General features: G+C 64.4%; 109 protein-coding genes and 2 riboswitches (1 of these 111 only partly in view). Of the genes, 80 read left to right on the forward strand and 29 right to left on the reverse strand.

From position 1 onward, the window contains the following. Positions 1-269 precede the first annotated feature (269 nt). The 3 genes from RY1_RS12590 to RY1_RS12600 are packed head-to-tail and all read left to right on the forward strand — an operon-like array spanning position 270 to position 3,396. Positions 270-1,160: a carbohydrate ABC transporter permease gene (locus RY1_RS12590; RefSeq protein ID WP_072803908.1), complete on the forward strand. Its 891-nt coding sequence runs from the start codon at positions 270-272 to the stop codon at positions 1,158-1,160. Between the two features lie 7 nt (positions 1,161-1,167). Continuing rightward, positions 1,168-2,055, forward strand: coding sequence for a carbohydrate ABC transporter permease (locus RY1_RS12595; protein WP_072803909.1), 888 nt, complete (start codon positions 1,168-1,170; stop codon positions 2,053-2,055). Positions 2,056-2,070: 15 nt separating this feature from the next. Further along, a complete protein-coding gene (locus RY1_RS12600; RefSeq protein WP_072803910.1) occupies positions 2,071-3,396 on the forward strand; it encodes an ABC transporter substrate-binding protein in 1,326 nt (441 codons plus the stop codon). On the opposite strand, the gene RY1_RS12605 is transcribed toward RY1_RS12600, so the two are convergent. Then, positions 3,388-4,053, reverse strand: coding sequence for an NAD(P)-dependent oxidoreductase (locus RY1_RS12605; RefSeq protein WP_072803911.1), 666 nt, complete (start codon positions 4,051-4,053; stop codon positions 3,388-3,390). The genes RY1_RS12600 and RY1_RS12605 overlap by 9 nt on opposite strands. A 256-nt stretch (positions 4,054-4,309) precedes the next feature. Here RY1_RS12605 and RY1_RS12610 point away from each other — a divergent pair, with 256 nt between their 5' ends. Continuing rightward, complete coding sequence (locus RY1_RS12610) at positions 4,310-5,236, forward strand: sulfite exporter TauE/SafE family protein (protein ID WP_072803912.1); 927 nt, start codon at positions 4,310-4,312, stop codon at positions 5,234-5,236. Positions 5,237-5,337: 101 nt separating this feature from the next. On the opposite strand, the gene RY1_RS12615 is transcribed toward RY1_RS12610, so the two are convergent. Together RY1_RS12615 and RY1_RS12620 are read right to left on the reverse strand one after the other, a co-directional pair. Then, positions 5,338-6,108 carry a DUF427 domain-containing protein gene (locus RY1_RS12615; protein ID WP_072803913.1) on the reverse strand — a complete coding sequence of 257 codons (771 nt, stop codon included), beginning with the start codon at positions 6,106-6,108 and terminating at the stop codon, positions 5,338-5,340. A 78-nt stretch (positions 6,109-6,186) separates the two neighbouring features. Continuing rightward, positions 6,187-6,666, reverse strand: a complete 480-nt coding sequence (locus tag RY1_RS12620; protein WP_072803914.1) for a winged helix-turn-helix domain-containing protein — start codon at positions 6,664-6,666, stop codon at positions 6,187-6,189. Positions 6,667-6,893: 227 nt separating this feature from the next. On the opposite strand from RY1_RS12620, the gene RY1_RS12625 reads away from it, so the two are divergent. The 3 genes from RY1_RS12625 to RY1_RS12635 all read left to right on the forward strand — a co-directional run bounded on the left by RY1_RS12625 (position 6,894) and on the right by RY1_RS12635 (position 9,486). Next, a complete protein-coding gene (locus RY1_RS12625; RefSeq protein ID WP_072803915.1) occupies positions 6,894-7,712 on the forward strand; it encodes an alpha/beta hydrolase in 819 nt (272 codons plus the stop codon). After that, positions 7,700-8,977, forward strand: a complete 1,278-nt coding sequence (locus tag RY1_RS12630) for a hypothetical protein (RefSeq protein WP_072803916.1) — start codon at positions 7,700-7,702, stop codon at positions 8,975-8,977. Before RY1_RS12625 ends, RY1_RS12630 begins: the two co-directional genes overlap by 13 nt. A 107-nt stretch (positions 8,978-9,084) precedes the next feature. After that, positions 9,085-9,486 carry a GNAT family N-acetyltransferase gene (locus tag RY1_RS12635; protein WP_084727389.1) on the forward strand — a complete coding sequence of 134 codons (402 nt, stop codon included), beginning with the start codon at positions 9,085-9,087 and terminating at the stop codon, positions 9,484-9,486. A gap of 81 nt (positions 9,487-9,567) precedes the next feature. Here the strand turns inward: RY1_RS12635 and RY1_RS12640 are convergent, their stop codons facing one another. After that, a complete protein-coding gene (locus tag RY1_RS12640) occupies positions 9,568-9,774 on the reverse strand; it encodes a dodecin (protein WP_072804035.1) in 207 nt (68 codons plus the stop codon). Positions 9,775-10,157: 383 nt separating this feature from the next. Here RY1_RS12640 and RY1_RS12650 point away from each other — a divergent pair, with 383 nt between their 5' ends. Genes RY1_RS12650 through RY1_RS12695 form a run of 10 tightly spaced genes read left to right on the forward strand, consistent with a single transcriptional unit; the run spans position 10,158 to position 22,535 of the window. After that, the gene (locus RY1_RS12650; RefSeq protein WP_084727374.1) at positions 10,158-11,870 is read left to right on the forward strand and encodes an ABC transporter substrate-binding protein; all 1,713 of its coding nucleotides are present in this window, start codon (positions 10,158-10,160) and stop codon (positions 11,868-11,870) included. Positions 11,871-11,877: 7 nt separating this feature from the next. After that, on the forward strand, positions 11,878-12,894 hold the full coding sequence (locus RY1_RS12655; RefSeq protein WP_072803918.1) for an ABC transporter permease: 1,017 nt from the start codon (positions 11,878-11,880) through the stop codon (positions 12,892-12,894). Then, entirely contained in the window at positions 12,891-13,778 is an 888-nt protein-coding gene (locus RY1_RS12660; RefSeq protein ID WP_072803919.1) for an ABC transporter permease, read from the forward strand. Before RY1_RS12655 ends, RY1_RS12660 begins: the two co-directional genes overlap by 4 nt. Beyond that, positions 13,778-15,448 (forward strand): dipeptide ABC transporter ATP-binding protein, encoded by a 1,671-nt coding sequence (locus RY1_RS12665; protein ID WP_072803920.1) that lies wholly within the window; start codon positions 13,778-13,780, stop codon positions 15,446-15,448. The genes RY1_RS12660 and RY1_RS12665 overlap by 1 nt, the downstream gene beginning before the upstream one ends. A gap of 1 nt (position 15,449) precedes the next feature. Next, a complete protein-coding gene (locus tag RY1_RS12670) occupies positions 15,450-16,355 on the forward strand; it encodes a LysR family transcriptional regulator (RefSeq protein WP_072804037.1) in 906 nt (301 codons plus the stop codon). Positions 16,356-16,393: 38 nt separating this feature from the next. Then, entirely contained in the window at positions 16,394-17,797 is a 1,404-nt protein-coding gene (locus tag RY1_RS12675; RefSeq protein ID WP_169914670.1) for an acyl-CoA dehydrogenase family protein, read from the forward strand. Further along, on the forward strand, positions 17,794-19,131 hold the full coding sequence (locus RY1_RS12680) for an LLM class flavin-dependent oxidoreductase (protein WP_072803922.1): 1,338 nt from the start codon (positions 17,794-17,796) through the stop codon (positions 19,129-19,131). The genes RY1_RS12675 and RY1_RS12680 overlap by 4 nt, the downstream gene beginning before the upstream one ends. Further along, positions 19,128-20,444: an NtaA/DmoA family FMN-dependent monooxygenase gene (locus tag RY1_RS12685; protein WP_072803923.1), complete on the forward strand. Its 1,317-nt coding sequence runs from the start codon at positions 19,128-19,130 to the stop codon at positions 20,442-20,444. The genes RY1_RS12680 and RY1_RS12685 overlap by 4 nt, the downstream gene beginning before the upstream one ends. 13 nt (positions 20,445-20,457) lie before the next feature. Further along, entirely contained in the window at positions 20,458-21,495 is a 1,038-nt protein-coding gene (locus RY1_RS12690) for an aldo/keto reductase (RefSeq protein ID WP_072803924.1), read from the forward strand. Further along, entirely contained in the window at positions 21,495-22,535 is a 1,041-nt protein-coding gene (locus tag RY1_RS12695) for an aldo/keto reductase (protein WP_072803925.1), read from the forward strand. The genes RY1_RS12690 and RY1_RS12695 overlap by 1 nt, the downstream gene beginning before the upstream one ends. Positions 22,536-22,652: 117 nt before the next feature. On the opposite strand, the gene RY1_RS12700 is transcribed toward RY1_RS12695, so the two are convergent. The 4 genes from RY1_RS12700 to RY1_RS12715 are packed head-to-tail and all read right to left on the reverse strand — an operon-like array spanning position 22,653 to position 27,756. Continuing rightward, the gene (locus tag RY1_RS12700) at positions 22,653-24,311 is read right to left on the reverse strand and encodes a dipeptide ABC transporter ATP-binding protein (RefSeq protein WP_072803926.1); all 1,659 of its coding nucleotides are present in this window, start codon (positions 24,309-24,311) and stop codon (positions 22,653-22,655) included. Between the two features lie 4 nt (positions 24,312-24,315). Then, positions 24,316-25,149 carry an ABC transporter permease gene (locus RY1_RS12705; protein ID WP_084727375.1) on the reverse strand — a complete coding sequence of 278 codons (834 nt, stop codon included), beginning with the start codon at positions 25,147-25,149 and terminating at the stop codon, positions 24,316-24,318. Beyond that, positions 25,142-26,113 carry an ABC transporter permease gene (locus RY1_RS12710; RefSeq protein ID WP_245819629.1) on the reverse strand — a complete coding sequence of 324 codons (972 nt, stop codon included), beginning with the start codon at positions 26,111-26,113 and terminating at the stop codon, positions 25,142-25,144. The genes RY1_RS12705 and RY1_RS12710 overlap by 8 nt, the downstream gene beginning before the upstream one ends. Continuing rightward, positions 26,110-27,756, reverse strand: a complete 1,647-nt coding sequence (locus RY1_RS12715; RefSeq protein WP_072803928.1) for an ABC transporter substrate-binding protein — start codon at positions 27,754-27,756, stop codon at positions 26,110-26,112. The genes RY1_RS12710 and RY1_RS12715 overlap by 4 nt, the downstream gene beginning before the upstream one ends. A gap of 258 nt (positions 27,757-28,014) precedes the next feature. Between RY1_RS12715 and RY1_RS12720 the strand changes: the two genes are divergently transcribed. From RY1_RS12720 to RY1_RS12800, 17 genes are all read left to right on the forward strand, one after another. Beyond that, entirely contained in the window at positions 28,015-28,932 is a 918-nt protein-coding gene (locus RY1_RS12720) for an NAD(P)H-dependent oxidoreductase (RefSeq protein WP_169914671.1), read from the forward strand. A gap of 54 nt (positions 28,933-28,986) precedes the next feature. Then, positions 28,987-29,472: an RrF2 family transcriptional regulator gene (locus tag RY1_RS12725; protein WP_072803930.1), complete on the forward strand. Its 486-nt coding sequence runs from the start codon at positions 28,987-28,989 to the stop codon at positions 29,470-29,472. A 19-nt stretch (positions 29,473-29,491) separates the two neighbouring features. Then, the gene (locus tag RY1_RS12730) at positions 29,492-30,715 is read left to right on the forward strand and encodes an acyl-CoA dehydrogenase family protein (protein ID WP_245819630.1); all 1,224 of its coding nucleotides are present in this window, start codon (positions 29,492-29,494) and stop codon (positions 30,713-30,715) included. An 8-nt stretch (positions 30,716-30,723) separates the two neighbouring features. Then, on the forward strand, positions 30,724-31,428 hold the full coding sequence (locus tag RY1_RS12735) for an HpcH/HpaI aldolase/citrate lyase family protein (RefSeq protein ID WP_072803931.1): 705 nt from the start codon (positions 30,724-30,726) through the stop codon (positions 31,426-31,428). Between the two features lie 30 nt (positions 31,429-31,458). Further along, positions 31,459-33,093 carry an ABC transporter substrate-binding protein gene (locus RY1_RS12740; protein WP_072803932.1) on the forward strand — a complete coding sequence of 545 codons (1,635 nt, stop codon included), beginning with the start codon at positions 31,459-31,461 and terminating at the stop codon, positions 33,091-33,093. A gap of 62 nt (positions 33,094-33,155) precedes the next feature. Next, positions 33,156-34,163, forward strand: coding sequence for an ABC transporter permease (locus tag RY1_RS12745; RefSeq protein WP_245819631.1), 1,008 nt, complete (start codon positions 33,156-33,158; stop codon positions 34,161-34,163). After that, on the forward strand, positions 34,160-35,074 hold the full coding sequence (locus RY1_RS12750; protein ID WP_072803933.1) for an ABC transporter permease: 915 nt from the start codon (positions 34,160-34,162) through the stop codon (positions 35,072-35,074). The genes RY1_RS12745 and RY1_RS12750 overlap by 4 nt, the downstream gene beginning before the upstream one ends. Beyond that, positions 35,071-36,693: a dipeptide ABC transporter ATP-binding protein gene (locus RY1_RS12755; RefSeq protein WP_072803934.1), complete on the forward strand. Its 1,623-nt coding sequence runs from the start codon at positions 35,071-35,073 to the stop codon at positions 36,691-36,693. The genes RY1_RS12750 and RY1_RS12755 overlap by 4 nt, the downstream gene beginning before the upstream one ends. Next, positions 36,690-37,871, forward strand: coding sequence for an acyl-CoA dehydrogenase family protein (locus RY1_RS12760; RefSeq protein WP_072803935.1), 1,182 nt, complete (start codon positions 36,690-36,692; stop codon positions 37,869-37,871). The genes RY1_RS12755 and RY1_RS12760 overlap by 4 nt, the downstream gene beginning before the upstream one ends. Next, positions 37,861-38,760 (forward strand): LLM class flavin-dependent oxidoreductase, encoded by a 900-nt coding sequence (locus tag RY1_RS12765; protein ID WP_072803936.1) that lies wholly within the window; start codon positions 37,861-37,863, stop codon positions 38,758-38,760. The genes RY1_RS12760 and RY1_RS12765 overlap by 11 nt, the downstream gene beginning before the upstream one ends. Further along, a complete protein-coding gene (locus tag RY1_RS12770; protein WP_084727377.1) occupies positions 38,757-40,058 on the forward strand; it encodes an LLM class flavin-dependent oxidoreductase in 1,302 nt (433 codons plus the stop codon). The genes RY1_RS12765 and RY1_RS12770 overlap by 4 nt, the downstream gene beginning before the upstream one ends. 117 nt (positions 40,059-40,175) lie before the next feature. Further along, positions 40,176-41,732 (forward strand): ABC transporter substrate-binding protein, encoded by a 1,557-nt coding sequence (locus RY1_RS12775; protein WP_084727378.1) that lies wholly within the window; start codon positions 40,176-40,178, stop codon positions 41,730-41,732. After that, positions 41,729-43,081: an NtaA/DmoA family FMN-dependent monooxygenase gene (locus RY1_RS12780; protein WP_072803938.1), complete on the forward strand. Its 1,353-nt coding sequence runs from the start codon at positions 41,729-41,731 to the stop codon at positions 43,079-43,081. Before RY1_RS12775 ends, RY1_RS12780 begins: the two co-directional genes overlap by 4 nt. Then, on the forward strand, positions 43,078-44,058 hold the full coding sequence (locus RY1_RS12785; protein ID WP_169914674.1) for an ABC transporter permease: 981 nt from the start codon (positions 43,078-43,080) through the stop codon (positions 44,056-44,058). Before RY1_RS12780 ends, RY1_RS12785 begins: the two co-directional genes overlap by 4 nt. Further along, positions 44,055-44,933 (forward strand): ABC transporter permease, encoded by an 879-nt coding sequence (locus tag RY1_RS12790; protein WP_084727380.1) that lies wholly within the window; start codon positions 44,055-44,057, stop codon positions 44,931-44,933. Before RY1_RS12785 ends, RY1_RS12790 begins: the two co-directional genes overlap by 4 nt. Continuing rightward, positions 44,930-46,588 (forward strand): dipeptide ABC transporter ATP-binding protein, encoded by a 1,659-nt coding sequence (locus RY1_RS12795; protein WP_072803939.1) that lies wholly within the window; start codon positions 44,930-44,932, stop codon positions 46,586-46,588. Before RY1_RS12790 ends, RY1_RS12795 begins: the two co-directional genes overlap by 4 nt. Before the next feature lie 108 nt (positions 46,589-46,696). Then, complete coding sequence (locus RY1_RS12800) at positions 46,697-47,902, forward strand: aminotransferase-like domain-containing protein (RefSeq protein ID WP_072803940.1); 1,206 nt, start codon at positions 46,697-46,699, stop codon at positions 47,900-47,902. Between the two features lie 48 nt (positions 47,903-47,950). Here the strand turns inward: RY1_RS12800 and RY1_RS12805 are convergent, their stop codons facing one another. Then, a complete protein-coding gene (locus RY1_RS12805; RefSeq protein WP_245819632.1) occupies positions 47,951-49,192 on the reverse strand; it encodes an MFS transporter in 1,242 nt (413 codons plus the stop codon). A 54-nt stretch (positions 49,193-49,246) separates the two neighbouring features. Beyond that, the gene (locus RY1_RS12810; RefSeq protein ID WP_139279819.1) at positions 49,247-49,906 is read right to left on the reverse strand and encodes a TetR/AcrR family transcriptional regulator; all 660 of its coding nucleotides are present in this window, start codon (positions 49,904-49,906) and stop codon (positions 49,247-49,249) included. 155 nt (positions 49,907-50,061) lie between these two features. Here RY1_RS12810 and RY1_RS12815 point away from each other — a divergent pair, with 155 nt between their 5' ends. The 8 genes from RY1_RS12815 to RY1_RS12845 are packed head-to-tail and all read left to right on the forward strand — an operon-like array spanning position 50,062 to position 57,516. After that, positions 50,062-51,606 (forward strand): ABC transporter substrate-binding protein, encoded by a 1,545-nt coding sequence (locus RY1_RS12815; RefSeq protein ID WP_169914676.1) that lies wholly within the window; start codon positions 50,062-50,064, stop codon positions 51,604-51,606. A gap of 7 nt (positions 51,607-51,613) precedes the next feature. After that, positions 51,614-52,570: an ABC transporter permease gene (locus RY1_RS12820; RefSeq protein ID WP_072803944.1), complete on the forward strand. Its 957-nt coding sequence runs from the start codon at positions 51,614-51,616 to the stop codon at positions 52,568-52,570. After that, positions 52,567-52,935 (forward strand): hypothetical protein, encoded by a 369-nt coding sequence (locus RY1_RS30580; RefSeq protein ID WP_245819633.1) that lies wholly within the window; start codon positions 52,567-52,569, stop codon positions 52,933-52,935. The genes RY1_RS12820 and RY1_RS30580 overlap by 4 nt, the downstream gene beginning before the upstream one ends. Before the next feature lie 2 nt (positions 52,936-52,937). Next, positions 52,938-53,429, forward strand: coding sequence for an ABC transporter permease (locus RY1_RS30585; protein WP_245819634.1), 492 nt, complete (start codon positions 52,938-52,940; stop codon positions 53,427-53,429). Continuing rightward, complete coding sequence (locus RY1_RS12830) at positions 53,426-55,126, forward strand: dipeptide ABC transporter ATP-binding protein (RefSeq protein ID WP_072803945.1); 1,701 nt, start codon at positions 53,426-53,428, stop codon at positions 55,124-55,126. The genes RY1_RS30585 and RY1_RS12830 overlap by 4 nt, the downstream gene beginning before the upstream one ends. Next, entirely contained in the window at positions 55,117-56,154 is a 1,038-nt protein-coding gene (locus tag RY1_RS12835; protein ID WP_072803946.1) for an LLM class flavin-dependent oxidoreductase, read from the forward strand. Before RY1_RS12830 ends, RY1_RS12835 begins: the two co-directional genes overlap by 10 nt. Next, positions 56,147-56,533 carry a TIGR03618 family F420-dependent PPOX class oxidoreductase gene (locus RY1_RS12840; RefSeq protein ID WP_072803947.1) on the forward strand — a complete coding sequence of 129 codons (387 nt, stop codon included), beginning with the start codon at positions 56,147-56,149 and terminating at the stop codon, positions 56,531-56,533. Before RY1_RS12835 ends, RY1_RS12840 begins: the two co-directional genes overlap by 8 nt. A gap of 41 nt (positions 56,534-56,574) precedes the next feature. Continuing rightward, complete coding sequence (locus RY1_RS12845) at positions 56,575-57,516, forward strand: LLM class flavin-dependent oxidoreductase (RefSeq protein WP_072803948.1); 942 nt, start codon at positions 56,575-56,577, stop codon at positions 57,514-57,516. Positions 57,517-57,558: 42 nt separating this feature from the next. Here the strand turns inward: RY1_RS12845 and RY1_RS12850 are convergent, their stop codons facing one another. After that, a complete protein-coding gene (locus tag RY1_RS12850) occupies positions 57,559-58,104 on the reverse strand; it encodes a GNAT family N-acetyltransferase (RefSeq protein WP_072803949.1) in 546 nt (181 codons plus the stop codon). Positions 58,105-58,128: 24 nt separating this feature from the next. Further along, a riboswitch (ZMP/ZTP riboswitch) is annotated at positions 58,129-58,207 on the reverse strand. 32 nt (positions 58,208-58,239) lie between these two features. After that, on the reverse strand, positions 58,240-59,139 hold the full coding sequence (locus RY1_RS12855) for an SUMF1/EgtB/PvdO family nonheme iron enzyme (protein WP_084727383.1): 900 nt from the start codon (positions 59,137-59,139) through the stop codon (positions 58,240-58,242). A 42-nt stretch (positions 59,140-59,181) separates the two neighbouring features. Between RY1_RS12855 and RY1_RS12860 the strand changes: the two genes are divergently transcribed. The 13 genes from RY1_RS12860 (at position 59,182) to RY1_RS12920 (ending at position 75,889) form a co-directional block, all read left to right on the forward strand. Then, complete coding sequence (locus tag RY1_RS12860; RefSeq protein WP_072803950.1) at positions 59,182-60,528, forward strand: sulfatase family protein; 1,347 nt, start codon at positions 59,182-59,184, stop codon at positions 60,526-60,528. Between the two features lie 387 nt (positions 60,529-60,915). Continuing rightward, positions 60,916-62,517: an ABC-F family ATP-binding cassette domain-containing protein gene (locus tag RY1_RS12865; protein ID WP_072804045.1), complete on the forward strand. Its 1,602-nt coding sequence runs from the start codon at positions 60,916-60,918 to the stop codon at positions 62,515-62,517. Between the two features lie 96 nt (positions 62,518-62,613). Continuing rightward, positions 62,614-63,417 carry a trehalose 2-sulfotransferase gene (gene stf0, locus RY1_RS12870; RefSeq protein WP_072803951.1) on the forward strand — a complete coding sequence of 268 codons (804 nt, stop codon included), beginning with the start codon at positions 62,614-62,616 and terminating at the stop codon, positions 63,415-63,417. Next, positions 63,414-64,328 (forward strand): sulfate adenylyltransferase subunit CysD, encoded by a 915-nt coding sequence (cysD, locus tag RY1_RS12875; RefSeq protein WP_072803952.1) that lies wholly within the window; start codon positions 63,414-63,416, stop codon positions 64,326-64,328. Before stf0 ends, cysD begins: the two co-directional genes overlap by 4 nt. Next, complete coding sequence (cysC, locus tag RY1_RS12880; RefSeq protein WP_072803953.1) at positions 64,328-66,190, forward strand: adenylyl-sulfate kinase; 1,863 nt, start codon at positions 64,328-64,330, stop codon at positions 66,188-66,190. The genes cysD and cysC overlap by 1 nt, the downstream gene beginning before the upstream one ends. A 58-nt stretch (positions 66,191-66,248) precedes the next feature. Beyond that, positions 66,249-66,965, forward strand: coding sequence for a GNAT family N-acetyltransferase (locus tag RY1_RS12885; protein ID WP_072803954.1), 717 nt, complete (start codon positions 66,249-66,251; stop codon positions 66,963-66,965). Between the two features lie 110 nt (positions 66,966-67,075). Further along, positions 67,076-67,396, forward strand: a complete 321-nt coding sequence (locus RY1_RS12890; RefSeq protein WP_072803955.1) for a rhodanese-like domain-containing protein — start codon at positions 67,076-67,078, stop codon at positions 67,394-67,396. A gap of 326 nt (positions 67,397-67,722) precedes the next feature. Next, positions 67,723-68,646 (forward strand): LLM class flavin-dependent oxidoreductase, encoded by a 924-nt coding sequence (locus tag RY1_RS12895; protein WP_072803956.1) that lies wholly within the window; start codon positions 67,723-67,725, stop codon positions 68,644-68,646. After that, positions 68,646-69,989, forward strand: coding sequence for an LLM class flavin-dependent oxidoreductase (locus RY1_RS12900; RefSeq protein WP_072803957.1), 1,344 nt, complete (start codon positions 68,646-68,648; stop codon positions 69,987-69,989). The genes RY1_RS12895 and RY1_RS12900 overlap by 1 nt, the downstream gene beginning before the upstream one ends. Further along, complete coding sequence (locus RY1_RS12905) at positions 69,986-71,005, forward strand: aldo/keto reductase (protein ID WP_072803958.1); 1,020 nt, start codon at positions 69,986-69,988, stop codon at positions 71,003-71,005. The genes RY1_RS12900 and RY1_RS12905 overlap by 4 nt, the downstream gene beginning before the upstream one ends. A gap of 20 nt (positions 71,006-71,025) precedes the next feature. After that, positions 71,026-72,852 (forward strand): ABC transporter ATP-binding protein, encoded by a 1,827-nt coding sequence (locus RY1_RS12910; protein ID WP_169914678.1) that lies wholly within the window; start codon positions 71,026-71,028, stop codon positions 72,850-72,852. Between the two features lie 5 nt (positions 72,853-72,857). Beyond that, entirely contained in the window at positions 72,858-74,591 is a 1,734-nt protein-coding gene (locus RY1_RS12915) for an ABC transporter ATP-binding protein (RefSeq protein WP_169914681.1), read from the forward strand. 104 nt (positions 74,592-74,695) lie between these two features. Further along, positions 74,696-75,889, forward strand: coding sequence for an acyl-CoA dehydrogenase family protein (locus RY1_RS12920; protein ID WP_072803960.1), 1,194 nt, complete (start codon positions 74,696-74,698; stop codon positions 75,887-75,889). Between the two features lie 50 nt (positions 75,890-75,939). Here RY1_RS12920 and RY1_RS12925 read toward each other — a convergent pair whose 3' ends face one another. After that, on the reverse strand, positions 75,940-76,209 hold the full coding sequence (locus RY1_RS12925) for a hypothetical protein (protein WP_139279820.1): 270 nt from the start codon (positions 76,207-76,209) through the stop codon (positions 75,940-75,942). A 112-nt stretch (positions 76,210-76,321) separates the two neighbouring features. Between RY1_RS12925 and RY1_RS12930 the strand changes: the two genes are divergently transcribed. Then, positions 76,322-76,678, forward strand: coding sequence for a YidH family protein (locus RY1_RS12930; RefSeq protein WP_072803962.1), 357 nt, complete (start codon positions 76,322-76,324; stop codon positions 76,676-76,678). Positions 76,679-76,753: 75 nt separating this feature from the next. Further along, on the forward strand, positions 76,754-77,767 hold the full coding sequence (fgd, locus tag RY1_RS12935) for a glucose-6-phosphate dehydrogenase (coenzyme-F420) (protein ID WP_072803963.1): 1,014 nt from the start codon (positions 76,754-76,756) through the stop codon (positions 77,765-77,767). 190 nt (positions 77,768-77,957) lie between these two features. On the opposite strand, the gene RY1_RS12940 is transcribed toward fgd, so the two are convergent. After that, positions 77,958-78,476 (reverse strand): nitroreductase/quinone reductase family protein, encoded by a 519-nt coding sequence (locus tag RY1_RS12940; protein ID WP_072803964.1) that lies wholly within the window; start codon positions 78,474-78,476, stop codon positions 77,958-77,960. A gap of 62 nt (positions 78,477-78,538) precedes the next feature. Here RY1_RS12940 and pta point away from each other — a divergent pair, with 62 nt between their 5' ends. Next, positions 78,539-80,614, forward strand: coding sequence for a phosphate acetyltransferase (pta, locus tag RY1_RS12945; RefSeq protein WP_072803965.1), 2,076 nt, complete (start codon positions 78,539-78,541; stop codon positions 80,612-80,614). Continuing rightward, positions 80,611-81,855: an acetate kinase gene (locus RY1_RS12950; RefSeq protein ID WP_072803966.1), complete on the forward strand. Its 1,245-nt coding sequence runs from the start codon at positions 80,611-80,613 to the stop codon at positions 81,853-81,855. The genes pta and RY1_RS12950 overlap by 4 nt, the downstream gene beginning before the upstream one ends. Here the strand turns inward: RY1_RS12950 and RY1_RS12955 are convergent. From RY1_RS12955 to RY1_RS12965, 3 genes are read right to left on the reverse strand one after another with little or no spacing between them, the layout of a single operon-like run. Continuing rightward, positions 81,833-84,199, reverse strand: coding sequence for a serine/threonine-protein kinase (locus RY1_RS12955; protein ID WP_072803967.1), 2,367 nt, complete (start codon positions 84,197-84,199; stop codon positions 81,833-81,835). The two genes, RY1_RS12950 and RY1_RS12955, sit on opposite strands and share 23 nt — an antisense overlap. Before the next feature lie 9 nt (positions 84,200-84,208). Then, the gene (locus RY1_RS12960; RefSeq protein ID WP_072803968.1) at positions 84,209-85,174 is read right to left on the reverse strand and encodes a glutamate ABC transporter substrate-binding protein; all 966 of its coding nucleotides are present in this window, start codon (positions 85,172-85,174) and stop codon (positions 84,209-84,211) included. Between the two features lie 8 nt (positions 85,175-85,182). Further along, a complete protein-coding gene (locus RY1_RS12965; protein ID WP_245819636.1) occupies positions 85,183-86,547 on the reverse strand; it encodes a GlnX family signal transduction membrane protein in 1,365 nt (454 codons plus the stop codon). Between the two features lie 22 nt (positions 86,548-86,569). On the opposite strand from RY1_RS12965, the gene RY1_RS12970 reads away from it, so the two are divergent. Beyond that, positions 86,570-87,421 (forward strand): NUDIX hydrolase, encoded by an 852-nt coding sequence (locus RY1_RS12970; RefSeq protein ID WP_072803970.1) that lies wholly within the window; start codon positions 86,570-86,572, stop codon positions 87,419-87,421. Here the strand turns inward: RY1_RS12970 and thiE are convergent. Continuing rightward, positions 87,410-88,102 (reverse strand): thiamine phosphate synthase, encoded by a 693-nt coding sequence (thiE, locus tag RY1_RS12975; RefSeq protein ID WP_072803971.1) that lies wholly within the window; start codon positions 88,100-88,102, stop codon positions 87,410-87,412. The genes RY1_RS12970 and thiE overlap by 12 nt on opposite strands. Positions 88,103-88,127: 25 nt before the next feature. Next, positions 88,128-88,240: riboswitch (TPP riboswitch) on the forward strand. Between thiE and thiO the strand changes: the two genes are divergently transcribed. The 7 genes from thiO to RY1_RS13010 all read left to right on the forward strand — a co-directional run bounded on the left by thiO (position 88,240) and on the right by RY1_RS13010 (position 94,436). Beyond that, positions 88,240-89,310 carry a glycine oxidase ThiO gene (thiO, locus tag RY1_RS12980; protein WP_072803972.1) on the forward strand — a complete coding sequence of 357 codons (1,071 nt, stop codon included), beginning with the start codon at positions 88,240-88,242 and terminating at the stop codon, positions 89,308-89,310. (Overlaps the previous riboswitch by 1 nt.) Continuing rightward, entirely contained in the window at positions 89,307-89,504 is a 198-nt protein-coding gene (gene thiS, locus RY1_RS12985) for a sulfur carrier protein ThiS (RefSeq protein WP_072803973.1), read from the forward strand. The genes thiO and thiS overlap by 4 nt, the downstream gene beginning before the upstream one ends. Position 89,505: 1 nt before the next feature. Continuing rightward, a complete protein-coding gene (locus RY1_RS12990) occupies positions 89,506-90,258 on the forward strand; it encodes a thiazole synthase (RefSeq protein WP_072803974.1) in 753 nt (250 codons plus the stop codon). 94 nt (positions 90,259-90,352) lie between these two features. Further along, positions 90,353-91,297 (forward strand): ABC transporter ATP-binding protein, encoded by a 945-nt coding sequence (locus tag RY1_RS12995; protein ID WP_072803975.1) that lies wholly within the window; start codon positions 90,353-90,355, stop codon positions 91,295-91,297. Continuing rightward, positions 91,297-92,094 carry an ABC transporter permease gene (locus RY1_RS13000; protein WP_072803976.1) on the forward strand — a complete coding sequence of 266 codons (798 nt, stop codon included), beginning with the start codon at positions 91,297-91,299 and terminating at the stop codon, positions 92,092-92,094. Before RY1_RS12995 ends, RY1_RS13000 begins: the two co-directional genes overlap by 1 nt. A 24-nt stretch (positions 92,095-92,118) precedes the next feature. Next, on the forward strand, positions 92,119-93,597 hold the full coding sequence (locus tag RY1_RS13005; RefSeq protein ID WP_072803977.1) for a M28 family peptidase: 1,479 nt from the start codon (positions 92,119-92,121) through the stop codon (positions 93,595-93,597). A gap of 32 nt (positions 93,598-93,629) precedes the next feature. Further along, positions 93,630-94,436 carry an adenylate/guanylate cyclase domain-containing protein gene (locus RY1_RS13010; protein ID WP_072803978.1) on the forward strand — a complete coding sequence of 269 codons (807 nt, stop codon included), beginning with the start codon at positions 93,630-93,632 and terminating at the stop codon, positions 94,434-94,436. On the opposite strand, the gene thiD is transcribed toward RY1_RS13010, so the two are convergent. Further along, a complete protein-coding gene (thiD, locus tag RY1_RS13015) occupies positions 94,398-95,252 on the reverse strand; it encodes a bifunctional hydroxymethylpyrimidine kinase/phosphomethylpyrimidine kinase (protein WP_072803979.1) in 855 nt (284 codons plus the stop codon). The genes RY1_RS13010 and thiD overlap by 39 nt on opposite strands. A gap of 266 nt (positions 95,253-95,518) precedes the next feature. Between thiD and RY1_RS13020 the strand changes: the two genes are divergently transcribed. From RY1_RS13020 to RY1_RS13030, 3 genes are all read left to right on the forward strand, one after another. Beyond that, positions 95,519-95,851 carry a GNAT family N-acetyltransferase gene (locus tag RY1_RS13020; RefSeq protein ID WP_072803980.1) on the forward strand — a complete coding sequence of 111 codons (333 nt, stop codon included), beginning with the start codon at positions 95,519-95,521 and terminating at the stop codon, positions 95,849-95,851. An 86-nt stretch (positions 95,852-95,937) separates the two neighbouring features. Beyond that, positions 95,938-96,267, forward strand: a complete 330-nt coding sequence (locus tag RY1_RS13025; protein ID WP_072803981.1) for a GNAT family N-acetyltransferase — start codon at positions 95,938-95,940, stop codon at positions 96,265-96,267. A gap of 260 nt (positions 96,268-96,527) precedes the next feature. After that, positions 96,528-97,097, forward strand: a complete 570-nt coding sequence (locus tag RY1_RS13030; RefSeq protein ID WP_072803982.1) for a hypothetical protein — start codon at positions 96,528-96,530, stop codon at positions 97,095-97,097. Here RY1_RS13030 and RY1_RS13035 read toward each other — a convergent pair. The 3 genes from RY1_RS13035 to RY1_RS13045 are packed head-to-tail and all read right to left on the reverse strand — an operon-like array spanning position 97,067 to position 99,413. Then, the gene (locus RY1_RS13035) at positions 97,067-97,867 is read right to left on the reverse strand and encodes an exodeoxyribonuclease III (protein WP_072804047.1); all 801 of its coding nucleotides are present in this window, start codon (positions 97,865-97,867) and stop codon (positions 97,067-97,069) included. The two genes, RY1_RS13030 and RY1_RS13035, sit on opposite strands and share 31 nt — an antisense overlap. 10 nt (positions 97,868-97,877) lie before the next feature. Then, positions 97,878-98,816 carry an N-acetylglutamate synthase, CG3035 family gene (locus tag RY1_RS13040; RefSeq protein WP_442972251.1) on the reverse strand — a complete coding sequence of 313 codons (939 nt, stop codon included), beginning with the start codon at positions 98,814-98,816 and terminating at the stop codon, positions 97,878-97,880. A 3-nt stretch (positions 98,817-98,819) separates the two neighbouring features. Then, positions 98,820-99,413 (reverse strand): peptide deformylase, encoded by a 594-nt coding sequence (locus tag RY1_RS13045; protein ID WP_072804049.1) that lies wholly within the window; start codon positions 99,411-99,413, stop codon positions 98,820-98,822. A 287-nt stretch (positions 99,414-99,700) separates the two neighbouring features. Between RY1_RS13045 and napA the strand changes: the two genes are divergently transcribed. The 5 genes from napA to RY1_RS13070 all read left to right on the forward strand — a co-directional run bounded on the left by napA (position 99,701) and on the right by RY1_RS13070 (position 103,893). After that, a complete protein-coding gene (gene napA, locus RY1_RS13050; protein ID WP_072803983.1) occupies positions 99,701-100,030 on the forward strand; it encodes a nucleoid-associated protein NapA in 330 nt (109 codons plus the stop codon). Between the two features lie 33 nt (positions 100,031-100,063). Then, positions 100,064-100,597 carry a LytR C-terminal domain-containing protein gene (locus RY1_RS13055; protein ID WP_174565371.1) on the forward strand — a complete coding sequence of 178 codons (534 nt, stop codon included), beginning with the start codon at positions 100,064-100,066 and terminating at the stop codon, positions 100,595-100,597. 93 nt (positions 100,598-100,690) lie between these two features. Next, positions 100,691-101,383 (forward strand): superoxide dismutase[Cu-Zn], encoded by a 693-nt coding sequence (gene sodC / locus RY1_RS13060; protein WP_245819637.1) that lies wholly within the window; start codon positions 100,691-100,693, stop codon positions 101,381-101,383. Then, a complete protein-coding gene (locus tag RY1_RS13065; RefSeq protein ID WP_072803986.1) occupies positions 101,384-102,517 on the forward strand; it encodes a glutamate--cysteine ligase in 1,134 nt (377 codons plus the stop codon). 38 nt (positions 102,518-102,555) lie between these two features. Then, positions 102,556-103,893, forward strand: a complete 1,338-nt coding sequence (locus RY1_RS13070) for a phosphatase PAP2 family protein (RefSeq protein WP_084727385.1) — start codon at positions 102,556-102,558, stop codon at positions 103,891-103,893. Here the strand turns inward: RY1_RS13070 and mnhG are convergent. The 6 genes from mnhG to RY1_RS13100 are packed head-to-tail and all read right to left on the reverse strand — an operon-like array spanning position 103,862 to position 110,198. After that, positions 103,862-104,200 carry a monovalent cation/H(+) antiporter subunit G gene (gene mnhG / locus RY1_RS13075; protein ID WP_072803987.1) on the reverse strand — a complete coding sequence of 113 codons (339 nt, stop codon included), beginning with the start codon at positions 104,198-104,200 and terminating at the stop codon, positions 103,862-103,864. The two genes, RY1_RS13070 and mnhG, sit on opposite strands and share 32 nt — an antisense overlap. Then, positions 104,197-104,454 (reverse strand): monovalent cation/H+ antiporter complex subunit F, encoded by a 258-nt coding sequence (locus RY1_RS13080; protein ID WP_072803988.1) that lies wholly within the window; start codon positions 104,452-104,454, stop codon positions 104,197-104,199. Before RY1_RS13080 ends, mnhG begins: the two co-directional genes overlap by 4 nt. Further along, entirely contained in the window at positions 104,451-105,086 is a 636-nt protein-coding gene (locus tag RY1_RS13085; RefSeq protein ID WP_174565378.1) for a Na+/H+ antiporter subunit E, read from the reverse strand. The genes RY1_RS13080 and RY1_RS13085 overlap by 4 nt, the downstream gene beginning before the upstream one ends. Positions 105,087-105,091: 5 nt before the next feature. Continuing rightward, on the reverse strand, positions 105,092-106,732 hold the full coding sequence (locus RY1_RS13090; protein WP_072803990.1) for a Na+/H+ antiporter subunit D: 1,641 nt from the start codon (positions 106,730-106,732) through the stop codon (positions 105,092-105,094). Beyond that, a complete protein-coding gene (locus RY1_RS13095) occupies positions 106,729-107,358 on the reverse strand; it encodes a Na(+)/H(+) antiporter subunit C (RefSeq protein WP_072803991.1) in 630 nt (209 codons plus the stop codon). The genes RY1_RS13090 and RY1_RS13095 overlap by 4 nt, the downstream gene beginning before the upstream one ends. Next, positions 107,355-110,198 (reverse strand): Na+/H+ antiporter subunit A, encoded by a 2,844-nt coding sequence (locus tag RY1_RS13100; protein ID WP_072803992.1) that lies wholly within the window; start codon positions 110,196-110,198, stop codon positions 107,355-107,357. Before RY1_RS13100 ends, RY1_RS13095 begins: the two co-directional genes overlap by 4 nt. Before the next feature lie 254 nt (positions 110,199-110,452). On the opposite strand from RY1_RS13100, the gene RY1_RS13105 reads away from it, so the two are divergent. The 5 genes from RY1_RS13105 (at position 110,453) to RY1_RS13125 (ending at position 112,947) form a co-directional block, all read left to right on the forward strand. Then, a complete protein-coding gene (locus tag RY1_RS13105; RefSeq protein ID WP_072803993.1) occupies positions 110,453-110,815 on the forward strand; it encodes an ArsR/SmtB family transcription factor in 363 nt (120 codons plus the stop codon). Next, positions 110,808-111,281 (forward strand): SRPBCC family protein, encoded by a 474-nt coding sequence (locus tag RY1_RS13110; protein ID WP_072803994.1) that lies wholly within the window; start codon positions 110,808-110,810, stop codon positions 111,279-111,281. The genes RY1_RS13105 and RY1_RS13110 overlap by 8 nt, the downstream gene beginning before the upstream one ends. Before the next feature lie 5 nt (positions 111,282-111,286). Further along, positions 111,287-111,715 (forward strand): VOC family protein, encoded by a 429-nt coding sequence (locus RY1_RS13115; protein WP_072803995.1) that lies wholly within the window; start codon positions 111,287-111,289, stop codon positions 111,713-111,715. 50 nt (positions 111,716-111,765) lie between these two features. Then, positions 111,766-112,119, forward strand: coding sequence for an NUDIX hydrolase (locus tag RY1_RS13120; protein ID WP_072804051.1), 354 nt, complete (start codon positions 111,766-111,768; stop codon positions 112,117-112,119). Between the two features lie 75 nt (positions 112,120-112,194). Beyond that, on the forward strand, positions 112,195-112,947 hold the full coding sequence (locus tag RY1_RS13125; protein WP_072803996.1) for an isocitrate lyase/PEP mutase family protein: 753 nt from the start codon (positions 112,195-112,197) through the stop codon (positions 112,945-112,947). A gap of 1 nt (position 112,948) precedes the next feature. On the opposite strand, the gene RY1_RS13130 is transcribed toward RY1_RS13125, so the two are convergent. Beyond that, on the reverse strand, positions 112,949-114,627 hold the 3' portion of the coding sequence (locus RY1_RS13130) for an AAA family ATPase (protein ID WP_072803997.1). The gene runs 487 nt beyond the window's last position; 1,679 of the gene's 2,166 nt are visible here — the last part of the coding sequence; its start codon lies off the right edge, out of view; it ends in the stop codon at positions 112,949-112,951.

Raw genomic sequence — 114,627 nt, forward strand, 5'->3', positions numbered from 1 at the left:
GGCGGTACCCCTGGCCGGGCGCAAATGCGTGTGCGTTTGCGTGGGGTGGTGGGCGGTACCCCTGGCCGGGCGCAAGTGCGTGTGCGTTTGTGTGGGGTGGTGGGCAGGGTGGGGGAGGGGTGGGCAGGGTGGGGGTGGTTCCTGGGGTGATGCGGGCAACGTGGGCCAGTTGTCAACCGATGACTTCTCGGTGATTTCATCCGTATCGCGGCGTTCGGTGTGCCGGTAGTTTTCTTTGGTCATAGATTGCCGAACAGGAGGTCCCGAGTTTGTCTGCTGTCGTTCGGTTGACACGTCGACGCAGAGAAGTTCTGTCCGGCTACGCATTTCTACTCCCGAGTTTGCTCGGCATCACCGTGTTTCTGGCTGTGCCGATCGTCACCGTGGTGTGGCTCAGCTTCCAACGCTGGAACCTCATCGCGCCCGCCAAGTTCGTGGGGTTGGACAACTTCGAGTCCGTCCTGACCGACGGCAGGTTTCTGAACTCGCTGCTCGTGACCGTCGTGTTCGTCGCGGTCTCGTTACCTCTGCAGACGGTGATCGGTCTGGTCTTGGGCATGTTCCTCGAACGCCGAGTGGCGGGGTCGGGGCTCTTCCGTGTTCTGCTTCTCCTGCCGTGGGTTTCGGCTCCGCTTGCCATCGGTGTCGTCTGGAAGTGGATCTTCGCGCCCACCGACGGATTGCTCAATGCACTCATCGGCCACCGCGTCGAGTGGCTCGCGGAGCCCTCGCTCGTGCTGCCGTCGATCATCGCGGTGAGTGTGTGGACCAATGTCGGTTACGTCTCGCTGTTCTTCGCCGCGGGTCTACGCGCGATCCCGACGGACGTGATCGACGCCAGTCGCATCGACGGCGCAGGTCGGTGGCACCGATTCCGCTACATCAGCCTTCCGCTGCTGCGCCCGACGATGTTCTTCGTACTCGTCACGGGGTTGATCTCGTCGTTCCAGATCTTCGACACCGCATACGCACTCGCACCGAACGGAGGGCCGGACCGTGCCGCGGACGTCGTCACAGGTCGGATCTACTACGAGGCTTTCAGGTCTTTCGAATTCGGCCGCGCCGCGGTCATGGCGATTGTGCTGTTCGTGATTCTCGTGACGTTCACACTCGTCCAGCAGCGTTATTTCCGCAATCGCACCACCTACGAGACGGTCTGATCCCGCCATGACGACACTCGTCGACCCGACTGTGACCGACACGGTCACCCCGCCCGCCCGGAAAGTCAGGCGTCGCAGCGCAGTCCTCGACATCGTGACCTACCTCGTCCTGACCGTCTCGGCGCTGACGATCGTCGTGCCGTTCCTGCTCAGCGTGACAACCTCGCTGAAGTCACCCGGTCAGTTCGCATCTCAGCCGCCGACGTCGCTACCCTCGCCCGTCACGGGGGAGTCGTACGCTGCTCTGTTCCAGGGCCAGTACGGATTCGGCAGGTCCATCCTGGTCACCGCGCTGGTGACCGTAGTCGTGGTTGTCGGCCAGGTCGGGTTCTCCGTCTTCGCGGCGTACGCATTTGCGCGGCTTGACTTTCCGGGTCGGAACGCATTGTTCTGGGTGTATCTGTCGACGCTGATGGTTCCCGGTGTGGTGACGATGATTCCGCTGTACCTTCTGCTCACCCAGGCAGGACTGCGGAATACGTTCTGGGCGTTGGTTCTGCCGTTCGTGTTTGGATCGCCATACGCCATATTCCTGCTGCGCCAGCACTTTCTGAGCATCCCATCGGACCTGACCAGCGCCGCCCGGTTGGATGGGGCGGGTCACCTCCGGATTCTGTGGCACGTCGTAGTGCCGCTCAGCAGGCCGGTGATCGCGACATTGACCGTCATCACCGTGGTGTCGCACTGGAACAGCTTCATGTGGCCGCTCATCATCACCAGCGGGAGCCAGTGGCAGGTGATCACCGTGGCGACGGCCAATCTTCAATCGGAGTACCAGAACAACTGGACGCTCGTCATGGCGGCGACGACCATCGCGATCGTGCCACTCCTTGCACTCTTCGTCCTCTTCCACAAGAACATCGTGTCCTCGCTGTCGATCAAGGGCTTCAACTGAAAGGGTCTGCACACCATGACATATCGGAAGCTCGGCCGTACCGCGGCACTGCTCGCCGTCACGAGCCTCACGTTCGGACTGGCGGCGTGCAGTAGTTCGGAGGACGAGGGCAAGAGCACTGTCACGTTCAGAATCTGGAGCGACGACGCCGTGGCCTCGGCCTACGAGGAGTCGTTCGCGGCGTTCGAGGAACAGAACCCGGACATCGACGTCCAGGTCAACCAGGTGCCGTGGAAAAACTACTTCGACAAACTGCGCGCCGACCTCTCCGGAGGTGGCGGTGACGACATCTTCTGGGTCAACGCACCCAACTTCTCCGATTACGCCGACAACGGCAGCCTGGTGAACATCTCCGAGGCCCTTCCCGACGCCGTGTCCGGGTGGGAGCCGTCGGCGGTGGAAAAATACACGCGCGACGGTTCGCTGTGGGGAGTTCCGCAGCTCATCGACGGCGGAAAGGTGCTGTACTACAACAAGAAGCTCGTCGCCGACGCCGGAATCGATCTGACGAATCTGACGTGGGACCCCAGTAACGTCCAAGCCGACACGTTCCTGCCCGCGTTGAAGAAGTTGACCGTCGACTCGTCGGGTCGTACCGCCGACCAACCGGGTTTCGACGCGTCCGCGGTGTCGCAGTACGGCTTCAACGCCGCGTACGACTTCGACGCGATCCTCGGGAACTTCATCGCCTCCAACGGAGGGCTCTACCAGGAGGACGGTAAGTACGTCTTCGCCGACAACGCAAATGCCGTCGCCGCAATCGAGTACGTCGTCGGGCTCGTCAACGATTCGCATGTGGCGCCGTCGTCGGCCGACACGAACGACAACTCGGACTTCTCGCGAGATCAGTTCCTGCAGGGCAAGCTCGCAGTTCTGGAATCGGGTGCGTACAACTTGGCGAGCATCTCGGAGGGTGCGAACTTCGACTGGGGTCTCGCGCCGATACCGGCAGGCCCCGAGGGTCGAATCCCGTTGACCAACAGCATTATCGCGGCCGGAAATTCGGCATCCGAGCATCCCGAGGCCACTCAGAAAGTGCTCGAATGGATCGGAAGCGGGGAAGGGAGCAAGCCGCTCGGCGCACACGGATCGTTGATCCCCGCGGTGACGGACGCTCAGCAGCCCTACTTCGACTACTGGCAGACCAAGGGCGTCGACGCCACGCTCTTCCCCGAGGGTGTTCAGGACGGTGTGCTCAAGAACGACCCCGTGCCGGGAGCGCAGGCCGCGACCGCCGATCTGGACTCGGCATGGAAAGAGATCTTCGCCGGCCGTGCGGGCGACATCCCGGATGCGCTGAAGAAGGCACAGGAGGCCGCGAACGACCAGATTTCAGGCTGACCGGTCGTGTACCAGGACCTGCCGCCCGGTGACGGTGGGTTCGAGGACCTGGTCGACGACTGCACGCGCCAGCTGACGGTACGACAACCGAAAGTCGAACGAGGCTGGAGCAACCGGTAATTCGGCAACAGTGTAGTCGCCGGCCGGCCCGTCGATCGACAGTCGTGCGGGCGGGGTCACGACGACCCAGTCGATGCGGGCTACCGCGGACAGCCGTTCGAGCCGGTGAACATGTGCCTGCGCGAACGGTCGCAACTGGGCGGGAAACAGTGTGTCGTCGGCGATTGGGCTGTTGCCGTCGTCGAACGGGAGGGTTGCTGCGAGCCCGACGGCCACGAACCTGATTTCTCGCCCGTCCGCCGAGGCGGCGACCGCGTCGACGATTTTCTCGTAGAACGCACCGTCGAAGTCGTCGAAGTTCGGAGGCGGTGCCGAGAACGGCGACACCGCATCGATCACCGCTGTCGCACCCTCGAGCGACCGGGAATCGGCAGCGTCACCTTCGCGGAGTTCGACCCCGCGCTGTGCGAGACGGGCATGTTTCCTGGTGTCTCGGACGACGGCGACAACGTCGCGCCCACGCAGCCGTAGCTCGTCGACTATTGCCGACCCGGCTCGTCCGCCCGCACCGAGAACGATGATTCGTGAACGTGTCATGGCCCGAGAGGCTACGCTGCTTTGCGCCGGTGACGGCAACGAGACCGGCTCCGACACGTGCTTCGGCGAACCCGACCCAGCCGAAAGAGTCTACTTCGGCTTCCGAATGAATTCGTCTGCAAATCAGTTGATTTCAACCCTTGACGGATCTACCACCGTTGTCTTCCATTGAGCGGGTGTACACAACGTGCCGAGGCTGTCGGAGATCGATCTGACCTGACCTTCGAAAATCGACCCTCACTCCGCGGAGACCTCAGTGAAGACACTCGTACTCATCGGCATCGTCGGGTTCGCAGCCCAGCTGGTCGACGGTGCGCTCGGCATGGCGTACGGCGTCACGACGACGACGCTACTCCTCGCCATCGGCACCAATCCGGCCACCGCTTCGGCGACGGTACACCTCGCCGAAATAGGCACCACGTTCATCTCCGGCCTGTCGCACTGGAAGTTCGGCAACGTCGACTGGAAGGTCGTGCGCCGTATCGCCCTACCCGGTGCGGTCGGTGCGTTCGCCGGGGCGACCGTGTTGTCCAATCTGTCCACCGAGAGTGCTGCGCCGATCATGGCGATCATTCTGCTGGCCCTCGGTTTGTACATTCTGATCAGATTCACTGTTCAGGGCATTCCGCGCGGCAATCTCGGCAAGCCGCTTCGCAGTCGATTCCTTGCTCCTCTCGGTCTGATCGCAGGCTTCGTCGACGCGACGGGCGGCGGCGGGTGGGGCCCGGTCGGTACACCCGCGATCCTGGCGAGCGGGCGGTTGGAACCGCGGAAGGTGATCGGCTCGATCGACACCAGCGAGTTCGTCATCGCACTCGCGGCGAGCCTCGGATTCCTGTTCAGCTTGGGTTCGCAGGGGATCAATGTGGGATGGGTTCTGGCGATCCTTGCAGGCGGCGTCCTCGCGGCACCACTTGCCGCGTGGCTCGTCCGTCATGTTCCGCCCCGCCTGCTCGGTGCGTCCGTCGGCGGCATCATCGTGCTGACCAACACACGCAGTTTGTTCCGCAGCGGGTGGTTCGAGTTGAGCGGCGGGCTGCAGGCGGCGGCCTACGTGACGATCGTCGTCGCCTGGGCCGGGTGCTTCGCGTTCTCCCTGCGGGCGTACCTGGCCGATCGTGAGAACGAGTCCGCCGACACCATTTCGAAGGAGGCCGAGCGCAATGCCGAAGTCACTGTCTGACGTCCGAAGAGTCACCAGGTCGGTACTCGTCCGATCGGCCAAGGCCGTGTTCGCCGGGCTCACCGTCTACGGCGAATACCACCTCGGTTCCCTGTGAGTGCTCAGCTGGTGAACACCACGCCGTCGACCACGACGCGAGCGCCCCGGTCCACGTAGAAGGACAGGTGGTTCTCGATGCCGGATGCCGCGGGCGTCGTCTGGGGATAGAACCAGGCGACGTCCGACGGCCCGTCAGGAACGGACACGTACGACGCCGTGCCCTTGTACGGGCAGGACGTCGTCGTGGACGAGTCGGTGAACAGCCAGTCCTTCACGTCGAGCCGCGGAATGTAGTACCGGGGCGGAAGGCCGGTCTCGAAGACGACCTTCGGGCGGTGTGTGTCGGCCACCAGAACGTCGCCGATGTAGACCTCGATGTGACGTGACGACGGGAGCACGTCGACCCGTACGTACGGATCACGCGCATGGACGAAGACCTGCTCGTCCTCCTCGAACCACGAGTCCACGCGGTCCCAGTAGAACGAGACATAGTCGCTGAGGTCCACCGAGTCCGCCAGCGGCTCCGGGTACGTCCACAGCGCATCCACCGATCGGGCGTCACCGACAGCGATGGTTCGGTACTCGGCCACTCCTTTGCGCGGACAGACCGTCGAGGTGTCGGACGGCACGAGGAATTTGCTGCGTACATCCGTCCAGGGGATGTAGTACGCAGGTAGATGGCCGTCCTCGAACAGATAGACCGCGTCGGTGGTGTCCACGATGACTTCACCGGCGAAATACGCGCGGATGCGTCGTGGGTTCGGTTCGATCGAGATTGTGCCGTTCGCGGCGGTGATCCGACCCGAATCGGAACGGCTGACTGTCGATGCCATCGCTACCTCCTACTTCGTCTTCGAGGGGCGTGATCCATAGTTCCACGAAGAGGGTGTAGAAGGCGACAGGCGCTCTGTTCAGGCGGTACGAAGTCGAACGGGCTCGGTGATGACGCGGATCGACGTCGAAGGGTCGAAACGGTAGCCGGTGCCGCGCACCGTGGTGATGAGAGAGCCGAACCTACCCAGTTTGGTGCGCACGCGGGAGAGGTGAACATCGACGCTGCGGCCGCTGCCGGTGACAGCGAACTCGCCGCGACCGATCACCACACGTGGGTTCTGGACGAGCTGCGCGAAGATCTCGAACTCGGTGTGGCTCAGTCCGATACTCGCACCGGCGAGCACGACGTCGCGAGCGGGGAGGTCGACGACGAGATGTGCATCCGCGTCGTTGATTCGGACGTCGAAACGCGTCAGGATGCGGGCATCGGCGGCGTACGAGCGGGTCACCTGTCGAAGAGTTTCGGCCAATTGATGCAGCTGGTCTCGGTCGAGTCCTTCGAGCGAGCCGGTACCCGAGTCCGAGATGTGCAGGACGACCGTTGGTTCGATGGGCATGGCGATGTCTCCCGGGTTGGAGGTGGGTGTCGGCGAAGGGACCTATCGCCTCGTACAGATACCCATGTCTCCCTCTCCGCACGTTCTACCTCTGGACTCTGTCGTATCGAACACCGAACAAGGCCACTCGAGAAGACTTCGGATCACCGTGATTGTTATTCCGGCGCCTTTACCGCTCGCTGACTCGAACCGTTGACGGCTGGGTGCAGTGGTGATGAACTCGAACGATGCCATTCTTCGACGGCGTATCGGGGCCGATCTACTACCGCCACTGGGCAGCCGAGGTGCCTCGGGTGAACGTGGTGTTCCTGCACGGATACGGCGAACATTCGGGGCTCTACCACCGCTTCGCGAACTCGTTGAGCGCCGACGGCGCCGACGTCTGGGCCCTCGATCACATCGGTCACGGACTCTCCACCGGTGAGCGAGGGAATTTCGGTTCGCTTCGACACCTCGGTGCCGACGCGTCGACCCTGGCCGGCCTGGCGCGAGTGTCCGCGCCCGGATTGCCGGTGGTCGTCGCCGGTCACTCCCTGGGGTCGGTCGTCGCCACGCTCGCTGCGCTGAATTCACCCAGCAGCTATGCGGGTGCAGTGATTTCGGGTGCGCCGCTGTCCCCGGTGCCGTGGATGGACCCGGACGCCGAGCAGTTCGATCTGGACCCGAGCGAGCTGTCGACCGATCCGTTCTATCTGGACGCACTCGTCAACGACGGGCTGGCATTCGTCAGCAGTGATTTCGGTGAACTCCTCGGCCGCGAGCTTCCTCGTGCATGGTCGCGATTCGACGCCGATCTGGCAACGCTGCGTTTGCCGGTGCTGGCCGTGCACGGTGAGCTCGACAGGATCTCGCCCATCGAGGGAGTGCGCCGGTGGGTGGGACGGTTACCCGGCCTCGAACTACGCGAGGTCGGAGGCGCTCGGCACGACGTCCTCAACGAAGCGAGCCATCGCAGCACCGCCGCGCGGATCGCGAACTTCGTTCTCGAATGCGCCGAGCTCGCAGATCACGATCGGTTCGAGGAGGAACGTTCATGGCTCGGTTGACCATCACCGACGCGCAGCGCTCGGCCCTCGCCGAGGCAGCGTCGTTTCCGCTTCTCGACGCCATAGCGGGCCGCCGGTCGCGGCGATTTCCTCTCGGCGGAAAGATCCCCGACGGTCCGCTGGCGTTCGAGAGCTCCCATCCGGTCACTCCGCTGACGGAGGTGGAACGGGCCCTGTTGCTGTCGGTGGTCGGGGGCGTCACCGGGTGGCATTACGGCATCACCCGGCACGGCGGGTATGCGCCGAAGTTTCCCAACTATTCGGGCAGTGCCGTCGGGCGCACCTTCCCGTCCGCGGCCGGCTTTCACACGAGCCAGCTGTTCTTCACCGACGACTCGGGCACCTACCTGCTGCCGACCAGGGATCTAGCTCCCCTCGAAGGCGATTTCGGTCTGGAGGACTGGCTCGATCACACCGCGGATCACTACGTTCGGCTGTCCGAAACACGGCTCGAACTTCCCCGCGAAGAGCCGTACATGGAGGGCCACAACACGTGGATCGCGAACCATCCCGGCAGCCTTCTCGCCTTTCCGGTCGCAGACCTCGCCGAGCACCTCGTCGCGAATCTGTCGTTCTTCGCCGCCAACGGGTACGTCGTCTTCGACGACGTCCACGATCGCCCGATCCCCGGTATCGACGCGTTCTCGCACCTGGCGCACTTCGACGACCCGGTGCCACTGTCGTTCGTCGAGCAGTACACGTTGACCGAGGCAAGCGCCGAACTCGCCACGGCCACCCACAACGGTGTTCTTCTGCTGCAGGCGCTCGGTCTCGGTGGCTGGATGTTCGACGGGTTGGATCGTCTGTCGGTTCTCGGTGGATCCGGCGATCCGCGTGCCCCCGGCCTCGGATTCAGGGCCGACTCCGATCCTCGGTGGCCGTTCCCGAACGCGACCGGGCTCGACGGAGTCTTCGAGACTCTCTCGCCACCGCACGTGGCGACCGTCGCCGACGGCGTCGACAAGTACATCGAACGCAAGTACGGCCCGGGTGGACCGTTTCACCCGGACACCCCGGGGCCGTGGTCCGACACCCGCGCGGTCCGGTCGTCTGCTCTTCCCGCCTCTGCGGTGCAGGAGCTCGTGACACTGCAAGCGCAGTACATCTACGATTCCTTCGGAAAGCTCCCCGGCACGGTACCTACCGTGCACGTGCTGATGTATCTGCAGGCGCAGAACATCGACCTGGATTTCTACGACACCCATTTCGCCCCCGGCGCGTATCTGCGGACGCACGCCGAACACGGAAAGCGCTGGAACCCTTGACCGAAGTGACATCCCCCGAACTGACATCCCCTGAGGCGCCATCCTCCGAGCTGACCACGGTCGTCGTGGACTGGGATCATCCCGATGCCGAACTACTGCGCGCTGCGATGGCAGCGGAGGTCGGCCCTCGATACGCGGACAGGGCAGCGGGTATCGAGCGCACCAAGGCCAACGCCGTCGCTCCCGAGACCGTCTTCCGTACGTTCGTCACCTATCGGGGCGCACAGCCGGTCGGACACGCGGCCGTGCGGTGGAATGGGGCAGATCTCGAACTGAAGCGGATGTTCGTTCACGCCGAGCATCGTGGATCGGGGGTGTCGTCGGCGCTGCTGGACGCCGTCGAGAACGCTGCACGCGAGCAGAGCCTGCCGCGGTTGATTCTGCAGACGGGGGATCGGCAGCCCGACGCCGTCCGGCTGTACGAGAAGAGCGGGTACACCCGTATCCCCATTTTTTCGCCCTACGAGGCGATGCCGTTCTCCAATTGCTTCGAGAAGGTCTTCGCCTGAGGATTCGTACCTGGAGGGCTCCGAGAGTTGCACCACTCCGCTGCGCGGAACCCTCGGAGACCTCCAGAGCCGAGAAGCTCGTCACTCCAGCTTGAAACCGATCTTGACGGTCACCTGGAAGTGGGCGATCGCACCGTCCTCGACGTGACCTCGTGTCTCGACGACCTCGAACCAGTCGAGGTTCTTCAACGTCGTGTTCGCACGGGCGATCGCCTTCCGTACTGCGTCGTCCGAGCTCTCCGTCGACGTTCCGACGATCTCGGTCACGCGGTAGATGTTGTCACTCATGTCATCTCTTTCCTGTCGGCGTTCCGTGTGCGTCTTCCACACGATGTTTCTCCGTTCCGACACGTTTCGAAACCGAATCGAAAAATCATCGTGATTCGAAAGGTGGTCTAACCCCGGCGCACAGCGCAGACTCGGGCATCAGCATGAAGCGAACAATGACAAGAACTCGACGAGCCTTCAGAAAATCTGAACGAATCGTGAAGCGCACCTGTCGTTGTCGCCGTCGACAGTCGAAAGGAGTGCTCGTGAACGCGGACGTCGTGGTCCCCACCGAATGCACTCGCTGTCGATGTCGAGTTCGCTGAATTCGCAACTCTTTCCGATCGCCTCCCTGTCGAGGCCGGTCAGGTCGATCCCTGTTTCCCCCGAGGAGTACCACCGCAATGACGCTTCGGCGCTTTCGCTCGTCCCTGTCTACCCTGAATTCATCGTCCACCCTGGCAACATCGAAGCCCCGACGCACGCATGCGCTGTTCGCAGTGGTCGCGGCCGCGTCGCTGTTACTGACCGGCTGCGCCGCGTCCACGGTCGCCAGCCCGGCGAACGACGCCGATGCAGGTGAACCCGTCTCCGGCGGGACTCTTCGCTTCGCGATTCTCGACGCGCCGGCGAACCTGGATCCGCATTCGGGTGGCTCGTATCCCGAGTCCCTGATCACCAGCAACACCGCCGACAAGCTGACGTACCAGAACCCGGAGACCGGAGCGATCGAGCCCTGGCTCGCGAAATCCTGGGAAATCAACGACGACCTGACGCAATTCACGTTCCATCTTCGCGACGACGTCACGTTCAACGACGGAACCAAGTTCGACGCCAATTCCGTGGTCGAGAACTTCGACATTCTCGGGCGCGGCAACGAGGCGCTGAACATCCCTGCCGTGACCGCGTACTGGGTCGGATACCAGAACACCGTGGCGCTCGATCCGTACACGGCGCAGGTGACGTTCGATCGACCGAGTGCTGGTTTTCTGCAGGCACTTTCGCACTATTTCTCCGGCATTGTCGGACATTCGACGCTGCAGCTCAACAAAGCGGATCGTGCGTTGCCGCAGAACATCGTCACGACCGGTCCCTTCACGGTGACCGAGCACGTCTATCAGCAGAAGACGGTGCTGACCAAGCGCGCCGGGTACAACTGGGCACCCGAGAGCCGCAAGCACAACGGTGACGCCTACCTCGACACCGTCGAGATCGACGTCATCCCCGAGGCGAGCGTCCGTACCGGTGCACTGCAGTCGGGCGATGTCGACGCCATTCTCGACGTCAATTCCACCGACGAGCAGCCGCTCAGTGCAGCCGGTTTCTCGATCGTGCCGCAATTGATTCCCGGTCGCGACATCGCCTTCGACTTCAAGACCGACCAGTTCCCGACCAACGACCAGGCGGTGCGGGAGGCGATCAAGCTCGGGTGGAGCCGTGACGCGCTCGCCAAAACTGTGCTGACCGACAGCTACACGGTATCGACTTCGGTGTTGTCCGAGCGGGTTCCGGGCTGGAAGGACTTCAGTTCCGACCTGACCGAGGATCAGGACAAGGCGAAGAAGATTCTCGACGACGCAGGCTGGAAGGAAGGCTCCGACGGAGTCAGGGAAAAGGACGGCCAGAAGCTCACCGTCAAACTCCTCGGCATCAACAACCTCGTCATCAACAAGCCTGCCTACGAGCTGATTCAGCAGAATCTGAAGGAGATCGGTGTGGATCTGCAGCTGAGCGTGCTGCCGATCCCGGATTACACCGCCGCGACCAAGCAGCAGAACACGTGGAACATCACGGCGGCGAACACCAGTCGCGGTGATGTCTCGGTGCTCGAACAGCTGTACTCGCCGCTGTACACCAACACATCTCGCATCGCCAAGGACAACCCGATCTATCAGGAATCCATCGACACGCTCGCTGCGGTCAGCGCAACGCTCGATCCGCAGAAGCGAGCTGCCGCCGCCGAAGCTGCGCAGGACTTCCTGTTGAACAAGTACGTGCTCAGCGTTCCTGTCTACAACCCAGCGCAGGTCACGGCGGCGAGCCCGTCCGTGCACAACGTCGGGTACGAGGCGCAGTCTCGCAACGTCTTCTACGACACCTGGCTGGATCCGAAGTGAGGCTGACATGACGCGATACGTTCTCTCCAAGCTCGGGCAGTCGATCTTCGTCATCTGGGCCGCATACTCGATCACGTTCGTCCTGCTGTGGGTATTGCCGTACGACACCGTCGATTTGATGTTCGATCCCAACGACACCGCATCGGTGTCGGTGGAGCAGCAGGACGCGGTGCGGCAGTCGCTCGGGCTCGACAATTCGCTCGTGGTGCAGTACTTCGACCGTCTGCTCGCCGCGGTGCACGGTGACTTCGGTCAATCCGTGCGCACCGGGGAGAGCGCATGGTCGATGATCATGACGGTGCTGCCCCAGACGCTGATTCTCGCGGGCGCCGCACTGGTCATCGCCGTGGCGATCGCTTTCGCCGTGGCGTTGACCGCGTCGTACACCCGGCATCGCTGGTTGGCCAACTTCATCTCGGTCATCCCCGCTGCGGGAGTGTCCGTTCCGGTGTTCCTCGTCGGATTGGTTCTGCTGCAGATCTTCTCGTTCCAGTTGAGGTGGTTTCCCCCGATGGGGAACACCGGGGTCACCTCGTTGATCCTGCCGGCCGTCACGCTGGCGATACCGGTATCGGCGCCGATCGCGCAGTTGCTGCTCAAGAACATCACTCTCGGTCTGCAGGCGCCGTACGTGACGGTGTCCGCGGCCAAGGGAGGCACCAAGTTCTGGCTGCTCACCCGTGAGGTGCTCAAGAACGCCAGTCTGCCTGCGCTGACCATCGCGGGTGTCGTCGTCGGCAACCTGCTCGCAGGCGCGGTGATCGTCGAGACGATCTTCTCCAGATCCGGTCTGGGCAGGCTGGCCGAGAGCGCGGTCCGCACACAGGACGTGCCTCTGGTGCAAGCGATCGTCGTCTTCGCGGCACTGGTGTTCGTGGTGATCAATTTCGTCGTCGACATCGTCTACCCCTTGCTAGACCCACGGCTGAAGGCGCAGGCCGGCATCGGCCCGAGGCCGTCCGAGAAGCGCAGTGACGTCGCGGAATCGACGACCGACCGTACCGAGCAGGAGGTACTGCTGTGACGACACTCGATGTACGTGCGCTCGACCAGGCGACGCTACCGGAGCCCGACGCGGCACCGGAGGTCCTGGAGCAATCGAAGGATTCGCTGCTTCGCCGCGCTGTCGCCGCACCGGGGTTGTTGCTGTCCTGGATCGTCGTGGTGACGGTCATCGCCTGGGCATTCGTCCCGGGGCTGTTCACTTCGAAGAGCCCGTACGACAGCGACATCGACGCCAGCTTCGCCCCGCCGAGTCTTGCCCACCCGTTCGGCGCCGACCGTCTCGGCCGCGACCTCCTCGCGCGGGTCATCTACGGAACGTCGACGACGCTGTCCGCCACACTGCTCGCAGTGCTGGTCGGATTGATCGTCGGTTCGGTGATTGGGTTGCTCAGCGGTTTCATCGGTGGCAGGACCGACTCGATCGTCATGCGTTTCGTCGATGTGCTGCTTGCCATTCCAGGGCTGTTGCTCGCCATGACCGTGGTGACGGCGCTCGGATACGGAACGCTGGAGGTGGCCTTCGCCGTCGGAATCACCGCCATCGCGGCATTCGCTCGGGTGATGCGATCGGAGGTTCTGAAGGTCGCACGCAGCGAATATGTCGAAGCGGCATACGGATCGGGCGCAGGCTTCGGGCGCGTCGTGTTCCGGCATGTGCTGCCCAACTCGCGTGCCGCGGTGTTCTCGCTCGCTGCCCTCGAATGCGGCTCGGCAATCCTGGCCGTCGCGGCACTCGGGTTCCTCGGGTACGGAGCGCCGCCTCCGCAGCCCGAATGGGGTCTCGCGGTGTCCGAGGGGCGTGACTTCCTGGCCACGTACCCGTGGATCGCGATATTGCCCGGAATCGTCATCGCCGCCGTGGTGCTGGCCACCAACCGCATCAGCAGAACATGGGGCGAGTGATGGCTGTACGTCGTAAGCACGTGGCAGTCGATCCCTCGGCGCCGCTGCTCGAGATCGAGGGACTGAAGGTCGAGTACACGGGTCGTCGAAGCAAGCAGGCGGTGCGCGGGCTCGATCTGACCGTTCATCAGGGTGAATTCGTGGCCGTCGTCGGCGAATCGGGGTCGGGAAAGAGCACGACGGTGCACGCTGCACTGCGGTTGCTGCCGTCGTCGGCGCGCATCGAATCGGGCAGCATCCGGCTCGGCGGACTCGATACCACCGGGTGGCGGGATCGGCGCCTGGCCCACCTGCGCGGTCCGTTCGTCGGATTCGTACCCCAGGACCCCGGCACATCGCTCAATCCCGTCAAGCGGGTCGGTGTGCAGGTCCTCGAGGCGATTCGGCTGCACCGGACGGTGCAGTCGGCGCAGTCACGGGAACTCGTCCACGAGAAACTGCGGCTCGCAGGACTGAAGGATGTCGAGCGGGTCTACGAACAGTACCCGCACGAGTTGTCCGGTGGAATGAAGCAGCGGGTTCTCATCGCGGTCGCGCTCGCGAGCGACCCCAAGCTCCTCATCGCCGACGAGCCGACATCGGCGCTCGATGTGACCGTGCAGAAAGTGATTCTCGATCACCTCGCGCACCTACGAGACACACTGGGCCTGGGAATCCTGCTGGTGACACACGATCTGGGTGTCGCGGCGGATCGCGCCGATCGTGTCGTCGTCATGAAGGACGGAGCGATCGTCGAGCACGGCTCCACGTCCACGGTGCTGAGCGCACCGAACAACGCGTACACCCGGCGACTGTTCGCTGCGGCTCCCTCGTTCAGGACCGCCCGGTTGGAGCCGACGCGGACAGCACTCGACGTGGATCGGAGCGCTACGGTCCTCGGCATCGAGCGGGTCACCAAGACGTTCTCCGCCGGCCGAGGACACCTGCCGTTCACCGCAGTCGACGCCGCATCACTGGTGGTGCGAGGAGGGACTACCCATGCGATCGTCGGCGAGTCCGGCGCAGGAAAGTCGACGCTGGCCAGAATCGCGGTGGGACTGACCGGACCGGATGCGGGCACGGTGACGTTCCACGGCCGCGATGTCGACGGAGTGCTCAGCGGGTTGCGTCACCGGGCGCTTCGCCCGTACCGCAGGGAGATTCAGCTCGTCTACCAGAATCCGTTCTCCTCACTCGACCCGAAGTTCACCGTCGAGCAGATCATCGCCGAACCGTTGATCGCGTTCGGAATCCTCTCCGACCGCTCGAAGCGGCGGGCGCGGGTGAAGGAACTGCTCGAATCGGTGGCACTCGACGGGTCCTATCTGCAACGTAAGGCGGTCGAACTCTCCGGGGGGCAACGTCAACGCGTCGCCATCGCCCGTGCCCTTGCCGCCGATCCGCGGCTTCTGGTCCTCGACGAGGCAGTATCGGCGTTGGATGTGTCCGTACAAGCGCAGATCCTGCAGTTGCTCGTGGATCTGCAGGCAGAACTCGGGTTGGCGTACCTCTTCGTCACACATGATCTCAGCGTCGTTCGCCTCGTCGCCGACGACGTGACGGTGATGAAGTCGGGTCGGGTGATCGAAACGGGCGCGGTGGCGGACGTGTTCGACGACCCGAGCGATTCCTACACCCGCAGGCTCCTCGAAGCTGTTGCTGGTGCGACCGCTGGTGCGGCGGTGTCCTGACGTGTACGACGTGCGAAGGCTGGTATTGCTTCGCGACCTTGCCGAGCGCGGGACGATGACGGCGGTGTCGGAGCAGCACGGCATCACCACATCCGCGGTGTCGCAACAGCTTCGGATCCTCGAGGAAGAGGTCGGCGCGGCATTGACCAGACGTGATGGCCGAGTTCTTCGGCTCACCGGTGCAGGCCGGGTGCTCGTCGATCACACCGCGAGGATCCTGGCGGCCCTCGAAGAGGCCGAAAGTGCCGTCGCTGCAACGGCGGACACCATCGCCGGGGTACTGACCATCGCATGCTTCCAGACGGCGATGTCCGAACTGGCGTTGCCGGTAGCGGCGAAGCTCGGGAACGAACACCCCGATCTTCGGGTACGACTCGTCGAAGCGATGCCGGTGGATTCGGTGCCCGCCGTGCGTCAGCAGGAGGTCGACCTGGCGATCACGTACACCTACTCGTTCGGTGCTGCGGATCTCCCGAGCGGCATGACCACCGACTACCTGTTCAGCGACCCGCTGGTGCTGCTGGCACCGTCCGCGTGGCGGGAACGAGTGACCGTCGGTGGGCTCGCGGCACTCGCCGACGCGGACTGGATCGCGGCGCAGGACGGGGCGCCGTCGATCTCGTCGGTCATGTTCAGCTGCAGGCAGGCAGGGTTCACCCCGCGAATAGTGCACCGCAGCAGTAGTTTCGCGATGATGTCGGAGATGGTCGATGGTGGTTTCGGGGCCACGATCGTGCCACAGATCTCCGTACCGGATCGGTACCGCCATCTGATTGCCGCACCCATCGTCGACGGTGCACGCCGACTCGGCGTCACCTACCGGCAGGCATCGATCGAACGCCCCGCCGTTGCCGCGGCCATCCGCGCATTTCGACAACGCGTGCAGCCGGTCGGCCTGGCTTCCTGATGCCACTCGACTCGACCTACGACGTGAAGGAGAACCAATTGAGCATCGAGACGGAGGAACGTCGCGCCTCGCCGACGTTGCTCGACGAGGATCGGTTCGCCGAGGTGTTGAGCTTCATCGCCTCGCGCGCCGAACTGCACGACCGCACGGCCGAGTTCCCGCACGAAGCCTTCGCGCGCCTGCACACCATCGGAGCCCAGGCGCTGACGGTACCCACCCGGTTCGGCGGCCTCGGTGGAGGTGTTGCCGACGCGGTCGAGGTAATCGAAAGAGTAGGTGCCGCCGACCCTTCCGTCGGATTGATCCTGCAGTGGAACTACACGAACCATCTGACGTTGCAGCGTCAGGACAGTCCGTGGCCGGCCGATTTGATCGAGGCAGTGTTTCGGACAGCCGTGTCGGAGGGCGCGCTGATCAACGGCCTCGCCGTCGAACGCGAGCTGGGTAGCCTGTCGCGTGGAGGAATTCCGGCCACCACCGCCGAGCTCCAGGATGACGGATCGTGGATCATCACCGGTGAAAAGGCATACGGGACAGGTATTTCCGGGCTGCGGTGGATCACGGTCACCGCCAGCACCACCGAGCCGGAACCACGCGTCGCAACGTTCCTGCTCGACAACGACACCCCGGGGTGGACGGTACTTCCGACGTGGGATCACCTCGGTCTGCGTGCGTCGGACACGCAGGGAGTTCTGTTCGAGGGCACTCGCGTTCCCGGCAGCCGCCTCGTGGACATTCGCGATCCTCGTGACGGCACTGCCAAGCTCCGCAATACCGGTCGGCTCGCGCTTCCGTTGTTGCTCGCCGCCAACTACAACGGTGTGTCCATCGCCACGAGGGATTGGCTCGTGCGATACCTGCACACACGGGTGCCCACCGCGCTCGGTGCTTCGCTGGCCACCGTCCCGCGTTTCCACGACCGCGTCGGGGAGATCGAAGCGTCGTTGCAGACGTCGCGGGCATTGCTGCGACACGCGGTCACCGCCCTGGGCAACGGGGACACCTCGTTGCCGGGCCTGGCGAAGCACGTCGCGACGACGACGGCCATTCGCATCACCGAATCCGCTCTCGACCTGACCGGAAATCCTGGGTTGTCGCGGTCGAATCCGCTCGAACGGCATCACCGGAACGCGATGGTGGGGCGAGTCCATTTCCCGCAGAGCGATTTCGTGGTCGCGGCGCTGGGCCGTTCCGCTCTTGCGGCAGGAGCGGAGCCTGCGGAGCGACCAGGGAGGGCAGGAGCGGAGCCTGCGGAGCGACCAGGGAGGGCAGGAGCGGAGCCTGCGGAGCGACCAGGGAGGGCAGGAGCGGAGCCTGCGGAGCGACCAGGGAGGGCAGGAGCGGAGCCTGCGGAGCGACCAGGGAGGGCAGGAGCGGAGCCTGCGGAGCGACCAGGGAGAGCAGGAGCGGAGCCTGCGGAGCGACCAGGGGGAGCAGGATGACCAGGCAGGTGCATTTGAATGTGAACATCCTGAACTCCGGGGTGTTCGGGGGAAGCTGGAGGTTCCCTGGCACCGATCCGTTCGCTGCGTTCGGTATTTCGCATTACGTGAACATCGCGCGCAAGGCCGAGGCCGCCGGACTGGATGCGGTGTTCCTCGCCGATGGCCCGGTGGTGGGCGACGATGTCCGGCATCGGCCGTTCAACAGTCTGGAGCCGACGGTCGTGCTGGCGGCGATTGCCGCGTCGACCAGTCGTATCGGGTTGATCGGGACGCTGTCGTCGTCGTACAACGACCCGTACGACGTTGCCCGCCGGCTCGCCACTCTCGATGTGTTGAGCAAGGGCCGATCCGGCTTCAACGTCGTCACCACGGCGGGTGTGGCCGCGGCGCGCAATTTCGGGCTCACCGAGGAACCCGAGCACGGTCGACGGTATCGGCGGGCCGCGGAGTTCGTCGAGGTCGTTCGGACGCTGTGGAACAGTTGGGAGGCAGACGCTCTGGTCGGCGACAAGTCGGCGCATCGGTTCGTCGACACGACCAGGATTCACGATGCGGAGTTCGTCGGTGAGTTCTTCTCGGTCGCAGGCGCATTGAATGTTCCCCGGTCGCCGCAGGGGGAGCCGGTGTTGGTGCAGGCCGGTGCGTCGAAGGATGGGCGAGCGTTGGCAGCGAAGGTCGGCGAGGTGATCTTCACTGCGGCGCAGACGGTCGAGGAAGCCCGGGAGTACTACCAGGACGTCAAGGGCCGGGCAGCTGCTCTCGGCCGTGATCCGTCGCAGGTGGTAATTCTGCCCGGACTGTCGACAGTGGTCGGGAGCACCGAGAAGGAGGCGAAGGAGAGGCGGGAGTTGCTCGACGAGCTCGTACCGCCGCAGTACGCGATCGATCGTCTCGCCGGCCAGTTGGGAGTTCCGGCGGAGGCTCTGGAGCTGGACGGACAGCTTCCGTGGTCTCTGTTGGCGGATCCCGACGATGCAGGTGGGTCGCAGACGTTCTACCGAATTGCGCTCGGTCTCGCGCGCCGCGAGTCCCTGACGGTGCGGCAGTTGTTACGACGGTTGGGTGGTGGTGCCGGTCATCGCATCGTCACAGGAACTCCCGAGCAGATCGCCGATTCGATCGTCGAATGGGTCGATGCCGGAGTTGCCGACGGATTCAATCTGATGCCGGACGTTCTGCCGAGCGGGTTCGACGATTTCGCCGATCACGTGGTGCCGGAACTGCAGCGGCGCGGGAGGTTTCGAACCGAGTACACAGGCACGACACTCCGTGAGAATCTCGGATTGAGGGTTCCGGTGTTCGGCCGTGACGCGCGGAGGGTGGCGTCGTGAGTCTGCATTTCCTGGTCAACATCGGGGGAGCCGGGTATCACCCCGCGGCGTGGTTGGGGCCCGATACAGCACCGGACGCCTTCATCGATCTCGATCATTTCGTGCGTGCGGCCTCGGTCGCCGAGAGAGGCTTGCTCGACGGCCTGCTGTTCCCGGACATTCCGGTGCAGCAACCCGGCATCGCACGGGCACCTGCCGCGACTCTCGACCCGACGTTGCTGACGAGTGCCATCGCGGTGTCGACGTCGAAAATCGGATTGATTCCTACGGCGTCGACCAGTCTGAACAGGCCGTACAACCTCGCCCGCCGCATTCTGACCCTCGATCATGTCAGCGGCGGCAGGGCAGGGTGGAACGCGGTGACGACGTTCGAGGAGCGCGCAGCTCGCAACTTCGGGATCGAAGTACTGCCCGACCGCGACGAGAGATATCGAAGGGCAGCAGAATTCGTCGAGGTCACCGTCGGGCTGTGGGACAGCTGGGAGGACGGTGCGCTCGTCGGTGATCAGGCCGGCGGCCGATTCGCCGACCGTAGCAAGGTACATGCGGTGGCTCACGACGGTGAGTTCTACTCCGTCCAAGGCCCATTGACCGCCACGCGATCACCGCAGGGCAGACCTGTTCTCGTGCAAGCAGGTTCGTCTCCGCAGGGCGTCGAGTTCGCGGCCCGGCACGCCGAGGTGATCTATGGAACGCAGTTCGGCCTTGCGGGTGCGCAGGCGTTCTCCGACGCGGTGTCGCGGGGAGCGGAATCGGCGGGTAGGCATCGTTCGGACATCAAGATTCTGCCTGGCCTGGTGCCCGTCGTCGGTTCCACCGAACGCGAAGCCCGCGGCAAGTTCGACGAACTGCAAGGGCGGCTGCACCCGGACAGTGACGCGTTCACCTCGTTTGCGCGCTGGCTCGGATTCGCTCCTGACGACCTCGATATCGATGCGCCGCTGAGCGACAGGCATCGAGAATTGCCCGCGGAACGGGTAGGACCGCAGGGCTTCTTCACCACCCTCACCGAATACGGAGCACACACCGGAGCCACCGTCCGAGAACTGTTGGCACAGTTCCTCGGCGGGCACCGTGTGGTCACCGGAACCCCCGAGAGCATTGCCGATCACATCGAGAGCTGGTCGCTCTCGGGCACGGTCGACGGCTTCACCGTCGTGCCGGCCGTCCTGCCGACATCACTCGAGGACTTCGTCGACGAGGTGATCCCGGTATTGCAGCGACGCAGTCTGTTTCGCACCGAGTATGCGACCGACACGCTGCGTGGGCACCTGGGACTAGCCGAGCCGGCCAACATGTTCGCCCAACGATAGAAAGAGAAGATCTGTGACCTACCGTTATCTCGGCCGCACCGGAGTGCAGGTCAGTCCGCTGACGCTCGGCGCGATGAACTTCGGGGCCTGGGCGAACCAGGACCACGACGATGCAACACGCATCATTCATCGTGCGCTCGATGCAGGCATCAACGTCGTCGACACTGCCGACGTCTACTCGCAGGGCGAGAACGAGGAAATCGTCGGGAAGGCCCTCGCCGGCCGTCGCGACGAAGTGTTCCTGGCAAGCAAGTTCCATGCTCAGGTCGGGCTCGGTCCGAATAGAAGTGGCAACTCGCGACGCTGGATCACCCGGGCCGTGGAGAACAGTCTGCGCCGACTCGGGACCGATCACCTCGACCTGTACCAGGTGCATCGCCCCGACCCGAACACCGACATCGACGAGACGCTCGGTGCGCTGACAGATCTGGTGCGCCACGGCAAGATTCGCTACTTCGGCACCACGACGTTCGAACCGCATCAGTTGGTCGAAGCGCAGTGGACCGCGGAGCGTCGCGGCCTGCAGCGACCGGTGTCCGAGCAGCCGCCGTATTCGATCCTCGCGCGCGGCGCCGAGCGATCGACTCTTCCGATCGCGCAGAAGTACGGGCTCGGCGTGCTGACCTGGAGTCCTCTTGCGGGCGGATGGCTGTCCGGTCGCTACCGGGCGGGCGAGGCGGAGGGCGCGGTGTCCTCGCGCATCGAACGTCAGGCACACCGACACGATCCGGCGTTGGAAGCCAACAAGATCAAGCGTGCGGCCGCCGAAGAGCTGGTGAAACTCGCCGACGATGCAGGCCTGTCTCTCGTGCACCTCTCGCTCGCGTTCGTACTGCAGCATCCGGCCGTCAGCTCGGTCATCATCGGTCCGCGCACGCTGGAACACCTCGAAGGTCAACTCGGCGCTGTCGATGTGACGCTGAGCAGTGACATTCTCGACCGCATCGACGAGATCGTCGCACCAGGACTGACGATCAGCCCGGCCGACGAGGGCTACCTGCCGCCGTCGCTCACCGATGCTTCCACCCGACGAATCCCCAGGAAGAACTGATGTCTCTCACCGATCTTCGTCTCTTCGGCCGCACCGGTCTGAAGGTCAGCCCGTTCACTCTCGGCACGCTGAACTTCGGTGTGCGCGGCAATTCCTCGCACGAGGACAGCGTTCGAATCATTCACCGCGCGCTCGATGCCGGTATCAACGTCGTCGACACCGCGGACGTGTACTCCGCAGGTGAGTCCGAGGAGATCGTCGGGAAAGCGCTCGCGGGCCGCCGCGACGACGTGATCCTTGCCAGCAAGTTCCACGGCATTGTCGACGGAAACCCTGTTCACCAGGGCAACTCGCGGTGGTGGATCACCCGGGCAGTCGAGGACAGTCTGCGCAGACTGAACACCGATCACCTGGATCTGTACCAGGTACACCGCCCGGAGGCGCAGACCGACATCGACGAGACCGTCGGTGCACTCGACGACCTGGTGCACCAGGGGAAGATTCGGTACTACGGTACGTCGGTCTTCTCCCCGGGTGAGTTGATCGAAGCGCAGTGGTCGGCAGAGAAGAGGAAGCTGGAACGGCCTGTCAGCGAACAGGTTCCGTACTCGATTCTGATTCGCGGTATCGAACGCGAGACGTTGCCGATCGCTCGCGCCCATGGCCTCGGGGTGCTGACCTACGGGCCTCTGGCTGCAGGCTGGTTGTCCGGTAACTACCGACTCGGGGCCGAACAGCCGGTGTCGCAGCGCGCCGATCTCATTCCCGGTCGATTCGACGTCGATTCTCCCCACAACGAAGGCAAACTGCGGGCCGCCGACGCGCTTGCCGTCCTCGCCGAGGAGAGTGGGCTCAGCCTGATCCACCTGGCGCTCGGGTTCGTGCTGAGCCACCCCGATGTGTCCTCGGCGATCATCGGCCCACGAACGATCGAGCATCTGGACAGTCAACTGGGAGCCGCGGACGTCGAGCTGTCGTCGGACATCCTCGACCGGATCGACGACATCGTCCCACCGGGGACGGTGTTCAACGAGCGCGACACCGGCATCATCGGTGATGCGATCGCCAATCCCGCGCTCCGTCGTACGGTGTCGGCCTGACGCCATCCCACCCGTCCCCGCAAACGCACGTGCGTTTGCGGGTTTCGGGGGGTGCGGCCCGACTACCTACGCAAGTGCACGTGCGTTTGCGGGGGAGCAGGGGTGCGGCCCGCCTACCTACGCAAGTGCACGTGCGTTTGCGGGGGAGTGGGGCGGAGTAACTGCACCGCGGCCGGGGATGGCGTCGATGAGCTTACGGGTGTACTCGGTGGCAGGTTCGGCGAACAGGGGACGCGTCGCCCGCGATTCGACGACGCGTCCGGCCTCGAGGACCGTCACGCGGTCGGCGATCTGCCGAACGAGACTCAGGTCATGCGAGATGAAGACGTACGTCAGATCCTTGCGCGCACGCAGATCGATCAGCAGGTCGATGATCTGAGCCTGTACCGACACGTCGAGTGCGGAGGTCGGCTCGTCGAGAACCAGGATTCGAGGATCGAGCATCAACGCGCGGGCGAGTGCGACGCGTTGGCGCTGCCCACCGGACAGCTCGACGGCCAGGCGACCGAGCAGGGACTTCGCGAGTGCGAGGTCGTCGAGAATGGCGTCGATTCGCGTGCGGCGTGCGGCGCGGTCCAGCTCGTGGTGGATGACGAGGGGCTCGTCCAGCAGTGATTCGACATCGAAGCGCGGATCGAGTGCGGACAGCGGATTCTGGTAGATCAGTTGCAGGGTCGTGGCATGTGAGACATCCTGCCGCGCAGCGGAGGACACGGGGTGACCGGCGACGGTGACGGTACCGGAGTCGAACGGTGTGAGCCCGGCGATGATGCGGGCTGCCGTGGTCTTCCCTGACCCGGATTCGCCGACGATGGCATGGATCTCACCGGGCAGGACATCGAAGCCGACGTCGTCGAGCGCCGTGGTTCGTCCCTGGCCGCCGATCTTGGAACCGAAGGTCTTGGTGAGACCGGAGACGGTGATGGCAGGAGCGTCGGTGTCGTTCGCAGCGTGTGCGCGGTCGGCGTACCGGTCGGGTGACAGAGCGGGCGCATCGGCGACGAGGCGTGCTGTGTATGCATGTTGCGGTGTACCGAGAACGTCACGGGCCGAGCCGTATTCGGCCTCGACGCCGTCGTTGAGTACGAGAACCGAGTCGCTGCGGTCGCTGGCGAGTGCAAGGTCGTGGGTGATGAACAGGATTGCCAGGCCGAGGTCCTGTTTCAGATCGCCCAGAAGATCGAGGATGGTCTTCTGGACGGTCACATCCAGGGCAGAGGTCGGTTCGTCCGCGATGAGCAGACGCGGATTCTGAGCTATCGAGATCGCGATGAGCACCCGTTGGAGCTGGCCACCGGACAACTCGTGCGGGTATGCCCTGGCGCGCTCGGCGGCTCCGCGGATTCCGACGCGATCGAGCAGTTCGACTGCGCGGCGTCGTGCTTCGGATTTCGATCCGGCACCAGCGCGCAGCAGGACTCGCGTGAGTTGGTGGCCGACCCTCTGCAACGGGTCGAGCGATCCGAGCGGATCCTGCGGCACGTATCCCACCACACTGCCGTGCAGTTCGCGCCACCGCCGCCTACTCAGTGACACGACGTCGGTACCGGCGACACGCGCGCTACCGCCGATGATGTGCCCGTTCGACGGCAGCAGGCCGCTGACCGCGCGGGCAACCGTGGTCTTTCCCGACCCGGATTGCCCGACGAGAGCGAGGGTGTCGCCGGGTGCCAGCCGGAACGAGATGTCCTTGACCGTCGCCGTGATGTGTTTGCCGGTCGCGTAACCGACGCTCAAACCTTCGACCTCCAGGACCGGAGTGTTCGGTGAAGTCATGGGTCTACCTCGCTGCGTTGGTGCGAATGATGTTGGCAAGGTGGCTGATCGACACCACTGACACGACGATGACGAGCGCGGGGAAGAGGACGAGCCACGGTGAGGAGACGATGTATTCCCGGCCTTCGGCAACGAGCAGTCCCCATTCCGGCTGGGGCGGGGGTGCACCGAATCCGAGGAAGCTCAGCGACGCGATCCAGATGATCGACGCGCCGAACTGCAGTGCGGTCAGCGACAGCACCGCCGAATACGCGTTCGGGAGTACGTGGCGCAGTAGAAGCCGCTTGGTGTCGGCACCGATGTGTCGGGACGATTCGACGAACGGCAGGTTGCGCACCGTCAGGACCTCGGACCGCATCAGCCGAGTGAAGACGGCGACCGACGCGATGCCCACTGCCACAGCGGCGTTGAGTCGACCGAACCCGAGCGCGGTGACCAGTACCATCGAGAGCAGCAAGCCGGGGATCGAGAGCAGGACGTCGACGATCCTGCTGACCACCGCGTCGACCCACCCGCCGGCATAGGCCGCGACGAGCCCGAGAGCCGAGCCGATCCCGAGGCCGATCACGACGGCGATCAGGGATCCGAGCAGGGTTCGGCCGGTTCCATGCACGACGCGGCTGAACATGTCCCGTCCCAGGTAATCGGTGCCGAACAGGTGAGCAGCGCTCGGCCCCTGCAGGATCGAGTCGGAGTCGGGCAGAAGTGGGTCGTGCGAGGCGATCAGACCGGGCACCACGATGAACAGAACGAGCACGAGTACGACGGTCAGCGCGAACCAGTCGGCCGGTCGCAACGCGAACGTGCGGGAGGGCCGAACCTCGGTCGTATCAGACATCGACTGTGTCCTTCCGTGAGGTCGTGGCGGGACTCTGGTGAGCGATGCGCGGGTCGATCTTGGGGTACACGAGATCGGTGACGAGGCTGACCGTCACGAACACCAACGACACGAACGTGACCACCGCGAGGATGACCGGGCTGTCCTGATCGCGCAGTGCCTCGCGGGTGACGAAACCGATGCCCGATCGATTGAAGATGGTCTCGGTGACCACCGAACCGGCCAGCAGTTCACCCGCGGTGATGCCCAGCAGCGTGATGACCGGGATCGACGCGTTCTTCAGGATGTGCCGCGCCAGTATCGTCCGCTCGGACACGCCGGTCGATCGCAGGACCGTGACGAACTGCTCCTGCGAGGACTTGCGTAGACCCTGAATCAGGACCTGCGCGATGGGCGGCGATACCGCGAGTCCCAACGTCAGCGCAGGCAACAGCAGTGAACGGAATCCCTCGTCGCGTATCGACGATACCCAGCCCAGTTGGAACGAGAAGATCTGCAGCAGAATCAGTCCGACGAGAAAGCTTGGTGTCGACTGCAGCAGTGCCGGGATCAGCGTTGCGATCGTCCGCAGCCGCGACCACGGTGCGTACACCGCGATCAGCGACATGATCAGCGCGAACCCGATCGCGAACACCAACCCCATCGACGCCAGCCGCAGTGTCTCGGGAATCGCATCCAGCAACACATCGACGACGTCTCGCCCGGTGGTGATCGAGAACCCGAAATCACCGGTGACCGCGCGCGACAACGAGATGAAGTACTGCTCGATTCCGGACTTGTCCAGGTTGTAGTACGCGAGCAGCGACTGACCGATGTCCTCGGGAAGCGGATTCTGCGGGTTGTCGATCTGATTCTGGATGGGGTCGCCCGGCAGCAGGAACAGCGCGTAGAAGACGAACGTGTAACTGAGCACGACGACGAGCAACGACTGGGCGACGCGTTTGATCACGGCAACTGTGTTCATTTCTCCGACAGCCACACTCCCTGGAAGTTGGGACGTGCCGTGGCATTGTGCGTGAGGCCATGGACGTAGGACTGGGTGACGTAGATCTGTGAGTTGTCGATCGTGGGAATGAAGTAGCCCTGATCGATCAGGTAGGCCTGGATGTCGGCGAGGATCTTGTCGGACTGCGCGGAGTCGGTGGTGTTCAGTTGCGCCTGGAGCAGTTCGTCGAGCTTCGGGTCACTGCCTTTGAGCTGCAACGAATCCGCGTACTTGCTGCCGAACGAGTTGGTCAGATTGAACGGGTCGACGAAGTTGGAGCCCTGGGACAGCAGGCCGAGAGTCTCGTCCTTGACGGCCGTCGGGTACTTCGAGTAGTCGGTCTCCTTCAGCTGGAGATCGATTCCGATGTTCTTGTACTGATTCTGGATGAGCTCGAAGAGTGGCTTGGCGATGTTGGTGTAGACGTCGATGTAGACCGGCAGTGCGAGAGGTTGTCCGTCCTTGGTGCGGATCCCGTCCGAGTTCTTGGTGGACCAGCCGGCGTCGTCGAGAAGCGCGTTGGCCTTGCCCTCGTCGAACTCGAGCTTCGACGACTCGTCGACGAACCACGGTTGGTTGTCCGCGACGACACTGCGGGCCGGACGCCAGCGGTCGGTCAGCAGATCGTCGACGAGCCCCTGGCGGTCGACACCGACCTGGAGTGCTTGGCGGACGCGTGGATCGCCGAGCGCAGGGTTGGCCTGCACCCGAACTCCGAAGCCGCTGGTCCCCGTCGCCACCTCGATGATATTGAAACCGGCTGCATCGAGTGCTGCCTCCTCACTCGGCTGGACGTAGCGGAGTGCATCGCCCTGACCGGAACGAAGCGAACCGAGTCGGACGCTGTCCTCGAGCACCGGGATGAACGAGATCGAGTCCAGGTACGCCTCGCCTTGATTCTCGAACGACGGCGGCGCCCAGTCGTATCCGTCGCGGCGTTCGAGAACGATCTCCTTGCCTGCCTCTTCCTTGGTAGCGACGAAGGGGCCGCTGCCGATCAGATTGAGCACGCTCGACTGGTCCTCCCTGGACAGGTCGAGGGTCTTGTTCGAGACGAATCCCAGGTTCTGCTCGGACAACACCTGCAGGAAGTACGGCCGTGTCTCGGCGAGCGAGATGGTGACGCTGTTGGTGGCGGGGTCCGCGGTGACCGAGTCGACTTTGGGGAAGTAACTCGACCGAGTGATTCCCTTCGCCTCGTCGCCGAACGCGTTGAGCGTGAGATTGCGTCGAACGTTCTCCAGATCGAGCGCGGAGCCGTCGCTGTAGGTGACGCCGTCACGAATCTTGAACGTGTACTGCTTGCCCGTCGGGTCGATCGTCCAGCTCTCGGCGATCCACGGCTCGACTTCCTTCGTCTCGAGATTCAGGTAGACGAGGCGGTCGACGAGGTTGTTGACGATCGCCGACGTCTGCCAGAAGCTACCGCCGGTCTGCAACTGGAAGGACACGGGAACCTCGGCGTCGAGGTAGACGAAGTCGCCTCCGCGTCTGTCGCCGGAATCTGCCGATGCGACGTCGTCGCCGCCGTTGCTTCCGCACGCCGTCGCGATGGTCGCGGCGGCGAGCAGGACACCGATCCATGCCTTCGAACGTGGGAGTCTGGCCGATCTTCGAGACATGGTTCAAGAGTCCTTTGTGATGGGGTGGTCGAGAAAAGTGTTCACGGTGAGCCGAATTGCCGTAAGTGGCGGGAACGCCGCAAGGGGACGACGGCACGGGTGCCGAAACGTATCTGGAAGATCATGGACGACGCGTGCCGCCGGCGATACCCAAAAAATCAGGCTGATCGAATCCGTTTTCTCTATCAACTCTGTAGAGAAAGATTGCCCGAGGACGTTGCCACCCGTCGTGGCATCGAGAAACGAGAGGACTCATCGATGGCGCTTGTATCGGTACTTGTCGGTTCACCGGTCGGCTCGTCGGTCGCCGCAGGTCTCGGGTCCTACGTGCAGAGCAAGCTGGAGGGGACAGGACACACTGTCGTGATGCTCGACGCGTCGACCATCGCGGCGTCCTCGCTGATCGGGGGAGACTCGTCCGATCCCGACGTCGTCGAGATGGTCGGTTTGATCGAGGCATCCGACGGAGTGGTGATCACGACTCCGATTCAGACCAACTCGTACTCCGGCGTACTGAAGGCGCTGCTCGACGTTCTTCCGGCCGACGCGTTCGCCGAAAAGGCCCTGGTGCCGCTGGCAACCGGTGGCAGCAATTTCCATGTCAGTGCCCTGGAATACGCCCTCGTGCCGGTTCTCCGGAATCTCGGTGCACGGCAGATAGTCTCGGGTGCCTACGTACTCGATCGCGATGTCGTGTTCCATCCGTGCGACGTGTCCTTGGCGCCCGAGGCCGAGTTCGCCGTGGACTCGGTGATCGACTCGTTCGAGTCGGCATTGGACGCACCTGCCGCCGCGGCGTCGGACGACCAGGATTGGACCAGGAGCGTCTCGGCGCAGCGTGCGTTGACTCTGTATCGGAGCGGCGCACTGCTGCTCGATGTCAGATCCAATGCGCAGGATCCGGATTCGGGTTTCGTGGACGGTGCGATGGTAGTACCGAAATCCGATATCGAAGATCGATTCGGGCAGGAGTCGGACGGTCGGCTGAGTGCGCGATTCGATCCGAGCGAACCAATTCTGGTGTTCTGCAACGGTGCACTGGGATCTCGCCCGGTCGCGCTTCGTCTCGAAGCGCTCGGATACACCTCGGTGCGTCAGGTTCGCGGAGGTTTCAAGGCTCTCGTCGCGGAGCAGAGCCGAGGTCACCGTCCGCGAGCGTTCCACACGGGTCCGTAGACCCTTCTCGACAATCAGTTCCACTCGATCGTTCTCTGACAGAAAAGAGAAGCTGTGCGGATCTCCGCGAAAACCGAATACGCAGTGAAGGCTTTGGCGCAGTTGGCGATCGACTGGGAGAATCCGCAGAGTTCCGAGCAGATCGCGCAGCAGCAGGACATCCCGCACAAGTTTCTCGAGGCCATTCTGGCGGAGCTTCGCCGGACGCAGTTCATCAGCAGTCAGCGAGGCCACGGCGGCGGACACCGTCTGCGTCGTGATCCGTCGACCATCGTGATCGCGGACGTGCTGCGCGCCGTCAACGGGCCCCTGTTCACCATTCGAGGTGAATGTCCCGAGGACGTCGAGTACGCAGAGCCGGTCGGTGCACTGCAGAACTTGTGGATCGCAACGCGCGTCGCATTGAGGTCGGTGCTCGAGAAGACGACGTTGGCCGATCTGGTCGGCGGATCGCTCCCGGAGCACGTCATGGAACTGACCCGAGGCAGCGATGCGTGGGTCTCGCACACCTACCAGCTGACCACCACGCAGAACAACTGACAACCAGAAAGCCCAGGAAGTGACAACAACGATCGAACAAACCGGAACCCAGACAAGCGACGACGAGCGTGATGTCGACGCCTTGTCTCGGCGGGCTCCGCGCATCCTCGCCTCGATCGCGGACGGTGCGGCCGAGCGTGAGTCGAAGCGCATCATGCCGCAGAAGGAGATCGCGTCGATCATCGGCGCAGGGCTCGGAACGTGGCGGGTGCCTGCCGAATACGGCGGACCGGACGCGACATTGGCGACATTCTTCGAATTCGTCGTCGAACTCGCCGCCGCGGATGCCAACATCGCGCAGGCTCTCCGATCGCACTTCGCGTTCGTCGAGACCCTACGGCGCTCACCGGACTCGGAGCAGAAGCAGCGGTGGTTCGCCCGCGTTCTCGCAGGCGATGTCTTCGGGCTCGCGAGCGGTGAAACGGGTGGTGTCCACGGTGTCGTGTCGACGAGACTCACGGCGTCGGAAGACGGCTGGGTCGTCGACGGCACCAAGTTCTACAGCACCGGCACGTTGTTCGCCGACTGGATCGTCGTGCGCGCGGTGGATCCGGACGACAAGCCCAGGTCGTTCGTCCTGCCGTCGGACCGGGCGGGTATCGAACGGGTCGACGACTGGGACGGTATCGGCCAGCGATTGACTGCCAGTGGCACAACGATTTTCGAGAGTGTGCGAGTCGACGACTCGGACTTCCTCGTCCAACGCGACGTCGAGGGCGCACGGCCGAGGCAGTCTCCGTTCTTTCAGCTGTTCCTCGCTGCCGTCGAGGTCGGAATCGCGAAGAACGCGTTGGCGGATGCCATTGCCTACGCTCGGGGCAAAGCGCGACCCATCAAGCATGCGGGAGTCGCACGCTCGGTCGACGATCCGTACGTGCAACACGCGGTCGGTGAAATGGCGTCGCGCACCTACGCGGCCGAGGCCGGTGTTCTCCGCGCTGCCGCCGCGATCGACCGCACCGACGGACACGAACCACACGGCCAGGTCGAGGACGCAGCCGTCCTCGCCGCCAGTCTCGAAGTGTCGCAGGCACAGTTCTTCGCGATCGAGGCGGCGCTGAAGACCTCCGAGCTGTTGTTCGATGTCGGCGGCGCTTCCACCGCGCAGCGCACCCACAATTTCGACCGGCACTGGCGCAATGCCAGGACGGTTGCCAACCACAATCCACGTGCCTACAAGGCATCCGTCGTCGGCGCATATCTGCTCGCCGACATCGAACCGCCGATCACCGGCTTCTTCTGAGAGGGACCATGTCTTCCGTATTCGATTCCATCCGTTCGTACTTCTACGTCCCGGCCTACCGCGAGGACCTCGTCGCAGCCGCATTCGACAACGACGCCGACGCAGTCGTGTTCGATCTCGAGCACCTCACTCCCGACGACCAGAAGGACGCCGGGCGCGCACTCGTCGCCGAGGTGATCGCAACCGAGCAGCCCAAGCCGGTCCTGGTGCGCGTCAACGGGTACCCGACAGGCTGGTACGAGCGTGATCTCGACGCCGTCGTCGGACCCGGACTCACTGCTCTTCGAATCCCCAAGTCCGAGAGCGCTGCCGAGGTGCGCGCCATCGCCCGAGCATTGGACGCGCGCCGTGCGGTTGCCGGCATCACCCGGGTCATCCCGCTCCAGGTGATGATCGAGACCGCCGTCGGCGTCACCGCAGTCGACGAGTTGGCCGTGGCCACACATCTCGTCGAGTCCATCGGTCTCGGCGAGGGCGACCTCAAGGCCGACCTCGGAACCGCCACCGACGAGGGGTTGGCGTTCTCACGCGCCAGGCTCGTCGTCGCGGCCCGTGCAGCCGGACTGCCGGGGCCGGTGCAGGTCACCTTCAACCCGGCGGGCAGCCACGACGAGCTCAAGCGATCCACCGAACTCGGCCGGAGCCTCGGCTACAGCTCACGTACCTTGCTCGATCCGGCGCACGTCGCGTTGGTCAACTCCGTCTACGCCTGACACCGAACCACCTCGAGAATCGAAAGACCGATGAAGACCTTCAGAGCATTCACCCTCACCGCCACCGCTGCCGTTCTGACGCTCACCACAGCCTGTGGGGGAGGATCCTCCGCGTCGAATGCCGAGGTGGGTGACCCCGTGTCCGGTGGTTCACTGCGATACGCGGTGTCGGCCTGGCCGAAGTGCGTCGACCCGGCGCTCCAGGCGCGCGGGCTGAGTGCCTCGCAGCAGTACGTCGAAACGCTCACCGATCAGGATCGAACGACGGGTGAGGTGATACCGAGGCTCGCCCAGTCCTGGGAGGTCACCCCGGATGCGAAGAGCTTCACTCTGACGCTGCGAGACGGGGTCACGTTCTCCGACGGCACACCCCTGACCGCCGAGGTGGTCAAGACCAACATCGACGGACTGAAGGCCATCGCCGACGCCGGCCGCGGAGACACCCCGCTGATCAGCGCACTGAACACCTACGTCGGAACCACCGTCGTCGACGACAAGAACGTTCGCTTCGACTTCGGCGCACCCGAACTCGGATTCCTCCGTAACCTGAGCGACCCGTACTTCGGCATCTACGCGCCGTCGACGGTCACATCCTCGTACGAGGATCGCTGCGCTGGAACCACATTGGTCGGTACCGGCCCGTTCGTCATCACCGACGTGGTGCAGGGCCAGAAACTCGAACTGCAGCGCCGCGACGACTACGACTGGGCACCGGAAGGCGTCACCAAGCACACCGGGGCGGGCTACATCGACTCCGTCTCGTTCGAGCTGATCCCCGAGTCCGGCGTTCGTGTCGGCGGACTGCAGTCCGGCGAGTTCGACATCGTCGACGACGTGCCGGTACTCGATCAGGACGTCGTGACCGCGCAAGGTGACCAGATCATCACCGGGCTCGTTCCCAATCTCGTCCCAGGGCTTCGGCAGAACCCGCTGAGCCCACTCGGCTCCGATCTCGCTGTACGCCAGGCAATTCAGAGCGGCATCGACCGCGAGGAGATCCGCGACACCCTCTACTCGGACCGATACAGCCTGCCGACGAGCGCGATCGCGTCGAACACGCCGCTGTGGGCCGATCAATCCGACGGGCTCGTCTACGATCCCGACCGCTCGGAGAAGATCCTCGCCGACGCAGGCTGGGCCAAGGACGGCGACGGCATCTGGGCCAAGGACGGCAAACAACTCGCCCCGCGTATCACCTACACCCCCGGTTCCAGCCAGGGCGCAACGCAGCAGGAACTCGAACTGATTCAGCAACAACTCGGTCGAATCGGCATCAAGGTCCAGCTCTCGCCGATCACCCCGGCGGAATCCTCGGCGTTCATGAAAGACAAGGCCGCAGCGCCGTACGACTTCCTGACCGGCAGCGGGCCTGCCAAGGACGTCGACTTCCTGGCCGGGCTCTTCCTGAAGACCAACCCGGCCCTCGCTCCCGCCGATCAGCCCGAACTCGAGAGCGCAGCGAACGCCCTCAACCTCGCGGCGACCGACACCGAACGTGAGAACGCCGCCGCGGCACTGCAGAACCTGCTCGTCGACGGCGCCTACTGGATCCCGGTCCGCGAACAGACCCGCGCAGTCGGCGTCAGCGCCGACATCCAGGGCGTGGAAATCGACCCCTACGGCGGCACCGTCCTCTACGACGCCTGGAAGGTCGGCGAGCAGTGAGTACTGGCCGCTCCGCAGGCTCCGCTCCTGTGAACATAGGTCGCTCCGCAGGCTCCGCTCCTGTGAGTATTGGTCGCTCCGCAGGCTCCGAAAGCTCCGCTCCTGCGACGAGTCGCCGGGTTCTCAGCCGCCTGGGGCAGGGACTGTTCGTGCTGTGGGCAGCGTTCACGATCACGTTCGTGATCCTGTACCTGCTCCCGAGCGATCCGGTCGAGATCATGCTGAACTCGGGAGGCGACGCCGTCGGCATGGATCCGGCCGTCGTATCGGCTCTGCGCGCGGAGTACCACCTCGACTCGTCCCCACTGCTGCAGTACCTGTATGCGCTGTGGGACGTCGTTCGCGGCGATTTCGGACGGTCCATCCCGACCAACGAGCCGGTCACGACGCTCATTGCCGACGCCTTGCCGGACACGATCGCGTTGACCGCGCTGGCGTTCGTCATCGCCGTCATCTTCGGTGGAGCATTGGCGTTGGCGGCGACCTACACCACACTCCCGTGGCTGCGTCAGCTGCTGCTGTCGCTGCCGCCGGTGGGGGTCTCGGTGCCGACCTTCTGGATCGGACTGATCCTGCTGCAGGTGTTCTCGTTCCGGACCGGGCTGCTTCCGTCCACCGGTAACGCGGGATTCTCCTCGCTCGTACTTCCCGCGGTCACCCTTGCGATTCCGACGGGGGCGATCGTGGCGCAGTTGCTCGCCAAGAATCTGCGCACGACGTGGTCGCAGCCGTACATCGACACCGCTGCTGCCAAAGGCGTGTCGCGAGGAAAGATTCAGCTCAGCCACGCGTTGCGAAACGCAGCGATTCCGGTCCTGACGATGATCGGCATCATCGTCGGAAATCTTCTTGCGGGAGCGGTCGTCGTCGAAACGGTCTTCTCTCGTCGAGGAATCGGCAGGCTCACCGAGGAAGCGGTGTCCGCGCAGGACATTCCGATGATTCTGGGTCTGGTCGTTCTCGCCGCGGCCATCTTCGTCGTGGTCAATCTCGTCGTCGACCTGATCTATCCGATCGTCGATCCGCGCCTGGCGCGAGTTCGGCCCGTGCACTTGCAGGACGCATCATGACTCTTGCCGACACCGTTCTCGACAGGGACGCTCCCGAGGTCGTGGAACCGGACGCCGCCGATCCTCGCATCCGCCCACGCACTGCGCGAGCTGTCCCAGGGCTGGCGTTGCTACGCAAGCCGGCGTTGGTGCTCTCGGTCGTGTTGCTCCTGCTGATGATCGGGTGGGCGCTGTTCCCCGAGGTCTTCACCTCGCACGATCCGTACGTCGGTGTGCCGAAGGACAAGCTGCAGCCGCCGAGCACGCAGTACTGGTTCGGCACCGACCATCTGGGGCGCGACCTCTACACTCGCACCGTCTACGGAACCGGGCTGTCGATGCAGGCCACTCTCATCGCCGTGGTGGTTGGGCTGTTCGTCGGCTCCGCGATCGGCCTGCTGTCCGGGTTCGTCGGCGGCAGGTTCGACGACGTCGTCATGCGCCTCGTCGACGTGTTGCTGTCCATCCCCGGTCTGCTGCTGTCCCTCGCGGTCGTCTCGGTGCTCGGCTTCGGAACCGTCAATGTCGCGATCGCGGTCGGAGTCGCCTCGGTGGCGAGTTTCGCCCGGATCATGCGCTCCGACGTCCTGCGCACTCGGACACGAGTTTTCGTCGAGGCGGCGACCGTGTCCGGGGTGAAGCGAACGAGTGTGCTTCTACGCCATGTGCTTCCGCACTCGGTGGGATCGGTTCTCGTCCTTGCCGCGCTGGAATTCGGTACCGCGATACTCGCGGTGTCGGCGCTGAGCTTCCTCGGCTTCGGTGCGCCGCCTCCTGCACCCGAGTGGGGATCACTCGTCGCCGAGGGACGCAACTACCTTGCGACGGCGTGGTGGCTCACCACGCTGCCCGGACTCGTCATTGCAGCAACGGTGTTGGCGACCAATCGCATCAGCCGTGCCCTCGACGACGGAAAGGACCGCCTGATATGAGCGATCCAGTACTCGAACTCGATGCTCTCGACATCGGATATCGCACCGCGACAGCAGATGTGGACGCCGTTCGTTCGGTATCGCTGACGGTCCAGCCCGGCGAGGTCGTCGCGCTCGTCGGTGAATCCGGCTCGGGCAAATCCACCACAGCGCACTCGGTGATCGGTCTGCTTCCCGGCAACGGACGGGTGACCGGTGGCCGGATCTTGTTCGGCGGCCGGGACATCACCGGTCTGAAAGCCAAGAAACTACGGGAGATTCGCGGAGCCGAGATCGGGTTCGTGCCGCAGGACCCTGCCATCGCGTTGAACCCGGTGAAGAAGATCGGCATCCAGGTCGCCGAAGCGCTGTGGGTCCACGGGCTCGCCGGTCGCTCGGAGGCCAAGGAGCAGGCAATCGAGATTCTTGCGCGCGCAGGTCTGTCGCACCCGGAGGCGCGCGCACAGCAGTACCCGCACGAGCTGTCCGGCGGAATGAAACAGCGCGTCCTCATCGGAATCGCGCTTGCATGCAGGCCCAAGCTCGTCATCGCCGACGAGCCGACCAGTGCCCTCGACGTGACCGTGCAGCGGCGCATCCTGGACCACCTTCAGGAGCTGACATCGAGCTCGGGTACCGCAGTCCTGTTGATCACCCATGATCTCGGGGTCGCCGCGGACCGCGCCGACCGCATCGTCGTCATGCGGCACGGCGAGATCGTCGAACAGGGCCCGACAGCAGCGATTCTCGGCAGCCCGGCGCAGACGTACACCAGGAAGCTGCTGCAGGCGGCGCCGAGTCTCGCCGGGGTTCCCCTCGTCGACTCCTCGCCGACGACGACCGGACCGGTGTTGACACTGTCGAACGTCACCAAGGAATTCGCCCTGCCCGGCACGTCCACGCCGTTCTTGGCCGTCGACGATGTCAGCTTCGAGATCCCGCGCGGTCGAACCTTCAGTCTGATCGGCGAATCGGGATCGGGAAAGTCCACGGTGGCGCGGAGCGTGGTGCGCCTGGAACAGATCACCTCCGGACGCATCGACTTCGACGGTGTCGACCTCTCGACACTGCGCGGTGAAGAACTGCGGCAGGTGCGCAAGCGAATTCAACTCGTCTATCAGAACCCGTTCTCCTCGCTCGATCCGCGATTCTCCGTCGCCGATGTGGTGTCGGAGCCGTTGCGCGCGTTCGGTATCGGCTCCGGTTCGGAGCGCCGCGTCAAGGCAGGCGAGCTGCTGGAGCAGGTGGCGCTTCCGGCGTCGACGCTCGATCGCAAAGCAGCCGAACTGTCCGGTGGACAACGGCAGCGGGTCGCCATCGCGCGAGCGCTGGCACTGGCCCCAGAACTGGTGGTGCTCGACGAACCGGTGTCCGCCCTCGATGTGTCGGTGCAGGATCAGATCCTGCGGCTGCTCGTCGACCTGCAGGACCGGCTCGGTGTTGCCTACCTGTTCATCTCGCACGACTTCGCCGTCGTCCGGCAGATCTCGCACGAGGTGGGAGTGCTGCGGGCAGGCAAGCTCGTCGAGATCGGCTCAACGGACAGAGTCTTCGGCTCGCCGGAGCAGGAGTACACCAAGGCGCTCATCGACGCTGTGCCCGGCAGGGGCGCCGCGGTCTCGACGGAGGTGGCCGTATGACCGCAGTGGAGAAGGCACGTGCACTCGCGTCCGAACTCGGCCGGAGGGCGCAGCAGGACTGGGAGCACGGTCTACTTCCGGACAACATCGCCGATCTGCGAGCGAGCGGACTTCCGTCGTTGACGGTGCCGCGCGTGTTCGGCGGTGGGGGAGAAGGGATCACGACGGCGTCGCGCGTCGTCACCGAGGTGGCGCGCGGTGATGCGTCGACGGCGCTGATTCTCGCGATGCACTACATCCATACCGCGTCCCTGTTTCAACCCACCGAGCTGTCTCCGGTGGTCCGCACGCTGGCCGAGGACCTCGTGCGGACACATGCTCTGATCAGTGTGACCGCGAGTGAGCAGCGCAGCGGGCCGCCGAGCCGCGGCGGACGGATCGACAGCACCGCCGTGCGACAACCCGACGGCCGGTGGCTGCTGAACGGACGCAAGACGTACGCGACGGGAAGCGCGGTTCTCGACTACGCGGTCGCAGTGGTCAACATCGTCGACGACTCGGGTGTCTCGGGTCTCGGCGGCACTCAGGGGCGGATCCTGGTGCCGCTGCGCGGTGCAGGGATCTCCATCCACCACACGTGGGACACCCTAGGCCTGCGAGGTTCGGCCAGCGACGACGTCGAATTCCAGGACGTCCTGCTGCCCGGCGACGCCGTTCTCGGCGGATACGAGCGTCCTGGGCCCGGTAGCGCGCACTCCCTGTGGTGGCCGCTGTTGCTGGCGTCGATGCATCTCGGCATCGGGGAAGCTGCACGTGACGACGCATTCGCTTTCACCTCGGGGCCGCGCAACGACGGCACCGAGGGGATACTGGCCGACACCGACCGAGTTCGGGACCGCGCTGCCCGGATCGAACTCGAGCTCATCCCGGCGCGTGCGGTGCTGGCCGACGCCACTCGGCGCGTCGACGAGAACGATCCGTCGTTCGCTCCTGCTCTGGCGTCGTCGGTGAAGCTGCTCGTGCACGGGTACAGCTCGGCTGCGGTGGACCATGCCGGTCGGCTCATCGGTGCAGCCTCGCTCCAGCGTTCCTCACCCTTCCAGCGCTACTACCGCGATATCAGAGCCGCGCTGCACAACCCGCCTGCCGACGACACCGTGCGTGATGCGCTCGGCACCCACCTACTGACCCAACCCGACTCGATCGACGATCACAGGAAGATTCGACATGCCTCCTGACATTCACCTCTCACTCGCGCTCGACCCGGCTGCTGGGGGACCGGCCCAGGTCGTCGAGCAGGCAACACTCGCCGAGCGGGGGCTTTTCGACGCCGTCTTCGCCACACCGAACCCGCGCTCGGGGTTGGAGCCGTCGACCGTGCTGGCGACGGTGGCAGCCTCGACCCGGCACATCGGCGTCGTCGCGGCGGTGTCCCCGCAGTACACCGCGCCGTTCAATCAAGCCCGCTACATCAGCACTCTCGACCATATCTCGAAGGGCAGAGCCGGCTGGAATCTGACTCTCCCCGAACAGGACACAGCACCGGATCTGCACGGATCGTCGAACTCGCCGTCGGACGTGGACCGCTACGAGCGAGCAGGCGAGTTCACCGAGGTGCTGACGGCGCTGTGGGACAGCTGGGACGATGACGCCGTCGTCGCCGACAGGTCGAGCGGACTGTACGTGCGCCGCGCGTCGATTCACGGGATCGATCACCACGGCAAGCATTTTGCCGTCGCAGGGCCGTTCAATCTGCCGCGAAGCCCGCAGTGGCATCCGCCGCTGTTCGCATCGGTCGGATCGGAGGCGTCCGCGCAGTACGCGGTACGGCACGCCGATGTCGCCGTGTTGACTGCCGGCGCGGCCCCGGTCACCTCGATCCCGTCGCTCCGCGAACGCGTGGTGTCCGACGGCGAGGTCGATTCACTCGCCGCGAGTCTGATCGAGGAGGTAGCCCGAGACGGTGTCGCCGGCTTCGTGCTTCACGCATCGATCGAGGTGACCAGGAGGATCGTCGATACCGTTGTGCCGCAATTGCAATCGTCCGGCCGCTTCTCCACCGAGTACTCGGAATCGACTTTGAAGGAACGGATCGGGTACGGAACCCGGGTAGGAGCAATACTGTGAGCGCGCACATGGCACTCAACCTCAACCTGCGCGGAGTCGGCTTCCACCGGGCAGGCTGGCGGCACCCGAGTGCGACGCCGGAACGCGTCACCGAACTCGACTACTTCGCCGATATCGTCTCGACCGTCGAGCGCGGCAAGTTCGATGCCGTCTTCTTCGCCGACAGCCCGCGGCTGTTCAGCGACCGCGAACCGTTGGCGATGTCACTGGAGCCGCTCACGCTGCTCGGCGCGTTGGCGGCACGTACCACCAACATCGGATTGATCGGGACGGTCTCGACCACGTACAACGACCCCTACGAGATCGCGGCGCGGTTCGCATCGCTCGACCAGTTGTCCGGTGGCCGTGCGGGAATGAACTTCGTGACGTCCTCCGGCGACGTGCTCGCCCACAACTTCGGATACGACAGCCACCCCGACTTCGATCGACGCTACGAGCGTGCAAGCGAATTCGTCGACGTCGTGTTGAAGCTGTGGAGTGGCCGGCCTGTCGATCACTCGGGGCAGTTCTTCGACGTGCACGGCACACTGCCGATTCCCGCGTCACCGCAGGGGCATCCGGTCCTCGTGCAGGCGGGCGCGTCGAACCGCGGTCGCGACATGGCGGCATTGCGCGCCGAAGCGGTGTACACCGGTTCCTCGACCATCGCGAACGGAATCGAGTTCTACGAGGACGTCAAGAACCGAGCCGTCGGTTTCGGCCGCACACGCGCGGACGTAAAGATCCTTCCCGGTCTTGTCCCGTACATCGCCGATACCGAAGCCGAGGCACGCGCGCTCGAAGAAGAGCTCGAAGCGTTGGCGACCAAGAACATCGACGTCATCGCGCAACTGAGTACCGAGTTGGGTACGGACCTGTCGGTGTACGACCCGGACAGCCCGTTTCCGGACGAGGCATTTCCCAGCTTCGCCACGCACAAGGGTGGTCAAAGCCGTATCAACCGGCTGCGGACATGGGTCGAGCAGGAGAATCTGACCGTCGCGCAGCTCGCGACGAAAGTGGAGAAGGGCCTGGGCGTCGTACATTGGACGACCGCGGGTACCGGCGAACAGGTGGCCGACGAACTCGAAGCATGGTTCCGAGCCGGAGCAGCCGACGGCTTCAACGTGCTGGTGCCGCTGCATCCGAGGGGGACCGAGGACTTCGTCGAGCAGGTCGTTCCGATTCTGCAGCGGCGCGGGCTCTTTCGTGAGGAGTACGACGGAACGACGCTGCGGGACAACTTCGGGCTCGAACTGCCGCACATCCCGTTCGACGCGATCGACTCGAAGTTGAGCAGAGCTTCATCATTGTTGTAGCTAAGCGTATTTCATCGACTCGAGCTGATTTCAAGTGTTCACAATGCGGTGTCGTGCGGTCACGATGTTTGTTGAGTCCCCCATGGACGGGGCGGTGACAGAACGGAAAGACACTCGATGAAACGCACACTACGTCGGCTCGCGATCCCAGCGATGGCGGTGGTCGCCGCAGTCACGCTCAGCTCGTGCGGCTCCGCACTCGGGGGAGAGGACACTGGCTCGGGCGGTGGGGACGGCGATCGCACATTGACCCTTGCGCTGTCGCGGCAACTGACCGGTCTCAACCCGCACAACGGCGGATCACCGGACAGCGACGGCTCGGTCAAGGGCACCGTCTACGAGGCTCTGACCTACCTCGACCCCGACGGCTCGGTACATCCGCGGTTGGCCGAGAAATGGGAGAGCACCGGCCCGCTGCAATGGAAGTTCGACATCCGCGACGGAGTGAGCTTCTCGGACGGTACGCCCCTGACCGCCGAGGACGTGGTGTGGAACTTCCAGGAATTGCTCGATCCGCAGACGAAGAGCCAGCTGGGTGCACAGCTGAAGATCTACGTCGCCGCGGTGAGTACGGACACCCCGGGTGTCGTCACGTTCGATCTGAAGTCGCCTGCGATCGACCTGCCGTCGCGGCTGTGGAACGTGTACCTGACGACCCAGAAGTTCTGGGAGACCGGCAACCTGAACACCGAGGCCGTGGGTACCGGCCCGTACACGCTGGCGTCCATCGACCTCGAGAACGGTGCGAAGTTGACGGCCAATCCCGATTACTGGGGTGAGCAGCCCGCATTCGAGAAGGCCGAGTACAAGGTGCTCGCCGCCGAATCGGCACGTGTGTCCGCGGTGCAGGCAGGCGAGGTCGACATCGCACTGAACCTCGATCCGCTCAGCATCGATCAGTTCTCCTCGAACCCGGACTACGACACCACCCTGTCCGATTCCTCGTGGGTGCAGGTCATTTCGATCAACGAGAACAAGGGCGGCCCTCTCGCGGACGTGCGGGTACGTCAGGCACTCAACTACGCGGTCGACAAGCAGTCCATCATCGACGGTCTGCTCGGCGGTGCCGTCGAGCCGTCGCAGGGGCAGGTCATCGCCCCGCCGTTCTACGAGCCCAACCCGGCGGTCCAGGAATACCCGTACGACCCCGAGAAGGCGAAACAACTGCTCGCCGACGCGGGGTATGCCACCGGCGTCGTACTCGATCTGGACGTCCCCGCGGGGACGTATGCGGCGGGCGCGGCGATCGGACAGGCGGTGGCGCAGCAGGCCGCGGACGTGGGCATCACGATCAACATCACCGAAACCCCGTTCCCCGCGTGGCTTTCCCGCCAGAACCAGGACAGTGCTGCCGCGGCCGACCTCGTCTACATCGGCTGGGGTGGGCAGTACAAGGACTCGTGGGCTGTCTTCGACCCGTTCACCAGCAAGTCCAGGTACAAGCAGAGCAACATCACCGATCCCGAGTTCGACGACGTCGTGAATCGGCTGCAAGCGGCGACCGATTCCGAATCGGCGAAGGCGCTCGCCGCCGAGGCGACGCAGATCTATCACGATCGCGCGCACACCGTGTTCCTGTGGCCGGGTACCTTCACCTCCGTCGTCGCCAAGGATCTCGAGTGGCCAAGCCGTACCTCTCGCTATCTCTACGCGCAGCAGGTGACGCAGAAGTGAGCACGGACAGGCAGATCTTCCTCGCGGGGTACATTCTGTTTCCCGGCAACCACTTCGCCGGTGCGTGGCGGCATCCGTACTCGGAGCGAGACTTCAACGACCGCAGCCTCTTCGAAGACGCAGCTCGGACGCTGGAGCGCGCGAAATTCGACATGGCGTTCATTCCGGAGACACTCGCGTTCAATCCAGCCTTCGCGCGACACGGGCTGAGCAACGCCATCAAACACGACCCGACGCAGTTGGCGTCGGTCATCGCGGGGGTGACCCGGCATCTCGGTATCGGGGTGACGTTGTCGGCGTCGTTCACACCGCCCTATCACCTCGCTCGCACACTCGGAAGCCTCGACCAGTTCAGCGGTGGGCGGGTGGCGTGGAACATCATCATGAGTCGCGGCGCGCCCACCTACGCCAACTTTCCGCACGTCGAAGAGCTCGAACGCGAAGAACTCTACGATCGCGGTGACGAGGTCGTGGAAGCCACTGTCGCGCTGTGGGAGTCATGGCGCAACGACGCCCTCGTCGTCGATAAGCAGTCCGGTGTCTTCATCGACCCGGACAAGGTCACGACACCCGACTACCAGGGTAAGTACGTCCAGGTGCGAGGCCCACTCACGCTGCCGCCGTCGCCGCAGGGCTCACCCGTTCTGATCCAGGCGGGCGATTCGCCGCGCGGGCGACGATTCGGTGGCAAATGGGCGGAGCTGGTGTTCGCGATCGAGAACAACGAGGACGATCTGCGGGCCAAGCGCGAGGACCTGCGTCGTCTGGCTGCCGAAGCCGGCCGTGATCCGGACAGCATCAAGCTGATCGCCGCGGTCCAACCGATCGTCGGGGAGACGACGGAGATCGCGCGGGCACGTCAGAAGTTCCTGCCGACGCTGCTGGACACTGATGCCGCGATCACGTTCCTGAGTCACTTCGTCCGTACCGACTTCACGGGCTTGTCACCGGACGTGCGATTCACCGATGCTGTCGCTCAACGCAGTACGGACGAGAATGCGGGGGTTCGCCTGCTGGAGAACCTCCGCGGGCTCGCCGCCGCAACCGGTGAGACGCTGGACGGCGGTCTGACGCTGGGAGAGGTGTCGAAGACCTTCTCGGCCAGCGAGTTCACACCTCAGATCGTGGGTTCTCCCACCGAGGTGGCAGATCAGCTGATCCATCTCTTCGAGGCCGAAGCCGTGGACGGATACGTCCTGTCGCCGACGCATTTTCCCGGTGCATTCGACGACTTCGCTCGCGCCGTTGTTCCGGAACTGCAGCGGCGTGGAGTGTTTCGGACCGAGTACGCCGACACCACACTCCGCGGCAACATCGCAGGCAAGAAATGGACGGACGGGCGACGATGACAGCCGTCGCCGAAGTGCAGAAGTCTCGGTCGCTGTCGCGTCGGGTGGTGCGTGTGCCCGTCGACGGACGGTACGTAGTGCGCCGGTTGATCACCGGCCTCGTTGCGGTGTGGGGTGCGATCACACTGGTCTTCTTCGCGCTGTACTCGACGGGTAACCCCGCCGTCATGCTGATCGCGCCCGATGCACCGGCAGGCGAACTCGAACGCGTCACCAGACTGTACGGATTCGATCGGCCGATCTACGAGCAGTACGTGCGATTCTTCGGTGCCGTCCTCACCGGGAACTTCCCCGAGTCGATTCGCTACCAGAGCGACCCGTTGTCCATCGTGTTGTCGCGGTTGGCGCCGAGCATCACGCTCGGTGCGACCGCATTGGTGTTCGGCGTGCTGATCGGCGGTGCGATCGGATACCTGTCGGCGACGAGCAGGTCGCCTCTGCTGCGCAAGCTACCGATCAGCATCGCCACCGCCCTGGACGCCATTCCCGGTTTCTTCCTCGCGTTGCTACTCGTTCTGTTGTTCTCGGTGACGTGGAGTGTGTTGCCGCCGAGGGGATCCGGATCACTCGCGCACCTGGTGCTGCCCGCGGTGACACTCGGAATCTACTTCGTGCCCACCATCGCCCGAGTCTTCCGAACTGCCGTCGTCGAGGTACTCGAATCCGACCATGTCAGAACTGCGCGATCGAAGGGCATCGGTTCGTTGACGTTGACGTTGCGTCACATCGTGGGCAACTCGCTCGGCTCGACGTTCAACGTGCTGGGCATCCAGGCAGGTGTGCTGCTCGGAGGTGCCGTCATCACCGAGTCGATCTTCTCGTGGCCCGGTGTGGGGCAACTGTCCATCAACGCGGTCCAGAATCGCGACTACCCCCTCGTCATCGCCTGTGTGCTGGTCATCGCCATCGGGTTCGTGATCATCAATCTCGTGGTCGACGTGTTGTCGGTCATCTTCGATCCGAGGATTTCCTCATGACTGCTTCCGCGCTGGACCTCGAACTCCCCAGTGGTTCTGGATCGGCAGATCCGAGAACCACCCGGACACGCACCAGGTCGTCGGTGACCGGGTGGCTCGGTGCAGCCATTCTGGGAATTTTGATCGTCGCGTCCGTGCTGGCGCCGGTGCTGGTCGCGCATTCGCCACTCGAGCAGGACCTCGGCGCAGTGCTGCAGGCCCCGAGCGGATCGCACTGGTTCGGCACCGACGAGCTCGGCCGTGACCTGCTCAGCCGCGTTCTCTACGGCGGGCGAACCGCATTGTCGGTGACGTTGCTCGCCAGCATCCTCGCGGCGCTCATCGGTGTTGTCCTCGGACTCGTCGGCGCGTTGTTTCGCGGTTGGCCCGACGTCATCGCAGGCCGATTGGCCGATGTGCAACTTGCCATTCCGACCATCGTGCTCGCGCTGGTGATCCTGTCGTTCGTCGGCAATTCGATCGGACCGCTCGTGGTGGTTCTCGTCGCGGGTTCGTGGGTGTTGACGTTCAGAGTGATTCGCGGGCACGCGCAGTCGGTCGTCAACCAGCCGTACATCGAGGCCGCTCGGCTCAGCGGGCTCGGCAAGTGGCAGATCGCCGTGCGTCATCTGCTGCCCAGCGTCCTTCCACTGTTCGTGGTGGCCTTCACGTTGAACGCGTCGGCGATCCTGCTGTTGGAGTCCTCCCTCGGATTCCTCGGTCTCGGTGTGCAACCGCCCACCGCCGACTGGGGTGCGATGGTGGCAGGGGGACAGGCTCGGTTGGACAGTGCCCCATGGGTGGCGCTGTTCCCCGGCGTCGTGCTCATTCTGGCGGTAGTGAGCTTCCAACTCATCGGCGATGCCCTGGCGGACAGGTTCGGAGCGAAGACATGACCGATACACCAGTGCTGGCGATCGAGGACCTTCACGTCTCCGTCGGCGACGCCGAGGACAGGAGCACCGTGGTCCGCGGTGTGTCGTTGACCGTGTTCGCGGGCGAGACCGTCGGGCTTGTCGGCGAATCGGGGTCGGGGAAGACCATGACTGCCCTCGGCCTGGTCGATCTTCTTCCTCGTGGCGCGAGGATCGATTCGGGACGGATCGTGTTGGCGGGCAGCGATGTAACGGCACTCGACGCGCGGACCCGACGCCGTGTGACGAGCGCCGACGTCGGTGTCGTGTTCCAGAATCCGACGGCATCGCTCAATCCACGGCTGACGATCTCCACGCAGGTCGTCGAAGCGTTGCCGCGTGGCGCCGGGTCGAGACGGCATCGTCGTGCCCGGGCCGCTGAACTTCTCGACGCCGTCGGGATTCCGAACGTCGGAAAGGCGTTGTCGGCGTTCCCGCACGAGTTGTCCGGCGGACTCAACCAGCGTGTCGTCATTGCGTTGGCCTTGGCGAGATCTCCCAAACTGCTCGTCGCAGACGAGCCGACGACCGCTCTCGATGTGAGCGTGCAGGCACAGGTCCTGGATCTGATCGACCGGCTCAAGGTCGAGTTCGGTCTCGGTGTCCTGCTCGTGAGCCACGACATCGGTGTCATCGCGGACAGGACCCAACGAGTCAACGTCATGAGCGACGGTGTCATCGTCGAGGCCGGAGCAACCGGCGAGGTGCTCTCCGCGCCGACGCAGCCGTACACGCGGACGTTGTTGGCGGCCACGCCGAGTCGACTCGTGCGGCCCGTCCATGCCGAACGTGACGACATCGAACCCGAGGAACCGATCGTCGCGGTCCACGAAGTCCGCAGGGCATTCGCCGTCGCCGAACCGGGCAGGATACGACGCGTGCCGCACGTCGCCTTGGACGGCGTCACCCTGAACGTACATCGCGGTCAGTCGTTGGGTGTCGTCGGCGAATCCGGTTCGGGTAAAACGACACTCGCCCGGCAGATCGTGGGTCTGGACAGCCCGGATTCCGGTTCGATCTCGTTCGAGGGCAATGATCTGCGTGCTCTCACCACCAGTGACAGGGCTCGGTGGCGCCGCGAGGTCCAGTATGTCTTCCAGGATCCGTACGGCTCGCTGAACCCGAGACTCACCGTCGAGCAATCGATCTCGGAACCGTTGCGGTACAACGACGTCGATCTGCGCGGGGTGTCGGTGAGCGCACGCGTCGGTTCGCTGCTCGACGAGGTCGAGTTGCCCACATCGTTTCGGAGCAGGCGACCGCACGAGCTCTCCGGCGGTCAGCGTCAGCGCGTGGGTATCGCACGCGCGTTGGCCAACGAACCGACTCTGATCGTCGCCGACGAGCCGGTGTCTGCGCTCGACCTGTCGGTGCAGGCACGCATTCTTCGCCTGCTGCAGAAGCTCCGCGCCGAGCGGGGACTGACGCTGGTGTTGATCTCGCACGACCTCGCAGTCGTTCGCTTTCTGTGTGACGACGTCGTTGTCCTACGGCACGGTTCGATCGTCGAGCAGGGCGCGACCGAGGAGGTCTATGCGAATCCGCAACACGAGTACACCGAAGTCCTACTGAGTTCGGTTCCGGGAGCTGCTCTGGACCTCGATCGGGACCCGCGCCTCACACCTGTGCGTGTGTAGCGCGCTTTCCGTCCCGACCATACATACGCGGGCATCACACACGCGGGCATCACATACGCGGGCATCACACACGCGGGCATGGCAGCCGCACAACGAAAGGAAGAAAACATGACACAGACCATCGAATCCCCCCGAGGCACGGATCTTCTGTCTCTGCTGTCTGCTCGTGGCACGGATCGACAGCTCGCCGGTGGTTTCGGGCCGCCGCCTGCCGGATTGGCTGCCGACACCATCAGGCTCCTCGGCGGAGTACCGGCCGACGAGGCACTTCCGACGGCCGAGCTGGCGGCGGCGTTTTCGGCTGTGCTGTCCGATCCGGCAACGCTGCGCTACTCGGTTCTCCCCGGAATCGAACCTCTTCGTTCCTGGATCGGCGAACGCGAAGGCGTCGACCCCGACCGTATTCTCGTCACCAACGGCGCGCTCCACGCGCTCAACCTGATCTTCGACGCGGTCCTCGAACCAGGTGATGTGGTGGCTGTCGAAAGCCCGACGTTCCCGCTCGCGCTGCGCGAAGCCAGCTACTACGGCGCATCGTTCCTGCCTGTGCCGACGTCCGACACCGGTCTCGATCTCGACGGGTTCGAGGAGCAACTGCGCGGCGGTGCCCGTCCGAAGATCTTCTACGTCATCCCGGACTTCCAGAACCCGACCGGCAGCACGCTGTCGGCGGAAGCTCGCACCAGGCTCGTAGGTCTTGCCGAGCAGTACGGGTTCCTCATCGTCTCCGACAACCCCTACAAGGAACTGCGTTTTGCGGGAACAGCCGTCGACGACTTCGACCTGAGCAGCGACAACGTCCTGCGCGCCAACACGTTCTCCAAGACACTCGGCCCTGGATTGCGTCTGGGATGGATCGCAGCCCCGCAGTGGCTGATTCCGGCATTGTCACGCATCAGAAGCACACAGGATCAGCACAGTTCACTGGTGACGCAGAGTGCTGTCGCCCGGTTGCTTCGCTCCGAGGGGGCATTCGATCGGATCGTCGACGGCGGCCGCGAGCTGTATCGCCAGCGTTCGACCGTCCTCGTCGACGAGTTGGAATCAGCACTGCCCGGGCAGCTGCACATCGTCCGCCCCGAAGGCGGAATCTTCTTGTGGCTGAGAGCTTCCGACCCGTCGGTCGACCTGCCCGACGTCCAGACGCGAGCGCGGGGGTTGGGCGTCGACTTCTCACTCGGTCGCTACTTCGACCCGACCGGTCCCGTCGGATACCTCGGTAGCGCCCGACTCGGCTTCAGCAACCAGACCGTCGACAATTTGGTCACGGGTGCGAACAGGTTTGCCGAGGCCTTCACCCAGGCCGTGCGCTGATCGTTGCCGTGATATCCGGGCGTACTGCTGGGCGTGGGGAGGTTGCGCTCAGCAGTTGCCGTCCGTCTCTCGCAGCGGGGACAGTGCGGTGATCGATGCGGCCACCGTGAAGACGATGACTACGCCGACGAGGGTGGCACGGTCACCGATCAGCCCGATGGACAGGCCGGCGACGAGGGCACCTGCGGCGGTCATGGTTCGGTTGATCGAGCGTCTGGTGGCGTTCACTCGGCCCAGAAGTGCATCGGGAGTGAGCGATTGCCAGTACCCCATCTCGTTCGAGTTCTCGACTCCTGCGGCGAGTCCTTGCAGGCCGAGAGCGGCGAAGAGGAGACCGTGGCCGACGCCGGTTGCAGGAGCGAGAGCTACGAGCAGCCACGTGATCGGATAGGCGACGCGCGCGAGGATGACCACACGTCCCGAACCGATGCGAGAACCCGCCAGGTGTGCGATCGACGCACCGAGCAAGCTGGTGACACCGGTGACGGTCAACAGCAGTCCGAAAGCGTAGGCACTGAATCCGAGGGACCGCAAGGCCAGGATCGACAGCACGGTCAATGCAGCGCCATTGGCAAGGAACCACACATGCGTCGACACGGCCAAGGGACGGAGAGTGCGGTGGCGGTAGGTGAACTGCAGGCCGTCGCGTATCTCGCTGCGAAGATTGCGTGCACGGGCCTCGGCCCGCGGTTCGTCCACCTCGATGCCCGCGTTGAGAACCGCGTCGACGATGTAACTGACGGCGTCGACGGCAATCACGACAGGGGCACCGAGTAGCCCGACGAGGCCGCCACCGACCGCAGGCCCGAGTGTCGTGGCGGCAGCGTCGGCCTGATCCAGGCGAGCATTGGCGGAGACCAGCCGAGCGCGAGGAACCAACCGAGGAAGCAGCGACTGGGTGGCTGCGTACCCGAACACCGAGAACGCGCCGAAACACAGCAACACGACGACCAGCATCCAGATCTGCAGTATCCCCAGAAGCCACAGAATCGGGACGGCGCTCAGGGCCAGTGCGCGCCCGACGCTCGCCCAGACGAGGATGGGCTTGCGTCGCCACCGATCGACATACACACCCGCGAACAGTCCCAACACCGCGTACGGCATGAACTGAGCGGCGTTCACGACACCGACTTCCAGCGGCGTCGCACCGAGAAGCTGGACCACCAATACCGGCATAGCAACCGCCGTCACCGCCGAGCCTGCCGAACTGATTGCCGCAGCGGTCAGAAACCGTCGAAACGACGACCGGGGAGCAGCAGCGCCGGCACCGTCCATCAAGCTAGTACCCATCAAGCTGCCGCCCATCGAGGTGGACGAACGCCGTCACGTCGTCGGATATCGGGATCAGCGAGGAAGGTAGCCATGGAGAAACGTGTGTACTCCCGAACTGGCCACAGCATCGATATCCTCCTCCAATTCCATTGCAGAATAATAGGAATCATCGATCGTCGTCGACGCGATGAGTGCGATGAAGTGGTTGGCAGCGTTCTGGTGATCGGCCACGACCAACACACCCGTGCGCGAGAGGTCTGCAAACCTGGTCGCGAGGGCATGGCGGGCGCGGTCTCTTCCCGCCGTCCGCCATGCTTGTCGTAGGTCTTCCGGGAACCGCTCCGACTCGGCTCTCAGGCGCCGCACGATCGCGAAGTGATCCGCGAATTCAGCTCGAGGTCGTATCCATTCCCTCGCCAGGTTCGTCAGGTCGACTTCGAGATCGGTGATGACGCCGAGGTGTCGGTCGATCAGAATCTCGCGCGCCTTGGCCACTTCGGTCGAACTCTCGAGGAGAACCGCTGAGAACAGTTGTTCCTTGTTGTCGAAGTGGTTGTAGATCGTGCGGGTGGACACCCCCGCGTCGGCGGCGATCGTCTCGATGCTCGCCTGGACGTAACCGACACGTCCGAACGCATGTCGAGCGGCCTCCATGATGGCCAGCCTCTTGCCCGTGTACCTACGTGCAGGCGCCTCGGCGGTCTCTTGCGACGGCGTTGTGTGATTCGTCAAGGGTTAAATCCACTCCAATCTGATGTCGCCAAATGATTGACCTAGGTAAAATACACGTTGTAATTTACCTGAAGTCGCATCGACGCGTGTTCGCTGACCATCCCTCACGATCGAGAAGAGTAGTCGTGCCAGTAACCAGATATAGGTTCCAGCTCGTGGGTTCGACGATCGCGGTCGTGGCCGCCCTGTGTGCGCTGGCGGGATGTTCTGCGAACGCTGAATCAGGCAGTGGGACAGAAACACTCACCATCGCCATGCCCGCTGATCCCACGTGCCTCGATCCGCAACAGACCGGACAACTGGCCGCGACGGACGTTTCTCGTTCATTGGTCGACTCCCTGACCGAGCAGGACCCCGAAACCGGCGAAATCGTGCCCTGGCTGGCCGAATCATTCGAGATCGAGGATGACGCCAAGACCTTCGACTTCACCTTGCGATCGGGTGTGACTTTCAGCGATGGAACCCCTGTCGACGCAGCAGCCGTCAAAGCGACGTTCGACAAGTTGGTCACCCTCCCCGCCACCGGCGCTCCGGCCTACGTTCGCGGTTATACCGGGACTACCGTCGTCGATCCATTGCACTTCTCGATCGGTTTCAATGCTCCGAATGCCCAGTTCCTTCAGGCAACCTCGCTCACGGGTCTGGGCATTCTGTCGCCCGCGACGGCGGAGATTCCCCTGGCGGACAGGTGCCGCGGTGCGTTCGTCGGTTCGGGGCCGTTCGTACTGGACAGGTACACACCGAATCAGGATGTGGTGATCAAGCGGCGGGCGGATTATGCGTGGCCGGCGTCGAGCTCGTCCAATCCCGGCGCCGCGGTACTCGACGAGGTGCACTACCTCTTCGTTCCCGAGGAGGGCGCTCGAACGAGTGCACTGGCGTCCGGTCAGGTACAGGTTGCCGAGAACATTCAGTCCACGGACCGGCAGCAGTTCGACGGCAACGGCTTCAGCCTGCTCAGCAATCGTTTGCCTGGCGCAGTGGCACCGTTGTCTCTCAATCACGTAGGGATTCTCGCGGATCAGCGCGTACGGGAGGCGCTGTTGGTCGGTATCGACAGACGTGAACTGGTCGACGCGATCATCGGTCCGCAGGCCGCACCTGCGACGAGCGTTCTGGCCAGTTCGACGCCGTTCTATGTCGAGACGGACAAGCTGACCTTCGATCCCGACAACGCGAAACAACTCCTCACCGATGCCGGGTGGGTTCCGGGGCCGGACGGAATCCGAGTCTCGGACGGACGCAGGCTGAGTCTGAAATGGCTGATCCCTGCACCCGCCTCGCCTGAAAAGCAATACATCCAGCAGCAGTTCGCCAAGATCGGTATCGACATCGTGCTCGACATCGTTCCTCCTCCTACATACGTCGAGCAGCAGAACGCCGGAAATTTCGACCTCACGGCAGTCGGGGTGACACGAGCGGACCCGGATGTGCTGCGCAACCTGTTTTCCAGCACTGGTCAGAACCTGTGGCACCTACCGCCCAGCGAGTTGGATCGATATCTGGACGGCCAGGCTGCGGCGACCGACGACGCGGCCAGACAGGAGGCCGTCACCAACGCGGTCGATTGGTTGCTCGACCACGCCGACACCGTGCCTCTGTACGAGAACGCGCAGGTGCACGGAGTGTCGGATCAGGTCGCAGATCTGACCACCGATGCCTCGGCACGGCTGAATCTGCACTCGGCGAAGCTGGGGTGAAGCACCGATGACAGCGTATGTGGGCCGACGGATCGCGCAGGCAGTGTTCGTCGTCTGGGCTGCATTCACCGTGACGTTCTTCGCGCTCAGGTTGCTCCCCGGAGATCCGGTTGCCCTCATGCTGAGCAACCGGAGCACCGGGGGAGCGCCCACGCCGCAGGAAATCGCCACTATCCGTGCAGATTTGGGATTCGACCGGCCGGCCGTCGTCCAGTACTTCTCAGCGCTGGGGGATCTGCTTCACGGTGATCTCGGACGCTCGATCCAGTCCGGCCGGACGGTGAGCTCCACCATCGCGGTGTCGCTGCCCAAGACAATGGACCTCGGGATGGTGGCGTTGGTCCTCTCGCTTGTCGGTGGTCTCGCGCTCGCTGTCGCGGCGAACCTGGGTCCGTCAGCATTGCGACGGCAGGTACTGCGGTCGGTGCCGTCGATGATCATCTCACTGCCCTCGTTCTGGGTGGGGTTGCTCCTGATTCAGCTCTTCGCCCTTCATTGGCGAATCTTTCCGTCACTGAACGCAACTGGCGTGAGCGGTGTGATTCTTCCTGCGGTGACACTGGCATTACCCGGCATTGCACTGATCGCCCAGGTGCTCGGAAAGAGTCTGCACAGCACATTGCAGGAGCCGTACGTCGACACGATACGAGCAGCAGGTGCAGGCCCCTTGCGTGTGCTCGTCGGTCACGGTCTGCGCAACGCGGCAATTCCGGCGGTCACTGTGATCGGTCTGCTCGTCGGAAATCTCATCGGCGGTGCGGTAGTGGTCGAGACCGTCTTCTCGCGTCCCGGCATGGGCCGTGACATCGGATTCGCGGTGACCAATCAGGATCTCCCGGTAGTCCAGGGCGTCGTGATCGTCGCGTCGTTGGCGTTCGTCACGGTGAACCTCGCGGTCGATCTGCTCTATCCCGTTCTCGATCCGAGAATGCGGTCGACCTCGCGTTCGGTGGCGGCTCGATGAGCACGACAGAGTTCGATCGAACCAGCGCGGCTGCGCCGGCAACTCGGGGTGCGCGCCACTTCGGCTCACAACCCGGTCTGGTGCTCGCGTGCGCCGTACTCGTCCTCGTGATCGGGTGGGCCGTGCTACCCGAGGTGTTCTCCGGCCAGAGCCCCATCGAAGGTGTTGCGATGGAACGTTTTCAGAGCCCAGGTTGGCACCATCTGTTCGGTACCGACGAACTGGGGCGGGACCTGTATGCGCGGGTGGTGCACGGGGCATCGTTGTCCCTGCGTGCAGCCACGATCGCCATCGTGCTCGCATTCGTGACCGGGACCGTGTTCGGCCTCGTCGCCGGGTTCTTCGGCGGGTTCTCGACGCGGTGACGATGCGGATCGTCGAAATGTTGTTGTCGATTCCCCCCATGCTCATGTCGTTGGTGATCATCAGCGCACTCGGATTCGGCACCCTCAATGTCGGTATTGCAGTGGCGTTGTCGTCCGTCGCCGCAGTCACTCGCCTGATGCGAGCCGAGGTACTGCGGGTGCGCACGGCAGTGCACGTCGAAGGCGCAATCGTCTGCGGAGCTCGGTGGACACGGATCCTCCTTCGCTACGTGCTGCCCTCGGCCGTCGGGCCCGTTCTTGCACTTGCCGCGCTCGACTTCGGGTTGGTTGTCCTCGCAGTGTCCTCGCTCAGCTTCCTCGGGTTCGGTGAACCACCCCCCGCGCCGGAATGGGGCGCGCTCGTCGCGGGAGGGCGTAACTACATGGCGACGGCGTGGTGGCTCACCGCGCTACCCGGACTCACCGTCGCCGTCGTCGTCCTCTCGACGACGAGACTCGCACGCGCACTGGAATCCCGGAGGAACATCCGATGACAGCATTGGTCGAGCGAACAAAACCGGTAATACGGATCTCCGATCTCCACATCGCCTACCGCACCGCGAATGCTGTCGTGCACGCTGTGAACGGAGTCGACCTCGAGGTCGCACCGGGCCGCATCACCGCCGTCGTCGGCGAATCAGGTTCGGGTAAAAGCACACTGGCCCTTGCGATCATGGGTCTGTTGCCGGGAGAAGCTCGGATCGACTCCGGACGGGTCGAGTTTCAGGGCGCAGATCTCACAGCTCTGCCGGAGAAGGATTGGCACGAGATCAGAGGACGCCAGATCGGATTGATCCCGCAGGACCCGACCGTGTCCCTGGACCCGGTACAACCCGTCGGGGCGCTTGTCGCCGAGGTCTTGCGTATTCACGGTCTGGCGCACGGAAAGCAGGCGCGCGTCCAAGCGATCGAACTTCTCGCCGAGGCTGGTCTGCCCGAACCAGACATTCGGGCCCGTCAGTACCCCCACGAGCTGTCCGGCGGGATGCGCCAACGCGTTCTCATCGCAATGGCCATGGCAGGTAGGCCCCGACTGTTGGTCGCCGACGAACCGACATCGGCACTCGACGTCACAGTCCAACGCCGCATTCTGGACCACCTGCAGCGTGTGGTGTCGTCCACCGGTGTCGGCATCGTGCTGATCACGCACGACCTGGCAGTTGCCGCCGAACGCTCGGACAACGTAGTGGTCATGTCGAATGGCCGAGTCGTCGAATCGGGCCCGACGGCCGAAGTTCTCGGCAATCCCACCGATTCGTATACACAGCAACTGATCAGAGACTCGACAATATCCATCACCGACAGACGGGCAAGGTCGGTCGGGGGCGGTGAGCCGAGCAATCCAGCCGAGGACAGAGCAATTCCACTCGTCGAAGTAGGCGCACTGGTGAAGAAGTTCCAGATTCGAGGTGCAGGCATCGTGCGCAGACCCGTGCGCACTGCGGTCGACGACGTGTCATTCGTGATACCCTGTGGTCGGACCCTCGGTCTCGTCGGCGAGTCCGGATCCGGAAAGACGACGATTGCGCGGCTCGTTCTGGGACTGGAACGCCCTGGTTCCGGCTTCGTTCACATATCCGGACAGGACGTGACGGCCTTGCGAGGCGCGAAACTGCGGCAGCTGCGCAGACGGATCCAGCTGGTCTACCAGAATCCGTACGCCTCTCTCAATCCGCGGTTCAGCGTCGAAGAGTTGCTCATCGAGCCCCTCCGCAATTTCGGTATCGGAGACAAGCAACGTCGGGCCGAGACGGTACGGACGTCTCTGGACAGCGTGGCTCTGTCTGCAGCGACAGCGCAGCGGAAGATATCGGAGTTGTCCGGCGGTCAGCGACAACGCGTCGCGATCGCGCGCGCCCTGACGGTCGATCCCGAATTACTGGTGTGCGACGAGCCGGTCTCTGCACTCGACGTGACGGTGCAGCGCCAAATCCTCGATCTGTTGCTCTCGCTGCAGCAATCACGGCAGCTGTCCTACCTGTTCATCTCCCACGACCTCGGCGTAATCCGATATGTCAGCGACGACGTCGCTGTGTTGCAGCGCGGCACGATCGTCGAATCCGGACCTGCCGAACAGGTATTCACATCACCGGGGCACACGTACACCCAGGAGTTGCTGGCTGCAGTTCCTGGTGCACGTGAGTACTCCGCACTCGTCACAACTCACAAGGAGACGACACCATGGACCTAGGGCTGATCACCTTCGGCACCCTTCTCGCTGATCCACACACGGGAACGACTGTTACACAGCGCCAGCGAGTACAGGAGGTAGTGGATACCGCAGTGCGGGCCGAACGTCTGGGCTACGCGTGGTATGCGGTCGGTGAACACCACTTCCGCGACCGGGACGTCATCCCGAACCCAACACTGGTGCTGGCCGCTATCGCCGAGAGGACGTCGAGTATTCGGCTCGCCACTGCGACGACTCTGGTGGCCAATCGTGATCCGGTGCTGCTCGCCGAGGATTACGCGCTGCTCGATATCCTGTCCGAGGGTCGCCTCGAGCTCGTCGCCGGCGGATCCTTCTTTCCTGAGCCCTACGTCGTATTCGGTCAAGACCCCGGCAGCAAGGCTGCACGTAAACGCGAAAACCTGGACCTGCTGATCAAGCTGTGGACACAGAAGTCGGTCACCTGGAGCGGGAAGTTTCGTCCACCGCTGAACGGGATCACCGTGCAACCCAGACCCCTCCAAACACAGCCGCCGTTGTGGGCGAGCGCCGGCACCGATGTGGACTCGGTCGCCCTTGCTGTCGAGCATCGACTGCCGATCGCCTTCGGAACCACGGCACATGCTCCGTCGACGTACGTCGACGCTTTCGCCGCGTACCGCGACCTCTGGCAAAAGAAGTACTCCGATGCGCCTGGTCGGCAGGCGGCAGCGAGCCACACCTTCGTCGCGAGGACATCACAGGAGGCCCGATCACAGTGGGCGTCCTACATCGGGAGCTACCTCAGCGCACGGCCGAACGGTGGACCAGTGGATTTCGATGCGCACATCGGACCGTCCGGCCCGGCATTGTGCGGAAGCCCGGCCGAGGTACTGGACAAACTCGGCAACCTTCGACAACTGTGGGGCCACGACCTGCACTTGCTGGCCGTCGACATCGGCGGGATTCCGCACTCCACTGTCGAATCCACCGTCGAACTGATTGCGACAGCAGTTCTCCCGCAGGCGAAGAAGCTGGCAGCGACTGCGCGGGTGCGTACCGATGCTTGACGACGACGTCCATGCCCTGGCGACCGAGGCGAATCAAGCAATCTTCACCACCCTGATGCCCGGCGGTGAGCCGCAAGCGAGCATCGTGTGGCCGCACGCAGACCGGCATCATGTGCTGGTAACCACGAGCACGGGACGGCAGAAGTACCGCAATATCGCCCGCGATCCGCGCGCGACCATTCTCTTGCTCGATCGATCGAACAGTCGCCGCTACATCGAGGTCCGGGGCCGAGTGGTCGCGATCGAGATCGGTGAAGCGGCGCTCGACGTCGCGCGCACGACCTTCACGAAGTGGACCGGTAGGCCGGCCGTGCGCCCCGGTGTGGGGGATCGGGTGCTGCTGCGTCTGCTACCCGACCGAATACATCGCAAGGATTGACAAAGACCGAGACACGACGACGGTATGAAAGGAACTGACACATGAGCAACATTGTCGAGCAACACCTAGGTTTCGGCGCGGGCGGCGTCGTTCGTGTCGAAGACACGACCGAGCTGCTGGACCTCGCGCAGAGCGCTGACGAATTGGGTTTCGATATCTTCACCTTGAGCGACCACCTGCACGGCGATCGCTTCACATTCGATCCGTGGACCGCCTTGAGTTGGCTCGCCGGCAAAACTCGTCGAATCGAACTGGGTACCAACGTCCTCGGGCTGCCGTATCGAGCACCCGCGGTGTTGGCAAAGTCCGCCGAGACACTCGACCGCGTCTCGAATGGCAGGTTGGTCCTTGGGCTCGGTGCCGGAGGGTACGACCACGAATTCGACGCATTCGGCTTGGTGGTGAGAACTCCCGGGGAGAAGATCGTCGCACAGCGAGAAGCGATCGAGATTCTTCGGTCCTTGTGGACCGATCCCACCACCACCGTTGCAGGGGAGCAATACTCGGTGGTTGGTGCTCGCATCACGCCACAACCGTCACACCGAATCCCTATCTGGCTCGGCTCGTACGGCCCCCGAGCCCTCGAGCTCACTGGCCAAGTTGCAGACGGGTGGTTGCCGTCGCTGGGGCGAATCGATCTCCGTCAAGCATCCGACATGCGCGCCAAGGTCCGCGCGGCTGCGTTGGCCGCCGGTAGGGATCCCGATTCGATCACCTGCGCCACCAACGCGACCACCAGAATCGACCGGTCCGCGACCTCGAGTCCCGGTTTGATCACTGGCAGCGTCCCGCGGGTGATCGAGCAGCTCGTCGAGATCGTCGAGGCAGGATTCACGATGCTTCTGCTGGGCCCGCAAACCACTGCGCAACAGAAACTCCTCGCGGCGGAAGTGCTGCCGGCAGTTCGTGTCGAGGTAGCCGCTCGGGGCTTGATCTCAGTGCCAGCGGTCGATCCGCCAGGCTCGAGGAAGGAGACGCCGTGACGACGGGGACGGTCGTCGGTTCTGTCTCCGAGCGTTTCAACGTCAACGCAATTGGTGTACACCGGTGCCCCGACACTCTTCACGCCGCAGCACATCGCGCTCGAACAGGGTGACGGCCAACCACCGGTCCGCACGGAACTCTCGTCGCCCGACTTCCCGGAATCCGAGGCGCGCGTAGTAGGCGCGCAACTGCGGGTTCGTTTCGACGCAGTCCAACCGGAGCACGCTTGCGCCTGCGTCGTGGGTTGTACGTTCTGCCCAGTCGAGCAATTCCCGCCCGATTCCGCGGCCCGAGTGGGACCGGTCGACGACGAGGTGGTGGACGTATCCCGCGAAGGCGTTCTCTTCGAGCCAAATCGGTTCGTCGGACCAGATCAGTCGCATCGCCGCCACGAGCGGGGTGTCCGTCGGTCGCAGCCGCGCAACGACGAATTCCCCGGCAGCAACCTGACTTTCGATGACCGACAGTGGTACTTCCCGTGGCCGCCACTGGTCGATACCCCGGTCGGCGAGCCAATCCTCGGCTGTGTGCCGCAGCGCGAGAATTGCTGCGGCGTCGTCGGGTGTTGCTGGTCGGATGTCGAGCATGGGCGCAGTCCTCCACCTGGTTCGGTGAAGCACCCAGGCGGACGACGCTTCGCGGTAGGGCTCCCTGGTGGTGACCCACCTATCGCCAGTTGCCCGAAGCGAGCATAGACAATTCTGCGTACGCTCGTCGAGCGGCTACGGCAGATCGGGCCGGCTGCAGACCCGAAAGCCGGTGTGACTGCTCGATGTGTCCTCGGATGCTCCCGAGCGCGCGGAGTTTCGGTATCTGCGGCAGTAACTCTCGTGGCACAGGTGCGAACCGCCGCGGGTCACCGCTCGGAAGTCTCGGCGCGAGGCGTCGAACGTTCCTGTTGTCCACTCCCATACGTTGCCGGTGCAGTTGTACAGGCCGAAGGCGTTCGGAGCGTATGACCGGGCGGGCGAGGTGAGTACCGCGTCGCTGCGGGCACCGGGGAATTCGCCTCGCCAGGTGTTCATTCGGTCGAGGTCCTCGGTCTCACCCCACGGGAACGGCTTCTGGACCAGACCGCCGCGGGATGCGTACTCCCACTGCTCCTCGCTGGGAAGCGCGACCGACCTCCACCGGCAGTAGGCCTTCGCGTCGCGCCTGGACACGTGGGTCACCGGATGATCGGACAGATCGCGGACGGCGTCGACGGCTGAGTCGGGTCCGGCCGGTCGGCGCCACGTGGCACCCGCGACGACCCGCCACCACGGCGTCGCCGGTACGACCGGAGAAGCATCGGAGGCGGGGAGTGAGCCGGCGAACACCAGGGAATCGCCGTAGCGCTCCGCATCGGTGACGTAGTTCCCGCTGCCGACGAACTCGGCCCACTCGGCGACGGTGACCGTCGCAGCGGAGATGGAGAAATCCGCGACATGGACTTCCCGGACCGGACCTTCGAGGTCGAGCGGGTATGCGAGGTGGTCCTGCGACCCCATCAGGAACATCCCCCCGCGGACAGGGATCAGTGCAGAGTCAGGGACCAGTGCAGGGCGGGGACGACCCGCATGCCAGGTCGAGGTGGGTTGCGCGGATCCGTCCCGATCGGGTGTGCAACATGCGGCGGCCATGAACCCATGCTGCCACCGACGCCGATGTGCTAGGCAATAGCAATGACCAAAGAGAACGTCCTTGTGGTCCATTGGCACGACCTGGGTCGCCACCTCGGCGCCTACGGCCACCGATCGGTGACGAGTCCGCGGGTGGATGCGCTGGCAGCGGAGAGCATTCTCTTCACGCACGCGCACGCGACGGCTCCGTTGTGTTCGCCGTCCCGCGGCTCGCTGTTCTCCGGTCGCTACCCGCACAGCAACGGACTCGTCGGGCTTGCGCACCACGGTTGGGAATACCGTCCCGACGTGCAGACCCTGCCGTCGATACTGTCGCAATCCGGCTGGCAGACAACACTGTTCGGCATGCAGCACGAGACCTCGTTTCCATCGAGGCTCGGTTTCGAGACGTTCGACGTATCGAACTCCTTCTGCGAGTACGTGACCGCGAAAGCGAATGCGTGGCTGCGCGAGGACCGCAGCGAACCCTTTTTTCTCACCGCGGGGTTCTTCGAGACACACCGGCCGTATCCGGCCGACCGATACACGCCCGACGACGCGTCGTCGATCGAGATTCCCGATTATCTCCCCGATACTCCGGAGGTCCGCGAAGATCTCGCCGAGTTCCACGGGTCGATCACGGTTGCCGACGCCGCCGTCGGCGAATTGCTCGACACGCTCGCCGAGACGGGCCTGGACCGGACCACGTGGGTGGTGTTCATGACCGATCACGGGCCTGCGTTCCCGCGCGCGAAGTCGACACTCTACGAGCCGGGGACGGGCATAGCGTTGATCGTCCGCCCGCCGACAGGGTCGGGGTACGTGCCGCAGGTGTACGAGGACCTCTTCAGCGGCGTCGACCTGGTGCCGACGCTGCTGGACCTGCTCGGAGTACCGGTTCCCGACGAGGTCGAAGGACTCTCGCATGCCACACAGATCTCGGGCGGGCACACCCCGGCCCGCGACGAGGTGTTCACCTCCAAGACCTATCACGACTCGTTCGATCCGATCCGTGCCGTGCGAACCAAGGACTTCAGCTACATCGAGAACTATGCCGATCGGCCCCGCCTGGACCTGCCATGGGACATCGAGGAGAGCCCGTCGGGACAAGCCGTCGCGGACGACGTCCGTGGGCCTCGGGACAGGTACGAGCTGTACGACCTGAGGATCGACCCAGGTGAGACCGTCAACCTGGTCGAGGACGCAGAATATCGCGCGATCGCGGAGGACCTGGCGCTTCGCCTGCACACCTGGCGCGAGGAGACGGGTGATGTGATTCCATCCGACTTCGTCGGCTCCCGCATCTCCGATCGCTACACCCACGACTACATCGTGGTGCACGGATTGAAACCGACCTCGCGTTCCCCTCTCAGCGCGGACCGCGGTATCGAGGTCGACCGCGATCTCTGAGCGTGGCTGCTACAGTTCCGAGCGTGGGACTGATCGAGATAGACACAGCCTAGCCACCGAACAGCCGGTGGCTCTTCACTCGTGTGGGCAATTCCCACGCCAGTGAACACTCCTCTTCCGCACTGCGTTTCGCTGCACTGCGTTTCGCTGCACTGCGTTTGACTGCACTGTGTGCGTGGGTCCGTCTGCCGGAGCATGGTCTCCGCTCAGGGGCCACACCGGCATGTTCGCATCGCACCGATCTCGGCGCTGAATGCACGACTGCGCGATTGTGACCTCGACCGTCTGTCGAGTGTCTCGTCATGTCGGCCTTTCGGGCCATCCACACAGAAGCTGAACCCGTCGACGCCGCGAGCGATCGGCGGGAACGGAAAAGGAATGCTGCACATGTCCACGAAATCGTCGATTGTCCTCCGGAATCTGACGTTCGAATGGCCGGACGGATCCGTTGCACTTGCCGGCGTCGACGGTGCCTTCGGTGTCGGCCGAACCGGTTTGGTCGGCCGCAATGGCGTCGGAAAGTCGACCCTGCTCCGTCTCATCGCCGGTCGACTGCGGCCGACCGCCGGTCAGGTCGAAACCACTGGAGATGTGGGCTATCTGGCGCAGACACTTTCGTCAGCCCGCAGCACAACCATCGCCGAACTGCTCGGTATCGACCAGATTCTCGATGCGATGAAGGCCATCGAATCCGGAGATGTGGATCAACGGCACTTCGACACGATCGGCGACGACTGGGACATCGAATCTCGTGCGGACGAGGCTCTGCATCAGATCGGGTTCGCAGCCGCCGACCTCGGCCGGCGCGTGGTCGAGGTCTCTGGAGGTGAGAGCATGCTCATCGCGATAACCGGCCTACGTATCCGTCGCACGTCGATAACGTTGTTGGACGAGCCCACCAACAACCTCGACCGTGGTACGCGTGCCAGGCTGGCGGAATTCATCGACCAATGGCCGGGGACACTTGTCGTGGTAAGCCACGACCGGGAACTGTTGGAGCACATGGACAACACCGCCGAGCTGTACGACGGTGCCCTCGACACTTTCGGAGGACCCTACAGCGCCTGGAAGCTCCACCTGGAACAGGAGCAGGCAGCTGCGGCGCAGGCGGCCCGCTCGGCTCAACACTCGCTGGACGTCGAGAAGAAGCAACGCATCGAAGCCGAGACGAAGCTCGCACGTCGGGAGAGAACCGCGAAGAAGACACAGCGTGATGGCGGAATCCCGAAGATCTTGGCAGGAAATCGGGCCAGTAGGGCTCGGGCGTCGGCGGGTACGTTGCGCTCGACGCTCGATCACAAGGTCGACGCCGCACGGGCCGTTCTGGACACGGCGGGTGCACGCGTCCGCGAGGAGGAACACATTCGACTGGTACTCCCGGATCCGGACGTCCCAGGAGGTCGCCGACTTGTCGAGCTCGTAGACGAGCACCGAACCGTCGTGATCCAGGGGCCTGAGCGAGTGGCTCTCGTCGGACCGAACGGCGTCGGGAAATCGACGTTGCTCGAGCAGCTGGTCGTGGGTGGGCCACAGACTCCTGGACATCCCCACGGCAGGCTTCTCACCGAACGCGTCGGGTATCTCTCCCAGCGGTTGGACGGACTCGACGACGACGCAAGCGCATTGGTCAACGTGCAGGCGGCGGCGCCACGGACACCTCCGGGCACTGTTCGGAACCAGCTTGCGCGACTACTACTTCGCGGTGACAGCGTCGACCGCCCGGTCCATACGTTGTCCGGTGGGGAACGTTTCCGGGTCTCTCTGGCGTGCCTCCTCCTGGCCGCGCCCCCGGCTCAGCTGTTGGTCCTCGACGAACCGACGAACAACCTCGACATCGTGAGCGTCGAGCAACTCGCCGAAGCTCTCGATGCCTATCGCGGCGCGCTGCTGATCGTCAGTCACGACGCTGTGTTTCTCGAGCGGGTCGGTGTCAATACGATCATCGAACTCGACGGTCGTGGGCAGATGCATCAGCATCGCGAAGTCTGAGGCTGCACATCGAGGGGCCAATGGCAATAGTTCGACGCAGCCAGAGTGAAAATGGGTGTTGTGCAGAGCCATTGGCCTGTGTCTAGGATTCCGAACATGAGCGATCAACCGAGTGGTCGACCCGGGTCGTATTTGGTGCTGGCGTCGCAGCGCAGTGGGAGCACATTGCTCGTGGAGTCGCTCCGCGCAACCGGTCGAGCAGGCGAACCCGAGGAGTTCTTCCAGTACCTGCCGAGCACGTCGCTGGCCCCGCAGCCTCGGCAGTGGTTCGACGGCGTCACCGACGACAGCGTGCTGCGGCTGCTTGCACCGCTTGAAGCGGGCACACCGTCGACCGAGACGAGCGAGCAGTGGCGCGCGCGGATTCGCAGCGCCGGGCGCACGGACAACGGTGTCTGGGGAGGCAAGCTGATGTGGAATCAGACGCCGCTGTTGATCGAGCACGCAGACGGGCTACCGGACCGATCGGGTACCGATCTGCTGTCCGCGATTCACGACCTTCTCGGCAAGGACGTGCTGTTCGTGCACGTCTCACGCCGGGATCGGGTCGCGCAGGCCGTGTCGATGTGGCGCGCCGTGCAGACTCAGATCTGGCGCGGGCAGGCGCCTCCCGAGGTCGACGCCCGCGCCGAGTACCACGCCGACGGTATCGCCCACCTGTACGCGATCCTCGAGGACCAGGAACTGCAGTGGCAGCGCTGGTTCGCGGACGCCGGTGTCACACCGCTGGAAGTGGATTATCACCGGCTCGCGGCGGACACCACGGGTGAGGTCGCACGCGTCCTCGACGCGCTGGGATTGGACCCGGCACTGGCCCCTCCACCCGCACTGTCTCGTCAAGGCAACGACCGGTCGAACGACTGGGTCGAGCGGTATCGCGCAGAAAGGGTTGCGGTATGACGACCGATGTCACCCATGTCGACGAGCTGAGAATTCTCGAAGCGGAAGCCGTGCACATCATCCGCGAGGTCGTCGCCGAGTTGGAGCGTCCGGTACTGCTGTTCTCGGCAGGCAAGGACTCGATTGTTCTGCTCAGACTGGCCGAGAAAGCATTTCGGCCGTCGCCGCTGCCGTTTCCGGTGATGCACGTCGACACCGGCCACAATTTCCCCGAGGTGATCGAGTTTCGCGACCGCCGCCTCGACTCGGCGGGGCATCGGCTGATCGTCGCGTCGGTGCAGGAGTCGATCGACGCGGGACGAGCCAGCGAGATCGGCGGCCCCAACGCCTCACGCAATCGGCTGCAGACACGTACGTTGCTCGACGCACTGGAGGCCGGCCGCTTCGACGCGGCCTTCGGCGGGGCACGCCGAGACGAGGAACGCGCTCGCGCGAAAGAACGTGTGCTCAGTTTTCGAGACGCGTTCGGACAATGGGACCCGCGTGCGCAGCGACCCGAACCGTGGTCGCTCTACAACGGGCGGATACGCCGTGGTGAACAAGTGCGGGTGTTTCCGCTCAGCAACTGGACCGAGCTCGACATCTGGCGCTACATCGAACTCGAACAGCTCGAGCTGCCACCGATCTACTTCGCGCACGAACGCGAGGTGTTCGAACGGGACGGCATACTGCTCGCCACGTCCGAGTTCACCGCACCTTCGGAAGCGGAACAGGCTGCGACGGAATGGGTTCGGTACCGCACCGTGGGGGATCTGACCATCACCGGTGCCGTGCGATCGCGGGCAACCGACATCACCGGGGTGATCGGGGAAATCTCCGCCGCCACCGTGTCGGAAAGAGGAGAAACGCGCGCCGACGACCGGACCTCGGTGGCCGCGATGGAAGACCGCAAACGCGAGGGGTACTTCTGATGACTCGGCAACTTCTCCGACTCGCCACCGCGGGTTCGGTCGACGACGGCAAGAGCACCCTCATCGGGCGCCTCATGTTCGACACCGACAGCCTTCCGCTCGATCACCTGGAGGCCGTGACACGCGAGGACGGAGTACCGGACCTCGCCGCGCTGTCCGACGGCCTACGCGCCGAGCAGGAACAGGGCATCACCATCGATGTCGCGTACCGATTCTTCTCCACCGACACGCGCAGCTACATCCTCGCCGACACCCCTGGCCACGAGCGGTACACCCGCAACATGTTCACCGGGGCGTCCACCGCGGACGTCGCGGTACTCCTGGTCGACGCCCGAGCGGGGGTGCTGCGCCAGACGCGGCGTCACGCCCGGATCTCCACATTGCTCGGCGTCGAACATCTGGTGGCCGCAGTCAACAAGATCGACCTCGTCGGGTACGACGAAGCGCGTTTCCGTGAGGTCGAGGCAGAGCTGCAGAAGCTCGCTCACCGGCTCGGCGGCGTCGACCTGACCGTGATTCCGTTGGCCGCGAAGGACGGGGACAACGTCGTCCACCGGTCGGAGAACACATCGTGGTACGGCGGGCCGACGTTGCTCGAACACCTCGAGTCCATCGAGTTGTCCGCGCCCGCAGCAGTTCCCGAAGAAGTGCGCCTACCGATTCAGTGGGTCTCGCGGCCGAGTGCAGGTGAGCGCAGGCGCTACACGGGTCGACTGTCCGCTGGAACCTTGACAGTCGGAGACTCGGTGGTGTCGCTGCCGTCGGGCTCACGCAGTACCGTCACCGCACTCGACACACTCGACGACGAGCGGACCGTGGCCGTTGCGCCACTGTCGGTTTCGGTGTCGCTCGCGGACGACATCGACATCGGTCGCGGCGACGTCATCGTCAGCGGAAACGACAGTGCACACCTCCCGGTGTTGGCTCGTGAGATCGACGCGACGGTCTGCTGGTTCGGCGAGACGCCGCTGCGTGCAGGGGACCGCGTCGCGCTCAAACACACCGCCTCGACCGTGCGCGCGACCGTGCAGTCGCTGCACTCTCGGCTCGATCCCGAGACTCTCGACGAACAGGATTCGCCGGTCGAGTTGACGCTCAACGACATCGGGACCGTCACCCTGCGCACGTCGTCGGTGATTCTCGCCGACCCCTACCTCGGCAACCGTGACGCAGGCGCGTTCATCCTGATCGACGAGACGTCCAACGACACCGTCGGCGCTGGGACGATCGGGACGGCACGCGAAGTCAAGGCCGGTGAGCAGACCCGCAACGACATCAAATGGCATCCGTCAGCTCTCGACCGCGCGCACCGGTGGAGTTCCACCGGCCAGAGCGGTGCCACGGTGTGGTTCACCGGACTACCCGCGTCGGGCAAATCGACCGTCGCCGTGGCGTTGGAGCGCGCGCTCGTCGAATCCGGCCGTGCCGCATATCTTCTCGACGGCGACAACGTGCGTCACGGACTGTCCGACGACCTCGGCTTCACCCCAGGTGACCGAGCCGAGAACATCCGACGCGTCGGACATCTGACGCGGCTGCTGGCCGATGCAGGAGTCATCGCCATCGCGTCGCTGGTATCGCCGCTCGAATCGGATCGTGCAATCGCACGCGCGTTGAACGATGCCGCAGGGCTGACGTTCGTCGAGGTAGCCGTCAGTACACCCCTGGCAGAATGCGAGCGGCGCGACCCGAAGGGCCTCTACGCACGTGCCCGCGCCGGTGAGCTGAAGGGCCTGACCGGAGTCGATGCACCGTACGAGCCGCCGACGAACCCGGATCTGACCATCGACACCACGGGTGCCGATATCGACGACCTCGTCCGGCAGGTGCTGGCGGCGTTGCCGCCCGTGCGCGCGCAGTGACCAGGCGACCAACCATACATTCACGGGCGGCGGAGCCGCACATCGGAAAGGGCACACGGTGACCACGCAGTACATCGACGAGACCGACGTTCATCCGCTGGACGATCCGATCGGCGGCTCTCTGATCGGAGCCCACGCGCGGTTCGCCCGAACCTCGGGCCGCAGTTCCAGGTTCGACCCCGAGGTCGCACCGTTCCTCGGGCATCCCTCGGTGCTCGAGGACGCGGACTGGGACGACATCATCACCCTGTTCGGACCTGGGGAGATCGTGTCGCTGGGTGGCGTCGGGCATCGACCTCCCGAAGGCTGGGACGTGATCGACCACTTCGGTGCCGTTCAGCTCGTCGGAACGAACCTCGAGACCCGCCCCCATCCCGACGCGCTGGTTCTCGGCGCCGACGACGTGCCGGACATGCTCGACCTCGTCGACCGTACGAAACCGGGTCCGTTCCTGCCCCGCACCTTCGAGTTGGGGACCTACCTGGGCATCCGCGATGCGTCGAAGGACAACGCCCTCATCGCGATGGCCGGTGAACGCATGCACCCCCGAGGGTGGACCGAGATCAGCGCCGTGTGCACCGACCCCGCGTACCGGGGAAGGGGGCTGGCGACCGAGCTCGTCCGTGCCGTAGGCCACGGAATCCGCGAACGCGGTGAGCAGCCGTTCCTCCATGCTTCGGCGTCCAACGAGAACGCCATTCGGTTGTACCTGTCGATCGGATTCGAACTGCGTCGGACGTCCGAAATGACACTCGTGCGCACCCCCGCCAGATAATTCCCTTCGACTCAGCGTGATCCGATCCCTTTTCCCTACCGAATGCGTAGGGAAAGATGGTTGCTTGGTTCAGGCAAGTTCCTCGGGATACGGAAAGCAGGAAAACCTTCATGAGCTCGAACGAGGCCTCGTTGATCAGTCCAGCCGAAGCCGCGCAGGCCAAGGCGACACTGATAGATGTGCGGAGTGAGAAGTCGCGGATCGAATTCGGCACCATCGCCTCGGCGATCGTCGTCGACAAGACAGACGTGCAGGCCCAGTTCGGCGCGGAAGACCGTGACCGCAGCGAGCCGATCGTCGTGTTCTGTGGATCCGTGAAGGGCTCGGGCCCCGTCGTCGACGAGCTGACCGAACTCGGCTACACCAACGTCTCCCACATCGAGGGCGGATACCCAGCCTGGAAAGAGCAGGGGTTGCCCACCGTTTCCTGATTTCCGCTCACTCCGCGGGGAGCGAATGTCACATTCGGTAACTCTGAGTGTGCGGATGTCGCCCTCGCTCACCGGCGGGGAGCGAATGTCACATTCGGTAACTCTGAGTGTGTGGATGTCGCCCTCGCTCACTTTGCGGGGCGCGAATGTCACATTCGGTAACTCCGCGGGGAGCGAATGTCACATTGGGTAACTCTGAGTGTGTGGATGTCGCCCTCGCTCACCGGCGGGGAGCGAATGTCACATTCGGTCACCCCGCGGGGAGCGGATGTGACATTCGGTCACCCCCGGGCAGCAGTGAACGACCCCAGAAAGGCTGATCTACCTTGTCAAGCAATGAAAAGGGACTGTTCCTGGCGGTGGAGCTCGATGGTTGGGACGAGTCACCCGGACAGTTGAGGCGGACGGTGGTGGCGGCCGAAAAGGCTGGTGCCACCATCGTCACGTTCGGTGACGCGATCGCTTCTTCGGTCGAGACGCAGGACCGCCTGGACGCGGGGACACGTGCCGCGTTCGTCTCGAGCAGCACCACCACTGTCGGGCTTGCGCCGACGGTGCACACCCTGACCACCGAACCGTTCTTCCTCGCAACCCAACTCGCGAGCCTCGACCACGCGTCGCATGGACGTGGAGCCTGGGTCGTCGGCGCGGACAACACGCGGGCGTCGCACGATGCCGTTGGTTCGGTAGTACGCGAGGCCGATTCGATCACCAGGGAGATTCGCGACGTCATCGAGTTGGCGCGCAAGCTGTGGGATTCCTGGGAGGACGACGCGGTGATTCGCGACGCGTCGTCGGGCAGATATCTCGACCCGGACAAGGTGCATCACGTTCGATTCGAGGGTGAGTTCTTCGACGTCGTCGGTCCGCTGATCACGCCGCGATCTCCGCAGGGCCAGATCGTGGTGATCGGCGACGCGGATCTGGGCGTCACCGATCTCCTCGACATCGTCCTGGTTCAGGACAGTACGCAGACGGGCTCGGCACGGGCCGCCGGCGCGCCTCTCGTGTTCGCCGACGTCGATGCGACGACCGACATCGCCTCGCTCGCGGGAGTCGTGGACGGTGTGCGAGTACGTGCGGCCACTGCCGAGGACGCCACGACATTCGTCGAACGGATCCTTCCCGCGCTGGACGAGGCCGGGGTGCTCCGTCGGCCTGCCGCAGGAAAGACGTTGCGAGCGAACCTCGGTCTCGACCGACCCGCCAGCCGGTACGCTGCCGCGGGGCAGAATCAGGAGAACAAGTAATGGCGACGAACGACCGACGTCCCGATACGGGCGCGCCGTACGACGAGAACGCGCAGATCCACCTCGGTGTCTTCTACCCCGGCATCGGCGCGCAGACGGTGTGGGAGGACGAGGGCGCACCGGATCAGGTGGCGACCGACACCTTCGTCGAGGTGGCTCGCACCCTCGAGCGCGGCCTGTTCGACGCGTTCTTCCTCGGTGACGGCCAGCGTGTGCGGGAGAACCGCGGTGCGATCCTGTCCACGGACATCGCAGGCAGGCCCGACGCCATCACGCAGTTGTCGGCTCTGGCGGGGGTGACCGAACGCATCGGGCTCGTGGCCACCCAGAACACGACCTACAGCCTTCCGGTGGAACTGGCGCGTCGGCTCGCGAGTCTCGACGTGCTGTCGGACGGGCGCGCCGGATGGAACATCGTGACCACCGACAATGCGTGGACCGGTGCGAATTTCAGGCGCGGTGGGTGGCTCGAACACGAACGACGCTACGAGCGTGCGACGCAGGTCGTCGAACTCGCCAAGGAGTACTGGGCGGGCAAGACCGTCGAGAAGGACACCGATCTGCTGAAAGCTGTTGCACGCCCGACTGTTCGGTCGAGTGCACAGGGGCGCCCGGTCCTCTTCCAGGCAGGTGACTCCTCGGGAGGACGCAATCTTGCTGCCGCCCATGCGGACGTCGTGTTCTCGGCGAACCATGCCTACGACGACGCCGTCGCGTACGCCCGTGATCTGCGCGCACGTTCGGCATCGTTCGGTCGTGCTGCGGACGCGGTGAAGATTCTTCCCGGGGTCACCGTGGTACTCGGGGACACCCCGGCGGAAGCCGAGGAGAAGGTGCAGTGGCTTCGTAGCAACGCGCACAACGGAGTTCGTGCCATCGCGTACCTCGAACACTACTGGGGCAAGGACCTGTCCTCGTACGATCCGGAAGGCCCACTTCCCGACATCGAGCCGACCGAGGAGGAGTTGGACCCCTCGCGCGGCACGATCTCCATCGCGGCCAGGTCCGGCAAGCTCGAGCAGATCGCGCAGTGGCGCGCGCTCGCCGCGGACAAGGGCTTGTCCATCCGTGAACTGGTTCTCGAGGTCTCGCCTGCGTCGCGTTTCCATTCGGGCACACCGGGAGAGGTCGCGGACCGTTGGGCGGACCTGGTCCGGAACCGGGTGGTCGACGGATTCAACATCAACCCCTACCATCTGCGTGATTCCATCGGCGATCTCGTGGACAAACTCGTTCCGGCACTGCAGGAACGAGGCGTGTATCGAACCGAGTACACGAGCACGACACTTCGCGGCCACCTGGGACTCGACGACGACACCGCAGCACAGGAGAAAGCGTCATGACCTACTCGGCAGCAGACACCCGATACGACAACGCACGTTTTCGGCGCAGTGGGCGGAGTGGACTGAAGCTTCCCGAGTTCTCGCTCGGACTGTGGCAGAACTTCGGCGACAACCGAAACTTCGAGACGCAGCGTGAGATCGTCTTGCGGGCATTCGATCTGGGGATCACCCACTTCGATCTCGCCAACCGTTACGGCCCACCCTTCCGTGCAGCGGAAAAGGCGTTCGGACGCATTCTCGGTGCCGACCTCGGCCGGTATCGCGACGAGATCCTGATCGCGTCGAAGGCGGGCAATCCCATCGGCGCGAGTCCGTATCTGGCAGGTGGATCGCGCAAGACACTGCTCGACTCGTTGGACATCAGCCTGACCGATCTCGGCGTCGACCACGTCGACATCTTCTATTCGCACAGCCCGGACCTCGAGACTCCGCTCGAGGAGACGATCGGTGCGCTGTCGTCGGCGGTGCAGCAGGGCAAGGCGCTCTACATCGGCATCTCCAACTACACCGCCGAACGGGCGCACGATGCGGCCGTCATCGCCGACAGGCTCGGAACGCCCCTGCTCGTGCATCAGTCGAGATATTCGATCTTCGACCGCACCGTCGAACTGGGTGGACACCTGGACACCGCGGCGCAGGACGGAACCGGAGTTGTCGCGTTCTCGCCTCTCGCACAGGGATTGCTCACCGACAAGTACCTCCAGGGTGAAGTTCCTGCCGATTCGCGTGCCGCGTCGAGCACATTCCTCTCGGCCGACGACATCTCCGACGAATACATCTCTCGTGCAGGCTTTCTGAACAAGATCGCCGAGTCCCGTGGGCAGTCGTTGGCGCAGTTGGCGGTTCAGTGGGTGCTGCGACGACCAGAAGTGACGACAGCACTCATCGGCGCCAGCTCGACAGCGCAGCTCGAGCACAACCTTGCAGCGACCGAATTCCCAGACCTGACCGAGGACGAACTGACTCGCATCGACGAGTACGGAATTCACGGAACGGTTCTGCGGCCGAAGAGATAGAGGCTCGAAAACGTATGAGTGTGAGGTTCACTGCCCCTCCCGTCGGAGGACTCGACCTCGATGGTGCGGACAATCCACGGATCTTCAGGACCGGAATGTCGGCCATGATTCGTGGCAGCCGCGGCTACCCACTGGCCACGCCCGTGTCGATTCTGGCGGGCGTGGTCAACGGTTTGACCATGGTGCTCAGTGCGGTGGCCATCGGCTGGGCCACCGACCACCTGATCCTCCCGGCATTCTCCGGGAACTCGCCGTCACCCGGTGTGTGGGCGTCGGCGATCGGTTTCGTTGCCGGTGTGTCGCTGATGCGGGTGGCGACGATCATCGTGCGCTCCTACGCGGCCGCCGTTGTTCAGTTCGGCAATCAGGCGAGCACCCGGCGTGAACTCGTGCGCCAGTACACCGCACTCGGAGTCCCGTGGCACCGAAGCCATTCCACCGGGCAGTTGTTGTCCAACGCGGTCTCCGACGTCGACGCCCTGTGGCAGCCGATGCAGTTCTTCGCGTTCTCGCTCGGGTCCGTGTCGATGTTGGTCTTCGCACTGATCAACATCGCTCGTTCGGATCTGTACCTCGTGGCCGCAGCAATCGGCTTGATGCTGTTCGTCGTCGCGGCCAACGTGCTCTTCCAGAGGTTCGTCGGTCCTCGCGCCCGTGACGCACAGCGGGCGCGAGCCGAGGTGAGTTCGGTCGCCGACGAGGGTGTCCAAGGTGAACAGGTCATTCGCACCCTGGGTATCGCCCGAGCCGAAGCAGACAGGTTCCGGCGCTCGTCGACCGTCCTGCGGCGCAGCAACGTGCGCATGGCCAATGTCAACGCGGTGTTCGATCCCGTTATCGAACTGGCCCCGACGGCAACGGTTCTGGTCGTACTCATCGTCGGCGCAGCGCGCGTCGAATCGGGTTCGCTGACCGTAGGCGTGCTCGTGGAGGTCATCTACCTGTTTCTGACGATGGCACTGCCGCTGAGCTTGATCGGTCGATTCCTCGGCCTGTTGCCGCTCGGCGTCGTCGGGCACTCACGCGTGACCAGCGTTCTCGAGGCCACCGAGTATCCGGCACAGGGCGAGTCGAGGTTGGCGATCGAGGGGCCGATTCCCGTCGGCATCCGCGAGGGATCATTCTCGTACGAGAAGGAACGCGGCAGGCCGACACTCGGCCCGGTCGACGTCGAATTCTCGGCAGGCCACGTTGTCGCGGTGGTCGGCGCGACAGGATCGGGCAAGACGACATTGCTGAAGATAGTTGCCCGGCTGGCCGAATTGGACGACGGGCTCGTGCATTACGACGGTGCGGACATCCGTGACCTCCACGGATCGGAGACGGTTGCGCGAGTCGCGGTGGCTCAGCAGACAGCGTTTCTGTTCGACGCCAGCGTGCGTGAGAACATCACGATGGGCCGCGACATCGACGACGACCGTATCTGGTGGGCCCTCGAGCTCTGCGCCGCAGACGATTTCGTGAGGGCCGGCCGGCTCGGTCTCGACGCGCAGGTGGGCCGCAACGGCCGAAGTCTCAGCGGCGGACAGCGTCAGCGCATCGCGTTGGCGCGGGCCCTCGTCGGTCGGCCGTCGTTGATCGTGCTCGACGACGCCACCAGTGCGCTCGATCCGACCGTCGAAGCTGCGGTTCTCGAGAACATTCGACGGGAATTGCTGGCCGGTCATCCTGGTGAGCGTGCGTCGACACTGGTGATGAGTGCGTCCAGGAAGACCACTGTCGCGTTGGCCGAGCTCGTCGTGCTGCTGGACGAGGGAAGAATTGCCGACATCGGCACGCACGAGGAACTGAGCGCGCGCAGCGAGCGGTACCGCGACATCGTCGACGCCTATGTGGATCCACTGTGAAGAGTGTGCTGGGGAACAGGGGACTTTTTCAGGGTTGGTGGATCACCGCGATACTTGCGGTCGTGGCCGCGAGCGGACGTATCGTCGTGCCGTTGACGGTGCAGTACGCACTCGATCATGCCCTTCTCGACGAGTCTGCACCGGACCGCACACGTGTACTCGTCGACTCGGTGGTCGTCGGCGCTATTGCGATTGCTATCGCCGGGACGTCGTCCTGCCTGCTCAACCGGCGCTTGGTCTCGACGGTCGAGACCGCACTGGCGTCGGTACGCGAGAGGGCCTTCGAGCACATCTTCAGGCTGTCGCCGGCGTCGGTGGCGCAGATCGGAACCGGAACACTCGTCGCGCGGCTCACCGGCGACATCGACACGGTCTCTCAGTTCACTCGCGCAGGCGGAATCACGTTGGTGATCAACGTGTCTCAGATGATCGTCGCCGCGACCGTCATGTTCGTCTTCAGCTGGCCGCTCGCGCTGCTGGTGATGGCGGTGACGGCGGCGGCCGTGGTGTGCATGCGTTTGATCCAGCGGGTGGTCGCGCGGCGTTTCGCCGTCGTCCGAGTGGAAGTGGCTGCTCTGTACGACGGGGTGTCGGATCTGGTGAACGGCGCGGAGATGATCCGCGCATTCGGTGCCAGCGATCGCTATCGGACGCGAGTGGGCGATCTCGTCGAACGCACCAGGCACGCACAGATGAACACCCAGCTGCCGCTGAACATCAACGCATCACTCGGCGAAGCCGCCAGTGGAATCATCACCAGCGCAGTGGTTCTCGTCGGTGCTGCGGCGGGCGCAGGGTACGTCGGGTGGATAGATCTCACCGCGGGCCAGCTCGTCGCGTTCCTGTTTCTGATCACGTTCTTCGTTCGGCCGATGCAGTTCACGGTATCCATGCTCGGTGAGGCGCAGAGTGCGGTCGCCGGGTGGCGCCGCGTCGAAGAACTGCTGGCACAGCCGGTCGAGACCGTGTCGGACGAGGACGGGGTCACGCTGCCCGACGGGGGTATCGCACTTGAATTGTCCGACGTACGGTTCGGCTACGACGAAGGATCGACGGCGCTGTCGATCCCGGAGTTGTACATCGACTCGCACGAGCACGTCGCGGTCGTCGGCCATACCGGGTCGGGGAAGTCGACTTTCGCGAAACTGTTGACGCGGCAATTGAGTCCGACCGAGGGCGTCGTCTCGCTCGCCTCGGTGAACCTGTCCAGTGTCGCACCGGCGTCGTTGGCACGGCGGGTCGCGATCGTTCCCCAGGATGCGTTTCTGTTCGACCGCAGCATCGCCGAGAACGTCGCGATCGCCCGGCCGGGCGCCGGGGACTCCGACGTCATGGACATCATGCGCGATCTGGGGCTCGAAGACTGGGTGCGAACTCTGCCCGCAGGGCTCGACACCCAGGTCGGCGCGCACGGTGAGGCGTTGTCGGCGGGAGAGCGTCAGCTCGTAGCGTTGGCGCGCACCGCGCTGGTCGACCCCGATCTGCTGGTTCTCGACGAAGCGACGAGTGGAGTCGATCCGGCCACCGACGTCAGGGTGCAGCGAGCACTGCTTCGGTTGACGAAGGGCAGGACGACGGTGACCATTGCCCATCGCATGATCACCGCCGAGAACGCCGACCGAATCCTGCTGTTCGAGGACGGAAAGCTCGCCGAGCAGGGCACGCACGAGGCGCTGGTGGCGTCGGAAGGTCGATACGCCTCGATGTTCCGGGCGTGGACGTCGATGAACACTCTGTAGAGGTTTCGATCGTACTGCGTCGAACCCTTGCGTGATCAGGAGAGATTCGGTGTTCTTCAAGGGCACCGAAATCTTCTGCACCACCGACTGTTTGGGAGCCGTCCATGACCAGCGTTGCCGATCCAGCGACCCGCTTCGATGACCTGTTCGCCGAGATCGCGTCCGGTGCCGCCGAACGTGAACGGACGCGGGACCATCCGTTCGATGCGGTGCGAGCGCTGAACGAGGCCGGGTTCGGCAGACTGCGTGTTCCAGCCGAGTTCGGTGGGCCCGATGTGTCGCTGAAGGCACTGTTCGACCAACTCGCCGCCCTCGGTGAAGCGGATTCCAACCTCCCCCAGGTACTTCGCGGGCACTTCACGACCGTGGAAATACTGCGGCACCTTGCCGATTCACCGGAGCGTCGGTACTGGCTGGAGAAGATCGCCGCAGGGGCGGTCTTCGGCAACGCGCAATCCGAACCGGCGTCGGCCGCGGGTTTCGTGTTGTCGACGACACTCACGGGTGACATCGGCGCGCAGACGGTGTCGGGAAGAAAAGACTACAGCACCGGCAGTATCTATGCCGACTTCATTCGGGTGGCCGCGGCGGAACCGGATGGGCGTCGAACATTCGCGGTGGTCGACGCTCGGCACCCCGGTGTCCACCACCTCGACGACTGGGACGGCATCGGGCAACGTCTGACCGGCAGCGGGACAACGGAATTCGATGCGGTCCCCGTCGAACCGCACGGTACCTTCGCCACCGGCGGAATCGCCGGTGGATTCCAGTCGGCCTTCACACAGCTGGTACACCAGGCCAATCTCACCGGCATCGCCCGCAACATCGTCTCCGACGCCGTCACACTCGTTCGCTCTCGTCAGCGCACCAGCCTGCACGCACTCTCCGAGCACGCGACCGAGGACGCCGCCGTGCTGGGCGTCGTCGGGCAGATCAAAGTCCATGCACGCGTGGCAGAGTCACTGCTGCACTCGGCAGTCGCCGAACTACAGCACGCCGACGACCTCTTCGAGGCGGGAGACCGATCCGAAGACCTCTTCACCGCGGCGTACATCGCGACCTCCGAGGCGCAGATCGCCACCATCGACGCTGTCGGCGCATCAGCGACCCGACTGTTCGACGCGGGTGGGTCGTCGACCGTGCGGGAGGTCGCGAACTTCGACAGGCACTGGAGGAACGCCCGCACGCTGTCCTCGCACAACCCGGTGATCTACAAGCCACACGTCATCGGCGACTACCTGGTCAACGGCCGCCGCCCGAAACAGTTCCACGAATCCTGGGGAACGAAGGGAGACTGACAGCGAACTGGCCCGACGCATCGGCGTCGGGCCAGATCTCGAAATGTGGTTTATGCGGCCTGTGCGATCTGGGGCTCCGGGTGCCGAAGGATGGAGTGCCAGCGCAGGCGAGCCGCTTCGGTGGCCGCGCTCTCCTTCCCTGCCGACGCGGGAGCCGACTGCGCCAGTAGCGTCAGTGCCCGCGTCGTCGAGATGAGCCCGACCTTGTGGCGGTGCGAGAACGCGGTGAGCTCGGCGAACGCCTCTTCGCGGGAGTACCCACACAGCCCGACGAGAATTCCGACTCCGATATCGATCTGGGTGCGCTGCGAGTCGGCCATGGGCGTCTCTTTCGTCTGGGAGGGGAAATACCTGCTGATACGAGTCTGAATCGTGGGAGTCGTCACCACCATGGTTGGAATCTCGCAGATCGTTAATCGCGGGAGGGGCATCATGGGACCTGTGACCGACGACCCGATCAGCCGTCCCGACGAGAGATTCACCCTGGCCAGCGAGCGCACCTTCCTGGCATGGATGCGCACGGCGCTCGGGTTGCTGGCCGGAGGGATCGCCATCGTGCACCTGGTCCCGGGCTTCAGCACGGGATGGGTGCGTACCGCACTCGGACTGATCCTGATACTCATGGCCGGGGCTGCTGCCGTGATCGGCCTACGGCGATGGTTGCAGGTCCGGCACGCATTGGAACGCGGTGCGCCCATGCCCGAGGCCAAGGAACTGTGGATTTTCGCGGTCGGGATCGGGGCGATCGCAGTGTTGGCCGCGGTGGTGACCGTGCTGGGAACCGAATAAGTGCTCCAGTGTGCCCGCGCTTCGGGCACGAGGGCACAATCGAACTACAAGTAGCAACAGACGAGGGAGTACAGAGTGGCACAGGCTTTGAAGCTCGGATACAAGGCGTCGGCGGAGCAGTTCGGTCCGCGCGAGCTCGTCGAACTCGGTGTGTTGGCCGAGGAGCACGGAATGGACTCCGCTACTGTCAGCGATCACTTCCAGCCCTGGCGTCACGAGGGCGGGCACGCACCGTTCTCACTTGCCTGGATGACCGCCGTCGGCGAACGCACCAAGACGATCCAGTTGGGGACCTCGGTGTTGACCCCGACGTTCCGGTACAACCCGTCGGTGATCGCTCAGGCCTTCGCGACGATGGGCTGCCTGTACCCGGGCCGGATCATGCTCGGCGTCGGCAGTGGTGAGGCACTGAACGAAATCGCCACCGGATACAAGGGCGAATGGCCCGACTTCAAGGAACGCTTCGCGCGGCTGCGTGAGTCGGTGCGGTTGATGCGTGAGCTGTGGCTCGGTGACCGCGTCGACTTCGACGGTGAGTACTACACCACCAAGGGCGCCTCGATCTACGACGTTCCCGACGGCGGCATTCCGGTCTACATCGCGGCAGGCGGACCCGTCGTCGCACGGTATGCAGGGCGTGCGGGCGACGGCTTCATCTGTACCTCGGGCAAGGGCATGGAGCTCTACACCGACAAGCTGCTCCCGGCCGTCGAAGAAGGCGCAGCCAAGGCCGAGCGCAACGTCGACGAGATCGACAAGATGATCGAAATCAAGATCAGCTACGACACCGACCCCGATCTCGCGTTGGAGAACACCCGATTCTGGGCGCCGCTGTCACTGACACCGGAGCAGAAGCATTCCATCGAGGATCCGATCGAGATGGAGAAGGCCGCCGACGAACTGCCGATCGAGCAGGTCGCGAAGCGGTGGATCGTGGCCTCCGATCCCGACGAGGCGGTCGAGAAGGTCAAGCAGTACACCGACGCGGGCCTCAACCACCTGGTCTTCCACGCGCCCGGGCACGACCAGAAGCGATTCCTCGAACTGTTCGACCGCGATCTGGCCCCGCGCCTGCGCAAGTTGGGCTAGTCCGCCCCCCGCTCTGATCGCTGTTCGTCCGCCCGCCGCCCTCATCGCTGTTCGCCCGCCGCCCCTGATCGCTTGAATGGTCCATTCAACACATCTGATCGTATGAATGAACCATTCAAGCGGTGGGGGATCGCGAGCCGAGCCCGCATGAATGTGCCGACGAAGCTATCTGATCGTATGAATGAACCGTTCAAGCGGTGGGGTCGGCGGTGAGCGCAAACAGCCGCATGTCCCGATCGGTGCGCGTCTGGTACTCGCCGTACACCCGGACCATGTCGTTGAACGCCGCGTAGATCCTGGCCTTCTCCGTCCCGGTGACGGGGGTGGCGGTGATGGGAATCTTCATGCCGCCGATGGTGACGGTGGCGCGGGGTTCGGCGAGCAGATTGGCCGTCCAGGCAGGGTGATGGTCCTGCCCGAAGTTGCTGCCGACGACGAACAACTGTTCACCTTCGCGGTAGTACAGCAGAGGACTGGTGCGTAGTTTGCCGGATCTGCAGCCGGTGGTGGTGAGCAGTACCACTGGTGCGGCGATCGGCCCGAGGATGGTGAAGCGGCCGTTGGTTCGCTCGAGCAACCTGCGGTCGACGCCTGCGAGGCTGCGAATGACCCAGGAGCCAGGTTTCGTCGCTGCGAATGCAACGGCGGGTTTCCTGATGATGCTGTTTTCGCTGCCCCAGCGGACGTCGGGAAACGGGGATTCGGCCATACTCGATCTGACCCCGGCGGGGCCCGTGTGTCAACATCGCGAACGGCGCTACTCTGGCTGGCATGGCCGAACCCGCGTCGAGTATCTACATCGCCTCTCCCGAGGGTGACACCGGTAAGTCGACCATCGCACTGGGAGTGCTGCAGATGCTGTGCGCATCTGCAGCCCGCGTCGGAGTCTTTCGGCCGATCGCACGGTCGACGACCGAGACCGACTACATTCTCGAGCTTCTCATCGATCACACGACGGCGGATCTGTCGTACGAGCAGTCTCTCGGGGTCAGCTACGAGCAGGTACATGCCGATCCCGACGCGGCCCTCGGTGAGATCGTCGCGCGGTTCCACGACGTCGCTGCGCAGTGCGATGCGGTGGTGATCGTCGGCAGCGACTACACGGACGTCGGCAGTCCGAGCGAGCTCGGTTTCAACGCGCGTGTCGCGGCGAATCTCGGTGCGCCGGTGTTGTTGTCGCTCCGGGGATCCGAGCGCTCGACGGAGGAGATCGTTCAGCTCGGCCAGCTGTGCCAGGCGGAACTGCGCCACAATCATGCGCACCTGGTCGCGATCGTCGCCAATCGCTGTGATCCCGAGCGGCTCGACGAGATCACGACGGCACTCGAGCCCCTCGGTGTGCCTGCGTGGAGCCTGCCGGAGATTCCGCTGCTCGTCGCACCCACGATGTCCGAGCTGCTCGTTGCCGTCGGCGGCGAAATGTACAGTGGTGACGCTGAATTGATGCAGCGTGAAGCCCTGCGCGTCATGGTCGGAGGTATGACGGCCGAGCACATCCTCGAGCGGCTGACCGAGGGCGTTGTCGTCATCGCGCCTGCCGACCGCTCGGACGTTCTACTCGCTCTGGTCAATGCACATGAGGCGCAAGGCTTTCCGTCGTTGGCAGGAATCATCATGAACGGGGGGATCGAACCGCATCCCGCGATCGCACGGCTGGTCGCAGGCCTCGGCCCACGGCTTCCGATCCTGACGACCGACCTCGGGACCTTCGATACCGCGTCCGCCGCAGCCAAGGTGCGTGGCCGAGTGGCGGTGGGGTCGCAGCGCAAGGTCGACACCGCGCTCAGCCTCATGGAGCAGCGCGTCGATGCGCGTGTCCTGCTCGACAGTCTCGAGCTCTCCATTCCGTCGATCACCACGCCGCAGATGTTCGAGTACCAGCTCATTCATCGTGCGCGCGCCGATCGTAAACACATCGTGCTCCCCGAAGGCGGCGACGACCGGATACTGCGCGCGGCGGGCAGGCTGCTGCAACGCCAGGTCGCGCAGCTGACCATCCTCGGTGAGGAAGGCCCGATCCGTAGGCGCGCAGCAGAACTCGGCGTCCAACTGGGCGACGCCCAGGTGCTCAATCCGAAGACCTCGGACCTCGCCGAGGAATTCGCCGCCGAGTACACCGAACTACGCAAACACAAGGGCATGACCATCGAGCGGGCCCGCGAGATCATGTCCGATATCTCGTACTTCGGAACCATGATGGTGCACAAGGGAATCGCCGACGGCATGGTCTCGGGCGCGGCGCACACGACGGCCCACACGATCAGGCCGTCGTTCGAGATCATCAAGACCGCCGACGGCGTGAACACGGTGTCGTCCATCTTTCTGATGTGCCTGTCCGATCGTGTGCTCGCGTACGGCGACTGCGCCATCGTTCCCGATCCGACGGCAGAGCAACTGGCCGACATCGCCGTCTCCTCCGCGCAGACGTCGGCGCAGTTCGGTATCGAGCCGCGCATCGCGATGCTGTCCTACTCGACCGGTGACTCGGGCAGCGGCGCAGACGTCGACAAAGTGCGGGAAGCGACCCGGCTGGTGCGTGATCGCAGCCCCGAACTGCTCGTGGAAGGACCGATCCAGTACGACGCGGCCATCGAACCGTCGGTCGCGAAATCGAAGCTCCCCGACTCCGAGGTGGCAGGACGCGCAACCGTGTTCATCTTCCCGGACCTCAACACCGGCAACAACACCTACAAGGCAGTGCAACGCAGTGCCGGAGCCGTCGCCGTCGGGCCGGTCCTGCAGGGTCTGCGCAAGCCCGTCAACGACCTGTCACGCGGCGCGCTCGTCGAGGACATCGTCAACACCGTCGCCATCACCGCCATCCAAGCGCAGGGGCTGTCCACATGAGTGTTCTCGTCGTCAACTCCGGGTCCTCGTCGGTGAAATTCCAGCTGGTCGATCCCGGCAGTTCGGATCAGGCGCACTCGGCAGCCTCCACTCGCGCCGCAGCCCCTACAGGTCCCGGCGAGGCGATCGCGTCGGGACTCGTCGAGCAGATCGGCGAACCCGACGGCCGAGTGCAGCTCGAGTATCGCGGTGAGGTGATCGAAAGGCGCGGGGAGATAGCCGATCACGGCGTCGGTCTCGCAGTCGCGTTCGAGATGTTGGAGCGCGCGGGCGTCGAACTCGGATCGGACGTCACGGCGGTCGGGCACCGCGTCGTGCACGGCGGCGAGGTCTTCTACCGGCCGACTCTCATCGACGACGCGGTGCTCGCGCAGATTTCCGATCTGAGCAAGCTTGCGCCGCTGCACAATCCGCCGAACATCCTGGGCATCGAGGTGGCCCGAGCGCAGCTGCCGAGCGTGCCGCACGTCGCGGTCTTCGACACCGCGTTCTTCCACTTTCTTCCGGCGGCGGCAGCGACGTACGCCATCGACCGAGACATAGCGCGCAGCCACGGTATTCGACGGTACGGCTTCCACGGCACCTCGCACGAGTACGTCTCGCGCCGCACCCAGGAGATACTCGGCGAACCGGAGCTGAACCAGATCGTTCTGCACCTGGGAAACGGTGCCTCCGCCTCGGCAATTCGGGCAGGTGTTCCGATCGACACGTCCATGGGGCTGACGCCGCTCGAAGGGCTGGTGATGGGCACGCGCAGCGGTGACATCGATCCTGGCGTCGTCATGCACCTGCGTCGTAGTGCCGACATGGATGTCGACGACATCGACCGACTGCTCAATCGTGAATCCGGGTTGAAGGGTCTGGCAGGAGTCAACGACTTCAGAGTTCTACAGCAACGCATCGACGAGGGGGACGCGGACGCAGCGCTCGCGTACGACGTCTACATTCACCGGCTGCGCAAGTACATCGGGGCTTACATGCTGGAGCTGGGGAGGCTCGACGCCATCACGTTCACTGCCGGAGTCGGGGAGAACGCCGCGAGCGTGCGCGCCGATGCGCTGGCCGGACTGACCGGGTTCGGAATCGAGATCGATCAGGAACGGAACGCCGAGCGGTCCAGGAGCGCGCGGGTCATCTCGACGGACGCATCGAAGGTCACGGTGCTGGTGGTGCCCACCAACGAAGAGCTCGCCATCGCCCGTGCGACAGACACTGTGGTCAGAACAGCGATCGGGGCCTGATCGCGTTCGCGAGATCCACCAGCGTGAATCGATGAGCCCGATCCGAGGCATTTCTCGCAAGTGAGCGCAGACCCGCTTCGGTGCCCTTGCGCAGACCTGCTTCGGTGAAATGCACCCCGAGGATCGGTTCACGTTCGGCTTCGGCCGCGTGCCCGGAGCGAACCCAGTCCATCGCCATCGCCAACACGAGCGTTCGCATCTGCAGCGCCCGGCTCTCACCTCGCGGAAGCATCGCGACGCGCCGGGCGGCCTCACGGAAGTCGGCCTCCTGCAGATCACGCGACGGCCGGTCCATCATCAACGTCAGAATGCCCGTCATGCGCGCGACAGCGTAGTGCCGCGAGCTGACCGGGACCTGATCGAGCGCCGCGACCGCAGCCTCGGGCTCACCGCGGTACGTCAGCTGGCGGGCGAGCCCGAATGCGGAACTCACGACGGCCCGATTGGTGCGCCACACTGCGCGGTAGTAGGTTTCGGCGCACGTGCGCCACTGCTCACGTTCGTCGGCGTCGAGTTCGGACTGCGCTTCCATGATCAGCTCGGCGCTGGCAGCGAGGGCGATCTTCGGGGCCAGTTCACCCGGCATCGCGTCGAGCACCTTCTCGAAATGCGTCGACGCGTCGGTGAACTTGCCACGCAGCAAGCAGATGAGACCGACGTACCATTCGACACGCCACGGGTCGTCACTGTCGGTTTTCACCTGTGCGACAACCGAAGCCGCGGTACCGACATCGCCCAGATCGATGTGTGCCTTCACCTCGGCGAGAGTGATCTCCAGGCCGCCGGGGGAGCCGTCGGCGAATCGCTCGATACCGTTGCGGCGAGCGTGCGCAAGGGAGTCGAGCGTCTGCTGCGGTTCGCTGTGCACGGCAGCCGCGAGCAGCGGTGCGCTGGGGTCGGCCGGGTCGACGAGAGGAACGGGCAGCGCCGAGACGACCTCGCGCGCACTGATCTTGTCTCCGCGAACCTTGCCGTCGACATAGGTATCGGTGCGGCCGACGGACTCCTCGGTGCCGAACGTCGTGCGCGGTGGACTGAACGCCGTCGACAAACCGGGGCGCTCGGTGCCCGTCTGCAATGCCAGAATCTCCCTCAGCACGCCGGTGGCCTGACTCGCCAGCACATCCGCCGTCGCGAACCGCTGTTTCGGATCAGGATTGGTGGCACGCTGCAGGAGACGATGGAACGACGGGTACCGCCGCAGCAACTCGTGATCGTCCGGTGACGGAATGCCCGGATCGTACTTGCCTGCCGTCGACGGCATCTCCAGCGTCAGAACCGCGAGAGTCCTTCCCGCCGTGTAGATATCCGAAGCGATGGTCGGACCTGTCTCCACGATCTCCGGTGCCTGGTACCCGGCCGTTCCGTACAGGTAACCGTAATCCTCGATGGCCGCAACGGCGCCGAGGTCGATCAGTTTGATCTGATCATCGGTCACCATGATGTTCTCGGGCTTGAGGTCGTTGTACACCAGACCGATCGAATGCAGATACGCCAGCGCGGGCAGCACCTCGAGAATGTACGCGATCGCCTGCTCGACCGGCATCCGCTCGTGATCCCCACGCGCAGAGAGAATGTCACGGAGCGAACGCCCGCCGACGTACTCCATCACGATGAACCCGACATTGGTGCCGTCACCGCGAGGCTGCTCCACGAAGTTGTAGATCTTCACCACTCCGGGATGTGCCACCTCCGCCAGGAACTGGCGCTCGGCGACGGCAACGGCATGCGCCTCGTCGTCACCGAAATGCAGCAGACCCTTCAGCACCACCCACCGATCGCTGACATTGCGGTCGATGGCGAGATAGATCCAACCAAGCCCGCCGTGCGCGATGCACCCCTGCACCTCGTACTGTCCGACGACCAGATCACCCGGCTCCAGCAGCGGCGAGAAGTCGTAGTGCGCACCGCAATGCGCACACGTCCCAGCCTCGGAAGAAACCCCACTCTCGCCATTACTATCAGCCGTTCCGCCGGCGCCAGTCTTGTCACCTCGGCTGACGGGAGCGTTGCACTTCCAGCAGAACCGCTTCTTCAGCGGAACGCTCGGATCCTTCATGACGGCCGTGGCCGGATCCACCGGATCGACACGAGGTACGTCGACGAGGCCGGCGCCGAGACGCCTGCGAATGCCGGTGCCGTGCGTGCGACCCGATCGAGTGCGCCCCGAAGTCCTCGACGACCGAACAGCAGACACTGCCTGTGTCCGATCTACCGCCTGGGTCCGATCGACTGCTTGTGTCCGATCGACTGCTTGGGTCCGATCTACTGCCTGGGTCCTGTCGGAGATGTCCGCCGGTGCTGTTGCCGGCCCGGTCGGTGTTTCCGGATCGTCGATGCTCATGTGGCCCGCTCAGTCCACGTACGCGGGGGACGGTGGACCGGGGGAAGTGCCCATCACGGTGAGCCAGCGGGTGTAGAGGCGATTCCATGTGCCGTCGGCGCGGATCCTTTCGAGCGTGCCGTTGACGAACCTGACCAAATCCTGGCTCTCCTTCTTGATTCCGACACCGTACGGCTCCGGGCTCAGCGAAGCCCCGACGAGTTCCAGATACGGATCCTGTGCCGCGAGACCGGCCAGGATCGCGTCGTCGGTGCTGATCGCGTCCACCTGCCGTTGCTGCAGTACGACAAGGCAATCCGACCACATCGCCGCCGTCACGATCTGCGCTGTCGGCACGATGCGCTGCAACCTGCGTAGCGACGTGGTTCCGTCCACCGCGCACACTCGTTTGTTCGCGAGATCGGCGACCCCGGTGATTCCGGATCCGCGGACTGCGAGAACGCGATGCTGTGCCTGGAAGTAGACGGTGGAGAAGGAGACCTCTTCTTTTCGCGCACAGGTGATGGTCATCGTCTTGACGACGACGTCCACGGTCGAATTCTGCAGTGCCTCCACGCGTTCGGCCGAGGTGAGAATCCGGAAATCCACCCGATCGGGGTCGCCGAACAGATCACGGGAGATCTCGCGCGCGATGTCGACGTCGAATCCGACCAACGTACCGGTCATCGGATCGCGGAAGGAGAACAGGTTGCTGCCGGTGTCGAGTCCGACGATGAGCCTGCCCCGAGCCCGAATGGCATCGACGGTCGGCGCAGGTGGAGCCGGAACCACTCCGGCGGGAGTCGGGCGCAGGCTGGCCGTCGGCCGTGCACACTGAGAGTCGAGCGAGCCTGCTTCCTGTACCCCGGTCGCGGGGCCCGCACCGTCGGGAAGCGGCGGCTCGGAGTAACTGACGTCCGATTCGGGAGGCAACACATCCTGGGTCACACAACCGCTCGTCAGAAGCCCGACGAGGCACAGAACGACACAGGCCATACGAGTCTTCACAGGTACTCACGCAACCTCGGTACGATGCCGACACCCACCGCTGCCGCAGCGGCTATCGTCAGAACGACGGCGCCCGCAGCAAGCCCGGCCAGCGCGGATTTTGCCCTGACGATGTTGCCGCGCAACTCTTTTCGGGCCTGCTCGATGCCGTCGACCAACTGCTCGTCGAGTGCACGGAACTGAGCCGAAGAATCCTGCACGCCACTGCCGGTGGTGATGGTGACGGCGCCGTTGAAGTCTCCCGTGGCCAACGCGTCGGAGATCCGTTCGTGGGAGGACTTCCAGGCCGACAACGTGGCGGTGATCTGCTCGTCGTCGGCGAACATCGTGGTCAATTTGTCTGTGTTGGTGGTGAATTCGGCATCGTATGCCCGGGTGCTGCCGCGTCGGACCAAGTCGAGAGTCTCGTCTGCCCGTGCCTGCTGGGCAAGAATGAAACCGGAAGTCAGGGTCTGCAGAGGAGCAACGCCTCGGTCGAGAGCCCTGTGCGTGGCCGTCGACGAGACCAGGCCACCGACGAGCATCCAGCCGAGAAGCACCGCCATCATCGCGGTCGCCGCGATGAACCCCCAGTTGAGCGTCCGATGAGTGCGACGCGACAGATACAGCTGAGCGAGCACGATCAGTGCCGAACACACCACGATCAGCGCGATCGCGAACAGCGGCGGCCGGACGAAACGTTCCTGATCGGTCGAGACACGCGCTGCCTGTTCGGTGTAGAGACGCTCGGCGCGAGGGAGCAACATCGTCTGCATCTGCGTCGATGCCTCACCGAGGTACGCGGCGCCGACGGGATTTCCGATGCGGTTGTTCGACCGTGCGGTCTCGACGAGGCCGGTGTACACCGGAAGTCCAGCGGCGATCTCCATCAGCGCGGTGCGAGCCTCGTCGTCCGAATCACCGAGGCCGTTCGAGGCCCGCACGATCTCGGCGCCTGCGTCGCCGACAGCCTGGCTGTATCGATCTCGCACCTCCTGAGGCTCCAGGCCTCCGGCGAGAAATGCCGTCGATGCGGCGGCGTCGGCGACCGACAGTGCGCCGTACAGATTCTGAGCGGAATTGGCGAGCGGCTCGGTGCGGATCAGCAGTGCGTCGAGCGTCTGGGCCCGATCGGACACCGCCACCGACGTCACCAGGCCGGTGGTGACGAATGCGATCACGAGCATCACGACGAGGGCGATCATGCGCACAGGCGTCGAACGCACCAACCGCTGCAGTTCGCGACGCGAATCGCTGTCCGCGGCGGGGGCTGCCGTCGTGGGAGGTACGGCAGCAGAGGGTGTAGCGCCGACCACAGTCACACCACCGAGCATATAAGCAGTGGCACCGGTTCGTACGCGGACGGTGAACACGCGGTTCACCCGGTCACCTAAGGTGTTGCGTATGCGCGGCGACGGTGACGGGTGGGTAGTCGGAGAGAACGGCACGCGGCACTGGGGCAAACACGGAGCCGCGGGCCTGCTGCTGCGCGCTCCGTCCCCGGACGGCACGCCGACGGTTCTGCTGCAGCATCGCGCGTTGTGGTCGCACCAGGGCGGGACGTGGGCGCTACCGGGCGGCGCGAAGGACAGCCACGAGAGCAATGTGCACGCGGCGGTACGTGAGGCGGACGAAGAAGCGGGGATCGGCTCCGACCGCCTGCACATCAGGGGCGAGAAGGTCACCGCACGCGTCGAGAGCGGCTGGTCCTACACCACGGTCGTCGCCGACGCGGAGAGCCGCCTGGTGACCACGCCGAACGGCGAGAGCACCGAGCTGCGCTGGGTCCCCGAGGAGATGGTCGACGAGCTTCCGCTGCATCCGGGGTTCGCGGCCAGTTGGCCTGCCCTGCGCACCACTCCACTGCGGATTCTGCTCGACACGGCCAATGTGCTGGGGTCGCGGCCGAACGGGTGGTGGCGTGATCGCAGCGGTGCCACCGGTGAATTGCTTGCCTCGCTCGCCGAAGCTCTGCCTCGCACCGTCGAACTGCCCGGCGGCGATTTCGGATGGCTCACCTGCATCGAGGCAGTGCTCGAAGGTGAGGCGCGAGCAGCTGTCTTCGACGACGCACGCGTACCGGTCATCCACGCGCCGGGCAGCGGCGACGACGAACTCGCGCGCCGCGCCGAAGCCGCCGTCAGCCTCACCGCTCTCGTCACCGCCGATCGTGGTCTGCAGCAGCGGCTACCGGAGTCGGTTCACGTGCTCGCGCCGTCGACCGTGCTCTCCTGGCTCGACCGATCAGCCTCGTAGCTTCAGCGACAGCTCGCGCGCTGCGGCCTGCGGATCTCGTGCCTGGGTGATCGCGCGGACGACGACGATGCGTGTGCAGCCCGTCGCCAGCACCTCGTCTACGTTGCTCACGTCGACGCCGCCGATCGCGAACCACGGACGCGCCGGAGCCGCTTCGGCCGTGCTGCGCAGCAGGTCGAGGCCCGCTGCTGTGCGGTTCGGTTTTGTCGGAGTCGCCCAAACCGGGCCCGTCGCGAAGTAGTCGACGCCGTCCTCGATCGCCGCCAGGCTCGCCTGATTGCGGTTTTGCGTCGATCGGCCGATGACGACGTCGTCACCGAGGATCTGACGGGCGTAATGCACCGGCAGGTCTCCCTGACCGAGATGGAGAACGTCCGCTCCCGACGCCAACGCGAGGTCGGCACGGTCGTTGACCGCGAGCAGAGCCCCGTGGCGCTTGGTTGCTGCCGACAGAACGGCCAGCGCAGCGAGCTCGTCCTTGGCCTCCAACGGCCCGAACTCACGCTCGCCTGCCGAGTTCTTGTCACGAAGCTGGATGATGTCGACGCCGCCGGACAACGCGGCTTCGGCGAACTGAGCGAGATCGCCGATTTCGCGCCTGGCATCGGTGCACAAGTACAGGCGGGCGGAGTTCACACGCTCGCGCGCAGTCTCGTTTCGGGAGCTCTGGGTGGGATGCACACAGCAAACGGTAGTCTGTCGATATTCGTAGATACACGGGAGTCCTGGGGTTCGCGGGGCTGAGAGTGGACACGCCCGTCCTTACCGTCAATACCTGAACCGGATCATGCCGGCGCAGGGAGTGAGGTGGTAGACAAATGCCCGAAACCCTGGCTGTGGTGGGCGGCGGTGTCATCGGGTTGGCCGTCGCCGCGCGGGCATCACGTGAGGGCTGGTCGGTGCGCCTGTACGACCCGTCGATCGGATCGGGTGCGTCGTGGGTGGCAGGTGGCATGCTCGCGCCGCTGTCCGAGGGGTGGCCGGGTGAGCACGAGTTGCTCGCGTTCGGCGCGCACTCGTTGGCCAGATGGCCGGAATTCGCCGCGGCACTTCCCGGGCCCTCGGTGTTCTCCGCGACCGGGTCCCTGACCGTCGCACTGGACGCCGCCGATGCAGCAGATCTGAAGACGATCGCCGAATGGGTCGGTGAGCAGGGCCACGACCTCGAGATCCTCGGCCGCGCGCAGGTACGCGAGATCGAGCCGTCGCTGGCCCAGAACATCCGCCTCGGGCTGCTCGCACCCACCGAACTCGCCGTCGACAATCGGGCGCTGGTCGGTGCGCTTCGGGAAGCCGCCGCCGACGTCGAATTCGTGCCCGAGGCCGTCGACGACCTCGGTTCGCTGAAGGCGGACCAGATCGTGCTCGCCGCGGGAGCACACTCCGCCGCAGTGCTGGCCGGCGTCCAGGTACGGGCGGTGAAGGGCGAGATCCTCCGGCTGCGACGACGCCCGAGTGCCTCCCCGTCGCCCACTCGCACCATCCGCGGCAGCGTCCACGGACGCGCCGTCTACCTGGTGCCGCGCGGCGACGGACTGGTCGTCGGCGCAACACAGTACGAGTCGGGTCAGGACACACAGGTGACCGTCGCCGGCGTGCGCGATCTCATCGCCGACGCCGAACGGCTCATGCCCAGCATCGGTGAGTACGAACTGCACGAGACCGCAGCAGGACTGCGCCCCATGAGCCCGGACGGCCTGCCCCTCATCGGAAGAATCTCCGAACGCGTCATCGTCGCGTCGGGGCACGGACGCAACGGAATCCTGTTGACGCCCATCACCGCGGACGCTGTCTCGGCGCTCCTCGCCGGCGACACACTTCCCGAAGCGAAGGCTGCAGATCCAGCCCGATTCGAGCCGGCACCACTCGAGAAAGTCAGGAACAAGTGATTACCGTCAACGGTGAAGACCACGTTCTCTCCGAACAGCTGACGATGCGGCAACTGCTCGTCCAGCTGTCCATGCCCGAGAAGGGAATCGCCGTGGCCGTCGACGGCATGGTCCTTCCCAAGAGTCGATGGGACACGACGACCGTCGAAAAAGGCTGGACCATCGACGTTCTCACCGCAGTGCAGGGTGGTTAGAGTGAGCGAAGTGTTGAAGATCGCGGACAAGGCGTTCGATTCCAGGCTCATCATGGGCACCGGGGGAGCGGCGAATCTGACGGTGCTGGAAGAGGCACTGATCGCATCGGGCACCGAACTGACCACTGTCGCGATGCGCCGCGTCGACGCCGCCGGTGGGACCGGAGTCCTCGACTTGCTGCGCCGGTTGAACATCGCGCCCCTGCCGAACACCGCGGGCTGTCGCGGCGCCGCCGAAGCGGTTCTCACTGCGCAACTCGGTCGTGAAGCGCTCGAAACCGACTGGGTCAAGCTCGAAGTGATCGCCGACGAGCGAACCCTGCTGCCCGACGCCATCGAACTGGTCAAGGCCGCCGAACAACTGGTCGACGACGGTTTCCACGTGCTCCCGTACACCACCGACGATCCTGTCCTCGCGCGCAGGCTCGAGGACATCGGCTGCGTCGCCGTCATGCCGCTCGGTGCTCCGATCGGAACGGGACTCGGCATCTCCAATCCCCACAACATCGAGATGATCGTCGAGGCCGCAGGCGTCCCGGTCATCCTCGACGCGGGCATAGGGACTGCGAGCGATGCAGCATTGGCGATGGAATTGGGCTGCGACGCAGTTCTTCTCGCGACGGCCGTCACCCGGGCGAAGGACCCGGCGCTGATGGCGTCGGCGATGCGCTCTGCCGTCACCGCTGGATATCAGGCACGCCGCGCCGGGCGGATACCGAAGCGGTTCTGGGCGCAGGCGAGCTCGCCCACCTAGGGGGCCGTAGGGGTGTGGGTCATCCGAAAGGATGACGGAGGTCGCGACTCGCGGACGATGTGCAGGGGCCCCTTCGTCGTGGACAGTGAGTCCCATGATCGAAGTAACGGGACTGACCAAGCAGTTCGGTAGCACCAAGGCGGTCGAGGATCTGACCTTCACGGTGAAACCGGGCATCGTGACCGGCTTCCTCGGACCGAACGGGGCCGGCAAGTCGACGACCATGCGGATGATCCTCGGCCTCGACCGCCCCACCAGCGGCACGGCACTGATCGAGGGCAAGCCGTACAACCAACTCAAGCAGCCACTGCGCACCGTCGGCGCCTTGCTCGACGCCAAGTGGGTGCACCCCAACCGCTCGGCACGTGCACACCTGGAATGGATGGCCGCATCCAACGGAATTCCCAAGTCGCGCGTCGACGAGGTACTCCGGCTCGTCGGACTCACCGACGTCGCCAAGAAGAACGCGGGCGGATTCTCGCTGGGAATGTCGCAGCGGCTCGGTTTGGCAGGCGCCCTCCTCGGTGATCCGAAGGTCCTGCTGTTCGACGAGCCGGTCAACGGCCTCGACCCCGAGGGCATCGTCTGGATCCGCAAATTCATGCAGCGTCTCGCTGCCGAAGGCAGGACCGTTCTCGTATCGAGCCACCTGCTCTCCGAGATGGCGCAGACGGCGGAACATCTCGTCGTGATCGGACGCGGCAAGCTGATTTCCGATTCGTCGGTGCAGGAATTCATCGATCACGCATCCGAGGCATCGGTCCGGGTGCGGAGCCCGCAGCTCGACGCTCTGCGCAGTGCATTGACATCGGCAGGTCTGACGGTGCGTGAACCCACCGGAGCCGACGAGTTGCAACCCGCGCTCGTCGTGGTCGACTCGACGACGGAGGCGATCGGCGACATCGCCGGGCGCGCCGGAATCGTTCTGCATGAATTGTCCTCGCAGCGAGGATCTTTGGAAGAGGCGTTCATGAAGCTCACCGGAGACGATGTTCAGTACCACGGTGCAGGCGCCGAGGTCATGGGAGGTGCACTGTAATGAGTGTCTTGGCAGCAGAACGCATCAAGATCACCTCGACCAAGTCGCCGTGGTGGTGCACCGTCGCGATCGTCGTCCTCGGGCTCGGGCTCGGCGCGATCGTCGGAATCACCTCGAAGATCGGTCTCAACTCCTACAACGATCAACTGGCACAGGGCAAGACGCCCGATTACGATCCGTACCTGCCGTCGGTCTACGACGCCGTCGGAAGTGGTGTCGGCGGATTCGGTGTGATGGTGCTGATGATTCTCGCAGCGCTCACCGTCACCAGCGAGTACCGCTTCGGCGTCATCAGGACCACGTTCCAGGCAATTCCCAATCGCAGCGCGGTGCTGGTCGCGAAGGCCGCCATCATCGGAGTCTTCGGACTCGTTCTGAGCTTCGTCCTCGGTCTCGGAGCCTTCTATCTCGCGAAGACGTTCGCCGGCGGTGACGCCGGAAAGCTGCTGAGTTTCGACGTCGACGGCACGTGGCGCGTCATCTACGGAACTGCCATCCTCGCGTTCCTTCAGGTAGTGATCGCAGTCGGAGTCGGCGCATTGCTCAGGCAGTCCGCCGGTGCCATCGCGCTACTGTTGCTGTGGCCGTTGGTCATCGAAAGTCTCTTCGGGCTGTTCGGCTCGTTCGGCCGTGCCGTCCAGCCGTTCCTTCCCTTCGCCAACGCCAGCCACTTCCTCGGCTCGGACGGCGGGATCGATTTCCACTGGGGACCGATCGGCAGTCTGATCTACTTCATCGTCTTCACCGCGATCGTGTTCGGTGCCGCACTGTTGGTGGTCAATCGCCGAGACGCCTGACCAGGTAGCCGCTAGCATGCATGCATGCGACGGATGACCCTACTTGCAAGCTTCGCAGTCGGCGCACTCGTACTGGCCGGTTGTTCGTCGTCTTCGGATGACGAGCAACCGGCCAGTTCTGCACCCACGCCGGTTGCGACGCCCGACGGGCCTGGCCTCGCCGATGCGGTGACCGAGGCCGCGGTGGTCGGACACCTCGAACAACTCGAACGAATTGCAATCGACAACAACGGAAATCGGGCCGCGGGTACCTCCGGGTACGACGCCAGCGTCGACTACGTCGTCGACGAACTCGAATCTGCCGGGTTCGAAGTCGAGACACCGGAATTCGAATTCGATCAGTTCACCGCCGACACCCAATCGCTCTCGGCGCCGGACCGACAGTTCCAGGTGAATGCGCTGACGTACTCCCCGTCCACGCCGGGCGACGGCCTCACCGGAAGAGTCGTGCCCGCGCCCAAGGACGACTCACCCGGTTGCGAGGCAACCGATTACACCGGGCTCGACCTCGCCGGTGCAGTCGTCGTCGTCGATCGTGGTGTGTGCCCGTTCGGCCAGAAGCAAACCGTCGCAGCAGATCTCGGTGCCGCGGCCGTCCTCGTGGTCAACAACGAACCCGGCCCGCTCGACAGTGGAACTCTCGGCGGAGCGGACGTCGCACGTATACCCTCCGGTGGCGTCAGTCAGGAGGACGGACCCGCCGTCGCAGCAGCACCCGAACTGACCTTGACGCTCGACACCGAAACGACCACGACCAAGAGCCGCAACGTCATCGCGCAGACCAAGACGGGAAACGCGGAGAACGTCGTCGTCGCAGGCGCGCATCTCGACAGTGTCCCTGAAGGTCCTGGAATCAACGACAACGGCAGCGGCACGGCCGCAGTGCTGGAGACGGCACTGCGGATGGGTAGCGAACCCGACGTCACCAACGCGGTGCGCTTCACGTTCTGGGGTGCCGAGGAGCTCGGACTCGTCGGATCCACCAAGTACGTCGAGGGGCTGAGCGAGACGGACAAGGCGAACATCGCGTTGTATCTCAACTTCGACATGATCGGCTCGCACAACGCCGGTTATCTCGCCTACGACGGCGACGACTCGGACAAGGTCGGGGAGCCCGCAGGTCCGCCCGGATCGGATGCGATCGAGCGCGTCTTCGTCCAGCGACTGCAGCAGGAGGGCATCGCTGCGGAGGGGACCGATTTCGACGGTCGATCCGACTACGGCCCCTTCATCGAGGTCGGGATCCCGGCGGGCGGTGTGTTCAGCGGAGCCGACGAGACCAAGACCCCGGAGCAGGCCACGAAATGGGGCGGCACCGCGGACGAGACGTTCGATCAGAACTATCACACTGCCGAGGACACGCTTGCCAACGTCGACCGAGCGGCACTGGCCGAGAACGCATCCGCCGTCGCATACGGAATCGGCACGTACGCGCAGTCCGTCGAAGGCCAGGACGGAGTCCCGGTGGGCGCCGCACGAACGGAGGCTCGTTCGGGAGAATGAGGTATGTGTGACCGTCGGTTACCCTTGAATCCGTGAACTCGTACGTGACGTCGGCGATCGATTGGGTGCGGAGTGTGAACCGAAGCCCCGCATTCGTCGCTGCCGTGCGCAAGGTTCGGCGAGTGCTACCGGGTGATCCGTCGTTCGGTGATCCCTTGTCGATGGCAGGTCCCGGCTCTGCTCTCGCAGTCGCTCGCGTCGCCGATCGGTTCCTCGACGACGAGTCGGGCGCATCACGCGAGATCGGTCTCGGAGCACTGCAACTGTGGCAGGCGGTGCTCGAAAGCACCGGCCGCGGCCGCGGTGAACGCGATGTCACCATCGTCTTCACCGACCTCGTCGGCTTCTCGACGTGGTCGCTTCTCGCAGGCGACGCAGACACGCTGACGCTCCTTCGGCGGGTGTCGCGAGCGGTCGAACCCGGCATCGACGTCCACGGCGGGCACGTGGTCAAGCGTCTCGGCGACGGCGTGATGGCCGTCTTCCATCGGCCGGAGAATGCTCTGCGCGCCGTCCGGGCGGCGCGCGTCGCGCTGGCGGAGGTGGACATCGACGGCTACACACCGAGGATGCGCGTCGGAATACACACCGGAAGCCCGAGGCAGATCGGTTCGGACTGGCTCGGCGTCGATGTCACCGTCGCCGCCCGGGTCATGGAGACCGGCGGAAACGGCAATCTGATGATCTCGCAATCCTCGCTGGAGCGAATGCCGCCCGGCACTCTCGAGGAAATCGGTCTGTCCGCACGGCCGTATCGAAGGGGCTTCTTCGCCCCGAAGCTCAACGGGGTCCCCGAGGATCTACGTATCCTGCGGCTCGTGGAGTCTCCACAGCGGTGACACAGGGCCGTGTCCGGCGCCCAGGTCGTACGACGCGGCCAGGCACCGGGTCACCCATTCCTTCGCGAACGCAACGGCGTCGGGAACGGAGTAGCCGTTGGCGAGGGCACTGGCCATGGCCGCGGCGAGCGTGTCCCCGCCGCCATGATCGTTTCCGGTGTCGATGCGTGGGCTGCTGAACTCCTGGAAGGTGTCACCGTCGAACAGGATGTCGGTGCTCTTCTCGGACGTGCGCAGGTGGCCGCCCTTGACGAGTGAGTACTGGGCACCGAGGGCATGCAGCGCCTCGGCAGCCCGGCGGGCCGATGCGTCGTCGACGACGTCGATGCCGGTGATCAGCTTCACCTCGTCGAGGTTCGGGGTGACGATCGTGGCGATCGGAAACAGTGTGGTGCGGATCGCGTCGAGCGCTTCCTCGTGCAGGAGGGGATCGCCGTGCATCGACGCGCACACCGGGTCGACGACGAGCGGGATCGAGCCGTTCCTGCCTATCCCGACCTCGGTACACGCGGCCGTCACCGCCTCGATGATGGCCGTCGACGCCAGCATGCCCGTCTTCGCCGCACCGATGCCGATGTCGCCGACCACGGTCTTGATCTGGTCGGCGACGACGGACGGTGGAATCTCGTGGAAGCCGCTCACGCCGACAGTGTTCTGCACGGTGACGGCAGCGACGGCGACACACGCGTGGACGCCGCACATGGCCATCGTTCGACTGTCGGCTTGGATTCCAGCGCCTCCTCCCGAGTCGGTTCCGGCGATGGTGAGCGCACGGACAGGGGTCGACCCGTTGGGTGTCAGCGGTAGGAACTTCACGAAAGGTGACAGTACCGGCTGAGGTGGAGCACCCCGCGACAGATGCGGGCACCGGTGTGAATGTTGTTGCATCACAACAGGGGTGGGGTTCGACTATGAGGGGTACCAGTCTTTGTGGCGCACCGGGGTTGTGGACCTACGGAACCGAAGGTTTGTTGCTACAAACGGGTGACAACTACCCCGCCCCACTGTTTAATAGTGGTGTAGGTCACATGTAAGTCACGGTGGATTCACTCCATCGGGTATTTCGGTAAAGGAGGTGACGGATGCTTGCCAGTAGTCCCAGTGCTGATGTCTCCATCAACAAAGACCAGAACCGCTTCGAGTTGAGACTCAACGGCGATCTGGTTGGAATCGTCGGCTTCTACGAGTTCGAAGGTCAAACCAAACGTGGTTCACGGACGCATGTCGTCTCGTTCATGCACACCGTCGTCACCGAAGACTTCGGTCATCAAGGACTCGCGGCGATCCTCGTTCGGCGAGCTCTCGACAGCGCGCGGTCGTACGGGTGGAAGGTGAAGCCGGTCTGTACGTACGTTCAGCGCTTCCTCGCCGCGAACCCCGAGTACTCCGACGTCGTCGTTCCTCTGGACAAGTAACGATTGCAGCTCGGGGCTGCGTCGAATTGCTATCCGACTCTGCCGTTCCATCGACGTGACGGCAGCTCGGCTGCTCTTATGGTGACATGGATCACATTCGTACAGAGCCCCTGTCGCAGGTGGACATCACCTCTTCGGTGCACATCGAGGACAACTGCGCACACAGCCGGTTCGACCTCTTTCTCGGCGACGAGCTTGTCGGCATCCTCGGATATCGCGACGCCGACGACGGGGCCATCGCCTTCATGCACACGGTCGTCAAAGAGGAATACGGCGACCGCGGATGGGCCGGCGTATTGGTCCGGGGCGCGTTGAACACCGCGCGCGATCGTGAATGGCGGATCGTTCCCATCTGCACCTACGTGCGCCGTTACCTCGCGAGAAACCCTGAGTTTCTCGACCTCGTCGCCGACTGATCGCCCACCCTCCCCGTTTCTCCCGCCCTCCTCGTTTCACGCAAATGCACGTGCGTTTGCGTGAGGGGTGTGGGTTTTCCCTGGTTGGCACTCCCGCGCCCTCCCGTTGCGCGCAAATGCATGTGCGTTTGCGTGAGGGGTGTGGGGTGGGGGCGGGGTGGGGCGGGGCGGGGGAGAGCACTGCTCTTGCGGTTGACCGCTGCATTGGTGAATACTGCTCACACAGGAGAGCGCCGCTCTCCGTACGTGGAGGGTGGACCATGTTCGTGATCACAGGAATTCTGTTCGTGCTCTACGCGGCGCTGCGGCCGTATTCGGTCGAGACAGGGGTCGCAGGCGCAGACGCGTTCGCGTCACCGTTGTGGGTGGTGGCCCATGTGTGTGCGATGTTCGGGTTCGTGGCCCTCGTAGTGGCGGTCAGGAAGGCAGACGAGTTCGCGGCGGTAGTGCTGGGGCTCGGAGCTGCGTTGGTGTTGCCGTACTACGGCGCCGAGACGTTCGCACTCAACGCACTGGGATCCGAAGCGCAGAGCACCGGAAACTACTCGCTGATCGATCTGGCCGATCCCATTCGTTTCGGACCGACCCAAATAGTGATGTTCGGCGCCGGATTGATTCTTGTCGCGGCCGGGGCAGTGTTGTTCGCCAGAAGGGTCGGCAGCTGGCAGTCGGCTCTGTTCGCGGCGGGATTCGTGCTGTTCCTGCCGCAGTTCTTCGCTCCGCCGTGGCTGCGGATCGCGCACGGACTGCTCATTCTCGTCGGAGCCGTCGCACTGGCGCTGCAGCCGGGCAGAACCCGTCAGGAAATCTCGACGACGACGGGAGCGTGATCGCTGGCGCCCTTGCCCTTACGCTCGTCGCGGTCGATCGACGCGCCCGTGACGCGAGCGGCGAGTGCCGGTGACGCCAGCGCCATGTCGATGCGCAGGCCCTGCTTCTTCGGGAATCGGAGCTGCGTGTAATCCCAGTACGTGAAGGTGCGCGGCTCGGGTGTGAACTGACGGGTCACCTCGGTGAAGCCAGCCTCGGTGAACGATTCGAACGCATCGCGCTCGGGCTGGGATGTGTGCGTCTTGCCCTCGAACAGTGCGGGATCCCAGACGTCGTCGTCGGTCGGCGCGATGTTCCAGTCGCCGACGAGTGCGATCTGGGCTTGCGGATCGGACGAGACCCATGCCTGTGCGTCGGCGCGTAGCTTGGCCAACCACTCGAGCTTGTAGGTGTAATGCGGGTCGGCGAGCTCGCGGCCGTTGGGGACGTACAGGCTCCACACTCTGACGCCACCGCACGTCGCCCCGATGGCCCGAGCCTCGCTGACGGCCTCGACCTCGGGGTCCTTGCTGAAGCCCGGCTGGTCCTCGAAGCCGATCTGCACGTCCTCCAGACCGATGCGTGAGGCTATGGCCACGCCGTTCCACTGACTCAACCCGACGTGGGCGACCTCGTAGCCGATCTCGGTGAACCGCTCGTACGGAAACTGTGCGTCCTTGCACTTCGTCTCCTGCATCGCCAGCACATCGACGTCGGACCGGCCGAGCCAGTCGACGATCCGATCCTGACGAGAGCGGACGGAGTTCACATTCCAGGTAGCCAATCGCACGGCGATCACCTTACTCGAGTGCTCCGACAGGCTCCGCGTACCGATAGCGATGGTGCTCGAGGAATCCGAGACCCCGATACATCTCGATGGCTCCGGTGTTCGTCGCCGACACCTGCAGGTACGCGTGGCTCGCGCCCTGCTCACGGCCCCACGCGACGAGTTCTCCGCAGACTCGTGTCCCGAGTCCGTTGCGGCGGTGGGCCTGTGACACCTCGATCGCGGTCAGGCCGACCCAGCGTCGACCGTCCGGCGACGACGTCACCGCGCCGCGGCCGATCGCGAGAATCTCCGACGCCGAGCTGCCGATCCGAGCGAATCCGAGTACACCGTCGCGCACCGAGGAGATGACCTCCACGGCGTCGTCGGGCACTGAGCGGCCGCGGTAGCGATAGAGCCCGAGCCAGTCCTCGTCGGGGGCATCGGAGATCACCGACACCGACTCGGCAGGCAATTCCAGGCGTGCGATGTCGGCGGCCATCACGAGGGTTTCGTCGCGCGTCACCCAACCAGGAGGTACCGAGCCCAGCCGATCCGGCAGCAGAAGTACTGCAGGCAGGCCCCGCGCGTCCAACCACTCGGCGACGGCAGCCAGAGATGCTTCGGATGCATGCGGGGCCACCGGTACCGCTGAATTGGCTCGGCCCGTGAAGCCGTGTCCGGCGCGCAGTAGCCAACCGTCGATCTCCGCGAGTTCGATACCCGGCCAGCCATCGACGGCGGCGCGTTCGAGTGCTCTGATCTCGGACGTCCGGATCGGCCGCGGACCCAACGCTTTGAGCGCGACGACCCGATCCGGATACACCCGCACGACGCGGCCGTCGGTCGCTCGCACGGCGACGACCGAATCGCCGCTCTCGATCAGCTCCCCGATCACGTCTGTCATCGGATGCGAGTGACCGGGTGGTAGCCGGTAGCGCATCGTGACGCGAGTTCCGACGGCGATGCTCACGATCTAGTCGACCTCGTGGCCGAACGGATCCTCGACGGTTCCGGGGATCCAGGACAGGCCGGGTGTGCCCCAGCCTGCACGTTTGATGGCCTTCTTGGCTGCTCTGGCGTTGCGGCCGATCAGCACGTCGACGTACAGAAATCCGTCGAGGTGCCCGACCTCGTGTTGAAGCATGCGCGCGAAGAAGCCCGTGCCCTCGATGTCGACGGGTTCTCCGTCGGCGTCGGTTCCGGTCACACGCGCCCAGTCGGCACGGCCCGTCGGATACTGCTCGCCGGGTACGGAGAGGCAGCCCTCGTCGTCGTCCTCGGGATCGGGCATCGTCTCGGGGATGGCCGACGTCTCGAGTACGGGGTTGACGACGACGCCCGTGCGGCGGACGATCTTTCCGTCGGGTCCCTGGGCCGGGCAGTCGTAGACGAACAGGCGAAGCGACACGCCGACCTGATTGGCGGCGAGTCCTACGCCGTTCGCCACGTCGAGTGTTTCGTACATATCCGCGATAAGGTCTGCGATCTCGGCGGGCGATTGTGTGACGGGTTCGGTCGGGGTGTGCAGCACCGGGTCGCCGACGATCCGGATCGGAAGAATTGCCATGGCCTCGAGAATAGTGGCGGCTGCGTACGGCCTCGACACTCGGTGACCGACGCGACTCGCCGCAACCACCGCGAGCCGCTCGGAAGCCGTGCTCACCATGGTTGAATGGGGATCGAAGAACACGTGTGTAATTCGCGTCGAACCTGCCCGCCTGCGGGTGCGTCGAATCGGGGTCGAGGGGGGCCGGCTGAGCGACATTCAGGCATACAGGCGGAAAGCACAGTACGGCGCCAGCAAGGCAAAAGAGTGGGACCCGCCAACGCGGGTCCGAGAAGTCGAGGAGTGAGATGGACGGCGCAGCAGCGCGTGACTCGAACCAGTCTCAGCAGTCGGGGAGTTCCGAGAACGTCAACGAGGTCGGGGCCGACGGCCTGACTCGTCGTGAGCACGACATCCTGTCCTTCGAACGTCAGTGGTGGAAGTACGCAGGCGCGAAGGAAGAGGCGATCAAGGAACTCTTCTCCATGTCGGCTACTCGCTACTACCAAGTTCTCAATGCGCTCGTGGATAGGCCCGAATCCTTGGCGGCAGATCCGATGCTGGTCAAACGCCTTCGCAGGTTGCGGGCCAGCAGGCAGAAGGCACGGGCGGCTCGCAGGCTCGGCTTCGAGGTCTAGGAGCCCGGCGCCGATCAACTAGTGTCTTCGACTGTGAGCAGTCCAAATCCGGAATCGTCCGGCCCTCCGCTCCGCGCTCTGGCAATGGTCTTGATCTCGCTTGCGATCTTGTTCGCGGCGATCGGTGCACTGTCTTTGACCGGTTCGGACGACACCGACGATGCAGCGTCCGAGCAGACGACGAGCGAGGTCGAGGCCGCTCCGGCATCGTCGACTGCCGCGCAGGCACCGCCACCGGCGAGTGCCGCGACGTCCGCACCCAGTTCCGCTGCGCCTACGACGTCGGGCGCCGCCGGGGATGTCGACGTGCGTGTGCTCAACAACAGCAACGTGTCGGGACTTGCCGCCGACACCGCGGCGACCCTCACGAGCGAGGGTTGGACGATAACGGAGACGGGCAACTACAGCGCAAGCCAGGTCCCGTCGACGACGGTGTACTTCGGATCGGCTTCGGGCGCGCAGGCGGCGGCGCGTGAGATCGCCCAGCAGATCGGTGCCACCGCGGAGTCGCGGCCCGCCACGTTGTCCGAGTTCGGGGACGGCGTGATCGTCATGGTCACCGAGTGAGTTTCTCGTCCGCAGCCCTGTGACGCGCTGGTACTACCGGGCATAGTTATGATCGACGCAACTTACGCACAAGCCTCAGAAGGAGCATTTCCCATGGCACCGACCAGTTCAGCCCGAACAGCGATCCGGTCCTGGCGCCTCGCGACTCCGGTGATAGCGCTGGCGGCCTTCGGTCTGGTTGCGTGCACGGCACCCGAGACGCCGTCCGACGTGGCCGGCACGACGCCTCCCGTGTGGACCGGCAAGGAAGATCCGAGCGGACACGGCGTGGCAGCCGATGCGCCCGAGGGCACTGTCGAGGCCGAGTTCGAGAACGCAGCGGGAACGTCCGTCGGAACGGTCTCCTTCGTCGAGGAGGGCGATCACCTGGTCGTCACCGTCGAGGCAGAGGGCCTGACGCCAGGATTCCACGGTCTGCACATTCATTCGGTCGGCAAGTGCGAGGCCAATTCCGTCGCCCCGACCGGCGGTGAGCCGGGAGACTTCCTGTCCGCAGGTGGTCACCTTCAGGTCGACGGACGCACCGAGCACCCGGCGAGCGGGGATCTGACGTCGCTGCAGGTGAAGGAGGACGGGACGGCAAGTCTTGTCACGACGACCGACGCCGTCACCCTCGACGACCTGCGCGCCGACGGCGGACGTGCCGTCGTCGTGCACTCGGGACCGGACAACTTCGCCAACATCCCGACCCGCTACACGCTTCCCGACGGTGCCGCGGTACCCGACACGACCACTCTGATGACCGGCGACGCCGGTAGTCGCGTCGCATGCGCGGTATTGCAGTAGGTGGACGTTCCGCGAATTCACTTCGAGAGTTCCCCGCGCCCGACGCTGGGCGTCGAGTGGGAGATCGCGTTGGTGGACAAGGAATCTCTCGATCTCGTCAACTCGGCTGCCGACGTCATGGACGGCGTCACCGAGTTGTCGGGCGCGCAGCCTCCGCGCGTGACGAAAGAACTGCTGCGTAACACCGTCGAATTGGTCACCGGTGTCTGCGAGAACGTCGGCGAGGCCATGGACGATCTCGGTGAATCGCTCGATCTGGTTCGCCGAGCTGCGGATCCGCTCGGTATCGACCTGTTCTCGGCAGGCACGCATCCTTTCGCCGAGTGGTCCACCCAGGTTCTGACCAGATCCCCGAGCTACGACGAGCTGATCGCGCGTACTCAGTGGTGGGGACGGCAGATGTTGATCTGGGGTGTGCACGTCCATGTGGGAGTCTCGTCCCCGGACAAGGTCTTTCCCATTCTCAACTCGCTGCTGCTGCAGTACCCGCACCTGTTGGCGTTGTCGGCGTCGTCGCCGATCTGGGCGGGCTCGGACACCGGATACGCCAGCAACCGGGCCTTGATGTTCCAGCAGTTGCCGACGGCCGGATTGCCGTTCCAGTTCGAGGACTGGGCCCAGTTCGAAGGTTTCGTGCGCGACCAGATGAAGACGGGTGTCATCGAGCAGTTGGGCGGAATGCACTGGGACATTCGTCCAGCACCCAAGTGGGGGACCATCGAGGTTCGCGTGTGCGACGGCGCATCCACCAAACGCGAGCTGGCAGCGCTCGTTGCACTGACGCATTGCCTCATCGTGAATCTCGACGACCGTCTGGAAGCAGGCGAGAGCCTTCCGAGCATGCCGCCGTGGCACGTTCAGGAAAACAAGTGGCGCGCCGCGCGCTACGGTCTCGACGCAGAGATCATCCTCGACTCCGACAGCAACGAGCGCCTGGTCACCGACGACCTGTTCGATCTGCTCGAGAAGCTGATGCCGACGGCCGTTCGGCTCGGGTGCGCCGACGAACTCGCCTCGGTGGCCGACATTCCGCGCCGCGGGGCGTCGTACCAGCGTCAGCGACGTGTCGCGGCCGACACGGGCGGGGATCTTCGCGCGGTCGTCGAATCCTTGGTATCCGACCTTCGGGCATGACCTTGTCGATGTAATCGTTCGTTCACTTTCCGTTTACTATGAACGGCGTGCTGCAGTGGGATGAACGGTCGTCGCGTGAGGAAGCCGAAAAACCCAGAACTCTGACGAGCTTCGGCATCGGTGCAGCGGTCGTCGCGCTCTTTCTCGGCTCGCTGCAGATGGTGGCCTCGTACAAGGGATTTCCCGGTCCACTGCCGAGTCTGTGGAACGACTTCTTCGGCACCCCGAAATCCATGGCGATTCCGTGGGGCGGACTTGCACTGGCGTTGGTGGGAGTCAACGCCCGTGTACGAGTGGTGGCGTTGTCCGCTGCCGTCGTGATCGATGTTGTCTGTGCGCTGATCCGACTCGAAGCCGGACACTCCTTCTCGATCGGTAACGGCGCGATCATCGTGCTGGTGGGGCTCGGTGCCTACACCCTCTACCTGCGCGACGCCGGCGGCCTGAAGGCGGTGTGCCTCGGCGCCCTGCTCATTCTCGCCACCAAGGCAGGCGACGCATGGCTGCACATCACGACCCTCGTCCGCCCGTCCGTTCTCGACGAATACGCACAGGTCGCCGATCATGCTCTCGGCAATCCCTCCTGGATCGTCGGCTCCGGACTCGCCGCGCTCGGTCCGATCGTGCCCGCGGTCCTGCACTGGGTCTACATTCAACTCCCGGTGGCGGCGATCGCCATCGCGATCTACCAACTCCGAGGGCTCACGACGGGACGAGCGTGGCCGACGCACTATCTGGTCCGCACGTTCCTGCTGATCGGTCTGGTCGGGCCCATCTTCTACATTCTGTTTCCGGTCGTCGGGCCGATGTTCGCATTCGGGCCGGACGGCCAAGGGTTTCAGGTCGGGAACTTCTGGCCGACGCACGTGCCGTTCGATCTGTCGCCGTCGGGAATCGACTTCGACGCCGTGACCCCGCGTAACTGCATGCCGAGTCTGCACACGGCATGGGCGTTGAGCCTGTTCATTCATTCGCGTCGCGGTCCGTGGTGGCTGCGTCTCGGCGGGACAGCATGGTTGGTGTGCACAGTGGCCGCCACGCTCGGCTTCGGGTACCACTACGGCGTCGACCTGGTTGCGGGCGTTGTTCTGTGCCTGACACTCGAGTCGACTCTGCGTGACCCCGAGCGGGGTTGGGACGCAGCCCGGATTCGTCTGGTTGCGTACGGCTCGACGGTCATGGCGTTCCTGCTGCTGAGCTACCGCTACCTCGCCGTGCCGTTCGGGACCTATCCGGAACTGTTCGGTCCGCTGATCCTGATACTCATGGGTTCGGTGGTCGCGATGTTCTACGCAACCTTCTTCGCTGCGCCGGGCACCGCGATGGCCACGTGGGGTGGACAGGTCACTCCGACTCGTCCGGCTCCATCTCGTTGACGATCAGCAGTCCGTCGCGACCACGCTGTTCACGGTAGGCGACACGTCCGACGGTGTGTGCGATGACGGGTGCCGTGACGAGAGTGAACACCCCGACGAGCACGAGCATCCAGATGTCGACATTTCCGCGTAGTTCGATGACAGCACCGGTGAGTACCAGAACGAGTCCGACCACCTGCGGCTTGGTCGCTGCGTGCATACGCGAGAGCGTGTCCGGGAACCGGACGATCCCTACTGCGGCGGTGAATGCGAGCACCGCGCCCAGCAGTATGAAGATCGCCGCGATCACTTCGAGAACAGTGTTCATTCGTCCCTCACCCGGAATCGTGCGACGCTGACGGATCCGACGAAGCTCACCAGAGACAGTGCGACGATCGACGGAACGATCGTGGTGTCGAGGCTGTAGACCGACCACACCGCCAATCCACACATCGACACCGCGAGGATGGTGTCCATCGCGACGAGACGATCGAGTGTGCTCGGGCCGTCGAGCAACCGGAATGTCGTGATGACGGCTGCGGCCACCAGAAGAATGCCTGCGATCGAGAGGACGATCGTCACTTCCAGTTCCCCTTTCTCTCGTCGTCGATCTTCTTGTCGTCACGGCCCTCGTGCGGGGTAGCGACGTCGTCGCCGAGTACACCGTGATACCGCTCGTACTCCTGGAAGTGCAGCGGACTCGGTTTCCAGTCGCTGTCACGCTCGAACGCGGCGATGAACAGTTTCTCGAGCCGACGAACCGACCGATAGAACGCGTCGACGGCTTTCTGGCTGCCCATGTCGAGCACGTGCACGTAGACGAGACGGCGGGTCTGATCGATCTCGAGCACCATCGTCCCTGGAATCAGATTGAGCGCATCGACGCACAAGGTGAGCACCAGATCGGATTTGATCGCAATCCTGCACCGCAGAACCCCGGTAACCGGCGGTGCCTGCGGACGTACCGCGAGCCACGCGACGCTGACACTGGATTCGGCTGCGTAGTAGAGGAATACCCCGATGAGCTTCAGCAACGAGAAGAAATGAATACGTCCCTCGACGGGGACCTTCGGAAGCGGAAGCAGGACCATGATTCCTGTGCCGACGGCAATTCCGCCGAGGACGTTGGCGGGGCTCACATTGCCCCACAACAACACCCACACCGCGGTGAGCCATCCCAGCGTCCACAGACGAAGCAGCAGAAAGCGGTTCAGATATTTCATTTGCCCGCCTCTTCTCCGGCAACCTGCTCCATCGTCTTATCGCCCACGAACTCGGCCCCGCGGACCGCGTCGATGTACACCGACCTGTCGCGCAGATCGGCAGCAGCACGATCGCTGATGTCGATGATTCTGCCCGCGAAGACCGTCAGAGCAAGACCGACGATCACCAACCCGACCGTCGGGATGAGCATGAACGCAGGCATCCGTCCGACGTCCTCGCGGTCACCGAACGCGATGTCGGACGAATCGTCGAGAAGAGCGGACGGGCTGTTGTCTGCCAGGTCGCCCTCGGGCGCATCCGCGCGTGCACGCCAGAACGCCTTGGTCCACACGCGCGCCACCACGTAGAGCGTCAGGAGACTGGTCACCGTGCCGCCCGCGACGAGGATCCATGCCAGCACGCTGCCCTGTGCACTACCTGCCTGCAGCAGTGCGACCTTGCCGATGAAACCCGAGAACGGCGGAATGCCACCGAGGTTCAGCGCGGGAACGAGGAACACGATCGCGAGCACCGGACTCGCTGCCGCGAGGCCACCGAGCCGTCGTAGCGAGGACGATCCTGCTTGCCGCTCGATCAGACCCACGACGAGGAACAGTGTGGTCTGCACGATGATGTGGTGGGCCACGTAGTAGATAGCGCCCGAGAGCCCCGATTGCGTCGACAGTGCGACGCCGAAGATCATGTAACCGATGTGGCTGACCAGGGTGAACGACAGCAGACGTTTGATGTCGCTCTGGGCGATCGAGCCGAAGATGCCGACGAGCATCGTCAGCAGGCCACACACCATCAGGACGTTGTCCAGGCTGCCGTCGGGGAACAGCAGTGAATGCGCGCGGATGATCGCGTACACACCGACCTTGGTCAGCAAACCGGCGAACACCGCGGTGACGGGCGCAGGCGCGGTGGGGTAGGAGTCGGGGAGCCACGTCGACAGTGGGAACACCGCGGCCTTGATGCCGAACGCCACGAGCAGCACGGCGAAGATCGCCGTCCGGGTGCCCGTCGGAATGTCGTCCAGGCGCGTGGCCATGTGTGCGAGGTTGAGCGTGCCGGTGGCGGCGTAGACGAGGGCGATGCCGATCAGGAAGATCAGCGAGGACACCATCGACACCATCACGTAGGAGACGCCTGCACGTACCCGATCGGCACTGGCGCCGAGCGTCAGCAACACGAACGACGCCGCGAGCAGAACTTCGAATCCGACGTACAGGTTGAACAGGTCACCGGCGAGAAAGGCGTTGCAGATGCCCGCAGTCAGCGCCAGATAGGTGGGAAGGAAGATCGATACCGGCTGGTTCTCGTTGCCGTCGCGGATGCCCTGACCGATGGAATACACCATGACGGCGAGCAACACGATGGTGCTGACCACCAGCATCATCGCCGACAAACGGTCGACGACGAGCGAGATACCGATCGGCGAATCCCAGCCACCCACCTGCAGTGCGTGTGTGCCGTCGCGATCGGCCAGGAACAGCAACATCCCGGACACCGCGACCACCGCGGTCAGCGCGACGACCGTGATGAATCGTTGTGCGCGAGGCCGACGCCCGGCGACGAGCGTCAATGCCGCGGCGAACAGAGGTATCAGGACGGGAAGTGGAGTGAGGACGTCGATTGCGCCCGAGGAGACCGTCATACGTTGTCTCCCTTCATCGATGTCTTGTCCTCTTCGGCGCTGTCCTCTTCGGCGCTGTCGATACCGTCGAGGCCTTTCATGTCGGGTTCGTCGTCATCGTCGAAATCGCCCTCGTGCAGGTCCTCGTAGCATTCGAGATCTTCGATGTTCTTCAATTCCTCGATCGGGATCGGGTTTCCTCGTGAGTCGAACGCGTCGCCGCTGAAGCTCGGCTCGCCGGTGACCGGGTCGTCCGAACGGTCGCGGTCCGGTGCGTCGGCCATCGAGCGACGCTTGGAGACCTTCGTGTCCTCCGGGTCGTTCTCGACGTCGTCCTTGGTGTTGAGCGTGAACGAGCGATAGGCGAGCGCGAGCACGAACGCCGCGATGCCCATCGTGATGACGATCGCTGTCAGGATCATCGCCTGCGCGAGAGGATCGGCCATGGCGTCGTGAATCGAGGTAGTGCGCCCGACGATCGGCGGGTTACCTGCGGGTCCACCGACGGTGAGTATCAGGATGTTGACGCCGTTGCCGAACAGCAGCAGCCCGAGCAGCATCTTGGTGATCGACCGTTCCAGCAGCAGGTAGACACCGGATGCGACGAGGATGCCCACCACGATCAGCATTCCGAGATTCGCGGTCATCGGGCGTTCACCTGGCTCTGCATTTCCACCTGTGCGTCGAGACGGGCGCCGAGGCTTCGGAGAACGTCGAGTACGAGACCGACGACGATGAGGTACACACCGAGGTCGAAGAACAGCGCGGTGACGATCTTGATGTCGCCGAGCACGGGCAACGTCAACTCCAGCGTCGCTGAGGACAGCGCAGGTGCGCCGAGGAACAACGACGAGATCGCGGTGCCGGCCGCGAGGATCAGACCGAGGCCGAGGATCTTGCCTGCGTCGATCGGGACGGCCTCGCCGAGTTCGTAGCGGCCACCGGCCAGGTACCGGAGCACCAGGGCGAGTCCGGCTGTGAGGCCACCGGCGAATCCGCCGCCGGGGGCGTTGTGACCGGAGAAGAAGAAGTAGACCGACAACACCATGATCGTCGGGAAGATCAGACGTGTCGTCACCTCGAGGACCAGCGAACGATGCCGCGGGTCGATCAGGTCTCCGCCGAGCAGCCACGTCGTATCCGAACCGACGCCGCCGTCCGAACTGCTGGCCGGGGCGTCGGACACACGCGGTGCGCTGCCGAAGCGACGGTTGCGGAACACCAGGCTCGCGACGCCGGTGGCCGCGACCAGCAGCACCGAGATCTCGCCGAGGGTGTCCCACGCACGGATGTCGACGAGCAGGACGTTGACGATGTTCTTGCCGTCGCCGAGGAGGTAGGCGGCATCGGGGAGCTGCAGCGAGATGGGCGCCGTGTTGCGCGCATTCATCGCGAAGGCTCCCAGAGTGGTCACTGTTGCTCCGACGGCAACGGCCAGCACTGCGCGAGGGATCCGCGATCCCGCGGAGCCTCGGTCGTCGACCTCGGCGGGCAACTTGCGCAGCACCAGCACGAACACGACGAGGGTGAGTGTCTCGACGAGGAACTGCGTCAACGCAAGATCGGGAGCACCGTGTACTGCGAAGATGACACCGCAGCCGTACCCGGTCAGGCCGACGAGAATGACGCTGGCGAGGCGGTTGCGCATGACCGTCGCGCCGAGAGCGCCGGTGATCATGATGAGCGAGACGACCAGTTGCAGCGGGGTGTCGAACAGCACGAAGTCGAGGTCGGGCTCGGCGCCGACCGCGAGCACCACCGTCGGCAGCAGCACGAGCGTCAGAAGGATCGTGCCCTGGGTGAGCGGCAGAGATCCTCGCTGCGTCGTGCCGGTCAACCGGATGGAGATGGTGTCCATGCCCTTGAGGACGGCGTCGTACACGCGGTCGGCGTTGCCGAGCGGCGGGTGTTCGAATTTGAGTCGATTGACCATGCGGTGCGCGATGAACAGCGCGACACCACCGGTCACCACGACGACGGTGAGACCGAGCGGCAGGTTGAAGCCGTGCCACAGCGACAGGTGATACGACGCCTGGCCGTAGTCGTCGACCGTCCGCGCGTACGGGCTGACGATGGTGTCGACGACGGGGGAGAAGATGCCGGCCACGAGTCCGAGAACGGCGAGGAACGCGGGCGCTGCCATGAACAGAGCGGTCGGGGCATGCATGTTCTTGACCGCCGGACTCGGGCGCTTGAGTTGCTTGCGGCCGAAGGCGCCCCACACGAACCGGATGCTGTAGGTCACCGTCAGGATCGAGCCGACGACCAACCCGGTGGTGACGAGCGCAGCGACGACGGGGTTCAGTGCCGGGGTTCCGATCACCGCGGACAGTGCGGCTTCCTTGCCGACGAATCCGAGGAACGGCGGTAGACCGGCCATGCTCGCTGCGGCGAGTGCAGCGATGCCGCCGAGTATCGGCACTTTCTTGCCGAGGTGAGCGAGCTTACGGATGTCGCGCGTGCCCGTCGTGTGATCGATGACGCCGACCACCATGAACAGTGTCGCCTTGAACATCGCGTGCGCGATGACCATGGTCAGTCCAGCCAGCATGGCCTTCTCGGTGCCTATCCCGACGAGCACCATCAGGAAACCCAACTGGCTGACGGTTCCGAACGCGAGGATCAACTTCAGGTCGAACGCACGTAGTGCTCGCCAGCCGGCGAGGATCATCGACAGCAATCCGAGCGAGATGATCGTCGCACGCCACGGTCCCGAGTCCGCGAAACCGGGCGCCATCCGGGCGACGAGGTAGATGCCTGCTTTCACCATCGCGGCGGCGTGCAGGTAGCCGCTGACCGGTGTCGGTGCGGCCATCGCGCCGGGCAACCAGAAGTGCATCGGGACGATCGCCGACTTCGACAGTGCTCCGATGAGAATGAGGACGACGGCGACACCGGGCAGCCAGCCGGACGGGGCGTCGGCGATGACGTCGGACAGGTTGTAGCTGCCGGCGACCTGCCCCAGGATGATGATGCCCACGAGCATCGCCAATCCACCCGCGGTGGTGACGAGCAACGCCTGCGTGGCGGCGCGACGTGAGGATGCGCGCTCGGCGTAGTGGCCGACGAGCAGGAACGACAGAACCGTGGTGATTTCCCAGAAGATGTACAGCACCAACATGTTGTCGCTGGTGATGAGGCCGAACATGGCTCCGGAGAAGGCGACCATCTCGGCGGCGAAGAGCCCGAGGCGTGGTTCGTCGTCCTCGAAGTATCGGCCGCAGTAGACCAGGATCAACGCGCCGATGCCGAGCACCAGCAGGGACATGATCGCGGCGAGGGAATCGAAGCGCATGTCGATGTTCATCGACAGGCCCGGAACCCACTCGATGCTCAGCGACTGCTCGGTATTCCAGTTCGCCACGACCCAGACGAGGCTGACGAGCGGTACCAGCGCAAGCGGAAAGAAAGCATTTCGGCCCCACCAGCGGACCAGCAAGGGAGCGAACACGGCTGCAACCGTGTGCGCCAGCAAGATAGCGAGCAAAAAAGAACTCCGTCGTCTCGGGTCGCGTCACCCGCTGCGGGGTCTCGCGGTGGTCGTTGGGCGGCGTCGAGTAGTCGAACAATCGAAAAATATGCTCACGAGCCGTTGCTCGGCCGGCGAGTACAAGTTCTTCTCATCCTACTTTGCGAGGTCGCAGCCCTGCCATTCGGTACAAATTGGACGCGGCTCTTGACCGAGGCGGTGGGGCGTTCTAGTCTAATCAACAGATCGATTGATAAAGGAGTTGGTTGATTATGGCATCGGACGACGCAGATGCCGATGCCGATGCCGATCGGCTCGACGGGGCGTTCATGGCCCTTGCCGATCCGGTTCGACGCGCCATCGTCGCCAGCCTCAGCCGCGGCCCACGGACCGTCAACGATCTGGCAGAACCGTTCGACATCAGCAAACAGGCCGTCTCCAGGCACATACACGTCCTGGAGGAAGCAGGACTGGTGACCCGATCACGTGACGCGCAACGTCGCCCGGTCCATCTCGACTCGGCGAGGCTCGAGGAACTCACTGCCTGGATAGACAAGTACCGCATCATCCACGAACAGCAGTTCAGGAAGCTCGACGCACTGCTGACCACACTGAAGGAGGAGAACGATGAGTAATTCCGTCACCATCACCGTGCCCGAAGGTGTCCCGTTCATCACCATCTCGCGCGAGTTCGACGCCCCCGTCGAGGCAGTGTTCCGTGCACACAAGGAACCGGAGCTGATCAAGCAGTGGCTCGGCCCCAATGGGTACGACATGGAGATCGAGCGCTACGACTTCAGCACCGGCGGCGGCTATCGATACGTGCACACCAACCCGGAGGGGTCGCAGTTCGCGTTCAACGGTGTCTTCCACGTCGTGCGTGAGAACGAGTTCGCGATCCAGACCTTCGAATTCGAGGGATATCCCGATGTCGTCAGTGTCGAATCGTTGACGTTCGTCGACCTCGGCGACGGCCGGACCCGACTCGACATCCACAGCACCTACCCATCCGTGGACGCTCGTGACGGCATGGCTCAGAGCGGCATGGAGAAGGGCGTCACCGAGGGATACGAGCGGCTCGATGTCATCGTGAAGGGCTGAGTGAGATGGACTGGACTCTCGAAGTCGTGGTGGTACCCGTGTCGGACATCGACAGGTCCATCGAGTTCTACCGTGACAGGATCGGGTTCGAGCTCGATCACCACACCGTCAACGAGCACATGACGGTCGCGCAGCTGACGCCACGGGGTTCGGGATGCTCGATCGTCATCGGCACGCTGCCGTCGCAGCAGGAGATGACACCCGGATCACTGAAGGGGTTGCAGCTCGTCGTGGCCGACGCGTACGCGGCTCGCGAGGAACTGCTCGGCCGCGGCGTCGACGCGAGCGAGATCACGGTGTTCGACGAGCGCGACGGCGGAACGTTCTTCGGTTTCGCCGATCCCGACGGCAACACGTGGGGTGTGCAGCAACTGAAGGTACGTGCGGACACGCCGTTGATCCCGCACGAGACGCGTGGCAGATTCGGGGCGTGACGAGTGACATGATCAGGACGGCGGGTCTGGCGTACGTGAAGGATCGACGAATGATTCAGGCCAGATCTGCCGGGAAGTCGGCGTTCTACATGGCTGGCGGCAAGATCGATCCCGGTGAGACGCCCGAGCAGGCGCTGCATCGGGAGATCCGTGAGGAGTTGGACGCGGCCGTCACCGACATCGAGTTTCTGGGTGTGTTCGCGTGTGAAGCGTGGGGGCATCCGTCGGGAACCCCGCTCGAGATCCATTGTTTCCTGGCCGATTTGGCGTCGGAACCGGTGCCGACCAGTGAGATCGCCGAGATCCGATATTTCACCCGGGACGAATACGCGGCGATGCCGGACGTGGCGCCCGGGTCGTTGATGGTCTTCGATCGAATGCGGGAACTCGATCTGATCGATTGAGCGGAATGAATCGCGTCGGTACCGTGTTGGCAGGAGAACGTACGTTCTCTCACCTTCGATGTTTCAGGAGTTTCAATGACGACCTTGTCCCAGAAGGCAGCAACCCTTCTCGAACTCCACAAGCCGGGTAACCCCGTCGTTCTACCCACGGTATGGGATGCCTGGTCCGCCAAGCTTGCCGTCGATGCAGGCTTCGTTGCCCTCACCGTCGGAAGCCATCCGGTGTCCGACTCGATCGGTAAGCCCGACAACGAGGGCATCACCTTCGACGAGCTTCTGGCGCGTATTTCCCAGATCAGCGCGGCCGTCGACGTGCCACTGTCGGTGGACATCGAATCCGGCTACGGGGAGGACCCGAAGCGTCTCATCGACGGGTTGCTCGCTGCGGGTGCCGTCGGCCTCAACATCGAGGACACCGTGCACAGCGAGGGTGGACGCCTGCGTGAGGCGCAGGAGCACGCGGACTTCGTCGGTGCGTTGCGCGCTGCATCCGACGCGACCGACGTTCACGTCGTGATCAACGCTCGCACAGACCTGTTCGTCAAGCAGGTCGGCGACGAGAGCGACCGAGTCGACCGCGCCATCGCGCGTCTGAAGCTCGCGGCCGCGGCCGGTGCCGACTCGCTCTACCCGGTCGGTTTCCACAACGACGCCGACTACAAGCGTCTGGCAGAGGAGCTCCCGTTGCCGATCAACGCCATCGCCAACCCGGCGGACGGCGATCTGTCGCACTTCGCATCACTCGGCGTCGGCCGCATCAGTTTCGGTCCGCTGTTCCAGATCGCTCTCGCGGCCGAAGCGAACAAGGTGCTCGCTCGCTGGAAGTGAATCAGCGAGACGTGCTGTAGGCCTCCAGGTGCGCCACTTGCTCGGCATCGAGCGAGGGGCGCACCGTCTTGCGGGCAGCCTCGACGTCCTCGGCGGTGACGTCGGTCGCGTCCATGGACCGGCGCATCGCCGTCAGGGCCGCCTCACGTAACAGCGCGGAACAGTCGGCGGCGGAATAACCGTCGAGATCGGCAGCGAGCAGGTCGAGGTCGACGTCGTCTGCGAGCGGAACCGATTTGCCCGACGCGCGCAGAATGTCCTTGCGCGCCTCCGCATCCGGTGGTGGTACGAAGACCAGCCGTTCGAGCCGGCCCGGGCGCAGCAGCGCTGGGTCGATCAGATCGGGTCGGTTGGTTGCCCCCAGTACGACGACGTCACGCAGCGGCTCGACGCCGTCGAGTTCGGTCAGCAGCGCTGCGACGACACGATCGCCGACCCCGGAGTCGGAACTCTGGCCACGGCGCGGCGCCAACGCGTCGATCTCGTCGAGGAAGATCAGTGATGGAGCGGAGTCGCGCGCTCGTTGAAACAGTTCGCGCACAGCCTTTTCCGAGGAACCGACCCACTTGTCCATCAGCTCGGCGCCTTTGACGGCGTGCACGCTGAGCTGCCCGGAACTTGCGAGTGCGCGCACGAGGAACGTCTTTCCGCATCCTGGTGGACCGTAGAGGAGTACACCGCGTGGCGGTTCGATGCCCAAGCGCGAGAACGAGTCCGGATGCCGCAGTGGCCACAGCACCGCCTCGGTCAGTGCTTGTTTGGTTTCGACCATGTCCCCGACGTCGTCGAGCGAGATGCTGCCGATCGCGAGTTCCTCCGACCCCGAGCGGGACAGTGGCCGGATGACATCGAGTGCGCCCACCAGATCCGGTTGTGTGAGCAGCGGATCGGTCTTCGTCGAACTGGCTCGTGACGCCGCACGCAGTGCTGCCTCCCGCACGAGTGCTGCAAGGTCGGCGACGACGAATCCCGGTGTTCTCGAAGCGATCTCGCTCAGTGAGAGTCCCTCGGTCGGGGCCGCGCGGAGCAGATGCTCCAGCAGGGCGGTCCGGCCGGCCGCATCGGGAAGAGACAGAGTCAGTTCGCGGTCGCACAGGTCCTGCGCCCGCAGCCTGGTGTCGGTCGCCTCGGGATGCGCGGTGGTGGCCACGAAAGCGAGGCCGGGTGTGTCGACCGCACGTCGAAGCTGATCGAGCACGAGCGCCGAGGCGGGTTCGGTCGTGGCGGGAAGCACTGCGTCGACGTCGGTGATCAGAAGAACACCACCAGCGCCGCCGCCACTACCACCGATGAGGGAGTCGACGGCCGTACTGACGGCGTCGACACGCGCAGCTCCATCGAGCGCGCCGATCGAGGGCCCGTCGAGCTCGGCGACAGTCCGTCCGGCGAGGACGGCTCGGGCGAGCGTGGACTTTCCGACGCCCGCGGGTCCGGTGATCAGCACGCCGAGATGAGGCGAGGCGCCGAGACGAGCGAGCAACTCCGATTCGTCGAGCGCAAGGCGAAGCCACTCCGACAGTTTCGCCTGCTGCACCGGCACCCCGACCAACTCGGTGACCGGAATCGGAGGTGTCGCGTGCCTGGTGATCGCGGGGACAGCAGGCCCGCTGCCACCCCAACTCACCGCCGAATTGGGTTGAACACTCACCGGATCGCCAGACGGATCGGCCGAGGACACCG

Source organism: Rhodococcus yunnanensis NBRC 103083 (assembly GCF_001895005.1).
Taxonomy (GTDB): domain Bacteria; phylum Actinomycetota; class Actinomycetes; order Mycobacteriales; family Mycobacteriaceae; genus Rhodococcoides; species Rhodococcoides yunnanense.

What these genes read in the sequence shown, in the direction of transcription:
- RY1_RS12890 (WP_072803955.1), top strand. Translation starts at nt 67,076, where the DNA reads ATGAGCTCGAACGAGGCCTCGTTGATCAGTCCAGCCGAAGCCGCGCAG.
- napA (WP_072803983.1), top strand. Translation starts at nt 99,701, where the DNA reads ATGGACGGCGCAGCAGCGCGTGACTCGAACCAGTCTCAGCAGTCGGGG.
- RY1_RS12760 (WP_072803935.1), top strand. Translation starts at nt 36,690, where the DNA reads ATGACCGCAGTGGAGAAGGCACGTGCACTCGCGTCCGAACTCGGCCGG.
- RY1_RS12960 (WP_072803968.1), bottom strand. Translation starts at nt 85,174, where the DNA reads ATGGCCTGTGTCGTTCTGTGCCTCGTCGGGCTTCTGACGAGCGGTTGT.
- RY1_RS12650 (WP_084727374.1), top strand. Translation starts at nt 10,158, where the DNA reads ATGACGCTTCGGCGCTTTCGCTCGTCCCTGTCTACCCTGAATTCATCG.
- RY1_RS12775 (WP_084727378.1), top strand. Translation starts at nt 40,176, where the DNA reads ATGAAACGCACACTACGTCGGCTCGCGATCCCAGCGATGGCGGTGGTC.
- RY1_RS12620 (WP_072803914.1), bottom strand. Translation starts at nt 6,666, where the DNA reads ATGCCCATCGAACCAACGGTCGTCCTGCACATCTCGGACTCGGGTACC.
- RY1_RS13105 (WP_072803993.1), top strand. Translation starts at nt 110,453, where the DNA reads ATGGCATCGGACGACGCAGATGCCGATGCCGATGCCGATCGGCTCGAC.
- RY1_RS12595 (WP_072803909.1), top strand. Translation starts at nt 1,168, where the DNA reads ATGACGACACTCGTCGACCCGACTGTGACCGACACGGTCACCCCGCCC.
- RY1_RS12900 (WP_072803957.1), top strand. Translation starts at nt 68,646, where the DNA reads ATGGCGACGAACGACCGACGTCCCGATACGGGCGCGCCGTACGACGAG.
- RY1_RS12955 (WP_072803967.1), bottom strand. Translation starts at nt 84,199, where the DNA reads ATGAGCATCGACGATCCGGAAACACCGACCGGGCCGGCAACAGCACCG.
- RY1_RS13115 (WP_072803995.1), top strand. Translation starts at nt 111,287, where the DNA reads ATGGACTGGACTCTCGAAGTCGTGGTGGTACCCGTGTCGGACATCGAC.
- RY1_RS12625 (WP_072803915.1), top strand. Translation starts at nt 6,894, where the DNA reads ATGCCATTCTTCGACGGCGTATCGGGGCCGATCTACTACCGCCACTGG.
- RY1_RS13125 (WP_072803996.1), top strand. Translation starts at nt 112,195, where the DNA reads ATGACGACCTTGTCCCAGAAGGCAGCAACCCTTCTCGAACTCCACAAG.
- RY1_RS12920 (WP_072803960.1), top strand. Translation starts at nt 74,696, where the DNA reads ATGACCAGCGTTGCCGATCCAGCGACCCGCTTCGATGACCTGTTCGCC.
- sodC (WP_245819637.1), top strand. Translation starts at nt 100,691, where the DNA reads ATGGCACCGACCAGTTCAGCCCGAACAGCGATCCGGTCCTGGCGCCTC.
- mnhG (WP_072803987.1), bottom strand. Translation starts at nt 104,200, where the DNA reads ATGAACACTGTTCTCGAAGTGATCGCGGCGATCTTCATACTGCTGGGC.
- RY1_RS12930 (WP_072803962.1), top strand. Translation starts at nt 76,322, where the DNA reads ATGGGACCTGTGACCGACGACCCGATCAGCCGTCCCGACGAGAGATTC.
- RY1_RS13025 (WP_072803981.1), top strand. Translation starts at nt 95,938, where the DNA reads ATGGATCACATTCGTACAGAGCCCCTGTCGCAGGTGGACATCACCTCT.
- RY1_RS13020 (WP_072803980.1), top strand. Translation starts at nt 95,519, where the DNA reads ATGCTTGCCAGTAGTCCCAGTGCTGATGTCTCCATCAACAAAGACCAG.
- RY1_RS12740 (WP_072803932.1), top strand. Translation starts at nt 31,459, where the DNA reads ATGAAGACCTTCAGAGCATTCACCCTCACCGCCACCGCTGCCGTTCTG.
- RY1_RS12805 (WP_245819632.1), bottom strand. Translation starts at nt 49,192, where the DNA reads ATGGGTACTAGCTTGATGGACGGTGCCGGCGCTGCTGCTCCCCGGTCG.
- RY1_RS12970 (WP_072803970.1), top strand. Translation starts at nt 86,570, where the DNA reads ATGCGCGGCGACGGTGACGGGTGGGTAGTCGGAGAGAACGGCACGCGG.
- RY1_RS13070 (WP_084727385.1), top strand. Translation starts at nt 102,556, where the DNA reads ATGAACGGCGTGCTGCAGTGGGATGAACGGTCGTCGCGTGAGGAAGCC.
- RY1_RS12695 (WP_072803925.1), top strand. Translation starts at nt 21,495, where the DNA reads ATGTCTCTCACCGATCTTCGTCTCTTCGGCCGCACCGGTCTGAAGGTC.
- RY1_RS12680 (WP_072803922.1), top strand. Translation starts at nt 17,794, where the DNA reads ATGACCAGGCAGGTGCATTTGAATGTGAACATCCTGAACTCCGGGGTG.
- RY1_RS12715 (WP_072803928.1), bottom strand. Translation starts at nt 27,756, where the DNA reads ATGTCTCGAAGATCGGCCAGACTCCCACGTTCGAAGGCATGGATCGGT.
- RY1_RS12995 (WP_072803975.1), top strand. Translation starts at nt 90,353, where the DNA reads ATGATCGAAGTAACGGGACTGACCAAGCAGTTCGGTAGCACCAAGGCG.
- RY1_RS30580 (WP_245819633.1), top strand. Translation starts at nt 52,567, where the DNA reads ATGAGCACGACAGAGTTCGATCGAACCAGCGCGGCTGCGCCGGCAACT.
- RY1_RS13030 (WP_072803982.1), top strand. Translation starts at nt 96,528, where the DNA reads ATGTTCGTGATCACAGGAATTCTGTTCGTGCTCTACGCGGCGCTGCGG.
- RY1_RS12905 (WP_072803958.1), top strand. Translation starts at nt 69,986, where the DNA reads ATGACCTACTCGGCAGCAGACACCCGATACGACAACGCACGTTTTCGG.
- RY1_RS13110 (WP_072803994.1), top strand. Translation starts at nt 110,808, where the DNA reads ATGAGTAATTCCGTCACCATCACCGTGCCCGAAGGTGTCCCGTTCATC.
- RY1_RS12830 (WP_072803945.1), top strand. Translation starts at nt 53,426, where the DNA reads ATGACAGCATTGGTCGAGCGAACAAAACCGGTAATACGGATCTCCGAT.
- RY1_RS12840 (WP_072803947.1), top strand. Translation starts at nt 56,147, where the DNA reads ATGCTTGACGACGACGTCCATGCCCTGGCGACCGAGGCGAATCAAGCA.
- RY1_RS12705 (WP_084727375.1), bottom strand. Translation starts at nt 25,149, where the DNA reads ATGTCTGATACGACCGAGGTTCGGCCCTCCCGCACGTTCGCGTTGCGA.
- RY1_RS12700 (WP_072803926.1), bottom strand. Translation starts at nt 24,311, where the DNA reads ATGACTTCACCGAACACTCCGGTCCTGGAGGTCGAAGGTTTGAGCGTC.
- RY1_RS12925 (WP_139279820.1), bottom strand. Translation starts at nt 76,209, where the DNA reads ATGGCCGACTCGCAGCGCACCCAGATCGATATCGGAGTCGGAATTCTC.
- RY1_RS12640 (WP_072804035.1), bottom strand. Translation starts at nt 9,774, where the DNA reads ATGAGTGACAACATCTACCGCGTGACCGAGATCGTCGGAACGTCGACG.
- RY1_RS12765 (WP_072803936.1), top strand. Translation starts at nt 37,861, where the DNA reads ATGCCTCCTGACATTCACCTCTCACTCGCGCTCGACCCGGCTGCTGGG.
- cysC (WP_072803953.1), top strand. Translation starts at nt 64,328, where the DNA reads ATGACTCGGCAACTTCTCCGACTCGCCACCGCGGGTTCGGTCGACGAC.
- RY1_RS12720 (WP_169914671.1), top strand. Translation starts at nt 28,015, where the DNA reads ATGGCGCTTGTATCGGTACTTGTCGGTTCACCGGTCGGCTCGTCGGTC.
- RY1_RS12795 (WP_072803939.1), top strand. Translation starts at nt 44,930, where the DNA reads ATGACCGATACACCAGTGCTGGCGATCGAGGACCTTCACGTCTCCGTC.
- RY1_RS12755 (WP_072803934.1), top strand. Translation starts at nt 35,071, where the DNA reads ATGAGCGATCCAGTACTCGAACTCGATGCTCTCGACATCGGATATCGC.
- RY1_RS12820 (WP_072803944.1), top strand. Translation starts at nt 51,614, where the DNA reads ATGACAGCGTATGTGGGCCGACGGATCGCGCAGGCAGTGTTCGTCGTC.
- RY1_RS13090 (WP_072803990.1), bottom strand. Translation starts at nt 106,732, where the DNA reads ATGACGGTCTCCTCGGGCGCAATCGACGTCCTCACTCCACTTCCCGTC.
- RY1_RS12855 (WP_084727383.1), bottom strand. Translation starts at nt 59,139, where the DNA reads ATGGCCGCCGCATGTTGCACACCCGATCGGGACGGATCCGCGCAACCC.
- thiO (WP_072803972.1), top strand. Translation starts at nt 88,240, where the DNA reads ATGCCCGAAACCCTGGCTGTGGTGGGCGGCGGTGTCATCGGGTTGGCC.
- RY1_RS12800 (WP_072803940.1), top strand. Translation starts at nt 46,697, where the DNA reads ATGACACAGACCATCGAATCCCCCCGAGGCACGGATCTTCTGTCTCTG.
- RY1_RS12600 (WP_072803910.1), top strand. Translation starts at nt 2,071, where the DNA reads ATGACATATCGGAAGCTCGGCCGTACCGCGGCACTGCTCGCCGTCACG.
- cysD (WP_072803952.1), top strand. Translation starts at nt 63,414, where the DNA reads ATGACGACCGATGTCACCCATGTCGACGAGCTGAGAATTCTCGAAGCG.
- RY1_RS12665 (WP_072803920.1), top strand. Translation starts at nt 13,778, where the DNA reads ATGGCTGTACGTCGTAAGCACGTGGCAGTCGATCCCTCGGCGCCGCTG.
- RY1_RS12605 (WP_072803911.1), bottom strand. Translation starts at nt 4,053, where the DNA reads ATGACACGTTCACGAATCATCGTTCTCGGTGCGGGCGGACGAGCCGGG.
- RY1_RS12750 (WP_072803933.1), top strand. Translation starts at nt 34,160, where the DNA reads ATGACTCTTGCCGACACCGTTCTCGACAGGGACGCTCCCGAGGTCGTG.
- RY1_RS30585 (WP_245819634.1), top strand. Translation starts at nt 52,938, where the DNA reads ATGCGGATCGTCGAAATGTTGTTGTCGATTCCCCCCATGCTCATGTCG.
- RY1_RS12655 (WP_072803918.1), top strand. Translation starts at nt 11,878, where the DNA reads ATGACGCGATACGTTCTCTCCAAGCTCGGGCAGTCGATCTTCGTCATC.
- RY1_RS12850 (WP_072803949.1), bottom strand. Translation starts at nt 58,104, where the DNA reads ATGCTCGACATCCGACCAGCAACACCCGACGACGCCGCAGCAATTCTC.
- RY1_RS12785 (WP_169914674.1), top strand. Translation starts at nt 43,078, where the DNA reads ATGACAGCCGTCGCCGAAGTGCAGAAGTCTCGGTCGCTGTCGCGTCGG.
- RY1_RS12630 (WP_072803916.1), top strand. Translation starts at nt 7,700, where the DNA reads ATGGCTCGGTTGACCATCACCGACGCGCAGCGCTCGGCCCTCGCCGAG.
- RY1_RS12835 (WP_072803946.1), top strand. Translation starts at nt 55,117, where the DNA reads ATGGACCTAGGGCTGATCACCTTCGGCACCCTTCTCGCTGATCCACAC.
- RY1_RS12635 (WP_084727389.1), top strand. Translation starts at nt 9,085, where the DNA reads ATGGCAGCGGAGGTCGGCCCTCGATACGCGGACAGGGCAGCGGGTATC.
- RY1_RS12790 (WP_084727380.1), top strand. Translation starts at nt 44,055, where the DNA reads ATGACTGCTTCCGCGCTGGACCTCGAACTCCCCAGTGGTTCTGGATCG.
- pta (WP_072803965.1), top strand. Translation starts at nt 78,539, where the DNA reads ATGGCCGAACCCGCGTCGAGTATCTACATCGCCTCTCCCGAGGGTGAC.
- RY1_RS12710 (WP_245819629.1), bottom strand. Translation starts at nt 26,113, where the DNA reads ATGAACACAGTTGCCGTGATCAAACGCGTCGCCCAGTCGTTGCTCGTC.
- RY1_RS13000 (WP_072803976.1), top strand. Translation starts at nt 91,297, where the DNA reads ATGAGTGTCTTGGCAGCAGAACGCATCAAGATCACCTCGACCAAGTCG.
- RY1_RS12860 (WP_072803950.1), top strand. Translation starts at nt 59,182, where the DNA reads ATGACCAAAGAGAACGTCCTTGTGGTCCATTGGCACGACCTGGGTCGC.
- RY1_RS12735 (WP_072803931.1), top strand. Translation starts at nt 30,724, where the DNA reads ATGTCTTCCGTATTCGATTCCATCCGTTCGTACTTCTACGTCCCGGCC.
- RY1_RS12950 (WP_072803966.1), top strand. Translation starts at nt 80,611, where the DNA reads ATGAGTGTTCTCGTCGTCAACTCCGGGTCCTCGTCGGTGAAATTCCAG.
- RY1_RS13095 (WP_072803991.1), bottom strand. Translation starts at nt 107,358, where the DNA reads ATGACCGCGAATCTCGGAATGCTGATCGTGGTGGGCATCCTCGTCGCA.
- RY1_RS12845 (WP_072803948.1), top strand. Translation starts at nt 56,575, where the DNA reads ATGAGCAACATTGTCGAGCAACACCTAGGTTTCGGCGCGGGCGGCGTC.
- stf0 (WP_072803951.1), top strand. Translation starts at nt 62,614, where the DNA reads ATGAGCGATCAACCGAGTGGTCGACCCGGGTCGTATTTGGTGCTGGCG.
- RY1_RS13045 (WP_072804049.1), bottom strand. Translation starts at nt 99,413, where the DNA reads ATGGCAATTCTTCCGATCCGGATCGTCGGCGACCCGGTGCTGCACACC.
- RY1_RS12865 (WP_072804045.1), top strand. Translation starts at nt 60,916, where the DNA reads ATGTCCACGAAATCGTCGATTGTCCTCCGGAATCTGACGTTCGAATGG.
- RY1_RS12615 (WP_072803913.1), bottom strand. Translation starts at nt 6,108, where the DNA reads ATGGCATCGACAGTCAGCCGTTCCGATTCGGGTCGGATCACCGCCGCG.
- RY1_RS12940 (WP_072803964.1), bottom strand. Translation starts at nt 78,476, where the DNA reads ATGGCCGAATCCCCGTTTCCCGACGTCCGCTGGGGCAGCGAAAACAGC.
- RY1_RS13005 (WP_072803977.1), top strand. Translation starts at nt 92,119, where the DNA reads ATGCGACGGATGACCCTACTTGCAAGCTTCGCAGTCGGCGCACTCGTA.
- RY1_RS13120 (WP_072804051.1), top strand. Translation starts at nt 111,766, where the DNA reads ATGATTCAGGCCAGATCTGCCGGGAAGTCGGCGTTCTACATGGCTGGC.